Origin of the sequence: Staphylococcus simulans (assembly GCF_047037175.1) — a bacterium.
GTDB lineage: Bacteria > Bacillota > Bacilli > Staphylococcales > Staphylococcaceae > Staphylococcus > Staphylococcus simulans_C.
The window spans coordinates 57,672-173,014 of sequence record NZ_CP178241.1 but is presented as its reverse complement, the minus strand read 5'-3'; the positions used below and the strand labels follow the sequence as shown (position 1 = coordinate 173,014).

The 115,343-nt window shown below is 36.6% G+C and carries 104 protein-coding genes, 2 tRNA genes and 1 riboswitch (2 of these 107 cut by a window edge); of the genes, 34 read left to right on the top strand and 72 right to left on the bottom strand.

Annotation, left to right across the window (positions count from 1 at the left end):
- The 5 genes from ACFCT9_RS00775 to ACFCT9_RS00755 form a co-directional block, all read right to left on the bottom strand.
- Window positions 1-404: the 5' portion of a MarR family winged helix-turn-helix transcriptional regulator gene (locus tag ACFCT9_RS00775; protein WP_412520024.1), read on the bottom strand. It extends 43 nt beyond the left edge of the window; only the first 404 of its 447 coding nucleotides appear in the window; its start codon is at window positions 402-404; the stop codon falls past the left edge of the window.
- Window positions 405-726: 322 nt separating this feature from the next.
- Window positions 727-1,545, bottom strand: coding sequence for a 1,4-dihydroxy-2-naphthoyl-CoA synthase (menB, locus tag ACFCT9_RS00770; protein ID WP_412520022.1), 819 nt, complete (start codon window positions 1,543-1,545; stop codon window positions 727-729).
- The gene (gene menH / locus ACFCT9_RS00765) at window positions 1,538-2,350 is read right to left on the bottom strand and encodes a 2-succinyl-6-hydroxy-2,4-cyclohexadiene-1-carboxylate synthase (RefSeq protein WP_412520021.1); all 813 of its coding nucleotides are present in this window, start codon (window positions 2,348-2,350) and stop codon (window positions 1,538-1,540) included. The genes menB and menH overlap by 8 nt, the downstream gene beginning before the upstream one ends.
- Window positions 2,337-4,016, bottom strand: coding sequence for a 2-succinyl-5-enolpyruvyl-6-hydroxy-3-cyclohexene-1-carboxylic-acid synthase (gene menD / locus ACFCT9_RS00760; RefSeq protein ID WP_412520019.1), 1,680 nt, complete (start codon window positions 4,014-4,016; stop codon window positions 2,337-2,339). Before menD ends, menH begins: the two co-directional genes overlap by 14 nt.
- A complete protein-coding gene (locus tag ACFCT9_RS00755; RefSeq protein WP_412520017.1) occupies window positions 4,009-5,361 on the bottom strand; it encodes an isochorismate synthase in 1,353 nt (450 codons plus the stop codon). The genes menD and ACFCT9_RS00755 overlap by 8 nt, the downstream gene beginning before the upstream one ends.
- Before the next feature lie 240 nt (window positions 5,362-5,601).
- Here ACFCT9_RS00755 and ACFCT9_RS00750 point away from each other — a divergent pair, with 240 nt between their 5' ends.
- A complete protein-coding gene (locus ACFCT9_RS00750; RefSeq protein WP_412520015.1) occupies window positions 5,602-6,540 on the top strand; it encodes a 1,4-dihydroxy-2-naphthoate polyprenyltransferase in 939 nt (312 codons plus the stop codon).
- 38 nt (window positions 6,541-6,578) lie between these two features.
- On the opposite strand, the gene ACFCT9_RS00745 is transcribed toward ACFCT9_RS00750, so the two are convergent.
- Window positions 6,579-7,142 carry a GNAT family N-acetyltransferase gene (locus tag ACFCT9_RS00745; RefSeq protein WP_412520013.1) on the bottom strand — a complete coding sequence of 188 codons (564 nt, stop codon included), beginning with the start codon at window positions 7,140-7,142 and terminating at the stop codon, window positions 6,579-6,581.
- A gap of 162 nt (window positions 7,143-7,304) precedes the next feature.
- On the opposite strand from ACFCT9_RS00745, the gene ACFCT9_RS00740 reads away from it, so the two are divergent.
- Entirely contained in the window at window positions 7,305-7,511 is a 207-nt protein-coding gene (locus tag ACFCT9_RS00740) for a TM2 domain-containing protein (RefSeq protein ID WP_412520012.1), read from the top strand.
- 20 nt (window positions 7,512-7,531) lie between these two features.
- Window positions 7,532-7,738, top strand: a complete 207-nt coding sequence (locus ACFCT9_RS00735) for a hypothetical protein (protein ID WP_412520011.1) — start codon at window positions 7,532-7,534, stop codon at window positions 7,736-7,738.
- Window positions 7,739-7,799: 61 nt separating this feature from the next.
- Here the strand turns inward: ACFCT9_RS00735 and ACFCT9_RS00730 are convergent, their stop codons facing one another.
- Window positions 7,800-8,402 (bottom strand): type II CAAX prenyl endopeptidase Rce1 family protein, encoded by a 603-nt coding sequence (locus ACFCT9_RS00730; RefSeq protein WP_412520009.1) that lies wholly within the window; start codon window positions 8,400-8,402, stop codon window positions 7,800-7,802.
- Window positions 8,403-8,406: 4 nt separating this feature from the next.
- Window positions 8,407-8,592 carry a YkvS family protein gene (locus ACFCT9_RS00725; protein WP_412520008.1) on the bottom strand — a complete coding sequence of 62 codons (186 nt, stop codon included), beginning with the start codon at window positions 8,590-8,592 and terminating at the stop codon, window positions 8,407-8,409.
- Between the two features lie 203 nt (window positions 8,593-8,795).
- Here ACFCT9_RS00725 and ACFCT9_RS00720 point away from each other — a divergent pair, with 203 nt between their 5' ends.
- Window positions 8,796-9,782: a lipoate--protein ligase gene (locus tag ACFCT9_RS00720; protein ID WP_412520007.1), complete on the top strand. Its 987-nt coding sequence runs from the start codon at window positions 8,796-8,798 to the stop codon at window positions 9,780-9,782.
- Window positions 9,783-9,867: 85 nt separating this feature from the next.
- On the opposite strand, the gene ACFCT9_RS00715 is transcribed toward ACFCT9_RS00720, so the two are convergent.
- Window positions 9,868-10,086, bottom strand: a complete 219-nt coding sequence (locus tag ACFCT9_RS00715) for an IDEAL domain-containing protein (protein WP_412520005.1) — start codon at window positions 10,084-10,086, stop codon at window positions 9,868-9,870.
- 210 nt (window positions 10,087-10,296) lie between these two features.
- On the opposite strand from ACFCT9_RS00715, the gene ACFCT9_RS00710 reads away from it, so the two are divergent.
- The 3 genes from ACFCT9_RS00710 (at window position 10,297) to ACFCT9_RS00700 (ending at window position 11,186) form a co-directional block, all read left to right on the top strand.
- Window positions 10,297-10,869 (top strand): competence protein ComK, encoded by a 573-nt coding sequence (locus ACFCT9_RS00710; RefSeq protein WP_412520003.1) that lies wholly within the window; start codon window positions 10,297-10,299, stop codon window positions 10,867-10,869.
- 150 nt (window positions 10,870-11,019) lie between these two features.
- A tRNA-Asn gene (locus ACFCT9_RS00705) sits at window positions 11,020-11,094 on the top strand.
- A gap of 3 nt (window positions 11,095-11,097) precedes the next feature.
- A tRNA-Ser gene (locus ACFCT9_RS00700) sits at window positions 11,098-11,186 on the top strand.
- A 223-nt stretch (window positions 11,187-11,409) separates the two neighbouring features.
- Here the strand turns inward: ACFCT9_RS00700 and ACFCT9_RS00695 are convergent.
- The 14 genes from ACFCT9_RS00695 to ACFCT9_RS00630 form a co-directional block, all read right to left on the bottom strand.
- Complete coding sequence (locus ACFCT9_RS00695) at window positions 11,410-12,549, bottom strand: hypothetical protein (protein WP_412520002.1); 1,140 nt, start codon at window positions 12,547-12,549, stop codon at window positions 11,410-11,412.
- 105 nt (window positions 12,550-12,654) lie between these two features.
- Window positions 12,655-12,918, bottom strand: a complete 264-nt coding sequence (locus ACFCT9_RS00690) for a hypothetical protein (RefSeq protein WP_412520001.1) — start codon at window positions 12,916-12,918, stop codon at window positions 12,655-12,657.
- A gap of 265 nt (window positions 12,919-13,183) precedes the next feature.
- A complete protein-coding gene (locus ACFCT9_RS00685; RefSeq protein ID WP_412519999.1) occupies window positions 13,184-13,519 on the bottom strand; it encodes an antibiotic biosynthesis monooxygenase in 336 nt (111 codons plus the stop codon).
- Between the two features lie 17 nt (window positions 13,520-13,536).
- Entirely contained in the window at window positions 13,537-14,247 is a 711-nt protein-coding gene (gene srtB, locus ACFCT9_RS00680) for a class B sortase (RefSeq protein ID WP_412519997.1), read from the bottom strand.
- Window positions 14,248-14,252: 5 nt separating this feature from the next.
- A complete protein-coding gene (locus tag ACFCT9_RS00675; RefSeq protein WP_412519995.1) occupies window positions 14,253-15,020 on the bottom strand; it encodes an ABC transporter ATP-binding protein in 768 nt (255 codons plus the stop codon).
- The gene (locus tag ACFCT9_RS00670; protein ID WP_412519994.1) at window positions 15,010-15,975 is read right to left on the bottom strand and encodes a FecCD family ABC transporter permease; all 966 of its coding nucleotides are present in this window, start codon (window positions 15,973-15,975) and stop codon (window positions 15,010-15,012) included. The genes ACFCT9_RS00675 and ACFCT9_RS00670 overlap by 11 nt, the downstream gene beginning before the upstream one ends.
- An 8-nt stretch (window positions 15,976-15,983) precedes the next feature.
- Complete coding sequence (gene isdE, locus ACFCT9_RS00665; protein ID WP_412519992.1) at window positions 15,984-16,865, bottom strand: heme ABC transporter substrate-binding protein IsdE; 882 nt, start codon at window positions 16,863-16,865, stop codon at window positions 15,984-15,986.
- Window positions 16,849-18,297, bottom strand: coding sequence for an NEAT domain-containing protein (locus ACFCT9_RS00660; RefSeq protein ID WP_412519990.1), 1,449 nt, complete (start codon window positions 18,295-18,297; stop codon window positions 16,849-16,851). The genes isdE and ACFCT9_RS00660 overlap by 17 nt, the downstream gene beginning before the upstream one ends.
- A gap of 1 nt (window position 18,298) precedes the next feature.
- Window positions 18,299-18,964, bottom strand: coding sequence for a heme uptake protein IsdC (gene isdC / locus ACFCT9_RS00655; RefSeq protein WP_412519989.1), 666 nt, complete (start codon window positions 18,962-18,964; stop codon window positions 18,299-18,301).
- 77 nt (window positions 18,965-19,041) lie between these two features.
- Window positions 19,042-21,066, bottom strand: a complete 2,025-nt coding sequence (locus tag ACFCT9_RS00650; protein WP_412519988.1) for an NEAT domain-containing protein — start codon at window positions 21,064-21,066, stop codon at window positions 19,042-19,044.
- Between the two features lie 54 nt (window positions 21,067-21,120).
- Window positions 21,121-21,516, bottom strand: a complete 396-nt coding sequence (locus tag ACFCT9_RS00645; protein ID WP_412519986.1) for a YSIRK-type signal peptide-containing protein — start codon at window positions 21,514-21,516, stop codon at window positions 21,121-21,123.
- 174 nt (window positions 21,517-21,690) lie between these two features.
- Window positions 21,691-23,151 (bottom strand): ABC transporter ATP-binding protein, encoded by a 1,461-nt coding sequence (locus tag ACFCT9_RS00640; protein ID WP_412519984.1) that lies wholly within the window; start codon window positions 23,149-23,151, stop codon window positions 21,691-21,693.
- A 13-nt stretch (window positions 23,152-23,164) separates the two neighbouring features.
- The gene (locus tag ACFCT9_RS00635) at window positions 23,165-23,818 is read right to left on the bottom strand and encodes an energy-coupling factor transporter transmembrane component T (protein WP_412521600.1); all 654 of its coding nucleotides are present in this window, start codon (window positions 23,816-23,818) and stop codon (window positions 23,165-23,167) included.
- A gap of 38 nt (window positions 23,819-23,856) precedes the next feature.
- Entirely contained in the window at window positions 23,857-24,441 is a 585-nt protein-coding gene (locus ACFCT9_RS00630; protein ID WP_412519982.1) for an MptD family putative ECF transporter S component, read from the bottom strand.
- 374 nt (window positions 24,442-24,815) lie between these two features.
- On the opposite strand from ACFCT9_RS00630, the gene ACFCT9_RS00625 reads away from it, so the two are divergent.
- Genes ACFCT9_RS00625 through hisIE form a run of 9 tightly spaced genes read left to right on the top strand, consistent with a single transcriptional unit; the run spans window position 24,816 to window position 31,740 of the window.
- On the top strand, window positions 24,816-25,646 hold the full coding sequence (locus tag ACFCT9_RS00625) for an ATP phosphoribosyltransferase regulatory subunit (protein ID WP_412519980.1): 831 nt from the start codon (window positions 24,816-24,818) through the stop codon (window positions 25,644-25,646).
- A 13-nt stretch (window positions 25,647-25,659) separates the two neighbouring features.
- Entirely contained in the window at window positions 25,660-26,274 is a 615-nt protein-coding gene (hisG, locus tag ACFCT9_RS00620) for an ATP phosphoribosyltransferase (RefSeq protein WP_412519979.1), read from the top strand.
- Window positions 26,267-27,520 carry a histidinol dehydrogenase gene (gene hisD / locus ACFCT9_RS00615; protein WP_412519977.1) on the top strand — a complete coding sequence of 418 codons (1,254 nt, stop codon included), beginning with the start codon at window positions 26,267-26,269 and terminating at the stop codon, window positions 27,518-27,520. The genes hisG and hisD overlap by 8 nt, the downstream gene beginning before the upstream one ends.
- A complete protein-coding gene (locus tag ACFCT9_RS00610) occupies window positions 27,521-28,516 on the top strand; it encodes a pyridoxal phosphate-dependent aminotransferase (RefSeq protein WP_412519976.1) in 996 nt (331 codons plus the stop codon).
- Window positions 28,503-29,084 (top strand): imidazoleglycerol-phosphate dehydratase HisB, encoded by a 582-nt coding sequence (gene hisB, locus ACFCT9_RS00605; protein ID WP_412519974.1) that lies wholly within the window; start codon window positions 28,503-28,505, stop codon window positions 29,082-29,084. The genes ACFCT9_RS00610 and hisB overlap by 14 nt, the downstream gene beginning before the upstream one ends.
- The gene (gene hisH / locus ACFCT9_RS00600) at window positions 29,081-29,680 is read left to right on the top strand and encodes an imidazole glycerol phosphate synthase subunit HisH (RefSeq protein WP_412519972.1); all 600 of its coding nucleotides are present in this window, start codon (window positions 29,081-29,083) and stop codon (window positions 29,678-29,680) included. Before hisB ends, hisH begins: the two co-directional genes overlap by 4 nt.
- Window positions 29,655-30,359 (top strand): 1-(5-phosphoribosyl)-5-((5-phosphoribosylamino)methylideneamino)imidazole-4-carboxamide isomerase, encoded by a 705-nt coding sequence (hisA, locus tag ACFCT9_RS00595; protein ID WP_412519970.1) that lies wholly within the window; start codon window positions 29,655-29,657, stop codon window positions 30,357-30,359. Before hisH ends, hisA begins: the two co-directional genes overlap by 26 nt.
- A complete protein-coding gene (gene hisF / locus ACFCT9_RS00590; protein ID WP_412519968.1) occupies window positions 30,356-31,120 on the top strand; it encodes an imidazole glycerol phosphate synthase subunit HisF in 765 nt (254 codons plus the stop codon). The genes hisA and hisF overlap by 4 nt, the downstream gene beginning before the upstream one ends.
- On the top strand, window positions 31,111-31,740 hold the full coding sequence (gene hisIE, locus ACFCT9_RS00585) for a bifunctional phosphoribosyl-AMP cyclohydrolase/phosphoribosyl-ATP diphosphatase HisIE (RefSeq protein WP_412519966.1): 630 nt from the start codon (window positions 31,111-31,113) through the stop codon (window positions 31,738-31,740). Before hisF ends, hisIE begins: the two co-directional genes overlap by 10 nt.
- A 127-nt stretch (window positions 31,741-31,867) precedes the next feature.
- Here hisIE and ACFCT9_RS00580 read toward each other — a convergent pair whose 3' ends face one another.
- The 6 genes from ACFCT9_RS00580 to ACFCT9_RS00555 form a co-directional block, all read right to left on the bottom strand.
- A complete protein-coding gene (locus tag ACFCT9_RS00580; RefSeq protein ID WP_412519964.1) occupies window positions 31,868-33,226 on the bottom strand; it encodes a TrkH family potassium uptake protein in 1,359 nt (452 codons plus the stop codon).
- A gap of 17 nt (window positions 33,227-33,243) precedes the next feature.
- Window positions 33,244-34,935, bottom strand: a complete 1,692-nt coding sequence (locus ACFCT9_RS00575; protein ID WP_412519963.1) for a S1C family serine protease — start codon at window positions 34,933-34,935, stop codon at window positions 33,244-33,246.
- A 190-nt stretch (window positions 34,936-35,125) separates the two neighbouring features.
- Window positions 35,126-35,941, bottom strand: coding sequence for a TerC family protein (locus ACFCT9_RS00570; RefSeq protein WP_412519961.1), 816 nt, complete (start codon window positions 35,939-35,941; stop codon window positions 35,126-35,128).
- Window positions 35,942-36,206: 265 nt separating this feature from the next.
- Window positions 36,207-37,769, bottom strand: coding sequence for a peptide chain release factor 3 (locus tag ACFCT9_RS00565; protein ID WP_412519959.1), 1,563 nt, complete (start codon window positions 37,767-37,769; stop codon window positions 36,207-36,209).
- Complete coding sequence (locus ACFCT9_RS00560; protein WP_412519957.1) at window positions 37,766-38,023, bottom strand: YueH family protein; 258 nt, start codon at window positions 38,021-38,023, stop codon at window positions 37,766-37,768. Before ACFCT9_RS00560 ends, ACFCT9_RS00565 begins: the two co-directional genes overlap by 4 nt.
- Window positions 38,004-39,488, bottom strand: a complete 1,485-nt coding sequence (locus ACFCT9_RS00555; RefSeq protein ID WP_412519955.1) for a UDP-N-acetylmuramoyl-L-alanyl-D-glutamate--L-lysine ligase — start codon at window positions 39,486-39,488, stop codon at window positions 38,004-38,006. The genes ACFCT9_RS00560 and ACFCT9_RS00555 overlap by 20 nt, the downstream gene beginning before the upstream one ends.
- Before the next feature lie 385 nt (window positions 39,489-39,873).
- Here ACFCT9_RS00555 and ACFCT9_RS00550 point away from each other — a divergent pair, with 385 nt between their 5' ends.
- Window positions 39,874-41,049, top strand: coding sequence for a diglucosyl diacylglycerol synthase (locus ACFCT9_RS00550; RefSeq protein ID WP_412519953.1), 1,176 nt, complete (start codon window positions 39,874-39,876; stop codon window positions 41,047-41,049).
- The gene (gene ltaA / locus ACFCT9_RS00545; RefSeq protein WP_412519952.1) at window positions 41,027-42,229 is read left to right on the top strand and encodes a lipoteichoic acid biosynthesis MFS flippase LtaA; all 1,203 of its coding nucleotides are present in this window, start codon (window positions 41,027-41,029) and stop codon (window positions 42,227-42,229) included. Before ACFCT9_RS00550 ends, ltaA begins: the two co-directional genes overlap by 23 nt.
- A 206-nt stretch (window positions 42,230-42,435) precedes the next feature.
- Here ltaA and ACFCT9_RS00540 read toward each other — a convergent pair whose 3' ends face one another.
- Both ACFCT9_RS00540 and ACFCT9_RS00535 read right to left on the bottom strand, forming a co-directional pair.
- Complete coding sequence (locus tag ACFCT9_RS00540) at window positions 42,436-42,945, bottom strand: 2'-5' RNA ligase family protein (protein WP_412519951.1); 510 nt, start codon at window positions 42,943-42,945, stop codon at window positions 42,436-42,438.
- 97 nt (window positions 42,946-43,042) lie between these two features.
- A complete protein-coding gene (locus ACFCT9_RS00535) occupies window positions 43,043-43,777 on the bottom strand; it encodes an esterase family protein (RefSeq protein ID WP_412519949.1) in 735 nt (244 codons plus the stop codon).
- 307 nt (window positions 43,778-44,084) lie between these two features.
- Between ACFCT9_RS00535 and ACFCT9_RS00530 the strand changes: the two genes are divergently transcribed.
- Window positions 44,085-45,728, top strand: a complete 1,644-nt coding sequence (locus tag ACFCT9_RS00530; RefSeq protein WP_412519947.1) for an alanine/glycine:cation symporter family protein — start codon at window positions 44,085-44,087, stop codon at window positions 45,726-45,728.
- A 195-nt stretch (window positions 45,729-45,923) separates the two neighbouring features.
- Window positions 45,924-47,009, top strand: a complete 1,086-nt coding sequence (cozEa, locus tag ACFCT9_RS00525) for a lipoteichoic acid biosynthesis protein CozEa (protein ID WP_412519946.1) — start codon at window positions 45,924-45,926, stop codon at window positions 47,007-47,009.
- A gap of 77 nt (window positions 47,010-47,086) precedes the next feature.
- Here the strand turns inward: cozEa and ACFCT9_RS00520 are convergent, their stop codons facing one another.
- From ACFCT9_RS00520 to ACFCT9_RS00485, 8 genes are all read right to left on the bottom strand, one after another.
- Entirely contained in the window at window positions 47,087-48,331 is a 1,245-nt protein-coding gene (locus ACFCT9_RS00520) for an MFS transporter (RefSeq protein ID WP_412519944.1), read from the bottom strand.
- A 127-nt stretch (window positions 48,332-48,458) separates the two neighbouring features.
- A complete protein-coding gene (gene fabI, locus ACFCT9_RS00515) occupies window positions 48,459-49,229 on the bottom strand; it encodes an enoyl-ACP reductase FabI (RefSeq protein WP_412519942.1) in 771 nt (256 codons plus the stop codon).
- Between the two features lie 159 nt (window positions 49,230-49,388).
- Window positions 49,389-51,245, bottom strand: coding sequence for a cation:proton antiporter (locus tag ACFCT9_RS00510; protein WP_412519940.1), 1,857 nt, complete (start codon window positions 51,243-51,245; stop codon window positions 49,389-49,391).
- Window positions 51,246-51,255: 10 nt separating this feature from the next.
- Window positions 51,256-52,638 carry a magnesium transporter gene (gene mgtE, locus ACFCT9_RS00505; protein WP_412519938.1) on the bottom strand — a complete coding sequence of 461 codons (1,383 nt, stop codon included), beginning with the start codon at window positions 52,636-52,638 and terminating at the stop codon, window positions 51,256-51,258.
- Window positions 52,639-52,658: 20 nt separating this feature from the next.
- Window positions 52,659-53,537 (bottom strand): RluA family pseudouridine synthase, encoded by an 879-nt coding sequence (locus tag ACFCT9_RS00500; protein ID WP_412519936.1) that lies wholly within the window; start codon window positions 53,535-53,537, stop codon window positions 52,659-52,661.
- Window positions 53,534-54,343: an NAD kinase gene (locus ACFCT9_RS00495; protein WP_412519934.1), complete on the bottom strand. Its 810-nt coding sequence runs from the start codon at window positions 54,341-54,343 to the stop codon at window positions 53,534-53,536. Before ACFCT9_RS00495 ends, ACFCT9_RS00500 begins: the two co-directional genes overlap by 4 nt.
- Window positions 54,344-54,351: 8 nt before the next feature.
- A complete protein-coding gene (locus tag ACFCT9_RS00490) occupies window positions 54,352-54,987 on the bottom strand; it encodes a GTP pyrophosphokinase family protein (protein ID WP_412519932.1) in 636 nt (211 codons plus the stop codon).
- A 16-nt stretch (window positions 54,988-55,003) separates the two neighbouring features.
- On the bottom strand, window positions 55,004-55,351 hold the full coding sequence (locus tag ACFCT9_RS00485) for a hypothetical protein (protein ID WP_412519930.1): 348 nt from the start codon (window positions 55,349-55,351) through the stop codon (window positions 55,004-55,006).
- A gap of 152 nt (window positions 55,352-55,503) precedes the next feature.
- Here ACFCT9_RS00485 and ACFCT9_RS00480 point away from each other — a divergent pair, with 152 nt between their 5' ends.
- The 5 genes from ACFCT9_RS00480 (at window position 55,504) to ACFCT9_RS00460 (ending at window position 59,102) form a co-directional block, all read left to right on the top strand.
- The gene (locus tag ACFCT9_RS00480) at window positions 55,504-56,076 is read left to right on the top strand and encodes a CYTH domain-containing protein (RefSeq protein ID WP_412519928.1); all 573 of its coding nucleotides are present in this window, start codon (window positions 55,504-55,506) and stop codon (window positions 56,074-56,076) included.
- 102 nt (window positions 56,077-56,178) lie between these two features.
- Window positions 56,179-56,550 (top strand): truncated hemoglobin YjbI, encoded by a 372-nt coding sequence (locus ACFCT9_RS00475; RefSeq protein ID WP_412519926.1) that lies wholly within the window; start codon window positions 56,179-56,181, stop codon window positions 56,548-56,550.
- Between the two features lie 15 nt (window positions 56,551-56,565).
- Window positions 56,566-57,351 carry a protease adaptor protein YjbH gene (gene yjbH / locus ACFCT9_RS00470; RefSeq protein ID WP_412519925.1) on the top strand — a complete coding sequence of 262 codons (786 nt, stop codon included), beginning with the start codon at window positions 56,566-56,568 and terminating at the stop codon, window positions 57,349-57,351.
- Between the two features lie 236 nt (window positions 57,352-57,587).
- A complete protein-coding gene (locus ACFCT9_RS00465; protein ID WP_412519923.1) occupies window positions 57,588-58,754 on the top strand; it encodes a C47 family peptidase in 1,167 nt (388 codons plus the stop codon).
- 18 nt (window positions 58,755-58,772) lie between these two features.
- Window positions 58,773-59,102, top strand: coding sequence for a hypothetical protein (locus ACFCT9_RS00460; RefSeq protein WP_412519921.1), 330 nt, complete (start codon window positions 58,773-58,775; stop codon window positions 59,100-59,102).
- Window positions 59,103-59,443: 341 nt separating this feature from the next.
- Here ACFCT9_RS00460 and pepF read toward each other — a convergent pair whose 3' ends face one another.
- The 3 genes from pepF to spxA all read right to left on the bottom strand — a co-directional run bounded on the left by pepF (window position 59,444) and on the right by spxA (window position 62,894).
- The gene (pepF, locus tag ACFCT9_RS00455) at window positions 59,444-61,252 is read right to left on the bottom strand and encodes an oligoendopeptidase F (protein ID WP_412519919.1); all 1,809 of its coding nucleotides are present in this window, start codon (window positions 61,250-61,252) and stop codon (window positions 59,444-59,446) included.
- 204 nt (window positions 61,253-61,456) lie between these two features.
- Window positions 61,457-62,176 carry an adaptor protein MecA gene (gene mecA / locus ACFCT9_RS00450; protein ID WP_412519918.1) on the bottom strand — a complete coding sequence of 240 codons (720 nt, stop codon included), beginning with the start codon at window positions 62,174-62,176 and terminating at the stop codon, window positions 61,457-61,459.
- 319 nt (window positions 62,177-62,495) lie between these two features.
- Window positions 62,496-62,894, bottom strand: coding sequence for a transcriptional regulator SpxA (gene spxA / locus ACFCT9_RS00445; RefSeq protein WP_002481951.1), 399 nt, complete (start codon window positions 62,892-62,894; stop codon window positions 62,496-62,498).
- Between the two features lie 423 nt (window positions 62,895-63,317).
- On the opposite strand from spxA, the gene trpS reads away from it, so the two are divergent.
- On the top strand, window positions 63,318-64,313 hold the full coding sequence (gene trpS, locus ACFCT9_RS00440; protein ID WP_412519915.1) for a tryptophan--tRNA ligase: 996 nt from the start codon (window positions 63,318-63,320) through the stop codon (window positions 64,311-64,313).
- Between the two features lie 108 nt (window positions 64,314-64,421).
- Here trpS and ACFCT9_RS00435 read toward each other — a convergent pair whose 3' ends face one another.
- From ACFCT9_RS00435 to opp3b (ACFCT9_RS00415), 5 genes are read right to left on the bottom strand one after another with little or no spacing between them, the layout of a single operon-like run.
- Window positions 64,422-66,044 carry a peptide ABC transporter substrate-binding protein gene (locus ACFCT9_RS00435; RefSeq protein ID WP_412519913.1) on the bottom strand — a complete coding sequence of 541 codons (1,623 nt, stop codon included), beginning with the start codon at window positions 66,042-66,044 and terminating at the stop codon, window positions 64,422-64,424.
- 46 nt (window positions 66,045-66,090) lie between these two features.
- The gene (locus tag ACFCT9_RS00430) at window positions 66,091-67,029 is read right to left on the bottom strand and encodes an ABC transporter ATP-binding protein (RefSeq protein WP_412519911.1); all 939 of its coding nucleotides are present in this window, start codon (window positions 67,027-67,029) and stop codon (window positions 66,091-66,093) included.
- Complete coding sequence (locus ACFCT9_RS00425; RefSeq protein WP_412519909.1) at window positions 67,026-68,108, bottom strand: ABC transporter ATP-binding protein; 1,083 nt, start codon at window positions 68,106-68,108, stop codon at window positions 67,026-67,028. The genes ACFCT9_RS00430 and ACFCT9_RS00425 overlap by 4 nt, the downstream gene beginning before the upstream one ends.
- 18 nt (window positions 68,109-68,126) lie before the next feature.
- Window positions 68,127-69,167: an oligopeptide ABC transporter permease gene (opp3C, locus tag ACFCT9_RS00420; protein ID WP_412519908.1), complete on the bottom strand. Its 1,041-nt coding sequence runs from the start codon at window positions 69,165-69,167 to the stop codon at window positions 68,127-68,129.
- Window positions 69,164-70,093 (bottom strand): oligopeptide ABC transporter permease, encoded by a 930-nt coding sequence (gene opp3b, locus ACFCT9_RS00415; protein ID WP_412519906.1) that lies wholly within the window; start codon window positions 70,091-70,093, stop codon window positions 69,164-69,166. Before opp3b (ACFCT9_RS00415) ends, opp3C (ACFCT9_RS00420) begins: the two co-directional genes overlap by 4 nt.
- A 621-nt stretch (window positions 70,094-70,714) precedes the next feature.
- Here opp3b (ACFCT9_RS00415) and ACFCT9_RS00410 point away from each other — a divergent pair.
- Complete coding sequence (locus ACFCT9_RS00410) at window positions 70,715-71,002, top strand: hypothetical protein (RefSeq protein WP_412519904.1); 288 nt, start codon at window positions 70,715-70,717, stop codon at window positions 71,000-71,002.
- A gap of 58 nt (window positions 71,003-71,060) precedes the next feature.
- On the opposite strand, the gene thiC is transcribed toward ACFCT9_RS00410, so the two are convergent.
- From thiC to opp3b (ACFCT9_RS00370), 8 genes are all read right to left on the bottom strand, one after another.
- Window positions 71,061-72,806: a phosphomethylpyrimidine synthase ThiC gene (gene thiC / locus ACFCT9_RS00405; protein ID WP_412519902.1), complete on the bottom strand. Its 1,746-nt coding sequence runs from the start codon at window positions 72,804-72,806 to the stop codon at window positions 71,061-71,063.
- 160 nt (window positions 72,807-72,966) lie between these two features.
- Window positions 72,967-73,065, bottom strand: a riboswitch (TPP riboswitch).
- Window positions 73,066-73,151: 86 nt separating this feature from the next.
- A complete protein-coding gene (locus tag ACFCT9_RS00400) occupies window positions 73,152-73,766 on the bottom strand; it encodes a GNAT family N-acetyltransferase (protein WP_412519901.1) in 615 nt (204 codons plus the stop codon).
- A gap of 21 nt (window positions 73,767-73,787) precedes the next feature.
- Window positions 73,788-74,774, bottom strand: a complete 987-nt coding sequence (locus tag ACFCT9_RS00395; RefSeq protein WP_412519899.1) for an MsnO8 family LLM class oxidoreductase — start codon at window positions 74,772-74,774, stop codon at window positions 73,788-73,790.
- Window positions 74,775-74,934: 160 nt separating this feature from the next.
- Window positions 74,935-76,602 (bottom strand): peptide ABC transporter substrate-binding protein, encoded by a 1,668-nt coding sequence (locus tag ACFCT9_RS00390; protein ID WP_412519897.1) that lies wholly within the window; start codon window positions 76,600-76,602, stop codon window positions 74,935-74,937.
- Window positions 76,603-76,615: 13 nt separating this feature from the next.
- Window positions 76,616-77,659 carry an ABC transporter ATP-binding protein gene (locus tag ACFCT9_RS00385; RefSeq protein WP_412519896.1) on the bottom strand — a complete coding sequence of 348 codons (1,044 nt, stop codon included), beginning with the start codon at window positions 77,657-77,659 and terminating at the stop codon, window positions 76,616-76,618.
- Complete coding sequence (locus ACFCT9_RS00380; protein ID WP_412519895.1) at window positions 77,649-78,731, bottom strand: ABC transporter ATP-binding protein; 1,083 nt, start codon at window positions 78,729-78,731, stop codon at window positions 77,649-77,651. Before ACFCT9_RS00380 ends, ACFCT9_RS00385 begins: the two co-directional genes overlap by 11 nt.
- 14 nt (window positions 78,732-78,745) lie before the next feature.
- A complete protein-coding gene (gene opp3C, locus ACFCT9_RS00375) occupies window positions 78,746-79,813 on the bottom strand; it encodes an oligopeptide ABC transporter permease (protein WP_412519893.1) in 1,068 nt (355 codons plus the stop codon).
- Complete coding sequence (opp3b, locus tag ACFCT9_RS00370; protein ID WP_412519891.1) at window positions 79,813-80,739, bottom strand: oligopeptide ABC transporter permease; 927 nt, start codon at window positions 80,737-80,739, stop codon at window positions 79,813-79,815. Before opp3b (ACFCT9_RS00370) ends, opp3C (ACFCT9_RS00375) begins: the two co-directional genes overlap by 1 nt.
- Before the next feature lie 284 nt (window positions 80,740-81,023).
- Between opp3b (ACFCT9_RS00370) and ACFCT9_RS00365 the strand changes: the two genes are divergently transcribed.
- Entirely contained in the window at window positions 81,024-81,398 is a 375-nt protein-coding gene (locus tag ACFCT9_RS00365) for a DUF3899 domain-containing protein (RefSeq protein WP_412519889.1), read from the top strand.
- Between the two features lie 429 nt (window positions 81,399-81,827).
- Here ACFCT9_RS00365 and fabF read toward each other — a convergent pair whose 3' ends face one another.
- Window positions 81,828-83,072: a beta-ketoacyl-ACP synthase II gene (gene fabF, locus ACFCT9_RS00360; protein WP_412519887.1), complete on the bottom strand. Its 1,245-nt coding sequence runs from the start codon at window positions 83,070-83,072 to the stop codon at window positions 81,828-81,830.
- 11 nt (window positions 83,073-83,083) lie between these two features.
- Entirely contained in the window at window positions 83,084-84,025 is a 942-nt protein-coding gene (locus tag ACFCT9_RS00355; RefSeq protein ID WP_412519885.1) for a beta-ketoacyl-ACP synthase III, read from the bottom strand.
- Window positions 84,026-84,284: 259 nt separating this feature from the next.
- Between ACFCT9_RS00355 and ACFCT9_RS00350 the strand changes: the two genes are divergently transcribed.
- On the top strand, window positions 84,285-84,488 hold the full coding sequence (locus ACFCT9_RS00350) for a YjzD family protein (protein ID WP_412519884.1): 204 nt from the start codon (window positions 84,285-84,287) through the stop codon (window positions 84,486-84,488).
- 127 nt (window positions 84,489-84,615) lie between these two features.
- Here ACFCT9_RS00350 and clpB read toward each other — a convergent pair whose 3' ends face one another.
- The 3 genes from clpB to ACFCT9_RS00335 all read right to left on the bottom strand — a co-directional run bounded on the left by clpB (window position 84,616) and on the right by ACFCT9_RS00335 (window position 89,939).
- The gene (gene clpB / locus ACFCT9_RS00345; RefSeq protein ID WP_412519882.1) at window positions 84,616-87,222 is read right to left on the bottom strand and encodes an ATP-dependent chaperone ClpB; all 2,607 of its coding nucleotides are present in this window, start codon (window positions 87,220-87,222) and stop codon (window positions 84,616-84,618) included.
- Between the two features lie 260 nt (window positions 87,223-87,482).
- Window positions 87,483-89,336, bottom strand: a complete 1,854-nt coding sequence (locus ACFCT9_RS00340) for an acyltransferase family protein (protein WP_412519881.1) — start codon at window positions 89,334-89,336, stop codon at window positions 87,483-87,485.
- Window positions 89,337-89,630: 294 nt separating this feature from the next.
- Entirely contained in the window at window positions 89,631-89,939 is a 309-nt protein-coding gene (locus ACFCT9_RS00335; RefSeq protein WP_002481879.1) for a metal-sulfur cluster assembly factor, read from the bottom strand.
- Window positions 89,940-90,169: 230 nt separating this feature from the next.
- Here ACFCT9_RS00335 and ACFCT9_RS00330 point away from each other — a divergent pair, with 230 nt between their 5' ends.
- The 3 genes from ACFCT9_RS00330 to ACFCT9_RS00320 all read left to right on the top strand — a co-directional run bounded on the left by ACFCT9_RS00330 (window position 90,170) and on the right by ACFCT9_RS00320 (window position 92,971).
- A complete protein-coding gene (locus ACFCT9_RS00330) occupies window positions 90,170-91,015 on the top strand; it encodes a Cof-type HAD-IIB family hydrolase (protein WP_412519878.1) in 846 nt (281 codons plus the stop codon).
- Window positions 91,016-91,120: 105 nt separating this feature from the next.
- On the top strand, window positions 91,121-92,443 hold the full coding sequence (locus tag ACFCT9_RS00325) for a CoA-disulfide reductase (protein ID WP_412519876.1): 1,323 nt from the start codon (window positions 91,121-91,123) through the stop codon (window positions 92,441-92,443).
- Between the two features lie 132 nt (window positions 92,444-92,575).
- Window positions 92,576-92,971 carry a YisL family protein gene (locus tag ACFCT9_RS00320; RefSeq protein WP_412519875.1) on the top strand — a complete coding sequence of 132 codons (396 nt, stop codon included), beginning with the start codon at window positions 92,576-92,578 and terminating at the stop codon, window positions 92,969-92,971.
- Between the two features lie 202 nt (window positions 92,972-93,173).
- Here ACFCT9_RS00320 and ACFCT9_RS00315 read toward each other — a convergent pair whose 3' ends face one another.
- The 6 genes from ACFCT9_RS00315 to ACFCT9_RS00290 form a co-directional block, all read right to left on the bottom strand.
- Entirely contained in the window at window positions 93,174-94,085 is a 912-nt protein-coding gene (locus ACFCT9_RS00315) for a fumarylacetoacetate hydrolase family protein (protein WP_412519874.1), read from the bottom strand.
- A gap of 161 nt (window positions 94,086-94,246) precedes the next feature.
- Entirely contained in the window at window positions 94,247-97,906 is a 3,660-nt protein-coding gene (gene addA, locus ACFCT9_RS00310; protein ID WP_412519873.1) for a helicase-exonuclease AddAB subunit AddA, read from the bottom strand.
- Window positions 97,903-101,319: a helicase-exonuclease AddAB subunit AddB gene (gene addB / locus ACFCT9_RS00305; RefSeq protein ID WP_412521691.1), complete on the bottom strand. Its 3,417-nt coding sequence runs from the start codon at window positions 101,317-101,319 to the stop codon at window positions 97,903-97,905. The genes addA and addB overlap by 4 nt, the downstream gene beginning before the upstream one ends.
- A 179-nt stretch (window positions 101,320-101,498) precedes the next feature.
- A complete protein-coding gene (gene lepB, locus ACFCT9_RS00300; RefSeq protein WP_412519871.1) occupies window positions 101,499-102,065 on the bottom strand; it encodes a signal peptidase I in 567 nt (188 codons plus the stop codon).
- 16 nt (window positions 102,066-102,081) lie between these two features.
- Window positions 102,082-102,606, bottom strand: a complete 525-nt coding sequence (lepB, locus tag ACFCT9_RS00295; RefSeq protein ID WP_412519870.1) for a signal peptidase I — start codon at window positions 102,604-102,606, stop codon at window positions 102,082-102,084.
- A gap of 152 nt (window positions 102,607-102,758) precedes the next feature.
- The gene (locus tag ACFCT9_RS00290; protein WP_412519868.1) at window positions 102,759-104,090 is read right to left on the bottom strand and encodes a glucose-6-phosphate isomerase; all 1,332 of its coding nucleotides are present in this window, start codon (window positions 104,088-104,090) and stop codon (window positions 102,759-102,761) included.
- Between the two features lie 332 nt (window positions 104,091-104,422).
- Between ACFCT9_RS00290 and ACFCT9_RS00285 the strand changes: the two genes are divergently transcribed.
- Together ACFCT9_RS00285 and argH are read left to right on the top strand one after the other, a co-directional pair.
- A complete protein-coding gene (locus ACFCT9_RS00285) occupies window positions 104,423-105,625 on the top strand; it encodes an argininosuccinate synthase (RefSeq protein WP_412519866.1) in 1,203 nt (400 codons plus the stop codon).
- The gene (gene argH, locus ACFCT9_RS00280; RefSeq protein ID WP_412519864.1) at window positions 105,618-106,991 is read left to right on the top strand and encodes an argininosuccinate lyase; all 1,374 of its coding nucleotides are present in this window, start codon (window positions 105,618-105,620) and stop codon (window positions 106,989-106,991) included. The genes ACFCT9_RS00285 and argH overlap by 8 nt, the downstream gene beginning before the upstream one ends.
- 164 nt (window positions 106,992-107,155) lie before the next feature.
- Here the strand turns inward: argH and ACFCT9_RS00275 are convergent, their stop codons facing one another.
- The 6 genes from ACFCT9_RS00275 to ACFCT9_RS00250 all read right to left on the bottom strand — a co-directional run.
- The gene (locus ACFCT9_RS00275; RefSeq protein WP_412519862.1) at window positions 107,156-108,400 is read right to left on the bottom strand and encodes a Glu/Leu/Phe/Val family dehydrogenase; all 1,245 of its coding nucleotides are present in this window, start codon (window positions 108,398-108,400) and stop codon (window positions 107,156-107,158) included.
- Window positions 108,401-108,509: 109 nt separating this feature from the next.
- Window positions 108,510-109,700: an ornithine--oxo-acid transaminase gene (locus ACFCT9_RS00270; protein WP_412519860.1), complete on the bottom strand. Its 1,191-nt coding sequence runs from the start codon at window positions 109,698-109,700 to the stop codon at window positions 108,510-108,512.
- A gap of 191 nt (window positions 109,701-109,891) precedes the next feature.
- The gene (gene pruA, locus ACFCT9_RS00265) at window positions 109,892-111,436 is read right to left on the bottom strand and encodes an L-glutamate gamma-semialdehyde dehydrogenase (RefSeq protein ID WP_412519858.1); all 1,545 of its coding nucleotides are present in this window, start codon (window positions 111,434-111,436) and stop codon (window positions 109,892-109,894) included.
- A gap of 247 nt (window positions 111,437-111,683) precedes the next feature.
- Window positions 111,684-112,811, bottom strand: a complete 1,128-nt coding sequence (locus tag ACFCT9_RS00260; protein ID WP_412519856.1) for an NADH-dependent flavin oxidoreductase — start codon at window positions 112,809-112,811, stop codon at window positions 111,684-111,686.
- A gap of 138 nt (window positions 112,812-112,949) precedes the next feature.
- Entirely contained in the window at window positions 112,950-113,336 is a 387-nt protein-coding gene (gene ygs / locus ACFCT9_RS00255; RefSeq protein ID WP_107584145.1) for a S1 domain-containing post-transcriptional regulator Ygs, read from the bottom strand.
- A gap of 269 nt (window positions 113,337-113,605) precedes the next feature.
- Window positions 113,606-115,343 carry the 3' portion of an LPXTG cell wall anchor domain-containing protein gene (locus ACFCT9_RS00250; protein ID WP_412519854.1) on the bottom strand. 3,152 nt of this gene lie beyond the right edge of the window, so the window shows 1,738 of its 4,890 coding nt (coding positions 3,153-4,890); its start codon lies off the right edge, out of view — the gene reads right to left on this strand; it ends in the stop codon at window positions 113,606-113,608.

Here is a 115,343-nt window from a genome sequence, read left to right as displayed (position 1 = left end):
ATCATGTTATAGTAGATTTCTTTTTCCTTTGAATCTAAATTCAATTGATTAATCACTTGTGTTGAAATGTTCTTAAATTCTGCTTTCAATGCCTTTCCCTCTTCGGTTAAACTTAACATCACTTTTCGTTCATCTTCTGGTAGTCGTTTTCTATTGACCAAGTTCTTCTTTTCTAATCGTTTTACAATTGGGCTAATCGTCCCTGAATCTAAATACAATTTATCACATAGTGTTTTCACAAACACTTCTTCATCATCTTCGATATAAGATAAAACCATATAATTTGGGAAGCTGATATTGTATTGCCTTAGATATTTGTTGAAGCGATTAATCACTTCTTTAGTTGTGATGTAAAACAGAAAACATAAATCATGATCAAGATTCTTCTTTGTGCTCTCACTCATTTATTTCACCTCTACGTTAAAATATATTCAATTTCATAATGATTGTCAATGTAATAGTTTTATTTATTAAGTAAATTTACGGTTACTTTATATAATTTGTTTAACTCACTCGACAAATTAATTTACATAATCATAACGATAAAACAAAGAGTTATGCCGACTTTAAAAACATATTAATTCTAACGTGCACCTTTTAATTTTAATCGCACATGGCTTTATTTTAATTTACCTAATCAGTAAAAAAACGACAAAAAGCCTCTCATCTCACACCAACAGTTGGTATGAAACGAGAGGCTTGAATTTCATCTCATTCATTTATATATTATGGGAATTTAGGGAATTGATCAAAGTCAGGTTGACGTTTTTCTTTAAATGCGTCACGACCTTCTTTAGCTTCATCAGTTGTGTAATAAAGTAAAGTTGCGTCGCCTGCCATTTGTTGTAGACCAGCTAAACCATCTGTATCTGCATTCATAGCTGCTTTTAAGAAACGTAAAGCAGTTGGTGAATGTTGCTTAATTTCTTGGCACCATTGTACTGTTTCGTCTTCAACACGGTCTAACGGTACAACTGTGTTAACTAAGCCCATGTCTAAAGCTTGTTGTGCGTCGTATTGACGGCATAAGTACCAGATTTCACGTGCTTTCTTATGGCCAATGATACGAGCTAAATAACCTGAACCATAACCTGCGTCGAATGAACCCACTTTAGGTCCAGTTTGACCAAATCTTGCGTTATCTGCAGCAATTGTTAAGTCACATACAACATGTAAGACGTGACCGCCACCGATAGCATAGCCACGAACCATCGCGATGACTGGTTTAGGAATTACACGAATTAAGCGTTGTAAATCCAATACGTTTAAACGAGGAATTTGGTCATCACCAACATATCCGCCATGACCGCGAACTTTTTGGTCGCCGCCTGAACAGAATGCCATATCGCCTTCACCTGTTAAGATGATAACAGAAATACGTTGATCATCACGTGCACGTGAGAATGCGTCAATCATCTCTTGAACCGTTTTTGGTGTAAATGCGTTACGCACTTCTGGACGGTTGATTGTAATTTTAGCAATGCCATCGAAAAACTCATATTTTATCTCTTCATATTCTTTAATTGTTTCCCATTGTCTAGTCATTTTGCTCCTCCTTATTTAAAAAACCTAATAATAGTATATCAAATTGTGATGCTTCTTCCACGTGAACCGTATGGCCAGCACCTGTGACCACATAAACTTCACTGTTTGGAATATATTGATCCATTTTTTGCGCCAGTTCTACGAACTTTTCATCATATTCTCCAACAATCATACAAACCGGTACTTGAAGCTTGGTCAATTCTGGCCACAAATTCGGCATATGGCCTGTACCATAATCACGCAATGCTTTCGCTAAGCCGATTGGATCTTGCGCTAAACGCATGGCACGGTGCTGTTGACGTTGTGCTTTCGTCATCATCTCTGCTTGGCTGGCAAACAATGGTAATTTCTCCCAATCATTCACAAACACTTCTATGCCCGCAATTTCCAATACTTTAGCACGTGCTTCATCTACTTGTTGGCGTTCTAGTTTAGCCGCTTCATCACTTATTCCAGGTGATGCACTTTCTAAAATCAGTCCGCTTAAAGCGACTTGACCATTTAAAGCGTAATACAATGCTGCACGACCACCCATAGAGTAACCATGCAAATAGATTTGATTGTCTTTAAATTGCACCAGCACTTCATCTAGCGCATCACAAATAAAATCAAAGTCCCACTGCTTCGTTCTATCACTTTGGTCTTGACCATGCCCCGGCAACTCTATCGTCACAACCGCTGCTGCTTTTGTCAGCTGGTCGATATGCGAACGAAAAGAAGTCGCATCGCTGATAAAACCATGTAATAACACAAGCAGTTTATCAGACGTTTGGTTTTGACTGTCATAAAAATTATAATTCAACATGCGCAATTTCACTCAATTTCTGATATAAGATTTGATGTTGTTGGCGATTATCTTCACGATCTGTACGAATTTCATAGATGTAGGATTCTAATTGGGATAGCGGTGTAAACTTAAAGTCTTCTACCGAATCCATTAATGCATAGTTGAAATCATACAACATCGCCGCATGTTTAAATTCAAGATGTGTCGGTGTCCCAAATAAGCGTTCAAAGTATTGTGCTGCTGAATCTTTTTGAGGGAGATAAGAGAAAATACCGCCGCCGTCATTGTTTAACAACACAATATTTAAATGGATGTCATTCAGTTTCGCCATCAATAAACCATTCATATCATGATAGAAAGCTAAATCTCCAATTAAGAGCGTTACTTTCTTATGCACGGCCATACCGATAGCTGTAGAAACCACACCATCTATTCCGTTGGCACCGCGATTGGCATAAATCTCCGCTTCACAATCCACAAAAAGATTATCCACATCTCTAATCGGCATAGAGTTGCTGACGAATAATGTGTCCTCTTTCGTGAGTTTATCCAATAAAATACCGACATTCGCAGCTTCATCCGTTGCATGATCAATATAACTTTTCACTTCAACCACTGCACGGCGATTCATATCTTGCCATTGTGACAACCAACGTTTACGATACACTGTCGGAAGATCTCCAAGCGTACGGAAGAAATCGTTTGGTGTCATTTCAAATGTAATATCTGCAGGTGTTGGAAAGGCATCAGGTTGTGCACTGTTTTGAACTGCGATTTGATACGCATCCGTCGCTTTCAACCATTGATTTAATTTCTTCGATAAGACCGGTTTGCCGACACGAATCACAAAGTCAATAGACTCTGGGTTTAAGCCTGCACGAAATAGTAAATCATAAGTTGAAATGATATTCGGATGACCCGATTGACGCAGCCCTGATAACGGACCTGCTAAAATCGGCAGGTCATGGACCGTCGCAAACGGCAACAATTCTCTTACATCTTGATGCTGCATATCACCAACAATGACAATTCCGCGTTTCTTTTTCAAGATCGGTTTGATTGCTTCTACCGTCGCAGTTTTCTGATATTTAGGCAGTACTTTGTCTTTAGACGTTAACCATTCAGTCATCTCAAAGTCTGGTGTCAACGGTTCTCTAAATGGCAGATTGAAATGTACAGGACCGCGTTTTGGCCCTTCGAAATATTGACTGGCAATCTGCATTTGGAATCGAATGACATCTTCTGTTGAACCTGCAGTATCATCAGCTAACGGCATATCAAATTGATGGCGTACAAAGTTTTGGAACATGTTCACTTGATTCAATGTTTGCGGTGCGCCAATACCACGTAATTCATGTGGACGGTCACTCGTTAAGACAACTAATGGCAAGTTGCTGATATCACTTTCAGCCACAGCTGATGCATAGTTCGTAGATGCTGTTCCTGACGTACATAAAATGGCAACCGGTCGATTGCTGCCTTTAATTAATCCGAGCGCAAAGAAAGATGCACTACGCTCATCAGGATGAATCCATGTCGTGATACTAGGGTGTGCTTCAAACGCTAACGCAAGCGGTGTTGAGCGAGACCCTGGACTGATAACAACTTCTCTAATGCCATACGCATAAATTTCTGAAGCTAAGGTAAAAACTTGTTTAGTTAATAAAGTTTGATGGTTATCCATGATTTTCGACTCCTAAAGCATTCATCATCGGAGTAAATTTAAGTGTCGTTTCTTCTAATTCACTCTGTGGATCAGACTGCTTAATAATACCGCAACCTGCAAATAAAGTTGCTTGTTTCTTCTTAATCAGCATGGAACGGATTGCGACAATAAATTCGCAATTATCTTCCATATCAATATACCCTACTGGTGCACCATACAGACCTCTTGTCCCAAACTCTTTTTGCTCAATAAAGTCCATTGCTTTTTCTTTAGGATAACCTCCTAAAGCGGGTGTCGGGTGCAGACGGTCCAACAAGCCAATATAGGTATTATCTTCTAATGTTCCTGAAATCTCTGTGAATAAATGATATAAATGGTCATTTTTCAAGATTTTTGGATGGTGATTATAATCTACATCTGTGACATAAGGACCGATATCATCTAGAATACTTTGCACAACAAAATGATGCTCTTGCAAGTTCTTTTCATCTTTCAAGAAAGCATCTACATGTTTTTGGTCTTCTGTTTCATCTGATGTGCGTTTGATTGTGCCCGCAACTGCTTTCGTTGATAACACTTGGTTTTCAACTTCCATCAGTTGTTCTGGTGTTTGTGAAAAGAACATAGACCCTTCTGATTGCATCACAAAAATATAGCTGTTGGATTCATTCTTCATCGCATTTTCTAATACATATGCGATATCAATTGGTTTATCAAAACGAATCATACGTCTGCGTGCTAAGACGATTTTTTCTTCGTCATTCATTGAATCAATAGCTTCTTGTACAAGTTCAAGCCATTCGTCTTTATAGATATCCTCGCTGCGTTTAATCTCACCGTTTGGTTGTGTGGGTTGAACTTTTGTATCTGTTATGCGTTGTACAAGTTCATGCAAGTCTTCTATATTAAATTCTTCTCTTAATACGGTATAAGTGACGAATGTTTCTGATGCATTCAACGTAAGTAATACTTTCGGCAATACAAAATGATTCAAGCCGAATTGACGCCACTCGTCATCTGATTTATGACTTGAGAATTGAAATCCGCCGCACACTTTCAGATGATGTTGATTTGAATCTGGATGGATGAGTGCGATATCATTTTTATAATTTTCCCATTCACGGAAAATGGTTTGTTTATTTTCGTAGTTATTTTTTAGTTTTAAAAGCGCGTTATATCCGAAAAAGGCCGTTTCTCCTGTGTTTTCTTTGAAGTAGAAGCGGTCATCTGCTTTATCTTCTGTTATTTGGAAAAGCATGATTGGGTTGGTTGGCTGGTCGATTTTAACCTCAACTGAAACCCATTTTTCGCGGCTTTCATATATTGCGTCGAGAATTTGATCATCCTTGACACTTACAGTCATCTATCTCACTTCTTTCATCATTCTACTTAATCACATTATCTCATTGTATCATTTTTTAACTTCATCTGTACTTTGATTTGCACATTTATTATTTACTATTTTTACATGATTTGACCTTTCTCTTTCTATTGCTTAAAATAAATTTATTAATCAGAATGCAGATAATTTATAATAGAATTTTTGTGTCTTAAAATCCGCAATCTGAAATTTGGTATTTTTAAGTGTTAAGAAGGAGAAACCATGTCAAAACAATATCAGGAATTTTCAACTGTTCGAAAATATTGGCTCTTGATGCGTCCCCACACTTTAACTGCTGCTGTAGTGCCTGTCTTAGTCGGTACTGCGACAGCTAAGTTATTCTTATTAGGTAGTGAAGACCATCTTAAATTCAGTTTGTTTTTAGCGATGCTGCTGGCTTGTTTGTTAATTCAAGCAGCAACGAATATGTTCAACGAATACTATGATTTCAAGAAAGGTCTTGATGATCATAACTCCGTTGGTATCGGCGGTGCCATTGTACGTAATGGAATGAGTCCAAAACTTGTGATGAACTTAGCAATTGCGTTTTATGTGATTGCGGCACTCATCGGTTTATTTATCGCCTCACAATCTTCTTATTGGTTAATTCCAATCGGAATCTTGTGTATGGCAGTCGGTTATCTTTATACAGGCGGTCCTTTCCCAATTTCTTGGACACCCTTTGGAGAATTATTCTCTGGCGTCTTTATGGGATTGATTATTATTTTAATCGCCTTTTTTATTCAAACAGATAACTTACAAGGTTATGCAGTATGGATCAGTGTACCGATTATTATTACAATCGGTTTAATTAATATGGCAAACAATATCAGAGACCGTGTAAAAGATAAAGAAAGCGGACGTAGAACATTACCGATTTTATTAGGTAAAGCAAATTCTATCCGCTTCATGGCCCTCATGTACATCATTGCTTATGTCTGGGTCATCTATACTGTCTTCTTTGTACCAGGCGGTTCAATCTTTTACTTACTCGTACTGTTATCGTTCCCATTCCCTGTCAAAGCCATTCGTCGTTTCAAAAAGAACGATACGCCTGCTGAAATGATGCCGGCAATGGCCGCAACAGGTAAAACGAATACAGTATTCGGTTTATTATATGCGCTGGGCATTTATATCAGTGCGTTACTTGGCGGTATTTAATATTCAGAGATTGGGACTTTTTGTTCCAGTCTCTTTTTTTATGCTTCTTTTGGTTCAATGACCATGTGATGATAGTCATGACCATATAAATCAATCACACCTTCGCTGTGAAAACCTAATCGTTCATATAAACGAAACGCCCCTGTATTCTCTAGGTCACAGCTCAAACTCAATTTATATGCTTGAGATTGATGAATGACTGACTCCATTAATTGCGTTGCGATGCCTCTGCCTCTGTATTGCGGGAAAACCGCAACCGTTTCAATATAAAGTTCTTCTGATTGTGCTTCACTTAAAGGCAGCGGTGTCCCAATCGATTTTGCTTCTTCAGGCAAATCTAGTTTCAACCAATTTTCCTCTAAATCTAATTCATCTTTGCCGAAATACGTAATAATAATGCCGGCAACTTCCCCTTCAACATCATATACTTGTACATTTTCATAATAACAACGATATGGAACCTCAGTTATACTTTGTTCTAGCCATTCAATTACTTGTGCTTTATCAAAGCGTTTCACAATCGGCAACTCCATATCTTGCCAGATGATGTACGTTAATTCTGCAATCGCATGTTTATCGTTTGGTTTAGCAGGTCTAATCATTGTCTTCTCCTTTATTTGTTTATTCTTTATTATTCACTATATAGTTTAACAATAATTCTTATTGTTTGTTCACTTTTTATTTTAACATTTGTATCGTTGGAAAGTTTGCATTTCATCATTCATAATTAATGTATCACTTAATTGAAGAAAGGAGCAAAACGCATGAAAGTAAATAAAATTGTTTATATTGTACTTGCACTGTTCCTAGGCAGCTTTGGCGTGCATAGATTCTACGCAGGTAAAAATGGATCAGGCTTTTTACACTTAGTGTTCTTCTGGACAGGCATTCCGCATGTCATTGCGATTATCAGCGCAATCTACACTATGTTGTTCAGACCAGCAGATAAAGATGGTAATATCTCATTTTAGTGGAATGGAGATGAAAACCTATGAACAAAGCAACGATTCTAACGTATTTAAATGAGAATCCTGCAAAATATCTCGTCCTTTATATGGACAACGGCAATGAAATTTCGGTCGAAGCGGTTGAAGAGAATTCAAATGCAGGCGCATTGCACGTTACAGAACCCTCAGAATTTGTCGTAGATATTTCCAAAATTTCATATTTCGAACTGTTAGACCGTTCAACGTATTAATAGAAAAAGAACCTGTCACAGCTTAAAAATAAGCTGACAGGTTCTTTTTTGTCCTTTTGAATTAAGGGTGAAAAATCAGTAATAACACCACTGCTACAATTTGGGCAACAGTAGTAGTGATAATTCGACGCGTATAAAAATAGCTGATTGATAGAATCGCTTGTACGATGAAAATAAAAATGCATAACCAGATTTGATCGAAGTAGAAAAAGAGAGAACTAGATGCAAGTGCAGTAATCACAATTGCTGCCCAAACTGGAAGTTTAAGATTCAACAACTGCTTTTGCAATACTGTGCGCATGTACAGTTCATGACAAGGAATCACAAAGAGTAACGTTACTAAAATCTGCCATTTAAAGTAGACACCAGAACGTGATAAATCTTTAATCAATGATGTATAAGTCAAATCATGTGACATCAATGACATAATCAACTGCACAATAATCAATGCGATGGCTGTTAAAATACCGATACCAATCGATGTCAACAACCGCTTCGATTCTAAATCGCGTTGATAAAAGACATAGCTGATACCCGCAAACAACATAATTCCTGTATACAGATACCAATATTCTTGTCGTTCTCCCCACATGATAAATAAGATGATGTGGAATACTACAAAGCTAATCACAAACCAAAGTAATGCTTTTGTATTAGTTTTCATTATTTTAACCTTCTTGATCAACTATCTTATAGCGTTTATGATTAATTACCGTTTTTTCAGGTAAATCTAATGATTCAAAATTATTCATAATAGTTAAGTCAACAATAACAGAGTTATCATTAATTTTTTCGACACGGCCTCTTAAACCGTCATAAAATTCTACAATATCTCCTACTTCTGCAATAGTCATTACAGATCCTCCTTGAATTATACTATTCTATATTGTACTAAAATTTCCTCTTCAAATAAACAAATATCCTGTGAACACGTTATAATTGTAATTGAAGTTAGGCATATGCTCTTATCGGCAAAGTGTATAATTGGCATTTTATCCTAAAATAGGGCATAAATAAAGTATCAGGCAAAGTAAGTACAGAAGGAGAGAGAAATTGTATGAAGTTTGTTAGTAACAAAGGTATCACAGACCCCACATTAAATTTAGCGATGGAAGAATATGTATTAAAGCAGCTTCCTAACGATAGCGATTACTTTTTATTCTATATTAACCGCCCTTCTATCATCATTGGTAAAAACCAAAATACGATTGAAGAAGTCGATCAACGTTATGTAGATGAACACAATATTGATGTTGTTCGTCGTATCTCAGGCGGCGGTGCCGTTTACCATGATTTCGGCAACTTGAATTTCAGCTTTATCACGAATGATGACGGCAATAGTTTCCATAACTTCAAGAAATTCACACAACCGATTGTTCAAGCCTTGAAATCTATGGGCGTTGACGCTGAAATGACTGGCCGTAATGATATTCAAATCGGTGCAGCCAAAATTTCAGGTAATGCGATGGTTAAAGTGAAAGAGCGTATGTTCAGTCATGGTACGTTAATGTTAGACAGTGACTTAAACGAGGTCGCAAATGCTTTACGTGTAAACCCTGCCAAGATTCAATCTAAAGGCATTAAATCAGTACGTAAACGTGTCGCAAATATCTCTGAGTTCCTAGAAGAACCTATAGATATTGAAACGTTCAAAGAAATCATCTTAAAACACATTTTCGGTGAACATGAAGTTGAAGAATATGTATTAACAGATGAAGACTGGAAAAATATTGAAGCGTTAAGCAATGAAAAATACCGTTCATGGGATTGGAACTATGGTAAAAACCCTAAATATAACTTTGAACGTGAAGAGAAATTTGAAAAAGGCTTTGTTCAAGTGAAATTAGATGTGAAACGCGGACGTATTGAACATGCGAAGATTTTCGGAGATTTCTTTGGTGTCGGTGATGTTTCTGACTTAGAACATGCATTAGTCGGCAGCTTGCATAATTTTGAGAGTATTGAAGCGGCTTTATCTGAATTTGATACGTATCATTACTTCGGAGACATTCCTAGAGAAGAATTAATTCGATTAATGTCATAATCAAAACAAGCATATAAAAAAGGTCTATTCATTCGGTTTGTGAAATGAATAGACCTTTTAGTTTAAACAGGAATCCCACGACGAGTTAGCCAATTAAAACATCCTCCAATTGAGTGTATTCTTCAAGATAACGATTGAATGCTGCTTCATCTTTTTCAATTAAAGCTTGGTCAATCAATTTTGTAAGTTCTTCTTTACGTACATTACGTAACGCTTGATCAATTACTAGTTCTACCCCCAGGTCATTTACATTCGCTACAAACGCCTTCAGTGTTCCATTTTTAACATTGATATTGTGATTCATAGTAATCACTGCCTTTCTTTTTTTAAGTTAATAACGAGTATACATTGCATTTATTCTAAAATCAATGAATATTCTGACATTTCAAAAATTAAAAAGTGTAATATTAACTCAAAAGTTTCTATTGACTTTTCTAGGTGCTAGTATACAATAATAGCATAATTAGATTTCATCAAACTCTAATTGTTAATAATTAAATAGGAGGACGTGCTTATGGACGAACATAGCATCTTCAAAAGTGATGATATGGCAATCATTCCAGTCATTGCGCACGCGTATGGCGCACTCCATACAAAACTGCTGACCTACAATAAAGAACCAAGGATTGTAGAAAGCTCCCCGCAAAAAACTTTAGACAACTCTTGTCGCTTTTATGGCTCTACCTTTCAATCACTTCGATCTGATACCGCTCGGATTACAAACATCAACAGCAAGCCACCCATTTTATTATCACCTGTTATTTCAATCTTTTTATTCTCTACCCATTCTGAACGCTCTGAAGACAATATTTGGATTAATATTGAATTTGTACAAGATATCAAAGCGTTAAAGAATAATACCACTAAAATAACCTTCTCTGACGGGCAATCTTTAATCACAACCGCAACCGTCCGAACAATCTGGCACCAATATAAAAATGCAGCCTATTATGAACATATTATCAGAAAGCGTGTTAAGAAAATTAAATGGAATACAGAACGTCCAATTGACTATTCTAAACCAGCCTTAGATGTATATGAGACTCTTTGTACTTATTTAGTGATTAATAACACACCACGTAGTTAGCGTAATTTTAAACATTTTATGTATTTATCTCAAACTGCGGGATGTTTATAGGAAATGAGTGTAAATGTTCCGCAACTTTTTCGTTATTTTCTCTTGAATTATTTTAAGGGATTGTTATAATAGTATTTGTGCTTGAAGAAATTACATTATTCCACAGTAGCTCAGTGGTAGAGCTATCGGCTGTTAACCGATCGGTCGTAGGTTCGAGTCCTACCTGTGGAGCCATATGGAAACGTACTCAAGTTGGCCGAAGAGGCGCCCCTGCTAAGGGTGTAGGTCGCGAAAGCGGCGCGAGGGTTCGAATCCCTCCGTTTCCGTTACTGAAAGAATCCCATTAAATCAATGTTTAAAACGTTGGTTTAATGGGATTTTTATTCAATTTATTAATTGTTTCTTAAATAGCAGAAGTGTAAAATTTAACTATCTTTCCACGTAATGGTTACTATACTTTGTATTCATTTTCTACTCTCAAAAGTGAAATTAATTACTGATTGTTAATTCGCCAATTATTTAAGATAAAAATATTTGGGTAACTAATAGTTAGTTACCCTCTACACCTTCTTGTTTATAATGTAATAATTTGTATTTAGGAATGTATTCATTTTTATCGAAATTATACTCACTTATTTCTGTTAGTGTTGCAGAAATGTCAGCCGGTACAATGAATTGTTTCTCTTTCAAATTAACTTTTAGAGTCTCTGCTAATTGTCCACTATATTTTTTACCGTTTTTTTCTGTAATAGAAAACTTGCTTTGGTTAATATTAATTGAGGTTAAAATCCCTCTAATTTGAAGTTCTTCAGTTTTATCAGGAACTTTCGACTTCAATGCTTTAGTAATTTCTTCAAAGCTCTTTATATCTGATTTCCCTAAAGTAACCGAAGGCATTTGTTTACTATTAACTTTCAATTCCACTGTAACATTATTCTTAGTAATATCTTTCAATAATCCCTCAACTTTTTTTAGTGTTGAAACATTATATATTTCATCTACAAAAATATTTTTTTCTATTTCTTCAATCCTATTTCTCTTGACTTTATCAAACATATACATTATGTTTTTCAAAATATTCTCGGATTTTACAAATAAATCATCGGAACCAACTAGTTTTATGCCGAAGGACGAAGGGTAAATCGCTGCAACTTTTAGACTGGATTCATTTTGTCTTATCGATTTAAATACACCTTGAAACTTACTTAATACTTTTGTAAGCAAATCTACATTGACACAATGCGAATTTTCATGATCTCTCAAAATCAAATCGAAATCGTTACTTATTACATCAATTTCTTTTTCGATTTCAATTTCTCTCTTTGTAAGATAATCATACTCAACAAAATATTCATCTAATGGTAGTTCATCTATACAAACTTCATCTACATTTTCAAAATAAATTTGTTTATTAATGTTGTCAACAAAAAGATACTCCATTCTTCCTTCTTCGATTAATCTAGTTAGTAGACCTTTCACTCCTTCTTCTCTTGTTAAAAGGTTGTTCAATTCTATTTTGGACATTTTAGCAAAAAACCATTTTATTTCTTTATCATCTAATTCCTCAATCATATAATTTAAATACATTTCGTTTCTTTCGTTTTTTAAAATAAAAAACAAGGGGATGTCATAGTATTCGAAAATATAAACATAATCAAATTTTATCAATTCATGATAATTCAAATCCATGAGAATCTCCTCCTTGGAAAGTTGATAACAAATCGATGTTTTTATATACCCATAAATTAATGTGACTTCCTCCTAAATAATCATCTGTAACGCCACAATTTTTAGTTAATCTTCCTCTATATATTTTCTTATTTCTAAATTTTTTTGCCTTCTTTTTAAATTTTCGCAATCTTTCAAATCCTTAAAAAAAGAGATCGCATGTGCCTCACACAATATACTTTTCGGAAAACTCAATCCTAATTCAACATGACTTTTCAAATCATTTTCATCAAGTGAATCTCCACTTATAAGTCTATATACTGGATCAAGGTCAACAGAATTAGCCTTGCTAGGGGGACAAGATTTAGGTAAATTTAGTTTATACTCCATTTATATCTCTCCAAAACTTTTTATGATTATTATATCCTAACATGCAGAATATTGGAACATACTTTTCATACCTAAACCTCAATATTTTATACAAAACATCTTCAGTTTCGATAATTTTTGAACTTCAATGTTTGTATTGCTTTTTAATTGGCTAACTCGTCGTGGGATTCCTGTTTAAACTAAAAGGTCTATTCATTTCACAAACCGAATGAATAGACCTTTTTTGTTTGCTTATTTTTAAGCGTTGTTAAACCTTTACTTCCTTCTATTTCGCCTCTTTGTCATTTAAATAGTAATAGCCGATTGTATAAGTCAGTACTTCGTTTTCTTGAATAGGACTTGTTTGATCTTGTGATTGATGACGTACATTTTTATGTGCCTCTTTAAATACATCTGAACTCAACCATTTTTTGAAACACACTTCCTCATCCCAAATCGTTAGGATTTTCACTTCATCATATGCTTTCAAATTATTTGTCGTTGTGACAAACATTTCTTTAAAACCTTCAATTGTTTCAATACCTTGTCGCTTATAAAAGCGTTCTACAATCCCTTCTGCTGAACCTTTATCTAATTTTAATTTGTTTTCTGCCATAAACATAGCACATACACTCTCCTTTATCTGTTTTCAATCAATTTGCCAACCACAACAATGCGTTTATCAGAACGTGAAAAAGCATCTTCACATGTAGACAAAGTTATGATTTTATCTTGTGGTTTGACTGATATATCTGTTTTGATTTTTGATTTATTCTTTGTTTCTTTTATAAACTGTTTGTATTCATGTTCATTTCTAAAATCTGTCTGTATATAGTTATCATGTGTATCAGTTGAAAAGGCACTTAACACTTTAATCTCGTACTGATGATATTTCGTATCAAACGCTATAGTTTGATGATTATCATAAAATGTTTGGTTTAAATATTGATGTAAGTCATCAAACATGGTTTGATCACCGACACTGTGGCCATAAAGGACTGTATTTTGAGATAAATCTTGTAAGTTATTGCGATAATCTACAAAGATGCTGCCCTTTTTGGTTTTTTGTTTCTTAAAATTGTAATCCAAATAATCTTGATTATCCTTAGATTGCAAAACTGGATAATTCAAGTTCGTACCCTCTAAGTGAATCCATCCTTGGATGTCAGGATTAATTTTAGCTAATGCTTCAAATTGAGGACGGACACCATTCTTTTTATAATCCGTTTGCAGCACTTCGTATTGTTCTTCTTCCGCTTCATTATCTAGCCGATGTTGGAAGATAAGATAAACTGCACCAATAATCACTAACACTAAACCGATTTGAATCATCCGCAAAACTTTGTTCATGAGCTTCACCTGCCGTGACGTTTACCAATCACTATTCCGCAATCTTTATCGTGAATAATCTTTGCGTCAATTTGGTAAATAGATTTTAATAATTCTGGTGTCACGACAGTACTTGGGTCGCCTTGTGCTGCAATCTGGCCATTTGCGACACATATCACTTCATCACTATAAGACAAGGCCTGATTAATATCATGGAGTACCATGATAATAGTTAATTGATGCATTTCATTTAATGTTTTAATCATTTCAAGCACTTGATATTGATAATGTAAATCTAAAAATGTGGTAGGTTCATCTAGCAATAAATATTTAGGTTCTTGTACTAAAGCCATGGCGATAAAGACCCGTTGTTTTTCGCCGCCTGATAAAGTGCCGATTGGCGTATCGGCATATTTAACTAAATTGAACTGCTCAAGGACACGTTCAATGACCGCCTCTCCTCTGACATCTTTCTTCAACCAGCGTTGATGACTATAACGCCCGTAGCGCAATAATGTTTTAACACTAAAATCTTCAGGTGCTGTACTATTTTGATGCACTGCCGATAACATTTGCGCAAGTTGTTTTTGACCTAATGTATTCAAATCATTGCCTTCTATGTACACACAACCAGCCTGAGGTTGAAGATAACCTGCGAGCATTTGAAGCAAGGTACTCTTACCTGATCCATTCGGTCCGATAATTGAAGTCACCGCATGTGGTTTAAGTGTTAAATTCAAACCTTTGAAAAGTGGACTTTGACCATATTTAAAATCAATGTTATCAATATTCACTTCGGTATGCTCCTTTACAAATTAAATAGATGAGGTAAGGTCCGCCGATAATGACCGTAATAATATGAGCTGGTATTTCAAACTGTCGTGACATCAATCTGCCGAGTGTATCTGCTAATAATACTGCAATTGCACCGAACATAACACAACACAGCACAACTTTCTTATAATCGCTGCCGACTATACGTCGTGCGATATGCGGCACAATCAAACCGACAAAGGCCATCGCACCCGCAACTGCTACTGCACTGCTCGCTAAAAATACTGCGATTAGTCCTATCAACATGCGAAAGCGTTGAATTGGAAAACCTAAGTTATGAGCTTGTCGCTCATTAAAGCCCAGCAAATTCGCTTGAAAGATAACAGTCATAGCTAAGACAATCCCTATACATGTCGTCACAGATATTTGCGCAGCATCTTTCCATACTTTTAAAGATAAACCCACAGATAATCTCACAGCTGGGTTCGCCGTTAAATATTCCAACATACCATTCAACATCGCATACATCGACACACCCACCAAAAGCATACGCATCGAATTGAGTTGATAACGATGTTGTAAATAAAACAATAAAACAAAAGGCAATAAACCACCTATAAAGCTAATGATCGGCATATATAAGAAGAACGTCGGAATCAATGTCATCACAAGCGCTTTAGCCACTAATGCCCCTGAACTCACACCAATAATACTGGCATCAGCAAGAGGATTCTTAAGCACTGCTTGTAAATAAGCCCCTGCTACTGACAAGGAAGCCCCCGCACAAATTGCGACAATGATACGGGGTAATCGCAGGTCAATAATCGCATCAACTTGATTGTCATGACCTGTAGTAACTTTATGCCATAACTGATTTAAACTGATATCCAACTTTCCGTTGAACATCGCAAACAAAACCACCAGAACAAATACAATTAAGGTACATAAAAAGATAGATCTGAATTTATATTTCATACTGCACCTCAATTCTTGTTGTAAAAGATGTTGTAAAGTTCTTTCATTGCTTGGTCTGCATCGATATTAGCTGTAATGCCGAATGGTTGTTCTTCTAAATCATAGACACGACCCGTTTTGACTGCTTTAAAATGTTTCCAAATATCGTTTTCTTTGAATTCTTTATCAAACATCTTTTTCACTTCTTCTGGCATACCATGAGGCAAGCGCAAAATAATATCTGGATCGACGTCATACAAATATTCTGTATTAGACGCTAAATATTGTTTAGACTCTTCTTTAATCACATTTTCACCGCCTGCAATTTCAACTAAATTGCCGATATAAGAGCGGTTCGTCGCAACTAAATAACTGCCTGGCACACCCATTAAAATGAGTACTTTGGGATGTTTCTGTTTTGCTGCTTTTTGTCTGATTTGTTCTTCAGCAGTTGTTAATTTTTGATTTAACTTTGATGCTTCTGCTTCACGATTAAATTCCTTTCCCATTTGCGAAATAGATGTTTTCATGCCTTTTAGACTGTCATAGTCATAAAAGATAGATTTGGCTTTAATCATTTTGAACTTAGGTTCTGTTTCATCTTTAATGGTAGAAACACCTAAAATGTGTGTTGGATGTACGGCTTGTACTTTTTCCATATCTGGTGTCATCGGTTGTCCGACCTTTGGAACTTTGTCATAACGTTTCGGCAATGTCTTATAAGAATCTGGTTTACCTGCAATGTCTAAATTCAAAGCATCCAGTGTTTGCGTTAAAGCTACAGTTGTCGGTACAATACGATATTCTTGAGAAGATGTTTGTACATTTTTATCGTCTTGTGCTTGGCAACCCGTCAACAAAACCATTAAACCTAAAAGTACAACACACCATCGTTTAATGTTTTTTCTCATGACTGTGACCTTCACCCTTTCTAACATAAAGTGTAGAGACCACTAACAAAGCACTGGCCAATACAATAACCGCGCCTAAATAGATCTGATTCATTTTCTTTAAATATTTCCCAACATCGGACTGAGTCTTCGTGAATTTTATCGGCTCACTATTATCTGCATTCCGATTAAATTTAGGGAATATCTCAGGCAATGGCGGTTCTTCAGTAGGCTTTGCGGTTTGAACTGCTTTTACAGCACTTGAATGTACAGATCCTGTTGGCAGTGATGACGTAATAAAAGGTGTTTCTTTTGTAGCTTGTGCATGATTAAAAGGCTGATTCGTTAGTGCTTGTTCATTATTATCTGATGGCGCAGCCACAATTGTGCTTGCTTTAGTTTCATTTATTTCTGTTGAATCATTTGTTGATGCTGTAGTGTCATCATTTTGTTTGATAGATGTGCCGCTTTTTTCTTCTTGTTGACTTGATGTATTTGTCTCTATAGCGGATTCATTAAACATTATTTCAGTTGTATAGTGATGATCATAGTTTAAATGCGGAACAATAATATGTACTTTTGAAGTTAACATTTTCTGATCTTTCGGCATGTTAAATTCAATGATACGCTGATCTTGTTGTGTGTCTTCACTTATCACTTTGACTGGAACACGTGTCTCACCATTAAAGATTTCGAAAGACTTCCACCACGCAGCATTGTTTAATGTCATTTGAACAGTAGCTTGTTGATTGTAATAAGTCACTTTAGCAGGATGCACCATATATTGATTCATCACTGAACGTTCATTTGTTTGATGTTTTAATACTTTGAAATTCAAATTCTGCATTTCTGATACATGGCTATGGGATTCCTTAGGAATTACTTTTTTGGGTGTGTGTTTTTCTGTAGGTTGTGTACCTGGTTGTGGTTGAACATCATGTTTCGGCTTTGATTCAGGGCTTGGCTTTGGTGTCGGTTGTACGTTAGGTGTTACATCTTTTGGCAACTGTGCTTCTAAATCAATTTTGGTTGTATAGTGATGGTCATAATGAATATCAGGAACGATAATGTGTACTTTTGAAGTGAGTGTTTGTGTCTCTGGTGTGACTTCAACTTCTACAATACGTGCCTCTTTTGTTTCACTGACTGTACGTACATCACATTGTTTATCACCTTCATATAATTCAAAAGCTTTCCACCACTCTGGATGCAGCAATTTAAACTGTAAATAAACTTTGTTGTTTTTAGTTTTGACAGTTGCTGGATGTGCCATATAATCATTCATGACTGACACATCCTGACTGTTTTCTTTATAGACTTTAAAAGGTATCTCTTTAATTGTTTGTTGTGATAACGTTTGTTGATTGACTTCAGCTTTTGATTCATCAATAGTAAATGAACAAAGTAAGCTGCTACATAATACAGCAACTAAACATTTTTGAGGTACATTCATTTTAATGTTGTCCTTTTTTACGTTTATAGACGACAAAAGATAGAAGTAATATAGCTGAAGCACCCATTAAAGTGATATAAAGCCATTTAGATTCGCCAGCACCTGTTTGCGGATTTGTAGGTGTCGCATCTGATGATTCAGCTTTTCCTGTTGCTCCGGCAGATTCACCTTTTGTAACATCGCCTTTTGAGCCATCCGCATTTGATTTTGCTGCAGCACTTTCGCCTTGTGCATCACCTTTTAATAAATATGTGATGTTATAGTTATGATCATATTTAAAAGGTTTACCGTTTACTTCTTCATCAATATAAACTTTGATTGTACCTGGAATTTCACCTGATGTTTTATCAATTGAAAATTCTGAAGTACGCTCATCTTTCGCCTTGTCTTCATGTACAACCGTTTCTTTTTGACCGTTAAACGTAAAGTTAACAATCCAGTGGCTATGGTTTACTGTGAATTGAACATATTGTTTACCATTCTTATCAATTAATTTAGCGGGCTTATTGAAGTAATCATTTGCCATCGATACATCTTGTGTCTTATGTTTTAAAATATCGTAATTCAATTCTTTTTCAGCAGCCGAAGCTACAATTGAAAAAATGGCCCAAGTTAATACAATTAAAGCCGCACTCATGACGATAACTTTCTTGAATGTTGTTGTCATAAGAGTCATCCTTCTTTCTATATGATGAGAGGTTGTGAGAGACCCACAACCTCGTTTTCTTGATTCTCTGGGATACATTACAGACTATTTTTCTTTGATTTCACATGTCTATTCCAAAACAGTGCGATACCGCCTAAAAATACAGATAAAATACCGAACGTTGTCGCTGATTCTTCTGTACCAGTTTTCGGCAATGCTTTTGCCTTAGATTGTGTTTGGTCACTTGCTTTGCCTGCTTTTACAGTTTCAGATTTCATTGTTTTATCTTTAACTGAACCGAGTGGTTTTACAGACATCATTGATACTGCTTTCACTTGAGGTTGCGTTGCTGTTGTATCTTTTACTTCTTTCACTGATTCTGTTGTTTTTTGTTCTGCTTTTAAATCTGATTTTTGAACTGACATTGGCTCGACTGTTATTTCTGGTTTAGTTTCAGTTTCAACAGATGGTTCTACTTTAGGTTCAACAGATGATTTTTCAGTCGGTGTTTTTGTTGATTCTTCTGCCTGTTTAACATCTTTTTCTGGTGTGATAACTTTTGGTTGAACTTTTTCTTTTTCAGCTGTTTGATCTGCAACTTTATCTGTTGATTGGTTTTCAGCTTTTTCTTGTGGTTTAGGCATAGGTTTAACTTGAGGTTTTGATTCAGGTGCTTTCAAATCAACAACCGCTTCATCGAACGCAATTTGTGTTGTATATTTATTGTTGTATTTGATACCTGGTACCACAATATGCACTTTACTTGTTAACATCTTCGTGCCTGGTTCCACTTCAAAGTTAATGACTTTTTGGTCTGCTGATTTTGAAACTTCATGTTGTTTTAATTGATTTTCACCGTCATAAAGCTCAAATGATTGCCACCAATCTGGGTTTTTAATTGTAAACTGAACAAAAGTTTTACCATTTTCTTTAACCACTTTAGCTGGATGTTCCATATAATCATCCATGACTGATTTCGTGTCTTCGCCCTCTTTATTAACTATAAAGCCAATTTCTTTTGTAACAGGCGCAGCATTTAAAGTTTCTACTTTGGCTGTTGATTCTTTTGTTTGTGGTTTTGCACCTTGTTTTTCCACTTCTACTTTTGGTTTTGAATCTTGTTGCGCTACTTTTGATTCTGTTTCAGGCTTTTCTTTAGGTGCAACTTTGTCTGATTGTTGTTGGCTTACAGATTCAGTTGATGGTTTATTTTGGTCAAGGTCTTTAATTCTGACATGGTAAGCACCATCGTAATTAATCTTTGGTAAGCTGACTTTTACAATCGCATCATAATGATCAATACCGACTTGATATGGGAAGACAACTGTTCTTTCATTCTTTTTCGTATCACGTGCGATGGTTTTCACTCGCTCGTAACCCTCTTTAGTATCCACCATGAAGTCATCCCACATACTGTCTGACTTAATTGTCATCGCCACATAATGTTTACCATTTTGTTGGAACACTTGCATCGGTTTGACTACTTCAAAGTCCATGTGTGAAGGTTCATTTTTCTTACTATGCAGAACTTTAAAATTATGATTTTCTGGATTTGTAATTTTGAAATCTGACATTGGCGCATTTTTAAATTCTTTTTTCGCAGCTTCTAACTGTTCTTGTAATTGTTCTTCATAGTCAGCAAGCATTTCTTTATCTTCTCTTGTTGGCTCTTTATCTTTCGCCATCAATTTTTTAAGTTGATAAATTTTATCTTCTAACGTAATCGCATTATCAAATGCTTCTGTTTCTTTCTTTTTCTTATACTCATCTTGTGTTAATGGTTTAGAACCACTTGCGTTAATAGGCTCGTTAAATCTAAGTTCAACATCATCATAAGTTTTATCACCAAGTAATCTTGATTTAGTTGATGATTTCACGATGACACTTTGTGTATTGTTTGGAACTGAGAATTGTAACTTAGCTGTTTCTTTGGATTTATCGTAAGCAGTAACTTGTGTATTTAATTTATGATTCTCTTGATAAACATCAAATTTATCCCAGATTGTCGGAATGTCTAATGTTAATTCGACAGTTGATGATTTATCACCTTTCATGAAATAAGCTGGTTGTTTAATATTTGATGCGTGGAAGAATGCTTCTTCATCAGTATTTGGTTTTACCACTGAAAACTCTATTGGGTAACGCTCTTCGTTTGCGTGAGGATCTTGTAATTGTGTCTATTTTATCGCTTCTCTTACTGAGGTTTGATTCGTTTGTGTTGATGTCTCTGGTGCTGATGTTGCAGCTGGTTTCTCAATAGTTGAACTAGGCTCTGCTTGTGGTTGTGCAGCTGGTGTTGCTGATTGAGGCTTAACTGAATCTTTCTCTTGTGACTCAACTTTTGACTGTGGTGCAGTTTTTGGTGCCGTCGAAGTACCGCTATCAGTTGCAGTTATTGGTGATGCTTCGTTTGATGCAGGTGCTTCTTGTTCAGCTGCTTGTGCTTGCCCTCCTAAAAAGATGGCTGCACCCACAGCAATAGAAGCTGCTCCGACAGTAAATTTACGAATTGAATATTGGTACGCTTTCTGGTTGGCTTGGTTTATAACTGTTCTCTCTTTGTTGTTTCTCACGTTGATAACGCTCCTAATCATTTGTATTTTACACCAATAACGATAATGATAATCATTCTCATTAATAATGTATAAAGGGAGTATAGCACACTCTTAAATCAATGTCATTAACATATTTTGCATATTTTAAAGTAATTAAATTGACACTATTAATTATCATTTCTTATTTAATATTTATAGTTCAAAGAATTTTTTAAGTAATCCAACATTGCTTAAATCAAGTGGATAGTGGCGTTTGACCGTACCTTGATGAAATTCTACAATGTAATCTGCGCTGTTCAAAATCAATTCATAGTCGTGTGTAATCACAAGAATAGTAAAGCCTTGTGCTTTTAATTGTCGTAATTCTGTCGCAAATTGATACATACGTTTACCATCTAAACCACTCGTTGGTTCATCAAATACTAAAATAGGTCTGCCACTTTCTTTTGCGCTCGCGATTGCCAGTCGCTGCATTTCTCCATTAGAAAGTGATAAGGGATGTTTATCACGATGTTGTTTTAAATCAATCGTATCTATCATATACAGTAAGTCAGCATCTGACATATTACGATGACTGAATCTGATTTCTTCTTCTACTGTCTCGCCAAAAAGCTGCGTCTCTACATTTTGAAAAACGTGATATACGTCGTGTTTCCATTGCTTTTGACGTATTTTATGCATGTCTTTCATAATAAACGCGTCTTTATTTAATTTGACTGCACCCATTAACGCTTTCGCAAACGTTGATTTCCCTGCCCCATTGTGGCCGATAATCGCTGTGATTGCGCCTTTATGTAAATCAAATCGATCAATATTTAAGTCTAATGTTTCTTTTTTCTGATAGCGATATTGCCAGTTTTGTATAGGCATCACATTGCGTGATAAAGATTCTGATTGTTTTGGTCGCAGTTGTGTTAAATCTGTCGCTCGCAAACCATGTGCCTTTAATTGTTTTAGGCTTAATAGACGGAAATCATCTTGATTCCACGCTTTAGAAATCTGACCTGATTCAATTAAGATAAAGCAATCTGCCAAATCTAATAAATAATGTAAACGGTGTTCTGCGATGACAATCGTCTTTCCTTGTTGTTTCCATGATTGAATCAAATGCGCTAATTTTTGAATGGCTTTGAAATCTAAATTTGAAGAAGGTTCATCCATAACAATGAGTGATTGTCCTGCGATCTCAACACTAATACAAGCAATCATTTGTTGCTGGCCACCTGACAATTCAAAGACATTACTTTCTAGTAAATCATTAATTTGATATTGATCTACTGCTGTATCAATACGTGACTGAATCTCATTGGGATCTGTATAGTCATTTTCTAATTCAAAGGCAAGTTCATTTAATACACGCGTACAGAAGAACTGTGAGCTTGGATTTTGAAAGATACTGCCGATTTGGCGACTTAAATCTTTGAAAGAATAATCCTTCGTGCTTTGTCCTGCGATGACAATATCTCCATTGATTTCACCTGAATAAAATTGAGGAATTAGCCCGTTGATTAATCTTAATACTGTTGATTTTCCACAACCTGATAAACCTGTTAAACAGATCACTTCGCCAGGACGAATAGTTAAATTAAAATCTTCTAATGCATTTTTATCTGAAGCACTGTAGCTGAAAGTTACATTGTTAAATTGAATCATTTGAGCCTCCCTCTTATATAACGTAATAAAGTAAAACGAGTAAAATTAAAAATCCTGCGATAGTTTTGTCGAGTGTGGTCATTTTAAATACAATAAGTGACGTACGAGCTGTTTCTACAGAAAGTCCTTTGGTTAAAGAAGCGGCCGTCAACTCATTGGAGATTTTGACTACGCGATTGATTAACGGTACCACACGCATTTCGGTATAACGTATTGGATGCAGAAATGCTTGAAGTGTCGTCATACCCCGCATACGCATCGCATGTTTAATGTTTTGTGATTCTTGATAGACCACGGGAAGAAACCGAAACATGACAGCTAAAGGCATCGTCAACACATTGGGAAACTTAATTTTCTCTAATGCACGAATGAACATTTCAACTGACGTTGTTTTAAATAATACAAATCCCATTAAAGCAGCAGGTAAAAAACGTGTAAGCAAATTAGCAGTAATGAAAATCAAACTATACGTCATAGCCTGATGATCTCTTAATTGAAAGGTTTCGATATACCAACCCACAAACAGTATGAAAAAACATAAGAAGCCAGTTTTATAATAATGAAGATAGATCAAACAAAATGTAGGTATCAGGATTATCATAAGTCGTGGAAAAACTGCATAACCTGTAGTAGTCCCTGTTAAAGCAATAAAAGAGATCAATACCATGCTTAACAATTTTATTCTTGGATCAATTTGAGTATGGATCATGACACCATACCTGCACGTACAAAATGTTTCTTAAATAGAATTCTTGCGATAACAATTCCGATAACAGCACCGACAATGCAAGTCATTAAAATGATAGGCAATGTTTGTAGTGTGAATAATTTATCAAGTAGTGCTGTATATTCCTGTCCTCTTTTTTGTTCTAGATAATCGAAAAAGGATTGTCTTGCGAAGTAAAACGGAAGCAAACTGCCGAGTGACCAAAATGAAAAAACAATATAACCGATACTTAATGACAACCAATGACGATAGTTGCCTATCTTCATAATTAAATCAGCAAGTATGGGTAATGGGATGCCAGTAACTAATGCGAGTCCTGGGTGACCCATAATAAACAATACTAAGCTCACTATAATCCCACTAATACTTAATGCACCAAATTTCTGTGTTTTAGCTACCAACAACATAATCGGTACACTGCCGATAACCGCAAATAGCGCAGGTAAGAAAAACATAATCACTGGCACAATCCCAGCAATACCAACAGGCGTAATCAGCACAAAAAATATTGCGGTAAAGATTCCAATATTAATTAAATCTTTTATTTCTAATTTCTCATGCATACATATAACTCCTCCTTAAAATACGACGTTAAATTTATCATATTAAAATAACTTGTTAACAGTTTACCACCATTGATAATGATTCTCAATTACGTATTTCGATTAAAATTTACTTTTAATTTGTAATAATTAATTATTACAATAAAATGGTTCTACCCTCTTGCTGATGCTGAAATCCGCTTTATCTACTTAGAAACACTCATCTAATTGCTTCTTATCCCCTCTTAATTTAATGCTTTCTTTCCAGTTAATCCTTTAACAATTCTGAATATTCTATTGATTTAACAGTGATTTCGTGCTATGATTACGTCATTAAATCAATACGCTTTAGTTCGGTAGAGAGTGAAAGCGTTGGTGGAAGTGAGGAACTACATATGGAATACATCGAATACCAAGATAAAGTGCTAAAACGTAAAGAATTGGAACTCCGCTTTTTAAAATATTTCCAGGCTCATCAATACGAAGTGATTGACCTGCATTTCATTGAACGCTTGAATTGGCAACAGTTAACGCAAGATGATTTAGAAAGTATGGGCACACGCAGTATTTGGAAAAATGGTCGAAATTTCTTTGCGCTGCGTAATGACTGGACAGATCAACTTCAACATTATGTCAGAACGTATGCCTTGAATTTAAAACAAGCTGTGTATGCTGGCCCTATCGCAAATAATGAACATATCAGCACTAACTTAGGTATTGAAGTATTTCATCCGACTTATGAGGAAATGCTGACGAGCTTTCAGTTAATGTTGAAATTTGTGCAAGAGGAAATGAAACGCCCTGTTGATTTTGCGGTCATTGGTCACTATCAATTGTTGGCGTTATTGCTGAGCGAAACAGAACGCACACCCAAAATCTTACAGTTGATTAATGAACGTAACCTTTCTGAACTCAATCAACAACTGCCAAAAGATCATAAACTCTTAGGTTTGTTGAAACAACCGACGCATTTACAGTTGGAATATATTAAGGATATTATTCCGAATGATCATCCAACCTATTTATCCTTATTAAGATGGTCAGAAGAACTAAAACGTGCAGGTATCCAAACGATTCACTTAGATGTGACAACGATGCCTCCAAAAACTTACTATATCGGCAGCTTTATGCAGTTATTTGAAAATAGCCAGTCTGAACCGATTATGTCAGGCGGTCATTATAGCGGAACTATTGATGGTTTCGGATTCGGGATTAAATTAGACTAGGAGGAATACAACTATGTTAACGATTGCCCTCAGTAAAGGGAGATTACTTAAAGACTTCATCGCATTTTTAGAACAACACAACAATCCTATCTGGGCGGAAGCTTTACATCAACGTGAACGTAAGCTGCAGATTACAGTAAAAGACATTAAATTTATTTTAGTTAAAGGAACCGATGTCCCTACTTATGTTGAAGAAGGTATCGCAGATTTAGGGATTACCGGCAGTGATATTTTAAGTGAAAAGCCAAATCATAACGTCAATAACTATATCGACTTGCCTTTTGGGCAATGTCATTTCTCTGTTGCGGCGAAACCTGGTGTTACTGATATCAATCGTGTCGCAACAACTTATGTTAATACGACACGTCAATATTTTAACCAGTTGGGTCAAGATGTCAGTATTATTTCGTTATCTGGATCAGTTGAACTTGCTGCTGTAGTCAACATGGTTGATGCGATTGTAGATATTGTGCAGACTGGCACAACACTTAAATCCAACGGTTTAGAAGAACGCGAACAAATCGGTAATGTGAATGCTAAATTGATTACGAATAAACACGCATTCTTCAGTAAATCAGACGCTATTAATGAATTCATTACACAACTGGGGGTTTCTATCCATGCTTAATAAAACTGAATTTTATGCGCGTTTTCAAAACGTTTCTGATATTGAACAAACTTTAATTGACCAAGTCAACACAATTATTCAAAACGTCAAAAAGCATCAAGACCAAGCTTTATTTGATTATAATAAACAGTTTGATGGTGTTGAACTTTCACAACTAGAAGTACCGCAAGCTGATGTTGAAGCTAGCTTGACTCAAATTTCACCAGAGTTGCGTGAAGCATTAACACAAAGCTTTGAAAACATCAAAGCGTTCCAAGAACGTATCAAACATGAAGATGTCATTGGTGAATATACAAGTGAAATTTATAATCCGCTTGAAAGTGTTGGTATTTATGTACCAGGCGGTAAAGCCGCTTACCCTTCGACTGTTTTAATGACTGCGACACTCGCTAAAGTCGCAGGTGTCAAAGAAATTATCGTTGTTACACCCCCTCAAGCAGAAGGCATCAAACCTAGTATTCTAGCCGCTTGTAAAATTGCAGGTGTTGACCGTATTTTCCAAGTCGGCGGTGCACAAAGTATTGCGGCGTTAGCCTTTGGCACTGAATCAGTCCCTAAAGTCGATAAAATCGTCGGACCTGGTAATCAGTTTGTCGCTTTAGCTAAACAATTACTTTATGGTTATGTCGGTATTGATCAAATTGCGGGACCGAGCGAAATCATGATTATCGCAGATGAAACTGCTCGTGCCGAATTTATTGTGCAAGATATCCTAGCACAAGCTGAACATGATGAACGTGCACGTACGTTCTTATTATCTACAAGCCAAACCTTATTAGAAGAAGTAGAAGCGTTATTACCAGAAGCCATTCTCAAAGCGCCTAGAAAAGCGATTATAGAACCAAGCGTACGCGATTTCCACTACCCTATCTTGACAGAAAGCATTGAAGAAAATATTGAAATCGCAAACTATGTCGCACCTGAACATCTTTCCATTCAAACGAAAGAACCGGACTATTATATCAATAAAATTAAATATGCTGGTGCCATGTTCTTAGGTTCCTATGCGCCAGAAGCTTTAGGAGATTATAATGCAGGACCAAGTCACGTCTTGCCTACCAACCAAACATCCCGCTTCACCAACGGTTTAACTGTGAACGACTTCCTCACAAGTCATTCCGTTATCCGCTTCGACCAGCAATCCTTCAATCATTTAGCTGAAGGTGCCATGGCAATTGCTCATGAAGAAGGCTTATACCAACACGAAGCGTCTGTCAAAGTCCGAGTAGAACAGGAGGAATCCTAATTGATTTACATTGATAAAAATGAAAGTCCTATTCCCGCACTTTCAAAAGAGGAAATTGCGGAAACCATCAATCGTGCAGATTTTCGAGTATATCCAGAAACACAATATGATGATTTTCTAAAGGCATACGCAAACTTTTATAACCTGCACACCAATCAAGTCTTAGCGGCGAATGGTTCTGACGAATGGATTCAAAAATGTATGTTCGCTTTACCAGAAGGTCCTGTCTTAACGTTAAGTCCAGATTTTGTAATGTATACAGAATTTGCGCATCAAACAGAACGCAACATTGAGTATGTATCCTGCGATCAGGATTTCCGTTTCTCGCTTGAATCCATTTTAAAACGAATTGATGAAGTTAAACCGGCATTCTTTATCATGAGCGTGCCGCATAACCCGACTGGTGAACAATATCCATATCAATTCCTAAAAGCTATCAGCGAAAAAATGAAAGCCATCGGCGGTTACTTTGTGATTGATGAAGCTTATATAGAATTCGGTGAACCGATTGAAGTAGCACTCGAAGATCATATCATCGTCATGAAAACATTGAGTAAAGCATTTGCTTTGGCAGGTTTACGTATTGGTGTTGTCATTTCCACACCGAAAACAATCCAATTATTAAACCGCTTCGCACACCCTTATCCGATGAGTACTTTATCTTTAACTTTAGCTGAAGCCTTATTCAAAGATACAAAACGCGTGATGCATTTAATCGCAGAACAACGCTATCTATGTCATAAACTTAATGACATTTTCAAACCGTTTCATAGTGACGCTTTAAAGGTAATCCCTTCTAAAGCTAATTTCGTCTTTACGTACGGTCCAAAGGCACGCAGCCTAGGCGAATATGTCATCGCACATGGTTTTAAGCCGCGTATTTATGACGAACCTGAATTAAATGAAGCCGTTCGTTATTCTATCGCGACAGATCAAGAACTCGATCAACTCGCACAAATCATCAAGGAATGGAGTGAACAAAATGACTTATCATAAATCACGTACAACGAAAGAAACTGCTATTGAAGCTAAACTCGATTTCAACAATCAATCTGAGACTTCGATAGAAACAGGTGTCGGATTCTTAGACCACATGTTGACTTTATTTAGTTTCCATAGCGGTATTGCGCTCCAACTTAAAGTTGAAGGTGATACGTATGTAGATGATCACCATACAACTGAAGATATCGGTATTGTCTTAGGCCAATTGTTATTAGAGGCTGTCCGTGATAAAACATCCTTCACACGTTATGGCACCTTTTATATTCCGATGGATGAAACATTAGCACGTGTGGTCACTGATATCAGCGGACGTCCATTCTTATCATTTAACGCTGCATTCTCAAAAGAGAAAGTCGGCACATTTGATACGGAACTGGTTGAAGAGTTCTTTAGAGCGCTCGTCATTAATGCACGTTTAACCACACATATTGATTTAATTCGCGGCGGCAACACTCACCATGAAATTGAAGCGATATTTAAAGCTTTTGCGCGCAGTTTAAAAATCGCCCTTTCAGAAAGTGATACACAAGGGGTACCTTCTTCTAAAGGAGTGATTGAATGATCGCGATTGTAGACTATGGTGTCGGTAATATCAAAAATGTAGAACGTGCGGTGAATCACTTAGGCTACGATGCACAATTGACAAGTGATTTTGACACAATCAGAGAGAGTACACATATCATCTTACCGGGTGTCGGTCATTTTAAAGATGCGATGCATGCGCTTAAAGCCTCTGGACTTGATCAATTATTGATTGAACTTCAAGACCAAAAACCGTTTATCGGTATTTGTTTAGGCATGCAGTTGATGTTTGACCATAGTGACGAAGGTGACGTAGATGGACTTGGTATGATACCAGGTCGTGTTGTTCCGATTGAAACACCTTACCCTGTCCCGCACTTAGGGTGGAATAATTTAGAAAGTGAACATCCTCTACTCAATAAAGATGTCTACTTTATTCATTCCTATTACGTCCAAACCCCTGCCCCTATTATTGCAACAGCGGACTATGGTTTGCCGATTACCGCAATCGTCCAACAAGATAACAAAATCGGTATCCAATTCCATCCTGAAAAAAGCGGTGATTTTGGATTAGCTATTTTAGACCAAGCATTGAAAGGCGGTTTTATTCATGATTCAAGTATGGCCAGCCATTGATTTAATCGATTCACAAAGTGTGCGTTTAACTGAAGGCGACTATGAAACTAAAGAAGCGATGGCGAGAACGGCTGAAGAAGCGGTTCAATTCTATAGTCGTTATGATTGTGTGAAACGCATTCATGTCATTGATTTAATTGCCGCTAAAACGAAAAAACCAGTAGAAGCGGATTATATTGAACAGTTAGTCGGATTGACTGATTTACCGATTGAAGTCGGCGGCGGTATACGTTCGACAGAAACCATTGAAGATTACTTCAATAAAGGCGTTGCGTATGTCATTGTCGGTACGAAAGGCATTCAAGATACACAATGGCTTCAAAGTGCTGCCGAGCAATATCCAGGACGTATTTATCTCTCTGTTGATGCTTATGTCGATGAAATCAAAGTCAACGGCTGGTTAGAAGAAACGGGTTTAAATTTATTTAAGTTCGTGAAGACGATTGAACACTTACCGTTAGGCGGTTTGATTTATACAGATATTTCAAAAGACGGTAAATTAGAAGGACCGAATTTTGAATTAACTCAGCAACTTGCAAAAGCAACAACGTTGCCGGTCGTAGCTTCAGGCGGTATTCGCAATGCTGAAGATTTAAAACGTTTAGAAGCTGATGGTGTTTATGCGGCTATCGTCGGAAAAGCTGCGAATACTGAAGCCTTTTGGGAGGGATTAGTTTGATTAAAAAGCGTATTATCCCTTGTCTAGATGTAAAAGATGGACGTGTAGTTAAAGGCGTTCAATTTAAAGGTTTGCGTGATATCGGAGATCCTGTTGAAATGGCCGCATATTATAATCAAGAACTCGCTGATGAATTAGTGTTCTTAGATATTTCACGTACCGAAAGCGGTCACCAAATGATGTTAGATATCATTGAAGCCACTGCTTCTCAACTCTTTATCCCGCTAACCATTGGCGGCGGGATAAATTCTGTCGAAGATATTTCTGTTTTACTTAAGCACGGTGCTGATAAAGTATCATTAAACTCAAGCGCATTGAGAAATCCAGAGTTAATCCGAGAAGCAAGTCAAAAATTCGGCACCCAGTGTATCTGTGTCGCTATTGATGCGAAATGGGAAGAAGATAAACAAGATTGGTTCTGTTACACACATGGCGGTAAACAACGCACTGACAAACGCACTTTAGATTGGGTTCAAGAAGTTGAAAGCTTAGGTGCAGGCGAATTGCTCGTAACGAGTATGGATTATGACGGTGTCAAACAAGGCTTTGATCATCGTTTATTAACTTTAATCAACGAACGTGTCTCTATTCCGATTATCGCTTCAGGCGGCGGCGGTAACGCACAACATTTTGTGGATTTATTTAAAGCAACCGACGTCTCTGCAGGACTGGCTGCCAGTATTTTCCATGATAAAGAAACAACCGTCGGCGCTGTCAAAGCATTTCTAAAAGAAGAAGGAGTTGAAGTCAGATGGCAATAACACCAGACTTTTCAAAAGGATTAGTTCCCGCAATCTTACAACATTATCAAACCAAACAAGTCCTTATGCTTGGTTATATGAATGAAGCGGCCTATCAAAAGACTTTAGAAGACAAAGTCTGCTGGTTTTATTCACGCAGCAAAGAACGTTTATGGAAAAAAGGTGAGTCCTCTCACAACTATCAACACGTTGTAGATATTAAACTAGATTGCGATCAAGATACTGTACTCGTCTTCGTCGACCCAGATGGCCCAACATGCCATACAGGCGCAACGAGCTGTTTTAATACAGAAACACCATTCTTTATCGACTGTTTAGAAGACATCGTCCAATCTCGAGCCAATAGTGATGATGAACAGTCCTATACCCATTACTTGCTTAAAGAAGGTATCGAAAAAATCACGAAGAAATTCGGTGAAGAAGCCTTCGAAGTTGTCATTGCGGCGATGAAAGATGATCAAGAAGAATTGGCTAATGAAACCGCCGATGTATTGTATCACCTTTTTGTCTTGCTTCATGCATGCGGTGTCACAGTAGAAGATGTCAAACAAGTCCTACAAAGCAGACATCAAAAAAGTGGTAATTTCAAAGGTGAACGTAAAAGCGTTCAAGATTGGTAATTCAAAACAGCAACATAAAAAAATAAGCATGTGTTTAAGTCTCATTTAAGAGTTTTAAACACATGCTGTATTTTGTATAAGTTATTTTAGCTGACGCTATTCGTATTTGATGTTGATAGGTGATCCATTAACCAATTTGTACTTTTTCTTTTGGATAGTGATATAAGACAGGTTCTTTTCTGCCGCCCACCATTAAGATGAAGGAGATTAAACCGACCCGTCCGATAAACATCAAGATCATTAAGACAATCTTGGATAAATCTGTACCATCACTCGATAACCCTAATGATAAACCACACGTTCCGAACGCTGACATGATTTCAAAGAATACTTGAAGAATTGACATTTTACTGCCTTCTACAGCTTGAACAATCACAATCGATGTCAAAGTCAAAATTGTTGCGACACTAAAGACCATAAAGGTCTTTTGAATATCTGACGGCAAGATTTCTCTATTAAAGACTTTAATCGTAATGCGTTCTGAATCCGTACGGAAGTTTAAAATAAAGAGAATCAGAATCGCAAACGTCGTTGTTCGAATACCCCCACCAACTGAGCTTGGTGAAGAACCGATAAACATTAATGTACCCATCAATGAATTGGTCGCATCAGTAAATTGCGAGATGTCTATAGTCTGTAATCCAGCACTTCTTGTAGTCGTCGATTGGAACATGGCATAAAAGAGTGCTTTATGCCAACTGACATCCTTTAACGTGTTGCCCATCTCTAAAATTAAAATCATGATTGTTCCGAATACAAATAATGCGAAATACGTAATCGTTGTGATTTTCGCAAATAATGAGAAGCGGAAGTTTGGATTTCTATTACTGATATAGGCTTTGATTTCTAATAAGACTGGGAAACCGATTGAACCGAGTGTAATTAAAAACATGACAATCGTCTGTACAAAATAATCATTCGCATAAGGAATCAAAGAATTTCCGGTAATATCCAGTCCTGCGTTGGTTGTTGAGGCGACTGAAACAAAGAAGCCTTGCATTAACGCATATTGGATGTCTGCAGTATCTCTATAGAAATAAAAGGCCAATAACAATGCACCGACAAATTCAATGATTAAGACCGCTCTGACAATTTCAATAATCAATTGTACCGCACCGCTCATCGTATGGCGGTTATTATCTAACATAATCATCTGACGTTCGCGTAAGCCGATATGTTTACCTAAAATGAGCCATAACACTGTACCTAATGCCATGACACCGACACCGCCGATATTTAAAATAATCATGATGACAATTTGACCGAACGTTGAATACGTATCGGCAATCGTCACAGGTGTCAATCCAGTCACACTGATTCCTGATACAGCTACAAACAATGTATCAATCGGATCAACGTGCACACCAGGTTTATGCACGCCAGGTAAATTTAACATTAAAAATGCTGCGATAATCGCAATCAGATAGAATAAAACAATACCTTGTTGAGGACTGGATCTCTTGAATAACTGGTTAAAAATGGACAACTGTTTTCACCTCAACACTACTTCAATTTAATCGTAATACTTTTTAGTTTACCATTTCTATATATTTTTGCAGATAATGACTTCAAATCTGCTTGATGTTCAAAGACAATCTGTCTATATCTTAAATTATCTTCAATTTTTTTACCATCTAATTCTACAATAATATCGCCAGTTTTTAAACCTGCTTTGTCGCCTGGTGAGTTGTGATTCACTTCTCTGACTAGCGCACCTTGTTGTATATCTTTAGGAACTTGATATTGATTGCGTTCTGCATCTGATAATTCAGCTACATTCGATAACGCAACACCTGTATTTGGATATTCAATTTTCCCTTTATCTTCTAACTGTTTCGCAAGTGTCACAGCTTTATTGACCGGAATCGCAAATGCCATCCCCTCTACTGCAGGCATATCAATTTTCAATGAAACAATACCGACTAACTTGCCATTTTGATCGACCACTGCCCCGCCTGAGTTCCCCGGATTGACAGGTGCATCAATTTGAAAGGCTTTTGTCAGTACATCATAGTGGTTATCTTTATCAATATCGACCGGAACATTTCGGTTCAAACCAGAAACAACGCCATTTGAAATACTGCCTTTAAAGTCTGCGCCTAATGGATTACCGACTGTAATGACAGGTTCAGCAAGTTGAAGTTGTTTCGAGTCTCCGATACGAATTGCTTGAACATCACTATCTTTTTCTACGTTAGCTTTAACCACTGCGATATCAGAATATTTATCTTTCCCGATTACTTTACCAGTAGTTTCTTTATTATCATCGTATAAAATACGTTGTGTCTTTTTATCGCCCACCACGTGACTATTCGTCAATATAAAAATAGAGTCGTCCACTTTTTTGTAGACGACACCTGAACCAATTTCGTTATCAGAATTTGCGGTTTCTTTATCAATTGAGCTTTTATTCTTAGTTTTGTTCTCAACTGTTACAACTGAATGAATCGAGCTTTTAGCTGCCTTCATCATCGCTGTTTCTTTTTTGTCGCTGCTTCCATCAAATGTAGCGACATCACCAGCGCCATTATCACTTCTTAGATTATGGAAGATCGCAAAGAGCAATAATAATAAAATAATTACGCCGACCGCAATTGCGATTTTAGCCCAATGTTTTTCAAAGAAAGCTTTAGCCTGACTGCCTGTTGAACTGTGTTGTGCAGGCTTGTCGTCATGATGTGCATCTTTCGTTTCTGTTTCAACTGATTCTTCCTCAGATGCTGATGTAGGTTCATCATGAATTTTAGTACTATCATCTACCGTGACTGAAGAGACATTCGAAACAGCCTTTTCATTTTTAACTGTTTCTTGTTTGGCACCTTTAGTGGAAGTTGATGGCTGTTCTTTATGTAAAGATTCATCTTTTGATGATGTTTCTGCCTTCGGTGTCTCAGTCGTTTCACTTTCTGCTTCAGGCTCACGTTTACCCTGCGCAATTTCTTGTTGATGCTGGATTTCTTCTTGCGTTAATTTTTCAATGCGTGCCTTTCTTAAGTTGTCTTTCACACGTTCTTCATTGTTTTTTGCTTGCATCGCTGCTTTTTCTTTTTCTTGTGCTTGTTGTTCTTTTTCTTGTTCAACACGTTGCTCTCGTTCTTCATTATGGAAAAACTCTCGACGTTTTCGTTTATAATGACTTTTCGGAATCACTTGTTTTTCATCTGGTTGACGCTTTCCATTTTCTTCTGCCATCATAACGCCCTCCTCTACTACAATCTTTCTTATCTATTATGACACAATCTATTGTAAATTTCTTGTAAACTTAGTGCTTTCACTAAAAATTTTAGAGTATTTTCTCTTCTACTTCAATTCGTAAGTCAAACATAGAAAAAGCCGTTTATCTTTCTTCTAAATAAAGATAAACGGCTTGATATTTCATATGGTATTAAGAATTTGATTGTTCTTTTGCTTTCTTTTTGTTGTGGCGTAAAGATGATAACCAACCAAAGATAACAAGTCCAATCATGACACCCCAGAAAATGATTTGCCATAATGTTGAATGTGGAAAATCTTCTGGAATTAAATGAACTTGTGGATGTGCAAGCACAAGTACCACTAATTTGATACCGACCCATCCAACAATCGCAAAGGCTGCACCTTCAAGACCAGGGTATTTATTTAACAATTCTACGAACCATGTTGCGGCGAAACGCATTAAGATGACACCAATCATACCACCCATAAACATAACAGCGAATTGACCTAAGTCCATACCGCCGAAATGAATGCCGACTGGTTTCAACGTAAAGGCAATGGCCATTGCGGCAAGCATTGAGTCAATCGCAAAGGCGATATCTGCAAATTCAACTTTCGCAACTGTAGCCCAGAATGCTTTCGGGCTGACTTTCTTTTCAGTCCCATGCTCATCATAGTGATGGTCATCTCCTTCTGGTTGTTCAGGCCCATGACCTTTGGATTTGTAAAATTGATATAGATTGCGTCCTGACATATAAAGTAAGTAAACCGCACCGGCAGCTTGGATAAACCAGAAGTTTACAAGGTAACTGATTAAGAATAAAGACAAGAATCTAAAAACAAACGCACCTAATAAACCATAGAATAATGCTTTCTTTCTTTGCTCAGGCGGTAAATGTCTTACCATTACTGCCATAACTACTGCGTTATCCGCAGCAAGTAATCCTTCTAAAAACACGAGTACGAGCAATACCCATCCGTAGGATAAAATTAAACTCGGATCCATTCAATGACCACTCCTTAAAAAAATTCAATCGTCTGGCTTAAAGACTTAAACAAAATAAAAGAGACCCATGCTAAATAAATAGCAAAGGTCTCACTTGAATCCATACACTTTTATATGCATTCCATTTTACCGGAAATGTCTGCGCATTTCGTAATGACGATAAGAATGTTGAAGTAGTTTAAAAACTAGCTTCGTAAGTTACTCCCCTCTGACATAACTGTCATAGGTATTCATTTATTTAAAATAATTATACCCTAATGAATACCTATAATAAACTATAAAGTTTAATTTCAGGGAATTTTTCTTCAAACCAACGTGTCGCAAATTCATTTTCAAATAAGAACACTTTTTGTTCGTAACGGTCTTGAACTAAGATTGAACGTGCTGTACTCATCTTATCTTGGATATCGTCTTCATTTTCAACCCAACGTGCAATTTTACGGCCGACCGGTTCCATAATGACATCAACATTGTATTCATTTTTCATACGATGTTCGAAAACTTCGAATTGAAGTTGACCTACTGCACCTAAAATAATTTGGTTCGTATGCAATGTTTTATAGTACTGGATTGCACCTTCTTGTACTAGCTGTTCAATCCCTTTATGGAAGTGTTTTTGTTTCATTACGTTTTTCGGTGATACTTTCATAAATAATTCAGGTGTGAACTGTGGCAGATCTTCAAAACTGAATTTTTGATTACCGCCAACTAAAGTATCTCCGATTTGATAATTACCTGTATCATATAAACCGATAATATCTCCAGCAACCGCATGATTGATTGTTTCTTTATCATCAGCCATAAATGACGTTGAACGTGTTATCTTTTGTTTCTTGTTGGTACGTTGTAATTTAACATCCATACCACGTTCAAATGCGCCGCTGACAATACGCATAAATGCGATTCTGTCACGGTGTTTAGGGTCCATGTTGGCTTGAATTTTAAAGATAAATCCTGAGAAGTCAGGCGCAAACGGACTCACTTCTTCTTCATCTTTAGTAACACGGCCGTTCGGCATCGGCGCATGGTCTACATACGCGTTTAAGAAGCTTTGAACACCAAAGTTTGCTAAAGCTGAGCCGAAGAATACTGGTGTTAATTCACCTGCTAACATCATTTCATTATCGAAATCTTCACCCGCTTCTTCCACCAGCATAAACTCTTCAATTGCTTGTGCGAATGTACTATCATTCGTAATCGGATGTTCCTCTTCTAATTCGTAATCTTCATTAATATGCAATAGGTGTTCTTCATCTCTGAATGGTTCAATCGTGCGTTCTTCACGATCGATAATTCCGAAGAAGTTTTGACCCATGCCGACAGGCCAGTTCATCGGATACGTTTTAATATTCAAAGTTTCTTCAATTTCATCTAACAACTCGAAAGGTTCTTTACCAACACGGTCCAGTTTGTTGATGAAAGTGAAGATTGGAATGCCACGCATTTTACATACTTTAAAGAGTTTTAAAGTTTGGGGCTCAATCCCTTTAGCACAGTCAATCACCATCACGGCACTATCGACTGCCATTAGTGTACGATACGTATCTTCTGAGAAGTCTTCATGCCCTGGTGTATCTAAAATATTAATATTAAAATCATCATAATTGAACTGCATCACAGAACTTGTTACTGAGATACCACGTTCTTGTTCGACTTTCATCCAGTCACTTGTTGCGAATTTTCCTGATTTCTTACCTTTAACTGTCCCTGCTTCACGAATGGCACCGCCAAATAACAGTAATTTTTCAGTTAAAGTTGTTTTCCCGGCATCCGGGTGAGAAATAATCGCAAAGGTTTTTCTGGATTCAATTTCATCCTTTATACTCATCTTTCGTCTCCTTTTTCAAATAGAATTAAAGTCAGTTCATGCGCCAAGCTTTCCGCTTCGGCTTCGTCCATTAAATTAAATAGGTCCATTACTAAGTCTTCTTCTACATCTTCTGCTGACTCCTTCTTATCTACCATCACAGACCAGCTCATATCTGGAACAGCAATCAGCTGGTTCTGCATTGTATCGTCTGTATAATAATAGGCTGTTGCACCTTCTATTGTTTGAAGTGTCCTAATCTTCAGAAGGGCCACCTCCAAATTTTTTGTATGCAGCTTCTAGACCAATCAAATCATCACGATGTGGTACTTTAACATGACCCGGCATGATTTGATAAGGTTCACGTCCTTTTGAAGCTAATACGACTGTATCACCTGGTTCTGCCACTTCAATCGCATGGCGAATGCCTTCAGCGCGATCAGTAAATTCTACATAATTATCATGTGTTGCACCTTTAGCTAATTCATGCGTCAACATTTTTGGATCATCGTTTGCGGGATTATCCGGTGTGAAAATCACATAATCTGCACGACATGCTTGTTTGCCCATTTCTGGTGTTTTTGTTAAATCACGTTCGCCAGCCATGCCAACCAGTAAAATGAATTTTTGTTTCACAAATGGTTTAACCGCATCGATGAGCTTTTCAATGCCATCTGTTGTATGCGCATAATCAATGATTAAATCAATCGGTAAAGAACGGTCTAATACTTCTAAACGCCCTTCAACTGGTTCTAATTGGCTGACTACATCCACAATCGCTTGCATTGGTGTACCTTTACTCCAAACTGCTGTCATTGCTGCCATAATATTAGAAATGTTGAATTGACCGACATAAGGTGAATCCACATGGAAAGTACCGTCTGGTGTCACAAAATCAAATGAAGCACCTGTTAAAGACTCTTTTATATTGATGGCTTGGAATTGGGCTTCATTGTGAATCCCATACGTAAAGACTTCATAAGGTGTTACTGTTTTCAAGTATTCAGAGAATTTATCATCTTGATTGACGATTGCACATTTTTCTTTACTTAAATCTTCACCTAATTGGCTAAATAACAATGACTTCGCATGACCATAAGCTTCCATTGTGCCATGAAAATCTAAATGGTCTTGAGTTAAGTTTGAAAAAATCGCAACATCAAATTCTACACCGCTTAAACGACCTAAAGCTAAACCATGACTTGAAACTTCTAATGTCATTGACTCAGCACCCGCTTCAACTGCTTCATGAACTTTTTTCGTCAATGTCACAGTTTCAGGTGTCGTATTCTCACCTTTAGTAATGGTTTCATTGATTTGGAAACCATTTGTGCCTAAGTAAGCACTGCCTTTTCCTAATTTACGGTGTATTAAATGAATCATTGTCGCAATAGATGTTTTACCGTTGGTCCCTGTCACACCATAAGTAACTAACTTTTCGCTCGGGTATTGATATAATTTATGTACAATCAAACTTGCGACACGTCTTGTATTAGGTACAATCACTTGTGTCACATCGCCTGTTAATTGTTGTTCGCGTTCTACTACGATCACTTTACAACCTTGATCGACTACATTTTGGCAAAATTTATGGCTGTCTACTGTATAGCCTTTTGAAGCTACAAAGATACTGCCTGCTTTTGCAGTACGGGAATCCGTTGTCACATCATCCACTTCTCTATCTAAACTGCCAAGTACTTGTTTCGACTTTATTTTCTCGAACAATTCGTTCGCTTTCACATCGATCGCCCCTTCTTTTCCAATACTACTATATTATACATTTTTTCTTTAGAAATCTAGATGCGTGCGTTCATTTTCTATTGTACATTTTTCTACGCGATTAAGATATCGATGACGTTGTTATAGATACATTTGATTCAAAACTTTCCTATTATATAAACATCACTATTTACAAATAGCAAACCTGTTTTATTTCACGCAAATGTTAAGAAAGTATGAAAATATTTTTATACTCTGTTAATAAGTGTTATAATTCAGTGATGTTAGCGTCAATACTATTTAATCTGGCTGCAACATACGTTACACTGTAGACAAAGCAATATATTCTATATATTTGCTTAATATAGACAACATTAAATCTACTAACTGGAGGGTGGCTGCTTTCATGGTTACTCAAAACAAGAAGATATTGATTATTACAGGTTCTTTCGGGAACGGCCATTTGCAAGTGACGAATAGCGTTGTGAATCAATTAAAAGAAATGAATCTCCAACACTTATCTGTGATTGAACATGATTTGTTTTTAGAAGCACATCCCATTTTAACATCCATTTGCAAAAAGTATTATATCAATAGTTTTAAATATTTCAGAAATTCATACAAGCATTTTTACTATAGCCGCCCAAAAGACATTGATAAATGTTTTTACAAATATTACGGTTTAAACAAATTGATTAATTTGTTAATAAAAGAAAAACCTGACTTGATTTTACTGACATTCCCTACGCCGGTCATGTCTGTTTTAACAGAACAATTTAATATGAACATTCCGATTGCGACGGTAATGACAGATTATCGCTTACATAAAAACTGGGTAACCCCACACTCTTCACGTTATTATGTCGCTACAGAAGACTTAAAACAAGAATTTAAAGATATCGGCGTACCACAAGATATTATAAAAGTTACAGGCATTCCAATTTCATCACAATTCGAAGAAGACATTGATACAGCAGCTTGGATGCGTCAAAATCGTCTCGATCCAAAACGTCCAACAATTTTAATGTCTGCAGGTGCATTTGGTGTATCTAAAGGCTTCGAATCGATGATTGCTGATATTTTAGAACGCACGCCAGAAACACAAGTGGTCATGGTATGTGGCCGTAATAAAGAATTAAAACGTAATTTAAAACATCAATTTAAATCGAACAAAAACGTATTGATTTTAGGCTATACCCATCATATGAACGAATGGATGGCTGCTTCTAACTTGATGATTACGAAACCTGGCGGCATTACGATTTCTGAAGCACTTGCGCGTAAAGTGCCGATGATTTTCTTAGACCCGGCACCAGGTCAAGAGCTAGAAAATGCGCTTTACTTCGAAGCTAAAGGTATGGGTAAAGTTGCGGCGACAACAGAAGAAGCTATTGCTTTAATTACAGATTTAACACAGGATGAACAAGATTTAAACGCAATGGTTACACGCATGCAAGACCTAAAAGTGAAATACCCTACCTATAAATTATGCCGAGACCTACTACATCTATTAGATGAATCTTCACAAGCAGAAGAAATTTATGGAAAGGTTCCATTATATGCAAAGCTCTTCCTCAAGTAAATACAACACAAACTATAAACGTAATTTCATAATTATGTTGTTTATATTGTTCTTTATGGAATTCGCACGCGGCATGTTTGTTTTAGGTTACCTTCCCTTCTTGCCTACTGTTTCTTCAGTAGCTGTGGGTGTAACTTCTGCCGCGGTGTCTATCCATTATATTTCTGATGCCGCAACAAACTTTGTTGTCGGCTTCTTATTAAAACGTTTTGGTGCAAAACCCGTTTTAACACTCGGCTTTTTATTAGCATTCGGCAGTTTATTTCTAGTTATTTGGTTCCCATATAATGCTTTCATTTTAATTATGAGTTCCATTTTACTCGGGGTCGCTTCAAGCCCGATATGGGTAATTATGTTATCTAGTGTACGTGATGAGTCTCGCGGTAAACAAATGGGGCATGTCTACTTCTCATGGCTGTTTGGTTTATTAGCAGGTATGATTGGCATGTTATTGATTGTTAAAGTACATCCAACCCACTTTACATTCTTAATGGCGCTTGTCGTATTAATTGCTTGGATACTTTATTACTTTGTGAAAATACGTCTCACAAACTATAGAACACGCCGTTTCAAAGAACAACTCGGACAAATTAAACGCGTTGCACATTCAAATGGCGTATTATTCCCAGGTATTATCTTACAAGGCGCTTCTATCAGTGCGCTTGTTCCGATTTTACCGACCTATGCGACAAAAGTTGTAAAAGTAAGTATGGTTGAATACACTGCTGCTTTAATCATTGGCGGTGTCGGCTGTGCCATTTCCATGTTGTTCTTATCTAAAATCATCGATCGCCATGGCAACAAATTTATGTTCAGTGCGATTTTTACTGGTTTTGTATTATATACATTAGCGATTTTCAGTCTGTCAATCATCACACAAATTTATATTGTGTGGGGTGTCGCACTATTTATCGGCTTAATGTATGGCTTTTTATTACCTGCATGGAATACCTTCATGGCTAAATTCATTAAACAAGATGAACAAGAAGAAACTTGGGGTGTCTTTAATAGTATCCAAGGTGTGGGTGCGATGATTGGCCCGCTTATCGGTGGTATGTTATATCAATTTACAAATAACTTGAATATGACCTTTTACTTCTCAGGCGGTGTTTTCGTCTTCTTAGCCATTTTCTATGGCATATACTTCTTACGTATTCAAAAACAACAAGCATTTAAATAGGATTGTCAAAAGGCAGCTGATTCCACAAGAGAATCAGCTGCCTTTTTTCAAATTCATGTATTTATAATATGTATTTAAAAGCAAGAGGTTAAGACATTGAAGATAGATAGTAACCTCTATTCACTATCGAGCCCTTATAATCACAATGTCTCAGCCCCGTACTTTTGATTGATGCTGTGTCATTTGGTTTAAACGGTCTTCACATCTTATTTGAAACTGTATGTGTCGATTGTTTCCCATTTGTCAGCTTCATCATTATATTTCAATAATGTTAACTCACTAATTGTTTCTTCGTAATCAATACCAGCCAGTTTAACTTGACCGAAGATATCTTCAAATTCTTGGCTTGTTAAACCTTGAGCAATTGTAAAATGCGGAACAAATGAATGTTCTGGTTGGCCGTAGAAATCACCATTGTTGAAACGTTCATCTAACGTTTCTAATTCAGGTGTCTTTTCAACTTTAAAATAAATCACATTATTTACAGGTGCGAAGTTTGATGCTTTCGTCGCATGAATGTGAAGTGGCGCAATGCCTTCAATACGTGATTGAATCTCTTTTTTCACGTTGTCAAAATCATTTTCTTCAACCTCAAATGAATCTTTGATTGTAATATGAGGTGGAATTTGAGCATAACGTACATCATAACGTTTACGATATGCATCAATTTTTTCACGGAATGTTTTTGATGGAATTAATGCTAACCCTAAAATCATTTGAATTCCTCCTTAGATTGAACTATATGGTCATTATAGCAAATATTCCATGAAATCGTTACCAAAAACTGTAACTTTACAGAATTTACTGAATCGTTTATGCCTCTAAAAAGTGTAAAAGTAAAGATTCCATTAACTTTCTCCAGTACTTCCAACGATGTCCGCCATCAAACTCTTCATAGTAATGCGTGACATTCAGCTTTTCTAATAAAGCTTTTAATTCACGGTTTGGCGTTAGGAAATCTGCACGTTCCCCCGTTGTCGGCAACGCAAAATCTATCTCTTCTTTCCCCACTGCTTGCCAAATATCTAATTGATCAATAAACTGGCAACGATTTGCGAGTAAATCAACTACATCATTAAACATGGGACTGAACATCCCTACTTGATTAAATAAGCGTGGATAAGATAAGGCTGTCATTAACGCAATAGAGCCAGCTAAACTGTCACCTAATAACACACGTCCGCTCGCAACTTTAAATGTTGGGAAAGTTTTATCAATATACGGCAACAATTCTTGTCCCATCGCTTTTACAGTTAAAGGTGAACGACTGCCATTCGGTGAAAATTCTTCTCTGCGTTTATCTACCGTTTCATAATGGAAGCCTATGAAAATCGCACGTTCAACTTGTTCATTTTCTCTTAATCGTTCATATACACGATGAATTTGTCCAAAACGAAAGAAGTCTAAACCGTCAAAACAAAATACAACTTTATATTTAAATAATGATGAATAATTTTTTGGTAAGTAGATCGATAATGTGATATCACGTTCTAAAATATCACTATGAAATTGTGTCTGTGTTACGACACCTGGTTCTAATTCACTCACAGTACCCCTCCTGATTTTTAAAACTTAATTCTAGTTTAACAATTTTCTTGCTACTTGGGTATTAACCTAGATATATTCTAGGTTTAAGACATCATTCCGATTAAGTCAATAAGGTTTTATTTGTAAATTTTGTTATTTAATTCCACTAAAAGTGTTGCACGGAATTTTTATTCAAAGTATAATTGAAAAAAATCAATGTTACTTATGCATGTCGAAACACATACAATAGCGGAAATTTATACGCTTATTTTTTTAGGGGTAAAATGTAAGCGTTTTCTTTTTCCGTTTTTATAAGGGGGAAATCATTATGCTAGAAAGTTTTGTAGCTTGGTTTAATGAAATTGTGTGGAGTAAACCGCTTGTTTATGGTCTATTGATTACAGGGATTTTATTTTCTTTGATGATGAAATTCTTTCAAGTCAGGCATTTTAAAGAGATGATTCGTTTAATGTTCCACGGTGAAAAATCACCGACTGGGATATCAAGTTTCCAAGCTATAGCACTCTCTTTAGCAGGACGTGTCGGTACTGGGAATATCGTCGGCGTCTCTACAGCTATTTTTATTGGGGGTCCTGGTGCAGTCTTTTGGATGTGGGTCACTGCATTCTTAGGTGCCAGCAGTGCATTTATCGAATCAACATTAGGTCAAATCTTCAAACGTGAAGAAAAAGGGGAATATCGAGGGGGTCCCGCCTACTACATTGAATATGGAATTAAAGGGCGCATAGGTAAAATTTATGGTTTAGTCTTTGCGGTTGTGACGGTAATTTCAGTTGGCTTATTACTGCCAGGGGTACAATCTAACGCGATCGCAAGTTCAATGAACAACGCTTTCCAAATTCCAAACTGGATTGTAGCCATCACAATTGCGGTCATTTTAGGTCTGATTATTTTCGGCGGTATCAAATGGATCGCAAATGTTGCGACTGCAGTCGTGCCTTTCATGGCCATTCTATATATTTTAATGGCAGTCTTTATTATTATTATCAACATTCAAGCTGTTCCAGCTTTAATCGCATTAATCTTTAAATCCGCATTCGGTATGCAAGCCGCATTTGGTGGTATCTTCGGTGCCATGATTGAAATCGGTGTAAAACGTGGCTTGTATTCAAACGAAGCTGGACAAGGGACTGGCCCGCACGCAGCATCTGCAGCAGAGGTCTCTCACCCTGCCAAACAAGGTTTAGTTCAATCATTCTCAGTATATGTCGATACATTATTTGTATGTACTGCCACAGCATTAATTATCTTAATTTCAGGCACATATAATACGACAAATGGTGAGTTGAAACCAGGCGGCATTCCTGAATTAATTAAAGACAACGGTATTTACGTTCAAAATGCCGATGGTACGAAAGATTATTCAGGTACAGCTATGTACGCACAAGCCGGTATTGATAAAGCCTTACAAGGCGGCAGTTATCACTTTGACCCTGCCTTCTCAGGTATCGGTTCATACTTTATTGCGATTGCCTTATTCTTCTTTGCCTTTACGACAATCCTTGCTTACTACTACATCGCAGAAACAAACATTGCCTATATGACAAGAAACAGTTCTGTCTTGACGACTAAAATCTGGTTCACAGTCGCACGACTGGCATTAATCTTTGCGGCATTCTATGGTTCAATCAAAACAGCTGATGTCGCTTGGAGTATGGGTGATTTAGGGGTAGGTATGATGGCATGGCTCAATATTATCGCAATTTGGATACTCCATCGCCCTGCCGTTGACGCTTTGAAGGATTACGAGTACCAAATGAAAACAAAAGGCTCTGGCAACTACGCAATTTACAAACCAGATCCACAGAAATTGCCAAATGCGACGTTCTGGCTTGAAGACTATCCGAAGCGTTTAAAAGATGCGCATTTCAATGAAGATGAAGCAATTGAAAAAGATAGAAGTGCTAAAAATAAAAAGAAGCCACCACAAAGTAACTTAGAAGAAGTTTAATACGCTATAGGCTAAAAACAAATTAAAATAGCTTAAAAAGGAGAAAACGATATCCGTTTTCTCCTTTGTCTTTCATAATAAATCTACAAATATTCTTAACTGTTAATCAATATACCTTTCAAAATATGACTTTTTCCATAACTTGATTTAGTCTATAATGATGTATAAGTCTATTTCTTTAGGAGGACAACATCAATGTTAAATAAAGTATGGTTCCGAACGGGGATCATGTTATTGATATTATTTCTATTAATCAAATTGATTATGGAAGTACATGTGATCTTTAAACCGCTGATTATTATTATTCAATCAGTTATCTTACCATTCATTTTAAGCGGGTTTTTATTTTATGTCTTTTTACCGCTTCAAAAATTCTTAGAAAAACATAAAGTGCCGCGTTGGGGCAGCATTTCAATTATCTTTGTGATATTAATCGGCTTGACCGCAACTGCGATTACAGTGGTTGCGCCATTAATCGCCAACCAAATCAATGGTTTGATTAAACAAGCCCCTCAACTTCAAAAAGAAGTTCAAGGAATCATACAATATACACTAGACCAAATGGACAAACTGCCAAGTGATGTGACAGATCGCATCAATAAAGTAGTAAAATCCTTCGGAGATAATGTGACAAGTATCCTATCCAACTCGATTTCAATTGTTTCTCAAATTATCTCTACATTGTTCTTATTAATTATGGTGCCATTCTTCTTAATTTACATGTTGAAAGACCATGAGAAGTTTATTCCTTCTGTGGCTAAGTTATTCAATGGCGACCGTAAAATCTTTGTGACTAACTTACTAAAAGATGTCAACTATACATTACAATCATACATCCAAGGACAAGTGACAGTCAGTGTTATTTTAGGTATTATTCTATACATCGGTTACACAATCATCGGTTTGGAATATACTTTATTACTTGTGTTATTCGCAGGTGTCGCAAACATGATTCCATTCTTAGGACCATGGATGTCCTTCTTACCTGCCGCAATTATCGGAATCATTCAAAGCCCAACCGCATTTATTTGGGTCTGTGTGGTAACTTTAGTTGCGCAACAATTAGAAGGAAATGTCATTACACCGAATGTCATGGGTAAATCACTTAACATTCACCCATTAACGATTATTATCGTAATCTTAGCTGCCGGTAATTTAGGTGGATTTGTCTTAATTTTAGTTGCAGTGCCATTATACGCTGTGATTAAAACCATCGTTCGTAATATCTTTATTTACCGTCAAGCCATTATGCGAAAAGCACAAAGTGAAGTTAAAGATTAATTCGTATTATAAAAGCGTTCAGCTTCCATTCTATAGGAAGTTGAACGCTTTTTGTATACATGAATTGTTCTATTAACTTATGCGTGATCTGCACGTATTGCTTTTCTGCCGCGCAATGGCATGTTTTTAAGTGATAACATCATCACAAGCGAAATCATATAAAGACAAGCAAGGAAAATCATCGTTGTACTCATACCATAATGATCCATTAAATAACCAATCGCAATCGGCGATAAACCGCCTAATGCACGGCCAATGTTAAAGACCACATTGTTAGCTGTACTGCGGATATGAGTTGGATAATAACTGCTGATGACTGCCCCATAACCCGCAAACATGCCGTTAACGAAGAAACCGACAAACGCACCGCCTATCAGTAATGCGACAGCACTTTGCGCAAAAACATATATAAAGACTGATGCGGCTGAAGCGATAAGGAAAATCGTATAAGAAAGTTTAGCCCCAAAACGATCTAAAATTTGTCCGAATGCAAACATACCTAGACTCATACCGACAATCGTGCTAATCGTCCATAGTGATGAGTTAGATACACTCAACCCATGCTGCTTTTGAAGGATTGATGGTAACCAGTTCATTAATCCAAAGTAACCAGCGACTTGCACACTCGACATAATCGTTAATGCGATGGTTGTGTGTGCCATATGTTTGGTATTAAACAGTAAACCGATAGGTGAATGCTCTTTCTTTTCTAACGTACGATTAGCTTTCGTCTGTTTCCATGATTCTGTTTCATCTAAATTACGACGGATGTAGAATGCTAAAATAACAGGTATTACACCAATGATAAAGAGTGCGCGCCAACCGAGATGCGGTAAAATTGCTGCTGCTAATAATGCCGCAATCAATGCACCGATTTGACCTCCTATCGCAACCACTGAAGAAACACGTCCTAAGTGCTGTTTCTTGAAGACTTCTGCCACTAACGCCATTCCGATACCGAATTCTCCACCGCCGCCCATGCCGGCGATAAAGCGTAAAATATAAACCATATAAATATTAGAAGAAACGGACAATAATGCCGTTGCTATCGCAAAGATAAAAATGGTGTATGTAAAAATACGAATACGGCCATATTTATCGGCAAGTACTCCGAAGATAATACCTCCAAATAACATGCCGAAATTGGTAATTGAAGCGATTAATCCTGCTTCTGCAGAACTAATATGGAATTCATTAATGATACTAGATAGCGCAAAAGCTAAAAACATAATATCCATATTCTCTAAGCCGAACCCAAGCATAGAAGAAGCCAAAATCTTATTTGAATAAGATTTATCTTGTTGATGAATTTTTTCTGTCACTCTGTCCACCCACTTTTGTATTTTTTATTCCCGTAACTATCATACACTTCATTGAGAGAATTGAATAGACACAAAAAAGCGTACTATTTTAATATCAAATTAAAATAGTACGCGCTACTGAATATGATTATTTAATTACGTGGAAACCAGCGTCAACATGAATGTTTTCGCCTGTTACACCACTTGCTAAATCACTTAATAAGAAAGCGGCTGTTTTACCGACTTCTTCTTTATCTACATTACGTTTTAATGGTGCACGTTCTTCAACTTCTTTTAAGATTGTGTTGAAGCCGCCGACACCTTTTGCACTTAATGTACGGATAGGACCTGCTGAAACAGCGTTAACTCGGATGTTGTCTTGACCTAAGTCTAATGCTAAGTAACGCACGTTCGCTTCTAAGCTGGCTTTCGCAACACCCATCACGTTGTAGTTAGGAACTGCGTATTCTCCGCCTAAATATGTTGTTGTAACGATGCTGCCGCCTTCAGGCATTAATTTTTTCGCTTCTCTTGAAACGATTGTTAATGAATAAGAACTGATGTCTTGTGCAAGTAAGAAACCTTCTCTTGAAGTATCAGAGAAGCGTCCGCGTAAGTCTTCAACATTCGCAAATGCGATAGAATGGAAGACACCATCAATATGGCCGACATCTTCACCGATTTTTTTGAAACCTTCAATCACTTCTTCATCACTTTGAACATCAATTTGGTAAGTAAGATGCTCTTTTTGATTTAATTGATCTACGAGTTTATCTAATTCTTTCTTACTGCGTTCTTTACGGTATGTAAAGACAAGTTTTGCTCCTAATTCATCTAATACTTGGGCTACCCCGAAAGCAATACTGCGTTTATTCGCAATTCCCATAATAACGTATGTTTTTCCTTCTAAACTAAACATGAAAACGCTCCTTTTACTCAATTAATGATTCAAATTTTGATTATTAGTATTATAACATTTTTTATTCTATTAGACTTGTTTCAGCCATTAAAGCACAAGAGGGTGCTATAGAAATGGAAAAAACGAAAGCCTAACAATACATTAGACTTTCGCTTTCCCTTAAATTGAACCCAGTGAATAATATTCTAACTCACGTTTTAATTCGTCTACATATTCTTTCGAACCTGTCACAATCAAACGGTCACCGTAACGTAACATCGTATCACCATGCGGTACAATCGATTCATTATCACGCACAATACGTACGAAGATAATGTCGCCATCGAATGGGAAGTTACGTAATTGAATATTGTCGAATTTATAGTTAAGCATTTGAATTTCATATAATGAAGTTTCAACATTACTTAACAAGTTCAACATGTTCGGTGTTTCAATTAAACCTGTCAGTAAAATCTTATTACTTAAGAAACTACTGAAGATTTCAACGCCAGATTGACGTAATTCTGCTTCAGTTTCTCCGCCCTCTTCAAAGCGGCAGATAACACGGCCGACCCCATGGTCTTTGGCCATTTGTGCAACTTTATAGTTTAATTCGTCTTCATTGGTTGAACACACTACAATATCACTATCAAAGAGTCCAAGTTTTTCAAGTACTGCTTCATCATAGTCTGCAATTTCAACTGTCGTAATATCATTAGAGAGATTACGTTTATCACTTAAATCTTTACGATAATACAACGTAATCGCGTATAAATCAGACATTAAGTTCTGCGCAATTGGAATCGTTAATTGGTTTTTACCAATCAGACTGACATTAATACGACGTGTCGCTTCAGTCGGCATTGGGAAAGTCTTCTTAAAGACAATCGGTACGAATACACACGTGATGACCGCACTTAAAATTAAGATTCCAGAGATTTCTGGTGAAATCGTATTCAACTGTTCTGCGATTTTAGCTGCTGCGATTACTAACGATAAGGTAGACGTCAGTAAAAAGGCAGAAGACAATGTGGTTTTCTGATCAAACCATGGTCTAATCGCATAAACTGGAATAATCTTAGAAATTAAGAATGCGATAATCAATACTGGAATAATAACTAAAATAGATGGTTCTTTAATCAGTGACGGGATATTTAAATCCACACCTACCATGATAAAGAAGATAGGAATAAAGAAACCATAACCAAATGAGTCCAGTTTTTCTACCATATCTTCATCAGGACCTAACAGTGATACAATCACACCAGCTAAGAAGGCCCCTAAGATATTTTCAGCACCTACCCCTTCTGCCAATGCGACTAATAAGATAATTAACGCAAAGACCGCACGAATACCGATTTGCGTTGTACCGTCCATTAACTTTTGAAGGAATTGTGCTTTTTTGAAGATACCGCCAAGGAAATAGAAAATAATGGTAAAGACGATTAAAATCGAAATCAACCATAATGTTCCGCCGCCTTTAGCGTTAATTGCCCCATAAACCGTTAATAAAATCATTGTGACCAAGTCAGCTAAAACGGCTGTTAACAAGATAAACTGTCCAATCGTTGTACGCATGATATTCATTTCTTTTAATGTTGGTACAACCACACCTAATGAGATAGTTGAAATAATGATGACCATTAATAACACGTCATCAATCAAACCAAACCATTTAAATGCATACGCTAAAATGATTGAAACAATCATGATCAGTGAAAAAACGTATAAAGAAAGCTGTAAGTGACTTGGTGCTTTCTTTTTGTTTTTGGATTTCTCAGGTGCATTTTTATCGCCTTTAAACGCATTGAAATCAATTTCTAAACCACTTAAAAACATTAAGAAAATAAAACCTAGTGTAGATAAAATATTCAAGATGTTGTCTCGTTCTACTAAATGGAAACCGGATTGTCCAATAATCAATCCCATTAAAATTTCCGCAACAACAACAGGTAGAAAATTGATATTAAGTCTGTTGACAATAATCGGCGTTAAAAACGCTGCCATGACAACAATGACGAGTGATACAAATTCCATGTGTCCCTCCTTAAGTGAGATATGACATAAATGATGTAGCTAATCCAAAGTAAATTAACATACTAATAATATCATTAATTGTAGTAATAAATGGTCCGCTAGCTACAGCAGGGTCGATATTTAGTTTCGTCATTATCAATGGAATGATTGAACCCATCATTGTACCGACTGTCATCGCAATTGTTAAACTGCCGCCGACAATCAGTGCTAATAACGGTGTACCATATAAAATCACAATAATGGTAAAGAGTACCGTAGCACAAACTAAACCAGATACAAAGCCAGAGCCCGCTTCTTTAAGCGTGATTTTAAACTTGCTTTGATTTTCAATCTCGCCAGTCGTAATATTACGTACAGACACCGCTAGGGATTGTGTCCCTGAGTTACCAGACATCCCGCTGATAATTGGAATAAAGGCCGCAAGTAAAGCGACTTTTTCTAAAGTTTCTTCGAATGACCCTAATATAGTTGCAGTTATCATACCTAAAAACGTCAAAATGAGCAACCAAGGCAGACGTTTTTTAGCTGTTTTGAAAATAGAATCGTCTGTTGCGTCAATATCAGAGACACCAGCTAAACCAGAGTAGTCTTCTAATGCCTCTTCATCGATAACATCAACGATATCATCGATTGTAATGATACCCAATAAATGGTCTTGATAATCAACAACCGGCATAGCGATAAAGTCATAGTCACGCATTCTTTGCGCAACATCTTCTTGGTCATCTGCAACATTGACACTGACCACACGATTACTCATAATTTCTTCAATATAAGCATCGTTTTCTGCGACGATTAAATCACGCAGCGATAAGACACCTACGAGATGTTTGTCGTCATCCACAGCAAAGATCACGTAAATCGTCTCCGCATCAGGTGCTTGTTCTTTAACTAACATCAACGCTTCTTTAACAGGTGTGGTTGTCTTTAAAGAAATATACTCGGTCGTCATGATACCGCCGGCAGTATCTTCTTCATAGTGCAGCAAGGCTTTAATTTCTTTTGCGTCTTGCTTATCCATTAACGCTAATAAAGTCGCAATTTTACTTTTAGTCAAATGACTCATGATATCAACGGCATTGTCATAAGACATATCTTCTAAAATATGCGCCGCATAACTTGCTTTCATTTGTTCAAAGAGTTCATCATATTCGTCATCATCTAATTCCAGTTGATCGAAAAAACTCGCAACTTCTTTAGGAGATAACAGATGATACATTTTTTGTCTGATATCATCATCGCTGTCTTCGAAGTATTCACTTTGTTCATACGTATGCATCGATAAGAATTCGTCTCTAAATGCATCGATATCATTATTTATTAATAGCTGATCTAACAAGTCTTTATTATAGACTTCATGATCGTCTACAAATTTATCGTCTTCTTTTGCCATGTTGGCCTCCTCCTTACTTCTTATCTCTCTCTACAAAGCTGTTGAAAAAGGTCCTCAAGTGCTGTTTGCCTTACTTTATCTTTTAATATAACCAGTTGTTCTGTCACAGGGTGCTTAAACTTTAAATCTGTGCACACGAGCGCTTGTCCCTGTATGGCTGGATGCGCACCACCATATAAACTGTCGCCGACAAGCGGATGGCCAATATGTTGAAAATGCACTCGAATCTGATGGGTTCGTCCTGTGTGCAGCTGTACGCGGCTCAGCGTATACTGTCTACACGTTGAAATCGTTTCATAACTTGTTTTCGCATATTTACCAGTCTCACTGACTTGGCGTTCAATAATACTGTCAGAGGTACGTGCAATTGGCGCAATGATATCGCCTGATGCTTGTAACTCACCAAAACAAATGCATTGGTATATTTTCTCCATTTTTACATCAGACATTCTATGATGAAAATGTCCGTGTTTAGAGAACAAAACAATACCGCTCGTATTGCGATCGAGTCGCGTCACAATATGCGGTACAATCACCGTTTGATTTTCACTTGGATTCAAATAAGCTAATGCTTGTTCAATTAAACTTTCATGCGGATGTTCTCTAGATGGCGCACAATTTTGGTGCGGCGGTTTAGACACGGCCAAATAATACGCATCTTCATATAAGATATCTAACGGTCTCGTATCATAGATTAAATTTTGACTTGGTATTTCATCAGGCAGTACCACTTCCAATGTATCGCCCTTTGTCATGTGCTTACGTACGGTTACAGGCTCCTTATTAACAAGTAAAGCGCCATTTTGTTTAATGGCACTTATCATTTTCTTTGAATAAAATTGTTTTTGTAAAAACGTTCTTAATAAGACTGGTGCTTCAATTAAGTATTGAAATTTCATTTGTCTCTGCCGTCAGAAATAAATGAATCATGCACGCGTTTCCAGAATGGGAAGGGTCTAAAGCGTGCAAAACGCACACGTTGTTTAGCCACGCGATATTCAATACTTTCGACATTGTAATGTTTCGTAGTCACGTGGTCGATAGATGTCATAATCACACGTTGATCTACCGGTGTTATCAGACAATAATGGTGTTCAGGCAATACAATCGGTGAGCCTACTGTACGGAACACACGATTATTAATCGAAGCAATTTCAGTCAATTGAATTGCGCGCAATGAAGGATGGATCAAAGCGCCGCCAAGCGCTTTGTTGTAGGCTGTGGAGCCTGATGGTGTGGAAATACATAAACCATCCCCTCTAAATCTTTCAAAATGTTGTCCGCGCAAGTTAACATCTGCCACAAGTGTGGTATTATCTTCTGTCTTCATCGTCGCTTCATTCAAAGCAATATGATGTGAAGGTTCTTTCTCATCATTATAACGTACGATAATATCAATAAGAGGATATTGAATGACTTCATAATCTCCATCCGCAATTTCTTCTATTAACTTATCTACTTCATGCGGCAGCCAGTCTGCATAAAATCCTAAATGTCCTGTATGTACACCGACAAATGCAGTTTCACTCACGCGATGACAATATTGATGGAATGCCTCTAATAACGTTCCATCGCCGCCGACAGAAATAACGATTTCAGGTTCTTCGACATCTTTAATCATATTCGTCGCATTCATTTGTGCTTCCATAGTTTCTTTGATGCTGTTTGATTTGTGGTCTCCTTTAGACACGATATTATAACGCATAAAGCACCTCACTCTTGATTATGTTTTTTCGCACGCTTTTTAGAATAATAACGTTGTGCTTCTTGTATTTCATCTTTAATTTCAGACATCTCTTCATCTAGTGAAAAGGCAGCTTCTGCCGCATTTTCTAAACGTTTTTGAATTTCAGGAGGATAGTCTCCGTCGTATTTATAACGTAACGTATGTTCAATCGTCGCCCAAAAATTCATTGCTAATGTTCTGATTTGAATTTCAGCTAAGATTGCACGCTGCCCATCCAACGTTTCAATCGGATACTGAATAATGACATGATATGAACGATAGCCGCTTTCCTTCGTATTGTTGATATAATCTCTTTCTTCAATAACTTTGAAGTCTTTACGTTGTCTCAGCAGATTGACAACCACAGGGATGTCATCTACAAATTGGCACATAATACGTAATCCCGCAACATCATACATTTCTTCATGGAGACGATCGAACGAGATATTACGTTCTGTCGCTTTTTCAATAATACTTGTCAACGGTTTCACACGGCCCGTCACAAATTCGATTGGCGACGCATCTGCTTCTAAATCATAACTTTTACGCAAACCTCTTAGTTTTACTTTAAGTTCTTCAACCGCTTGTCTATAAGGTGCTAAAAATCGATCCCATTGATTCATTGCGTTTCACTCCGCTTCACTCTAACTCAAACGTTTTTTCGACTTCTGCCACAAAACCCTTACCGTAGTTTGAGTTCCCTTTGATATTGCTTAAAATATAGTCTAATTCTTGGTCAAACTGTTCTAGTTTTAAATCGTCATTAACATAAATTGCTTTCCCCTTATTTTCATGAAGCATCGACCAAGTCTCTTGCACAAAGATAAGATAGGAATAGGATTGTCCATCATCAAGGATATGAGCAAATCCGTAATTATCGCTATCTACCAGCATTTGCCCTGCTTCAGTCAACCCTTCTGTCGATTTATCTGTATAGCAATAAATGCCATCATCTTTTACTTTTATTTCGTTCACATAAATACGCATAACCTAAATCCTCCTTGTGTTATTCCTACTTATTTTAACATATGTACATCACTCATTACACAACCTAAATGCTTTGTCTTAATGCGCATAATTTGAAATACTTTCAAATACATTTCAAATCGTCCATAATATATAGTCACAGAGGTGAACCCATGACTATTAATCAAGAAATCGAATATAAACAACTATTGACACACGCGCAATACGAAGCATTAAGAAATAGATATTTTAATACATTGAAACCTTTTACGCAAAAAAACCATTATATTGATACACCAGACTTTGCTTTGGCGGAACATTTAATAGCGCTGAGAATTCGAGAAATCGATGATACGTATGAAATGACATTAAAAGTACCTGCAAAAGTAGGTTTAACTGAATATAATCACGAGACACACGTTGTGCCGAAACAAGACATGCATCTTAAACCTGAACAACTGCCAGATCCGATTCATGCAGTATTGCAAGAAACAGGCATAGATGACTCACAACTCTATGTATTAGGTGCATTAACGACACATCGTATGGAGACAGAAATTTCAGAAGGTCTATTGGTATTAGATCATAGTGAATATCTTGGAACAGAAGATTTCGAACTTGAGTTTGAAGTGGAACAACCAGAAGCAGGTTTGCAGAAATTTCAAGAAATCTTACAAGATTTCAATATTCAATCGTATATTCCGAAAAATAAAGTTGCTCGCTTTTTTGAAGCAAAAAACAAATAATCATTAAGCTCAATTCGGTAGCACTCAGTCAAAAGTCTTATTACTTTTAATTGTAAAAATTCATGTTATATTAGATATATATTAAAGAAACAGGGTGAGAAAATGGCTGCGACACCTTATGAAGTAATTGGCCAAGAACGTTTATATCGTATGATAGATTACTTTTATTCTCTTGTTGAACAAGATGATAGAATCAACCACCTCTTCCCTGGTGACTTTGCGGAAACCAGTCGAAAACAAAAACAATTTTTAACGCAGTTTCTTGGAGGTCCTGCACTATACACTGAAGAACATGGACATCCGATGTTAAGAATGAGACACATGGATTTTCGCATAACAACCTTTGAACGAGATGCCTGGTTAGAAAATATGAACAAAGCGATTCAACATGCAGAACTGCCTGCGGGTGTTGATGAATACCTATATGAAAGATTGCGATTGACCGCAAATCATATGGTTAATTCTGAAAATTAATTGTAGGTGAATGAGATGTCTGAAGAGTTAAAGTTAATATGTAATCATAGACAAGATGAAATGAACCTTTCACCTGTGAGCAAGATAGAAATTTATTCTTTCTTCGATCCATTTGATGAAGATTGTTTTAAACTATCTGCTATACTATCTAAATTAAGAGTTGAATATAAACAATATATCCGTATTCGTCATATATTAAACCCATCTTTACGAATACTGACAAAGTGCCAAGCGCAAAGTAGTTCTGAAAGCGATAATATCGCACTCGCATATAAAGCTGCTGAACTTCAAGGGCGCGCACGTGCAGAACGCTTTATACATTTAATGCAGAATGAAATTATACCGAAGCGTGATATTATCACTGAAAATATGATTGAAGCGTCTGCGAAGAATGCTGGTTTGGATTATGACGTATTCAAAGAAGATTTAAAGAGTGGCAAGCTCACTGAAAGTCTGAAAGTCGACTTGCATATTGCGAGAGAAATGGAAGTCGATCAAGCTCCTTCACTTGTCTTTTTCAATGAAGATGTAACTGAGGAAGGATTGAAAGTTGAAGGCCTCTATCCTTACCATATTTATACTTATATTATTAATGAATTAATGGGAACACCCATTGAAAAGGAATTGCCGCCTAAACTTGAAACATATATTCAAGAGCAGCAATTCGTTACACTAGAAGAGTTATTAACCATCTATGAATGGCCGAAAAAGCTACTACAAAAAGAATTAAAGAAACTCGCATTACAACAAAAAATCGAAAAATTAAGCAGTCCAGAAGGCGAATTCTGGAAAGCCAAATAAAGTATTAAATGAAACACTTGTCGCGATGACAAGTGTTTTTTATTTTATTTAAACTCGCGCAACTCCATCATATTCAATTGTTTTTATTTAATAAAATTATCAATTATCCTTATCGCGAATCAGATGTTGATAGTAATATCAAATACTTAAACATTATCCTATTTTTTTAATTATTTTGTGTTATATTAAAAACGAGATATTTCACAAATCAATTTTATTGAATGGAGGAATAGCTATTGAATACAGCAAAAACATTTTTCAAGTCTGTTACCATGTTGCTGCTCGCAGCAATTTTGGTCATCAGCGGTGCATTGTCATACGTTTTACATCAAGAGACAACTGCAAATGCTTCATCCGATTCACTTAAAATTAAAGTAGCTAATAACGATATACCCGGTCAAGCCAAACAAGAAGCAAAGCAACACTTCTCAAGTTATGCACAAACGCTTTCTCAAATTGATCGTTCCGGTAATAACGGTACATTTAAACTTGGCCACCCCTTTAAAATCTACAAATTTAACGGCCAAGAAGATGGCAACTACTACTACCCTGTAATGCAAGGTGAATCCATTAAGTATATCCTCACTGTAACGCCTAAACATGAAAATGACGTACACGCCAATAAACACAATGCCAACTATAGTGTACGTATTTCAAAATTCATTTCTGACGACTTAAATCAATATCGTCGAAACAATACCCCAATCACAATTTTCACCAATAAAGACGGTTACTACATCGAGCATGACAAACAATTAGATTTAGTTATGCAAACAAAATTACCAGATGATCAGTCAAAACCGTCAACACCAGCAGTTCCGAATTTAGAATTAAAACAAACGGTTAATGCGACACAAGCAGAAGCAACGCATGGCAGTGTTGCGACAAGATATGTCAACTTGCTGCCTCATTTCCAAATTCGCGAACAACAAGGCAACACTGGTTGGTGTGCAGGCTATACAATGGCCGCATTATTAAACGCGACAAAAAATACAAGCCATTATCGTGCACAAGATATTATGCATCAAATACATCCCGGCCTATCAGGCCAAGCATTCCAATTCACTGGTTTGACTGCGCAAGAAATGATTCAATTTGGTCGTACTCAAGATAAAAATCCTTTTTATTACAATGGTATGCCTAGTTTTAATGAGGTAGACCAATATACTAGTGATAATAAGGGTATAGCAATACTAGGAAAACAAATTGAATCGACTCAAGGTATGCATGCCGGACACGCAATGGCAGTTGTAGGCAACGCAATTACAGCTGATAACCAACAAGTCATTGTATTCTGGAATCCTTGGGATCGTGATTATTCACTACAACCAGCAGACAGTAACGTGATTCCTGTGTCTAATGGTGACCATTACCACTGGTACGGTTCTGTTGTTGGTTTCTAAAAAGGACGGATAGCTAATATGGAAACAACTAGTATTAATGTGAAATATCTCGACGTGTTATCTGATTCAGAAGAAACGCTGTTACAACATTTTCAAGGAGAGTGGCTTAGTCAAGACGATACGCTCTCTTTAGATATACGTATACTTTATTCAATCCCGAGCACATTAGAAGATGTCTATGAAATCAAATCAATGAGTACAACAGATGACGAAATTGCCCTAACGCCGACATCTGACGCTAATTTCGTTATTTGTTTAAAGAAAAAAGATTTACAACACATCAGCTACCAAGTGATCAATGCTGATCGTATGGGCAGTTCTCAGCCTTACATTTTAGAAAAAGGTTAATCCTTATCTAAAAACATCTCTCTACACCTATCACGCAATACAAAAGCGCCGGCAGTTTCATGGTGACCCCCACCATGACTGTCGGCGCTTCTTTATATAAATTTATAAAAACTTTAACATTCACTTCATTAAATTTAGGTATAAAAAAACGCCGTGTCTGAATACACGGCGCTAAACAAAGGGGATGGGAGAAATTTTTCACTTCAAACAAAGGGGTATGTTTGTTATGTGATTAATTTCATGGTCATAATATACCATGTGCCAAACCCTATTTCAAGACACTTAACCCATGAAAACGTTTTTGTCACAAACTTGTCATATTGTAAACGATTTCACATACTTTACGCTTTGATAAGTTTCTCGAATTCATCTAATTTTTGTTCAAACATTTTACATGCTTGTTCGATTGGCTCTGGTGTTGTCATATCTACACCTGCATTTTTTAAGATTTCAATCGGATAATTAGAGCTGCCTTTTTTCAAGAATTCATTAATATAACGTTCTACTGCTGGTTTACCTTCGTTCAAGATTTGGTAACTTAAACTTTGTGCTGCACTATAACCTGTCGCATATTGGTAAACATAGTAATTCATATAGAAGTGCGGAATACGTGACCATTCTTTACTGATATCATCATCTGTTTCAACAATGTCACCGAAGTATTCACGATTTAATTTCGCATATTCTTCATTCATACGATTTGCAGTTAATGGTTCCCCTGCTTCTTCAATTTGGTGAATTTTGTGTTCAAATTCCGCAAACATTGTTTGACGGAATAATGTAGCACGGAAACGTTCTAATTCTTGGTTCAACAATAATAAGCGACGTTCGTCATCTAAATGTTTTTCCATATAATCACTTAACAATGCTTCGTTTGTAGTAGACGCTACTTCTGCCACAAAGATTGAATAATCACTATGATTAGATGGTTGGAATTTTCTGCTGAAGTAACTGTGTGATGAATGACCGAATTCATGAATTAATGTGAATAAGTCTGAGATTGTATCTGACCAGTTCAATAAGATGAATGGATTCGTTAAATGTGCACCTGAAGAGTAACCGCCTGAACGTTTACCTTTGTTTTCATAAACGTCTACCCAACGGTTATTTAAACCTTCTTTGACTACATCTAAATACTCATCGCCCATTGGTTCTAATGCTTTTAACATCCATTCCACTGCTTCGTCATAAGGCATTTCAAATTTAATGTCTTTGACTAATGGCGTATATAAGTCATACATTTTCATATCATCTAAACCTAAGACATCTTTACGCAATTGTGTGTAACGATGTAATAATGGCAGATATTGATGTACTGTTTTTACTAAGTTATCATAAACTGCTTCAGGAATATGGTTGTTGCTTAATGCTTTTTCACGTGCAGTTTTATAGTTATGAGTACGTGCATTGAATACATGTTTTTTCACTTCACCTGTTAATGTCGCAGCTAATGTGTTGTTGTAAGCACCATATGCTTTATATAAGTTTCTGAATGCTGAACGGCGTAATTCACGATCATCTGATTCTAAATATTTAATGAATGTACCTTGTGTTAATGGATGTTTGTTTCCATCTTTATCGACCGCATCTTCAAATTCTAAATCAGCATTGCTGAACATACCATATACATTAGATGGTGTTGATAAAGCATCTTGTGCTTCTGTTAATAATTTTTCTTTATCTGCACTCAAGACATGCGGACGTTCTTCATTGATTAATTTTAAATCAAAGGCATAACGTTCTAAGTCTTTATTTTCATCAATGAACTTTTGAATTGTTTCTTCATCGATTTGTAAGATTTCAGGTACTAAGAAGCTCCAGCTAGAGCTTAATTTGATTGCTAATTGATGCGCGCGCGCTTCATAGCCTGTATATTTATCATTACCTGTATCTTGGTCTTGTTTTAAATGTGCATAGACATAGACCTTTTCAAGTTCAGTTTCAATTTTATCTTCCAAAGCTAACGCTTCATAAAGTGTTTCAGCATTGTCAGCTAAATGCCCCTTAAACTTTTCTTCAGCACCTAAATAACTTTCTACTTCTTTAAATGCTGCTTCGAATGCTTCGTCGCTTTCAAAGATTGTTGTCAGATCCCAAGTATACTCAGGATATTTTTGTTCTTGTTGTTCTCTTGTTAATTGTTGACTCATAAAAAAAGCCTCCTCTAATGCTAGTGTCAATACTTTGATTTTCTCATTATTTCGTTTATTTTGCACGTCATTACATCTACAACTTGTATTTAAGAAAGTAGACAAATTTAAAAATAAATCGTTTCTTAAAATGCTTTGCAATTATTTCCGGGGAAATAGAAAAAACCTGCCCTTATCGGACAGGTTTCATCAAATCAATTTATCTTATGCTTCAGTCGTATCATTAAAGAAACGACGAACTTGTGCAGTTACATTATGACTCATAATGATTTTACCGTAGTCATTTAAATATACTTCAGAATGATCACTAGGCATTGCGAATTCTAACAATTGACTGTAGAAATCATTGATAGTTTCTTCTACTACGCTGTCATCAAAATGAATCGCATAATAATATTCATTATTCAACATATATAATAAATCTTCAAAGTCTTCAGTTGGTTGATTATGATGATGTGCATAATCAATGACAGATTCTAAATCTTCAAATTTAACAATAACTAAACGTCCATGTGTGCGACGTGGTTGTTGGAAACGATCTCTTGCTTGAGAGCGATTTGAACGTGATTGTTGTTTTTGTTCAGCTTCTTCATGTTCTTCTTCGAAAGTCTGTTCAAGCAATTCATTTAATTGACGATCGAATTCACTGTTCATACTATCATCATTTAAATTCATCATTTCTTCGTTTTTAGATTTAGAAATAGTGACTTCCACACCTTTTTCAAAAGCATGTACTTGAATCCATAATGGACCTTCAACTACAAAGTCTTCTTCTTCATTAATTTCTTCCATCATTGACCAGAAGAATTCTTCTCCTCGTTGACGGTTTGTCCATAAGTCTTCTCTTTTGAAACCTCTTGCTTCAATGTCACCATACGTTATGAAAAGTTTAACAGTTGTATCATCTACGCGCTCTATTCTCATATCATCTCACTCCTTACAGTCGATGAATAGCAATAACTAGACTTTAGACAAACTTTTCTAGAGTCTAGGCAGCGTCTACTTTGTCGACAACCTAGAATAGTACCCATATTGTATAAAAACGGTGTGCAAATTACAATTTATTTGTTTATAAAAGCATAATTGCTCAACCATTGGCCTATTATAATAACATATTCCCTCAATACTCTCTATAAAAACTACTTATAGTCGCAGTTTTTCGATGAAATACATTTTTACATGCAAAAAGCCACAGTACTTTTGCACTGCAGCCTCTCACATTTATTTTGTTGAATCAAAAATCTTATAAGTCTACCATGCGTTGCGCTTCTTGTAATTGGAACGTACGCACTTTTCTTGGTAAGAAACGACGAATTTCATCTTCGTTATAACCAACTTGTAAACGTTTTTCATCTAAGATAATCGGACGGCGTAATAAGCCTGGGTTATCTTGAATAATTGTATATAATTCTTGTAGTGGTAATGAATCAATGTCCACGTTTAGTTTTTGATATGTTTTAGAACGAGTTGAAATAATTTCGTCTGTTCCGTCTTCTGTCATTTTTAAGATTTGTTTAATTTCATCAATTGTTAAATGTTCTGAAAAAATGTTACGCTCCGTATACGGAATGTCATGTTCTTGTAACCATGCTTTCGCTTTACGGCAAGATGTGCAGCTTGGTGATGTGAATAGTGTTACCATACATCTCACTCTCCTATTTATCATGAATTAAAATTCATTGATTTTATTGATTTCAGTTAAGGAATTTAGCTGAAAATAAAACGTAGTACTCATCTATGTCCAAATAACTTTTGTTACCTTCAACTTAAACTTTGTCTACACGTTAAAATTTCCTTCTCTTAACTCTATGATTAAAGTATACCCTTTCAACATTAAAATTAAATGAGAAAACAGGGATTATTTATAGAAAATTTAAAACATACCGAAATTTTGAGATTGAGGGGCTAAAATGACGATAACTTCTCAATCTTCAACATATAAAATGCCACACGGGTATTAGGTTAAAAATTTAACTACACCTATATTTTAACACACATTACAAATATTTAAAATACTGCTATAATGAAACCATTACTATATTACGTAAGAAAGTGGGCATCTTAAATGGAAACTCTATTTTCAGGAATTCAACCAAGTGGAATTCCAACATTAGGCAACTACATCGGTGCACTTAAACAATTCAGTGAAGTCCAAGATGATTATAATTGTTTCTTCTGCATCGTAGATCAACATGCGATTACAGTACCACAGGACAGACTGAAATTGCGTGAGCGCATTCGTCAATTAGCCGCAATTTACTTAGCATCAGGAATCGATCCAGAAAAATCAACATTATTTATTCAATCAGAGGTTCCTGCACATGTTCAAGCAGGATGGATGCTGACAACTATTTCTTCTGTAGGCGAATTAGAACGTATGACGCAATTTAAAGATAAATCATCTAAACAATCAGAAGGCATTCCTGCTGGTCTTTTAACTTATCCGCCACTTATGGCAGCAGACATCGTACTTTATAATACGAATATCGTACCTGTCGGCGAAGACCAAAAACAACATCTTGAGTTAACTAGAAACCTTGTAGACCGCTTCAACAGCCGCTACAATGATATCTTAGTTAAACCAGAAGTACGTATGCCGAAAATCGGCGGTCGTGTGATGAGCCTTCAAGACCCTACTAAAAAAATGAGTAAAAGTGACGATAACACAAAAAACTACATTTCTTTATTAGATGATCCAAATGCAGCAGCTAAAAAAATTAAAAGTGCTGTCACTGACTCAGATGGCATCATTAAATATGACAAAGACAAAAAACCAGGTATCAGCAACCTCTTATCAATTTATTCAAGTCTAACTGACGAATCATTCTCAGACCTTGAAAAACGATATGAAGGTAAAGGTTATGGCGACTTTAAAGGTGATTTAGCAGAAGTTGTTAAAAACTTCTTAATCGAATTCCAAGAACGCTATAACGACTACTACCATTCAGATAAATTAGATGAAGTCTTAGACCTTGGTCGAGACAAAGCGATTAAAGCATCATCACGCACATTACAAAAAATGGAAAATGCGATGGGCTTAGGTCGTAAACGCAAAAGATAATTACAACCTATTCAACAAGTACTCTTTATTGAGTGCTTGTTTTTTATTGCATCAGAAAAGCACCATTACTTATAGTAACAGTGCTTCACTTGAACTTTATTCAATTCATTATTTCAATTCAACTTTATCTAAACTATAGTCAGGACCAACTTGGTGATTTTCTAATCCTTTAACATTTGTTCTTAAAAGTTGCGCTAAACCACGTTGATACAATGGTACTACGTTGCCGCTTTCTAACACTTTATCCTCTGCTTGTTGTAACGTTTTTAAACGTTCTGCAGGGTTTTTAAGTGCTGCATCAGAGTTAGCTTGTTCTAATAAGCTATCGTACTCATCATTGCTGTAACCAGTTTGGTTATGAGGGCTGTCTTTTTTGAATAAATCTAAGAATGTTGTTGGATCTGGATAGTCAGGTGCCCAACCAGCATATGAAATGTCATAGTTTTTCTCAGATTCTACTTTTAATTTTTGTTTGAATGGTAATTGTTTGATTTTTAAAGTCACACCAGGTAAATTTTTCTCGATTTGTGCTTTCATGAATTCTGTTTCAGTAATCGCATTATCTTTGTCGTATGTTAAGAATTCGATTTCGAATTTATCTTTACCTAATTCTTTTTTAGCTTTTTCATAATAAGCTTTTGCTTCTTTAGCATCATAGCTTAATGATGATTTAACACCATCAGTATAATCACGGCCATCTTCTTTAACAATACCTTTGGCTGTTAATTTATCAGTTGCTGCAGAACCGTTATTTAATAATTTTTTAACAAATGTTTCTCTATCAATTGATTTCGCAATGGCTTTTCTTAAGTTTTCATTTGCTAAATCTTTGTTTTTAGTTTCATTTACTCTTAAGAAGAAGACTGCTGACTCAGGTGTTGTTTTATAGTTTTTGTTGCCATTATATTTTTTGATGTTTTCTGGTGTTAAACTTCTTACATAATCTAAGTCTTTAGACTCAAACATATTCACTGCTGTTTGTGCTTCTTTAACAACTTTGTAGTGAACTTTTTCTAACTTGATTTTGTCTTTATTGTAGTACTTATCATTTTTAACTAAGTCCCAAGAATCTTCATTTTTCCAGTTTTCTAATTTGAATGGACCGTTGAAGATTACATCTTTGTCAGTTGTACCATATTTTTTCTCATGGTCTTTGACGAATTTTTCATTTTGAGGTAAATAGCTGCCGAATGCTAATAAAGCTTTCATATATGGTAAGTCTTTCACCAATTCAATTTTCAATGTGTGTTTATCTACAGCTTGAACACCAAGTTCTTCAACTTTTTTCTTACCTTCTGTAATTTCTTTAGCATTTTTAATGTTTTCAAACATGTATGCATATTCAGCTGCTGTATCTTTATTTACAGTTCTGCGCCATGAGTACACGAAGTCATCTGCTGTAACAGGATCTCCATTTGACCATTTCGCATCATCACGAAGTTTAATTGTCCAAGTTTTACCGTCATCTGATTTTTGTGGTTCACCTTTCGCAAGTGCAGGAACGATTTCATCCCCTTTACCTACTTTATAAAGACCTTCGTAAATTTGTTCGAATTGCGTAAATGCTACGGCGTCAGTTGCTTTTGAAGGGTCTAAAGTCGGGATATCTGCAGATTCCGCGATCTTTAATGTCTTATCGTCCTTCCCTGCGTTACCTCCGCCACTAGAACAAGCTGTCAATACTAGAAGTGATGACAGGATACCAGTAGCTAACTTAGCTTTCTTATTCATGTTGTTTCCTTCTTTCTGATGTAATTTATATTAATGAATTAATATACTAGAGTTGTTGAGCTAATGCTTTAGCTTTTTCTTCTGTACAATAAACAAAATGTTTCTCAGTAATTTCATATAGCTTCAAATCTTCAGAACGTTTAAAACCAATATTGCTGTCATCTTCAGGATGATATTCAATAATTTGTCTTTGACGCTCAATATTCGGATTCGAAATTGGAATTGCTGACAATAAAGATTTAGTGTAAGGGTGCAGTGGGTTTTGGTAGATTTCCTCTACATCTCCAAGTTCAACAATTTTACCTTTATACATAACACCAATACGATCTGAAATGTATTTCACCATCGATAAATCATGTGCAATAAATAAAATTGTCAAACCCATGCTTTCTTGAAGTTCTTGAAGCAAGTTGACTACTTGCGCTTGAATAGAAACGTCTAAAGCTGAAATCGGTTCATCCGCAATGATCACTTTAGGATTTACCGCAAGTGCACGTGCTATACCTATACGTTGACGTTGACCGCCCGAAAATTCATGCGGATAGCGATACGCACTCTCTTTGTTCAATCCTACTAATTCAAGTAGTTCAAAGACACGTTGTTTTCTTTCTTCTTTGGATTGATGCAACTTTTGAACATCTAAGCCCTCTGAAATAATATCGATAATTTTAAATCTCGGATTCAAAGAAGCATAAGGATCTTGGAAAATCATTTGCACGTTCTGCGTAAATGCTAATTTCTCTTTTCGGGATTTGATTTTTTGCGAATCTTTGCCTTCAAAGATAATTTCACCATCTGTTGCTTGATAAAGATGCATGATGGTTCTGCCCAACGTTGATTTACCACAACCGGATTCTCCAACAAGCCCGAATGTCTCACCTTTAAATACGGTTAAACTGACATCATCTACTGCTCTGACTTCATTTGGCTTTCCGATGTTGAAATATTTTTTGACATGTTTCACTTCTAAAATAGGTTCTGTCATGCTTTGCTTTCCTCCTCTACTTGAAGAAGTAAAGGTTGTTCAAAAGTTTCTTCTTCAAACTCTTCATTCAATGCTTTAACCGCTTCAGGAACTTCAAATGCTGGGGTTGCTTCATGATACAACCATGATTTAGCATAGTGCGTCTTACTAAATTGATATGTCGGCGGTGCTTGTTCAAAGTCAATATCCATCGCATAATCACTTCGTCTCGCAAATGCATCTCCTACTGGCGGGAACATTAAATCTGGCGGTGAACCTGGTATCGATGCCAATTTAACAGATTTATCTGTTTCTAAATGCGGCATTGAACCTAATAATCCCCATGTATATGGATGTTTAGGATCATAGAAAATTTCATTTACTGTACCGTATTCTACAATTTCACCTGCATACATTACGGCTACTTTATCCGCCACATTCGCTACAACACCTAAATCATGCGTAATAAAAATGATAGATGTTTTATATGCTTTTTGTAACCCTTTAAACAGTTCCAATATTTTTGCTTGAACCGATACATCTAGCGCCGTTGTCGGTTCATCCGCAATAATAATTTTAGGGTCTAAAATCAATGCCATCGCAATGACGATACGTTGACGTTGTCCACCTGAAAATTGATGCGGATAATAATTGAATCGTTTCTCTGCATTTGGGACTCCCACGCTCTCAAGTACTTTAATGGCCTCTTGTTTCGCTTCACTGTGCCCTATCCCTTTATGCACTTTTAATAATTCGGTAATTTGTTTTCCGATTTTCATTGTTGGATTCAATGCAGTCATTGGATCTTGGAAGATCATGGAAATTTCTTTCCCTCTAATGGATTGCAGTTCTTTATTTGATAAATCAACTAAATTTTTATTTTCGAAAAGTACACTGCCTGCTTTGATTTTAGCGATTCTAGGCGGCAACAATTTAGTAATAGCTTTCGTTAATACTGATTTACCAGAACCTGATTCACCTACGATTGCTAAAGTTTCCCCTTCTTCTAAATCTAAACTCACATTACGAACAGCTTGAACGACACCATTGTCTAAATGAAAATCTATATATAAATTCTTAATTTCTAATATCTTACTCATATGTTACACTCCTGATGTTTATTCTGATTTAGGATCAAATGCATCTCTAATGCCGTCGCTAAACAAATAGAAACAAAGTATTAGTAAACTTAAAACAATCGCCGGAATAAACAATTGATACGGGAACGTTAATAAGAACTTTCTGCCGGTGTTTACAAGAGAACCTAAAGAAGCTTGTGGTGCCGGAATACCGAGACCAATAAAGCTTAAAAAGGCTTCAAAGAAAATTGCACTCGGTACTGTGAACATAGATGTTACAATAATTGCACCCGTAGCATTCGGTAAAATATGTTTGAAAATGATTTTTAAATTAGAAACACCTAAAGAACGTGCTGCTAATACAAATTCTTCATTTTTCAATTTCATAAATTGACCACGGGTAATACGGCTCATCCCAATCCAACCTGTGACACTCATCGCTAAAATGATTGTCCAAATCGAAGGTTCAAATATCAATACAAATAAAATCAAGACAATCAAGTTAGGAATAGAACTTAAGATTTCAATCAAACGCTGTAAGAACAAGTCTGTTTTACCACCGATATAACCCGATATTGCACCATAAGTTACACCGATAGTGACATCCATAAAGGCAGCGACTAAACCGATAAAGATTGAAATTTGTGTTCCTTTCCATGTTCTCGTCCAAATATCACGGCCTAAATTATCTGTACCGAACCAGTGATACTTTTCAACATGCTGCTCAGCATATAAATCTCTGCCGCTGGCATCCTTGCCATCAAATGGCAGAAACGACACTTTATCTAACCCTTGAATTTTAGGTGGTAAATTGGCACTATTCGTATCTTGTTCGTAATACGTATAAGAACTTACTAATGGCCCTATTAAAGCAAATAATACAATGATAACTAAACCAATCATGCCATAAAACGCAGCTTTGTTTTTACGGATTTGCAGCCAAATATGTTTGGCTGTTGAATGATATTCTCTTTCATTCTTCTCTATATCGTTCACATCAATAGATCTGAATCTGAACTTTGATAAATCAACACGCTTTTGTTCATTTGATGACTGAGTCTCTGATGATAATTGCGTCATGATTCTTTGCCTCCTTGTGTTCTGATTCGTGGATCGATAATGCCGTAAAGAATATCTACAACAAAAATGGACACAACAAATAAGAAACTAAATAATAAGGTTAATGCCATAATCACTGGATAATCATTTGTTTGAATAGATCTTACAAACTGATCACCAATTCCTGGAATCGCAAAAATGGTTTCAATAGTAAGTGTTCCTGTTAAAACACTCGCTAACATTGGAATAGCAACTGTTACAAGCGGTATTAAAGTGTTGCGTAATGCATGTACAAATAAAATTCTCGACTCTGACAACCCTTTTGCTCTTGCTAATAAAATATAATCAGAACTCAAAACTTCAATCATTTCCGATCTGATATACCGTGCAATAACTGCTATCAATCCTAGTCCTAATGATGCAGTAGGTAATACAGCAGATTCTAATGATGTCCATCCACTTACTGGGAAGATGGCTAATTTTACTGCTAAGAAATATTGAAGTAAAACGGCAAGTACAAAGGCAGGAACTGAAATCGCAAATACTGTAATCACAGTAGATGTATAATCAATCCATGTATTTTTCTTGAATGCCGAAATTAATCCGAATAAGATACCGAAGATCACAGCAACAATCATCGCGTATAAGCCAATTTCCATTGAAGGACCTAAACGCGGTTGGATAAGTGTCCAAACCTCTTTATTGTCATATTGGAACGACACCCCGAAATCTCCTCTGATTACTTTTCCTAAGTAATGTACATATTGAACAGGTAAACTATCGTTCAAACCATATTTTTCATTAATGATGGCCTTCTGCGCAGCACTCAACTTCTCATCGTTAAATGGAGAACCCGGCATCAGTTTCATCAAGAAAAATGTGATAGACATAATTAAAAAAAGCGTGATGGCCATAAAGCCGATTCTTTGTAGTATATACTTAATCATGTTGTTCACTCTTTCGCTTTTATTTTCTGAATCTTTTGATATGCGTATTATACCCACTTTCTTGGTTTAGCGCAATAAAGATTTTTATTTCATTGGTAATAAAAATACACTATAATATTTTTATATCATATTTGAGAGGTGTCTTGGTTTTGCATCTAAATATCTATAAAATTTCAATTTCCGTTATTTTTATCGGATATATTTTGATTAGCTTGTTTGTGTACTTTAATGAATCTCTGAATTCTTTTTTATTCTTAGCTTCGTTTTTATTATTCGCTTTGCTTATTATAAAACCCTTGGTTTTCAACGGTTCACTTCATCTGTTTAAATACGTTTTTAGTCGCTTTAATTCAAAACTTAATAAAAAGAAACAATCAGAAACTACCGATTCATTGTTTCATCACTACAAAAAAGCTGCTCAAGTTAAACAGGTGAGTTATTTTTGGATTTTCCTCTCACTGAGTTGGTTTGTGGCTACAATTTTAATCGCTCTTTATCATTCACATTGATATTAGACTCATTAGAACAACTGATATAACATATTGGGCAATCTAAATTTACATACCTCTATTAACTTAAATGTTATATAATAACGATATAAAATGAATAGAGGTGTAGCACATGCTTTCTACAATCATAAGAACAGTCGCTTGTATCGCAGCAACAATTTATGTGGGATTTAGTCTTTTTGTGCATTATGATATGGTCATTAATACCATTTTATTTATCGGCTCTTTTGTAGTCTTCGCTTTCTTTGTAGGCATTTCACTTATTAAGAATGGCAACCTTCCTTTCTTTCATACTGCACAAAAACGTGCCGAAGCTATCGGTACGAACTATTTTTGGATTTATGCGAGTTTAACGTTTTATATCGGTACAATTTTCATTGCGGTTTTCCATGCGCTCTAATTAAAATAGCACCCGTACAATTTTGTACAGGTGCCATTTTTATCACTTTTGTTTTCAATTATTGATAGATTTTACTACCTTGTTCTACGAAATCTTTGGCTTTTTCTTTCATCGCATCTTGTCTTTCTTGCTCATCAAAATGATGTTGACGTAAATCATGAGAAATACGCATTGAACAGAATTTAGGTCCGCACATACTACAGAAGTGTGCAACTTTTGCTGACTCTTTCGGTAATGTTTCATCATGATATTCACGTGCACGTTCTGGGTCTAATGATAAGTTGAATTGATCAATCCAACGGAATTCAAAGCGTGCTTTACTAATCGCATCATCACGTTCAGAAGCCCCTTTCAAACCTTTAGCTAAATCTGCCGCATGTGCCGCAATTTTATAAGTGATAACCCCTTCGCGCACATCATCTTTATTCGGTAAACCAAGATGTTCTTTTGGTGTTACATAACAAAGCATTGCAGTACCATAACTCGCGATTTGTGCTGCACCAATCGCAGAAGTAATGTGATCATAAGCAGGTGCGATATCTGTTGTTAATGGTCCTAATGTATAGAATGGTGCTTCTTTACAATAGAAATCTGCTAAATCTTGGTTTTCTTTAATTTTATGCATTGGAATGTGTCCAGGACCTTCAATCATTACTTGAACATCATGTTTCCAAGCAATATCTGTTAATTCACCTAATGTTTTTAATTCTGAAATTTGGCTTTCATCATTCGCATCATAAATAGAGCCTGGTCTTAAGCCATCTCCTAAAGAGACTGCGATATCATAACGATTTAAGATGTCACAAATATCATCGAAGTGTTCATATAAGAAGCTTTCTTCATGATGGGCTAAACACCATTGTGCCATGATAGAACCGCCACGAGAAACAATACCTGTTAAACGATCGACTGTTAACGGTACATAGCGAAGTAAGACACCCGCATGAATCGTAAAGTAGTCAACACCTTGTTCTGCTTGTTCAATTAAAGTGTCGCGATAAATTTCCCAAGTTAAGTCTTCCGCAATACCATTCACTTTTTCTAGCGCTTGATAAATAGGTACTGTTCCTACAGGCACTGGTGAGTTTCTTAATAAATATTCACGTGTGGCATGAATGTTTTTACCTGTAGATAAATCCATAATCGTATCTGCACCCCAGTGTGTCGCCCATACTAATTTTTCAATTTCAGCTTCAATCGACGATGACACTGCAGAGTTACCGATATTGGCATTAATTTTAACTTGGAAATTTTTACCAATAATCATCGGTTCAGATTCAGGATGGTTTACGTTATTTGGGATAATTGCACGCCCTCTCGCAATTTCATCTCTGACAAATTCTGGTTCTACCCCTTCACGTGCTGCCACAAATTTCATTTCTTTAGTGACAATACCTTGTTTTGCATAATACATTTGTGTCACACGTTTACCTGCTTGTGCACGTTTTGGTTGATATTTAAATGGTGTTTCCACAAATTTATGATGTCCTTCTTTTTTAAAGCCATTATCAATCGATTGTACTTTTCGACCTTCATACGCTTCAACATCTTCACGTGCATCAATCCAGTTAGAACGTAATTTCGGAATACCTTTTTGGACATCCACTTCATAACCTTCTTCATGATAGACACCTGCTGTATCATACACTGTGATAGGTTCGTTCTTTTGTGTATTATAATCTGTTACTGTATCGCTGAGTTCAATTTCACGAAACGGCACACGAATATCTTCATCTGCCCCTTGTTTAAAGACACGTCTGCTTGCTGGAAAACCTTTTTTCAATTCAATTTCTTCTTGTTTCATAAAATATATCCTCCCTGCTTCAATGCTAGGAGTCCAAAAAAGTCCAAGACAAATAAGAAAAACGCATTCATAATTTTATGAATGCGTAAGGATTTATACATCTATGAACAAGGATAAACATAAACTATTTATCCAACGTCATATTGAATTTCTATTTCTTCATCATCTATGTACGCTTCCCTACGCTAGTACTAACTAGATCAGGTTCAAAGGGTTGATGGTATATCTTTCAGCCATTTCGGCACCCCTAGCAATGAGTTATTTAATTTACAGTTTTATACTAACATTCAACTATCTATTATACAAGTCAATATGCGGTATCATATCATTAAAGCCATCGTTAAATTATGAAGACAAGTGCTTTCTCATTCGATTTAATGTCACTGTTGAAGCTTTTGTCTCTCCTACTTTTTCATATCCTAATTTTTGATATAAAGCATTCGCTTTATAATTAACTTGATTGACAGTAAGTGAGATTTTATCATAACCTGCTGCTTTCGCTTCATTCTCCGCTTCTTCCAACAATGCCTGTCCAACACCTCTTCGCTGAAACTCTGGTGACACTGATAACATACTGATATGATATTCATCTTGTTCACCTTCCTGCATGCGAATCAATGACAAGATAGAAGGAGAATAATTTAATAGATGCGGGAATACAAAAATATGTTTGATTGCGGCAATTTGAATGACTGTCGGAATCAAACTACGTTCTAATTCACGATAAGGCATGCATGTGATAAGTCCTGCCACTTCTCCATCAATGGTTGCCTGAAGTGTATGTTCATAACTAAATCGATTTTTCTTCTTACGATACATTTTCTGCATATAATGGACAATCAGCCTTTCATTTTCACTGCCAAGCATCGCATGGCACATCTCACCAATCGCAACATAGCTCAAATGTCCTGCATTTTGAAAGTCTCTTGAAGCCTTACTGATTTGAATAGTTTGATCCACGTTTAAGTCTCCTTTATCTTTCTATTGTTTTGGTGCAAGTTGTCTTACTGTATTCATTCTCAATTTATGATTGGGAATTGGCATATGCAACATCCATTCATCAATCATCTTTAATCTATTAATCGCATCTAGCTTACTTAAGACTTCTTCCTTATTTCCACTAATAATATGCATACGCTTTTCTGTCACTTCAAACGTTTCATCACTTTGTGCTAAAAAGTCTTCTACTTGTGCTTTCGTATTTAAAACCGTTCGTCTGCCATCTTTTGAAATTAATTCATAATGACGTTGCGAAAATCTAAATGGCAGTTTATTATGACCTTCTGTTGTCACCATGGCAGGGATACTCACGATAAAACGGCCTTCTGGGAAACGAGACTTATACGCTTCTAAAGCTTCTTCCAGTGCTTCTTGTTTTGCGTTAATAAAGAATGCATAAATCACGCCAACTTTTGCTTCTGCGGCTTGAATCACTGAGTTTAAACTTGTCCCAAGCAAATAAATCGGCACACGAGGTTGCGTGCTTTGACGTTTTGCGGTTTTTAACCCTGCATACGGAGAGGAAGCATCAAAGTTTTGTTCATTTAAGCGATTTAAAATGTTGAATTTGTCATCAAATGAAAAATAATTTTCCTTTAACTCTTCTTTTAGAATTCCAGTCACTTTAGGAAAACCGCCAGGTGCTTTACCTACTGCTAAATCCACCCGATGCTCAGATAATTCATCTATCAAGTGAAATTGTTCAATCACTTTTAATGGATGATAATGCTGCAACATGACACCGCCAGAACCAATCCGCAAATTTTTCGTTTGATTTAATAGATGCATCGTTAAAATTTCTGGTGAGGTCCCAATGACATCTTTTAAATTATGATGTTCTGCGACTAAGTAGCGAGTGTAACCTAATTGATCTGCAAGTTGTGCAAGTTCTATCGTTTGTTTTAAAGCTTCTTGTGACGTTTGATTTTTAGTTATGGGCGTTTGGTCTAGTATACTGACCGGCAACATATAACCCTCTCCTATTCTCATCTCTCTCACTTGTCATGCTAGGGTTTCGCACGCACAAAGTCAAAGACTACGATTGAAGCATAAAGAAAAACACGGCCAAAACTGACCGTGTTTCAATATTTAAATCCCCTTATTTTGTGAAAAACTATCCCTTTGTTTATTACTCTTTATCTTTCTTTTTCTTACCTGTTTCTCTGTCGATACTCTTATCGATATAAGCGTGTTTTAAGGTCGTTTCACCACCGATTTGATGATAAACAATCCCTTTAAGTTGTGGGTTACGTAAGCTGGCAGCACCTTGTTGATAAATCGGTGCAACAGGCGCATCACCTAACATCAACTCTTCTGCTTCTCTTAATTTATCAATACGTTTGTCTGGTTGTTTCAGTAATGGGCCATTCGCCTCTTTCAACATATTGTCGAATTCTTTACTACTCCAGTCTGTATTGTTTTGCGCATTATCAGTTGTCATCGTATCTAAGAATGTCATTGGGTCTGGATAGTCAGGACCCCAACCTGATAATGACATAGAGTAGTTCATCGTTAACTCAGCTGTAACACGCTGTTTGAATGGTAATTGTTTAATATTAACTGTCACACCTGGCAAGTTCTTTTCAATTTGCGATTTAATAAATTGCGCTGAAATTTTAGAACTTGGTGTATCTTCAGTATTTAATGTAAATGTGAATTCTTGTTTGCCTAACGCTTTTTTCGCTTTTTCAAGATGTGCTTTTGCTTCTTTAGGATTATATTCAAGCGGTGATTTTACTGTTGTCGCATAATCTTTCCCATCTTCAAGACGTGCTGTCTTTTTGGCAGTAAAGCCATCAAACGGCTTAGAACCGTCTCCTAAGACATTATCCACATAAGCTTTTTTATTCACAGATTGTGCAATCGCATAACGCATATCTTTATTTTTAAATTCTTTTTGTTCTTTTTCATTCATTTTCAGGAAGAACGTAGATGCTTTTAAGCGTTTAAAGAGTGCTGGGCTGTCTTTATATTTCTCAACTTGTTCTGAAGTAATACCTGTATTATCTACAGAACCTGTGTCATATAACGATGCACCTGCTTGTTGGTCTTTTAAAATCTTATAGCTGATTTTATCAAGCTTAACTGCTTTTTTATCCCAATATTTTGGGTTCTTTTTCATTAAGATTTTGTCTTCGACTTTCCAGTCTGTTAATTCAAACGGCCCATTATAAACCGCTTTATCAGCTGTTGTACCATATTGTTTGCCATACTTTTTCGCAACTTTTTCATTTTGCGGCATGTATGTACCGAATGCGAGCATTTGGTCGAAATATGGTAATGGTTTTGTTAGTTCGATTTGAATTTTATGGTCACCTAAAGCTTTTACGCCCAATTTATCTGGAGACATCTTGCCTTCATTAATCTTTTGCGCGTTCTTTAAGTCATACATAATATAAGCATATTCAGATGCTGTTTCAGGTTTTAGTGCTTTTTTCCAAGCGAAGACAAAGTCATGTGCAGTGACTGGGTCTCCATTAGACCATTTCGCATCTTTTCTCATTTCAATTGTCAAAGTTTTACCGCCGTTACTTTTCTTCGGCATTTTTTTAGCAATTGCTGGAACGGCTTGGTCTTTTTCATCTAATGAATATAGGCCTTCATAGACTTGGTTATACACATTAAATGAAACTGTATCTGTCGCAAGCACTGAATCTAACGTACTCATATCTTGTGCTAATACTGAACGATAAACTTGCCCTTTATCATCATAAATACCGCCGCCTTGACTGCACCCACTGAGTATGAGGGCTGCTGCAGCAAGCATCATGGCTAATGAAATTAATTTTTTCTTCATCGCTTTATCCCCCTTACACTGTTTGTTGTAATCTTTGTTTTAATTCTTGTGCTTCCTCATCTGTCACGAAGACATAATGTCCTGGCTTAATTTCTTGTAATGAACGTTCAGGATTCTTTTCTGCATCCTCTTTATAGACAATACGCGTTCTTGTACGTTCACTTTCAGGATCTGGTTGAGGTACTGCCGATAGCAAAGATTGTGTGTAAGGATGTAATGGATGATTATAAATTTCATCTGATGTCCCTAATTCTACAATTTTACCGAAATGCATCACTGCGATTCTATCTGAAATATATTTCACCATAGATAAATCATGGGCGATGAATAAGAACGTGATGCCTTTTTCTCGCTGAAGTTTCAACAATAAGTTGACCACTTGCGCTTGAATTGAAACGTCTAGTGCTGAAATCGGTTCATCTGCGATGATGAATTCTGGTTCTACCGCCAATGCACGCGCAATACCGATACGTTGCCTTTGACCGCCAGAGAACTCATGCGGATAACGATTCGCATGTTCTTTATTCAAACCAACTGTTTCTAATAAATCATAGACACGCTTTTTACGATCTTTGGTATTTTTAGCCAACTTATGAATATCGATTCCCTCTGCGATGATATCCATGACTTTTAACCTTGGATTCAATGAAGCGTATGGATCTTGGAAAATCATTTGGATTTTCTTATTGAACTTCAACATATCTTTACGCTTTGTAATATCTTGGATATTAACCCCTTCGTAGTAAACTTCTCCATCCGTCGCATCATTCAACTTAATTAACGCTTTCCCAGTTGTTGACTTACCGCAACCAGATTCTCCAACTAAGCCAAACGTTTCCCCTTTGAAGATTTTAAATGAGATGCCTTCAACGGCACGTACTTCATTACGTTTGCCTACATTGAAATATTGTTTTAAGTTGTTGACCTCAAGCAGCACCTCTTGTGAGGGTGCTTGATGACGTTGTTCTGCTGTTTCCCTTTGTTCTTGTTCAATCTGTTTTTGTTGTGCTAGAGCTTCATTAGATTCAGTAAATTTTTGTTCGTGATTATCCTTCATTGAACGCCACCCCCTCTTGTCGTTGTGGTTTATCAAACTTATTCGCCATCTTTCTTTGACGCTGTTTCACAAGCTCTGGCGGTTCCACTTTTGGTGCACGTTCATCTAACAACCATGACTTCACAAAGTGTGTCGGTGAAACTTTAAACCATGGCGGTTCTTCTTCAAAGTCGATATCTAACGCGTATTGGCTACGCGGCGCAAATGCATCGCCTTTTGGCGGATGCAACAAGTCAGGCGGTGTACCTGGAATGGCAGTCAACTCAATATCGTTGCCTGTTTCTAAGTCTGGCATTGATGATAATAAGCCCCAAGTATAAGGATGTTGAGGATCATAGAATATTTCGTCAATTTCTCCTCTTTCAATCATTTGTCCGCCATACATAACCGCAACACGGTCAGCAATATTTGCGACAACGCCTAAGTCATGGGTAATGAAAATAATCGATGTATCAATTTTTTGTTGCAGACTTTTCATCAAGTCTAAAATTTGTGCTTGCATCGTTACATCAAGTGCCGTTGTCGGCTCATCTGCGATTAAAACTTTCGGTTCACATGCAAGTGCTGTCGCAATGACAATACGTTGTCTTTGCCCGCCTGAGAATTGGTGAGGATAAGCTTTGAAGCGTTGTTTCGCATTCGGTAAGCCCACCATCTCTAAAATCTCTAATGCACGTTTTTTTGCTTGTGATTTGCTATAGTTGCGGTGCTTAATTAACGGTTCCATGACCTGTTTGCCGATTTGCATCGTTGGATTTAATGATGTCATCGGATCTTGGAAAATCATCGAGATATCTTTACCTCTTAATTTAATCAAGTCTTTTTCAGGCTTTTGCGCTAAATCTTCACCAAGGAATAAGATTTCCCCTTTTTTAATGCGGCCTGCATCACCTTGGAAGAGTTTTGTCAGTGCTTTCGTTGTCACTGATTTACCAGAACCTGATTCACCAACAATCGCAAGGGTTTCTCCCTTTCTCAAATAAAAGTCTACACCACGTACTGCTTGCACTTCTCCAGCATCAATATCAAAGGAGACATGCAAGTTGTTTACTTCTAATATTTTATCTGACATCCTGTTTGCCTCCCTTATTTACGCATTTTCGGATCGAATGCATCACGTAATCCATCACTGAATAAGTAGAAGAATAAAATCAATAAACTTAAAATCAATGCTGGAATAAATAATTCATGCGGATGAATCAATAACATCGCGCGTCCGTCGTTTACTAATGAACCAAGTGACGTTTTTGGTGCCGGTACACCGATACCGATGAAGCTTAAGAAGGCTTCGAAGAAGATTGCACTTGGTACTGTGAACATTGAAGTTACAACGATAGCACCTAATGTATTCGGTAAAATATGACGGAAAATCAATTTCCCTTTAGAAGCCCCTAATGTACGTGAAGCTAATACGAATTCTTGTCCTTTTAATTTCAAGAATTCCCCACGTACCACACGGCTCATCCCAATCCATCCTGTGATTGCCATTGCTAAAATGATTGTCCAGATTGACGGTTCAAAAATCAGAACGAATAAAATCACGACAATCAAGTTTGGAATAGAAGCGATGATTTCTATAATCCGCTGCATGACGTCATCAGTACGTCCGCCGAAGAATCCGGATATCGCACCATAAACCACACCGATAAAGATATCTAATGCGGCTGCGACAACCCCGATGAATAATGATACTTGTGCACCTTGCCAAGTACGTGACCATAAATCACGGCCTAATTGGTCTGTCCCAAACCAGAAGTTCTCTTTCACACCTGCTTCTTTATAAGCATCTTTGCCGTCTGCACCTACACCGTCAAACGGTAAGAAAGGCACTTTGTCTAGCACAGGTATTTTCGCTGGCAAGTTTCTGCGGTCTACATCTTGTTCAGCATAGTCATGACTGCTGATTAATGGCCCGACCAATGCCATGATGATAATTAAAATAAGTCCAATCATCCCGATAACAGCCAATTTGTTACGTCTTAATTGGCTCCATGCATCTTGCCAGAAGTTCTTACTTTCACGTTGAATTTCTGGTTCTTTATGAATATCTTGTTCAACCAAGATAAAGTCTGGCGCATTCTCGCCATCCGTTGTATGTGTGAGTGTTGCATTGGAAGGATCTCCATGCATTGGATGTTTTTTGTCTTCTGCCATTATTTCTTACCTCCTTGTATCCTAATACGCGGATCGATAATGCCGTATAAAATATCTACGATGAAAATCGATACGATAAATAACGTACTGAATAAAAGTGTGGTTGCCATAATGACAGAGAAGTCATTCGTTTGAATCGATCTTACGAACTGATCCCCTAGTCCTGGAACCCCGAAGATATTCTCGATTGTAAGTGTCCCTGTTAAAATACCAGCTAACATCGGTACGATGATTGTGATAACTGGAATTAACGCATTTCGTAATGCGTGGCCGAATAACACACGCATCATTGAATTCCCTTTGGCTCTCGCAAGTAAAATGTAATCAGAACTCAGCACTTCGATCATTTCCGCTCGTATGTATCGTGCGACTGTCGCAAGTACGCCTGCTGAAAGTGCGAGTGATGGCAGTATAGCTGTTGAAATACCTTCCCAACCTGCTACTGGGAACCATCTTAATCTTACTGAGAACACATATTGTAATAATACTGCTAATACGAATGATGGTACGGATACAGCGATAACTGAAATAACTGTCGCTGAGTAATCCACCCACGTATTTTGTTTTGTTGCTGCTGCAACCCCCAAAATCAATCCTAAAACAATCCCGATGACCATCGCCGCAAGTCCCATTTCAATCGACGGAATCAAACGAGGTTGAATTAAATCCCATACAGGTTGGTTATGATATTGGAATGAAACCCCAAAATCCCCAGTGACTACGTTCTTTAAGTAATGCACATATTGTACAATGACTGGATCATTCAAACCGTAGGTCTCGTTCAAAATCTCCTTTTGATCTGCGCTTAACTTTGCATCATTAAATGGTGAACCTGGCATCAATTTCATTAAGAAGAAAGTGATAGTCATAATGATGAACAAAGATATAAGCATGTACCCAAAACGCTTGAGTATATATCTAAGCATTGACAATCCCCCTTATAGATTCAAATTAAACATTCCCTTCTAATTATCAGAAATATTTTAATATTAGTATATCGGTACTTTACATTTAAAATCAACACAATTTTTTGAATAATTTAAATGTTATAACAAAATGTTCCGTCACACATGTGTAACAAATATAGCAATATCAATAGGTTTCATACTTTTTCTATCTTGTATTTCTATGAAAAAATCTTTATAGTTATTACTAAATAAATAACATGAAATTTCTTTATAAATTTAATGAATCGAGGGATTATTGAGATATGGGCAGACATTTTCAATGGATTTTTTGGGCAATCTTTTCACCTGTTTTAAGTTTGATTATTTGGTTATTTCGCGCACATACGTGGCCCGAATTCATCGACATCTTATTCATTGTTAGTATGATATTATTTATCGTCGGCTTCGTTTTCGTCTTAGTTCAAGACGGTATCTTTGATGCGACAAGTTACGGTTTCAGACGCTTACGCTACCAAATGTCTAGCGCCAAACATCGTAAAGCACACGTAGATGATGAATTTATCAACCCAAAACAAGCAAAAAGAGAGTTCTACATTGTGGAACGTTGGACGATCTATTTGACTGTTGTCAATGTGATTTATGTCATTTTATGTTTGCTGGCAATCTTTACCTTTTAACTGAAAAAAAGCGGCTAAGTGAAATCACTTTTCCGCTTTTTTATGATGGATTGTATGCATTACTTCCTATTTAATTGTCTACTCGAGAAACACAAATGAAATTTACCACATCATATATAGGATAGATAAGATTCAAAAGTTCATCCGCAATCAATCAGTTTAAACATCACTTTTTCTCCTCTTTTTTAATATTTTTACTAAATCAAATACTTGCTTATTAGTATTTACAGCGAAATATAGAAAAGATTCGCGTTTGTTTCATACAAAATATCTCAATAAATTAAATTTAATCACAAATCTATTTTGGTATTTTTATAATGAATAGCCCTATCAAAAATACAATTGTCTTTTTCAGACGAACAAAAAACCAGATGTCTGAACTCTGAATTCAGGGTTCAAACATCTGGTTTATTTTATAAATTTTAAAAATTAGTCTTCAAATTTTTTCAATACTAATACTGCGTTATGACCACCGAAACCTAAACTGTTACTCATCGCATATGTGATTTCTAGATCTTGCGCTTCATTTGGCACAAAGTCTAAATCACATTCAGGATCTGGTGTCACAGCATGGATAGTTGGCGCAACTTTACTATCACGGATAGAAAGTGCTGAGAAGATAGCTTCTAAACCACCTGTTGCACCTAACAAGTGACCTGTCATTGATTTCGTTGAGCTGACTTTCAAGTTTTTAGCCGCTTCACCGAATGTATTTTTAATCGCAAGGACTTCGTTTAAATCACCTACTGGCGTACTTGTACCATGTGCGTTTAAGTATTGAACATCTTTCGGTTCGATACCTGCATCATCCATCGCAGCTTTCATTGCGCGAGAACCGCCTTCACCTTCAGGTGCTGGCGCAGTAATATGATACGCATCACCTGTTGAACCATAACCAACGATTTCCGCATAAATGTTTGCACCACGTGCTTGTGCTGCTTCTAATGATTCAAGTACTAAGATACCTGCACCTTCACCCATTACGAAGCCATCACGGCCTTCTTGGAATGGACGACATGCTGTTTCTTTGTCATTGTTTGTAGATAATGCACGGCTTGCGCTGAATCCAGCAATTGCCATATGCGTAATCGGTGCTTCACTACCACCTGTAACCATCGCATCTGCATCACCGCGTTGGATAATTTTGAATGCTTCACCAATTGAGTTTGTACCTGTTGCACAAGCTGTGACTGTTGAACCGTTTGGTCCTTTAGCACCTAAATCAATTGATACTTGGCCTGTTGCCATATCAGGAATCAACATTGGTACGAAGAACGGGCTGACACGGCGTGGTCCGCGGTTTAATAATTGGCTGTGTGCCACTTCGAAAGTTTCCATGCCGCCGATACCTGAACCAATCCATACACCGATTCTGTCAGCTGTTTTATCATTAATATCCAATTTCGCATCTTGTACCGCTTCACGTGCCGCTACTACCGCATATTGCGTGAAACGATCCATGCGACGTGCTTCTTTTTTATCGATATAATCTTCAATATTAAAGTCTTTTAATTCTCCGCCTAAATGAACATTGTAATCAGATGTGTCAATACGAGTAATCTCATCAATTCCGTTAACACCTTTTAAGGCGTTTTCCCATGACGTATTTGCATCATTTCCCAATGGAGATAATGCGCCAATTCCTGTAATTACAACGCGTTGATCTTTGCTCATACCTTATCCTCCTATTTTCCCCATCTTAATGTAATTGCGCCCCAAGTCAGGCCGCCGCCGAAACCGACTAGCACTAAGACATCACCGTCTTTAATTCTGCCGTTTTCGAGTTCTTGACCAATACTTAACGGAATAGAAGCCGCTGAAGTATTGCCGAATCTATCTACTGATACACTCATTTTTTCTTTCGGAATGCCTAAGCGTTCACGCGCTGATTCCATGATTCTGATATTTGCTTGATGTGGCACGAACATGTCTACATCATCTGCAGTTAAACCGGCTTTATCTACAACATTACGAGAAGCTTCTCCCATAATACGTACCGCAAATTTAAATACTTCACGGCCATTCATAAAGATTTTGCCGTTATCATGATTCAAGTATAAATACTTGCCGCCGCTGCCATCAGAACCCATTTCATAGCTTAAAATACCATGACCTTCAGATACTTCGCCAATTACAGCAGCACCTGCACCATCACCAAATAAAATAGCAGTCGAACGATCTGTTAAATCAGTGATTTTAGAAAGTTTATCTACACCGACTACTAAAATATTTTGATAGTCACCTGACTGTATGTACTGTTTGGCAGTAATCAAGGAATACATAAATCCTGAACATGCTGCTAATTGATCCATTGTCGCTACTTTCCCTAAACCTAAACGGTCTTGCAGCATATTGGCTACAGTTGGGAAAGGAAAATCTCCTGTTGATGTTGCAACGATTACCATATCTATTTCTTCAGGTTTAATGCCTGCATCTTCAATTGCTTTGATACTTGCTTCATATGCAAGATCAGATGTTTCTTCATCTTCGCCTGCCCATCTACGTTCTTTGATTCCTGTCATTTTTGAAATCCATTCATCAGACGTTTCTAAAAAAGATTCAAAATAGGCATTGTCTACTACTTTTTCTGGAACGTAAGTTCCAAAACCTTTAATACCCACATTCATGGTTTTACACCTTCTTAAAAATAATTTTAATACCAGGTATTAATTTATCATATTCTACTTTTTGAATACAAGTGCTTTATTCGTATCTATCATGGCATTGCTTACACTATTATAATATTTGAGAGCGCTTATCACAATCAATCCGATGTCTTTCAACTGTCTACATATACGCGTTTATGTCGAATTTCTTGATTTCACTATACAAAGCAAACACTCTATTTTATAATTGAATTAAAGTTGAAATATGGAGGCACAACAGATGAAATACATTATGGTACTATTCTGGTCTGTTTTGCTGCTTCAAATGGTTAACTTTGTATTAAACAGTTTAGCCGGCGGCGGAACATTAGATATGGTTCTTCCATTAGTGATGGCAGTACTTTTCACACTTGCTATCGTTGCTTTAGACGCACTAATGAAACCTATTAAGCCATCTGCTGCAGAAGAAGACAGCAAACAATAACAGCCCGCATTTCGCATCCAGCACCCTTGCTGGATTTTCTTATGTATCAAAACAGCCGTATCGCAATGATACGGCTGTTTCTTTATATCTATTTCCTTTTTATCTATGAATCTATTTAGGCTTAAAATTATATTTGTGCTTTTTCTACATCAAATTGTAAGCCATCTTCACCTAAGTCAACTTTAATCGTTGTACCTTCAGGTAATGATTCTTTAATCATCATACGCGCTAATGGTGTTTCAATTTGTCGTTGTACAAAACGTTTTAATGGGCGCGCACCAAATTGTGGTTCATACGCTTCTTCACCCAACCATTTTTTCGCTGCTTCTGATACTTCAATTGAAATACGTTGATCTAATAAACGGATATTCAATTCTGCAAGGATTTTTTCTACAATCATGCTCATATCATTTACAGATAATGGACGGAACAATACAATGTCATCCATACGGTTCAAGATTTCAGGTTTGAAGAATTGATTTAAATTATTCATAACTGCTTTTTCAGTTTCTTCACTGATAACACCTGTTTCTTTTACTTGTTCAAGTAAAATTTGTGAACCGATGTTGCTTGTCATAATGATAATAGTATTTTTGAAGTCGACATTACGTCCTTTAGAGTCTGTTAAGTGACCTTCATCTAACAATTGAAGTAAGACGTTGAAAACATCAGAATGTGCTTTCTCTACTTCATCTAATAAGATAACTGAATAAGGATTGCGACGTACTGCTTCTGTTAATTGGCCGCCTTCGTCATGACCAACATAACCTGGAGGTGCTCCGATTAAACGAGAGACAGAGTGTTTTTCCATATACTCACTCATGTCGATACGAATCATATGTTTTTCTGAATCAAATAAGCTGGAAGCTAAAGCTTTCGCAAGTTCTGTTTTACCGACACCAGTAGGTCCTAAGAATAAGAAGCTTCCGATTGGGCGATTAGGGTCTTTAATTCCTGCACGTGCTCTGATGACCGCATCTGCTACTAAATCTACAGCTTTATCTTGTCCGACAACACGTTCATGCAAGATGTCGTTGAGATGCAATAATTTGTCACGTTCACTTTCAACTAGTTTGGTAACTGGGATACCTGTCCATTGACTCACAATATCTCCAATTTCTTCATCTGTGACAATTTCACGGATAATACGTTCTTCATCGCCTGTTTGATCATCTTGGAATGCATCTTCTAATTCACGTAATTCTTTTTCTAATTGAGGAATTTTACCGTGTTGTAATTCTGCTGCTCTTTCTAAGTTATAGTTATTTTCAGCATCTTCTAAGGCTTTACGGCTTTCATCTAATTCCGCACGTTTTTCTTGTAGTTTCGCAATTTTTTCTTTTTCTTGTTCTACACGAGATTGAAGTGCCGCTTGTTTTTCTTTTTCATTTGAAAGTTCTTCTTGAAGTTCTTTCAAACGTTGTTGGCTGACACTGTCTGATTCATGTTGTAACGCATTCTCTTCAATTTCTAACTGCATCACACGACGATTGACTTGGTCTAATTCAGTTGGATTAGAACCCATTTCTGTACGAATAGTCGCACATGCTTGGTCGACTAAGTCAATGGCTTTATCTGGTAAGAAACGGTCTGTGATATAGCGGTCAGATAATTCAGCTGCAGCCACTAAGGCACGATCTTGGATACGTACACCATGATAAACTTCATAACGTTCTTTCAAGCCACGTAAAATTGAAATCGTATCTTCAACATCTGGTTCTGAGACATTTACTTTTTGGAAACGACGTTCTAAGGCAGAATCTTTCTCAATATATTCACGATATTCATTTAATGTTGTAGCACCGATACAATGTAGTTCACCACGTGCTAACATAGGTTTCAACATGTTGCCTGCGTCCATCGCACCATCTGTTTTACCGGCACCGACTAACATATGCAATTCGTCGATAAAGAGAATAATACGACCGTCTGCATCTTTTACTTCTTTTAACACTGCTTTCAAGCGTTCTTCGAATTCACCGCGATATTTCGCGCCGGCTACTAAGGCACTTAAGTCTAATTCGAAAATTGTTTTATCTAATAAGGATTCCGGCACGTCTTTTTTCACAATACGTTGTGCTAATCCTTCAACAATGGCTGTTTTACCTACACCGGGTTCCCCGATTAAGACTGGGTTGTTTTTCGTTTTACGACTTAAAATACGAATCGTATTACGAATTTCTTCATCTCGTCCAATAACTGGATCCATATTACCTTGTCGGACTTCTTCTACTAAATCACGACCATATTTTTCAAGTGCTTCATAGTTTGCTTCTGGATTTTGTGATGTCACGTGATTTCCTCCTCTGATCTTCTTGATAATTTCTTTAACCACTTCTGATTTATTGCCGACATATGATTGGGTTGTATCGTCAACTTCCATGGCAGCTAATAAGACATGCTCCATTGAGACAAATTCGTCATCATAGTCTTTCATAATTGTTTCTGCTTTATTAAAGAGTGTGTTTGTTTCATTACCGATATATTGACCATATTGAATGTTGTCGCCTTTTACTGTCGCATGGCGTGTTAATTTAGATTCATATGCTTCAGCTAAAGCTGCTGTATCAATATTGGCACGTTCTAAAACACTTTTGAATAAACTTTCATTTCCTTTTAAGGCAGCTAATAACACTGCTTCTATTTCCACATTTTGTTGTTCGTATTCTTGTGCAAGTTGAATCGCTTGTTGCAGCGCTTCTTGCACGGCATAGGTCATCTTATTTGCATCCATTCTCTTCACCTCTGTTACTCAGTATGCTTACAAGTCCTCTTGACTTTGACTTTCTTTGACCTTATACATAGTATAGAACATCAACCCTTGATAGTTCAACTTATAACGCTTGGTTTCCGCGATTTTTTCTTTTACTTTTTAGCACTTGCTTTATATGCTTTACCACAATTTTTTGACCTATAACAAACCCGCTCAAAATAAAACAAAAGAACTGGAATCAGAGTGTATACTCCAATGCCAGTTCTTATATTAGCTTCTCATTATTTATCTTTCTTACTAAGTCCCATTGTTTTGATGATTTCATCAGATAAGGCTTTGACACCAGAATACTCTAAATGAATACCATCATATGCGAAGTATTCAGGATGTCCTGCTGAACGTTTATACCAATCTACTAATTTAACGTTCTTATGTTCTTTTGCCGCTTCTTTCATCAATTGGTTAACGTGTCCTTCATAAGAACGCGGTACACGTGTATTAACTAAATAAATGTCTGCTTTACCAAATGATGCGATAACATCATCTAATTGTTCTTTATTGAAATCGCCATTCGTACCTAATTCAATAATGACTTGATCACCTTTTTTATTGTAGTGACTGTAATTTTGTTGAATTAATGGTTTCGCTTGATACATATTACGTCCAACCTTACCATCAATCACTGAATGCGGCACTTGTTCTTTAAAGCGTTCGCCGATATCAACCATGACTGAGTCACCGATTAATAACGGTTTCACCTTATTATAAACGTCGACTTGTTCTTCTTGTTCCTTACCGCCGCCATTGCCTAAGAAATCAATTTTGCCATACGGTACTGGTCGTACCACATACTTATCAATCGCATTTGTATTGAATTGTGTTGCTTTATCCGCTGTTTTATCTTTACCGTAATGATCAAATACACCCGCTAAGATCACTGCAAACGGAATCGCAATGACAAGTAATGCAAGCCAATGTACAAACGTGCGTTTCGCTTTCGTTTTAAATGACAACATTTTAAAGCCTTGTTTTCTAAACGGAGTTTCAACAAAACGATAAGAAACTTCAGCCATAATAAATGTTAAAACAACATCTACAACATAAACCCATACTGGAATTTGCCCTTCTACAAAATGGCGATGCAATAACACGATAATTGGGAAATGCCATAAATATAAACTATATGAACGTTGCCCGATATAGACAAATAACGGGTTGCCCATAAATCGTGCGATTAAACCAGTTGGATGTACAACACTCGCAATTAAGAAGAGTGTAATACCTGAAATTAAGTAGAAACCGCCATTATAGATCCAATAGCTTTGGTCTTCTACCACTACAAATAATGTCAATAAAATGGCTAATGAGATAAGCCCCATGAAATCCACTGACATGCGTACCGCTATTGGCGGATCTTTTCTCAAACGGTTCGGCGGCCATAAGAATGCTAAAATGACACCGAGTAATAAGGTTTGTAAACGTGTGTCTGTACCGAAGTACACACGAGAAAAGTTCATGCCAGGATGTGTAATGAGTACCATTGCTAATAATGAAGCTAAAGAGATAATCCAAAATATCAATACAATTTGTTTGTGTTTCTTCACTTTAGACAGTAGTAAAATCAGCACTAAAGGAAAGAATACATAGAATTGTTCTTCAATCGCAAGTGACCATAAATGTTTTAATGGTTCAAATGAAAATTGGTCGAAGTAATTGACATCTTTAGCGATATACCACCAGTTAGAGACGTAAAAGATCGCCGCAATCGCATCTTGCTTAACGCGAAGAATCTCATCTCGCTGGAATAACAATGTGAATATCGTCGTTACACTGACCACAAACAACATTGCTGGAATTAAACGTTTAATACGTCTATACCAAAATCGCTTTAAACTAATTGTTCCTGTTTGGTGATGTTCTATTAATAAGAGACTTGTGATTAAATATCCTGAAATAACAAAGAACGTATCTACACCAAGAAATCCGCCTGATAACCATTGTTTATTTAAGTGATAGATAAGGATACCGAGCACTGCGATTGCTCTCAATCCATCTAAACCAGGCATGTAATTCATTTTTTTAGGTTTTGCAGGTGATGCATTGTTCTGTGTTGAACTGCGTTTCAAATTAGTCATGCATATACCTTTCTTTCTGATTTAAGATTTTGCGTAGTTCCTTTGTGCTCTATATGTATGTGACAGAACACGTGAGTGTCATAATTACCAATTGTAATATTAATGTAATAATCTTGCAATATCAAGATATTTTATAGTTCTTTGAATTATTCGTTTATTTAGCATAAGTCGTACAACCAATTTGTAACAATTTTGTGAACATACACAATCAAAACAAAAAACGACTTATTGTCTTCAGCTATGTTCAACACGCTTTAAACAAATAAGTCGTTCTTATCATTAAAATGATGTAGCTTAGCTCACGCCTAAAGCGATTTTCGCATAACGTGACATCATGTCTTTATTCCATGGCGGATTCCAAACAACATTCACTTCAGTATCTTGAATTTCTGGAATTTCTGCAAGCGCCATTTTGATTTGTTCAATAATTTGCGGTCCTAAAGGACAACCCATTGATGTTAATGTCATCTCTACTTTACATAAACCATCGTCTTCAAGATTGACTTTATATACTAAACCTAAGTTGACAATATCAATGCCGAGCTCAGGGTCGATTACGTTCTCTAATGCACCTAAGATATTATCTTTTAATGCTTCATCCATTTTATTCACCTCTTTTATGCAATTATGGTTATTATCAATATATCAAATATCCGACAAAACTCCAATAAAATGCTATTATAGGAATACATTCACAAAAAATTGAATGAGCCTATTTATAGACAATGTTTCATATAAGGATATTGTGTAGTCTTTTCTACTCAATTCATCCATTTCATGCGTTCAAACGCATTATGTTTTAACTATCAACTTAAGCACAAGGAGATTATACTATGGAACCTTATTTAATTTGTTTAGATTTAGACGGAACATTATTAAATGACGAAAAAGAGATTTCACCTTATACATTTAAAGTTTTACAAACATTAAAAGAACAGGGTCACCATATCATGATTGCGACAGGCAGACCTTTCAGAGCCAGCCGTCCTTATTATGAGCAATTAGGCTTAGACACACCGATTGTCAATTTTAATGGTGCCTATGTGCATAATCCGACAGATGCAAATTTCCCTGTCACACACGAAACATTAGAGCCGGATTTAGCTTCCAGCATCATTGAAGCATTGCGTCATATGCAAGTTAAAAATATTATCGCTGAAGTGAAAGACCATGTCTTTATCGATACGTATGATGAACATTTGTTTGAAGGGTTCTCTATGGGTAATCCTAAAATAGAAACTGGAGATATCGTCAACCAACTCAAAGAATCACCGACCTCTATTTTAATCGAAGCGGAAGAACATATGATTCCAAGAGTGAAACAAATGTTGTCACGTTTCTTCGCAGAAAGTATCGAACATCGCCGCTGGGGCGCACCGTTTCCAGTTATAGAGATTGTTAAACGGGGTATAAGCAAAGCAAGAGGCATTGACAGCGTCAAAGACACACTGAATGTAGACCGTAATCATATTATCGCCTTTGGTGACGAAGATAACGATACAGAAATGATTAAGTACGCCAAACACGGTGTTGCGATGGACAATGGCCTAGAAGAACTTAAACACATTGCAAAAGAAACAACGTACTCTAACAACCAAGACGGTATCGGTCGTTATTTAAATGACTTTTTCAGTTTAAATATTCCTTATCAAGAAAATGCCAACGTGCATTCTTGTTAAATATAATGCTAATCAACTCAAGGTTTGCAAGTGTTTTAAAGCCCATTCATTATGACACTTTGTATCAACCTTGTTTTTTTATATCACAAACATGGAGGTTTTAACATGACACATATTATCATCGTCGGCGGTGTCGCTGGCGGCGCAACTGTCGCAAGTCAATTACGTCGTTTAAATTCAGAATATAAAATCACAGTCTATGAGAAAGACCGCGATGTCACATTTGCGAACTGTGGTTTGCCTTACTATTTAGGCGGTATTATTCCTGAACGTGATCAATTACTTAATTACACACCTGAAGGCTTAAAGAATAAAAAAGATATTGATGCACATGTCTATCACGAGGTTACACACGTTGACCCAGCAAATAATACAGTAACCGTTAAAAATAGAGAGACTGGCGAAACCTTCACAGACAGCTATGATAAATTAATTTTAAGCCCTGGCTGTCGTGCGAATACCCTCTCGCTTGATACCGATATGGCCTTTACATTACGCAACCTAGAAGATACGGATGCGATTGAAAACTATATTAAACAAAACAGTGTTAAAAAAGTGTTGATTGTCGGTGCAGGTTATATTTCATTAGAAGTCCTAGAAAACTTACATCAACATGGTTTAGAAACGGTATTGATTCATCGCTCAGATAAAGTCAACAAATTAATGGATCAAGATATGAACCAAGTTATCTTTGATGAAATGGATGCACGTCATATTGAGTATCGTCTTAATGAAGAGATTGAAGCGGTCAAAGGCAAAACTATCCACTTCAAATCAGGTAAACAAGAAGATTTCGATATGATCATTGAAGGACTTGGTATTGTCCCTAACAACGAAGCCTTTAAAGATACAGATATTAAATTAGATGATGACGGCTATGTTCCTGTAAACCCATACTTCCAAACGAACTTTGAAGACATCTATGCGATTGGCGACATTGCCTCATACTATTATCGTCACGTTGATTTACCGACACGTGTACCGTTAGCTTGGGGCGCACATCGTGCCGCTAGCATCGTGTCACAACATATCGCTTTAAACAGTGCACCGCCGTTTAAAGGCTTCCTAGGCGCTAATGCGGTGAAATTCTTTGACTATACACTCACAAGCGTCGGCATCTCACCAGATGAGCTGAAACACTTTAATTATGGCATGTCAGAAAATGAACAATACAACCATGCCGGCTACTTCCCTGGTGCTGAACGCGTTCATTTACGCGTCTACTTTGATAAAGACACACGTCGCATCTTAAGAGCCGCTGCGGTCGGTAAAGCAGGTGCTGATAAACGAATTGATGTGCTTTCAATGGCCATGCAAAACAATATGACGATTGATGACTTAACAGAATTTGAACCTGCTTATGCACCACCTTACAGTTCACCAAAAGACATTATCAATATGGTAGGCTATAAAGCACAATCAAAATAAGACGAATATATGTCTGCATTCATAAAACTGTCATGAATACACAAATAAAATCACAATAATTATAATCATTATAATTTAGCAGTAGAGATATGTTATCATTAATATGGAATACTGAAGAAATGGGGAAATTACATGTTACATTTACACATTTTCAGCTGGGTCATCGGGATTATTTTATTTATCGCAGCTTATTTCAGTTTTAAATCACCCGGTGCACCTAAGAAAGCTTACAAACCGTTGCATATGGCATTACGTTTGTTCTTAGTATTGATCTTATTCAGCGGTATTTGGCAAATCGTTGTAGAATTTGCGACTGCGACAGGCAGTGCACACATGTTACTCACATTAAAAATGATTTGTGGTATCGCAGTAGTCGCATTAATGGAAACAACATTAATCCGCAAAGAACGTTCAGTTTCACACACAGGTTTATTCTGGGGTACAATCGTCCTAATCATCGTCACAATGGCATTAGGTATCATCTTACCAGAAGGACCAATCTCCAGCCTATTCGGCATTGGTAACTAATTGTTAGTTAAGCTCGTCACAATGTGTGATGAGCTTTTTTTACTGCTTAAATTAAACTTTCAGCTGCATTCTATTGATGCACATTAGTACTTCACTGATTGAAATCAAAAAGCCCGCGTTGAAACTAAAAAGTTTCGACCCGGGCTTTCCCTTATTCTTTTACCTTTTCATACCATTAATACATGTTTATGTTAATCAGTGATTATTCGTCTTCTTTAGCGATAAAGTTAGTTAACGTACCGATGTTATCGATTGTAACTTTCACTTCATCTCCAGGTTGTAAATATTGAGGTGGATTCATACCTGCCCCAACACCTGATGGTGTACCTGTCGCAATAATATCACCAGGATGTAATGCGACAAACTTAGAAATTTCTGCGATAAGCTCATCAATTTTAAGAATCATTTGGCTTGTATTGCCGTCTTGACGAATTTCATTGTTAACTTTCGTTACGATGTTCACGTCTTCTGGTGTTGGTAACTCATCTTTCGTTACGATATATGGACCCATTGGGCAGCCGCCTGTTAAGCTTTTAGATAAAAAGGCTTGGTCTTGTTGGCGTTGTGCTGTACGGTCAGTGATATCATTGATGATTGTATAACCATAGACATAGTCTAAAGCTAAACCTTTAGGAATTTTTTCTCCTGCTTTACCAATTACAACACCTAATTCACCTTCATAATCCAGTGTATCTGTAATATCTTTATGGTTAGGAATTGTCGCTTCATCACCAGTTAAAGATGATGCTGCTTTAGTGAATACATAAAGGCGTTCTACACTATGATTTAATTCATCCGCATGTTCTTTATAGTTGCGTCCGAATGCGATCACATTGTTTGGCGGAGTCACAGGCGGTAAAAATTCAAGGTCCGAAAATTGTACTTTATAATCGTCTGAATTTGGACTATCTGTTGCTGCGACAACTGCTTTACGCACTTGCTCTTGGAAATCTAATGTATGGTTTTGTTCTAAACCTTCTAATAAAGTCTTAGGATGGAAATCGCCTTCACCGAAATCAGCAAAAACTTTTCTTAAATCCCAAGCTGCTTCTTCACGTTTTACTTTAACACCATACGATGTTTCATCATTATATTTGAATGATAAAAATTTCATTCAATATCAGCTCCTCATCTCAATCTTAACTTACATTATAACTGTATTTTCAGAAAAATAACAAATATTTAATAAACACATCCAAATATAGGGAGTGATAATATGAAAATATAAACTAAATGCTTATTTCTCTTAATTATCTCTACCCTGTCTATTTGGAATTAATGATTTGGATCATCTAATTTCAATTCGCCATATTGGAAGAAATACAGAGAGCCTTTGACTTTCGTATTTAAAATCGTTTCAAGCGCCGCTTGATAATAGTACATCTGCACCTTATAACGTGCTTTTAATTGCTCACCAATTTCCTCTTCTGTTACACCTTTTCTTTGGTTAAAGGCATCTGTTTTATAATCGACAAAATAATATTGCCCATCTTTTGAATAAATTAAGTCAATCATCCCTTGGATAATAGATACTTCCTCATTTTGATTCATTTCATGATCCACTTTACCTTGGTTAACCACAAATGGGACTTCACGCATGATTTGATCACTCTGCGCAATCGTCATATAAAGCTCACTATTGATAAAGTCCATTACTTCTTTCATACGAATATCTGGTTTGGCATCATCTTCAATAATGTTTTTGTCTATCAAATCATCAAGATAATGATCTAACTCATTTTCAGTCAGACGTTCTGTTTTAAACGGCAAATGCTGTATGACCGTATGCATCAAAGTTCCGACTTCATTGGCTTTACGCTTTTGGTGCTGACGTAAAAATTTCGGACGTTCATAAGTCGCCGCCCCTAAACGGTATTGACGGACACGTTCATAACTTGTCCCACTTTCTTCTGTTTCTAATTGACGTTTCAATTCAGATACAGATTGCTTCGTGGGTTTCACCATATCCTTTTGGTATGGATATTCAAATGCGAGTTGTTGTTCAATTTGATGTGTGACTTCTGGTTGATGTGATTGGTAATGAACAATATCTGAAACAGTACGATACGCTTCTTTAGCTTCTTCTGTCTCTTCAGGTCTAATGTCACCATAATTTTCGATGTGTATTTCTACTTTAGGTTGAAGCGGTAAAGCTAAATCTGAGACATCTAGTTCAAACTTCAAATCATTGGTAATCCCATTCGATTGATATTTCGCATAGATAGGATAAATCAATTCAAAAGGCGTTTTAGCACTCAAACGATAGCTGACAGGCAACTTATCTCCAGCTATCGCTGTGTTGACCATTTTATCTAGTGCGTCTTCACTCTTCACACGTCCAATTAAGAATAATTGTTCTTTTGCTCTGGTTAATGCTACATACATTAAACGCATTTCTTCTGAAATAATCTCATTTTCATTGATGGCTTTAAGCGTCAATGAAGCTAGAGATGGGAATGTGACATCTAAATCGGTGTCGAAATACGTCAAGCCTAAGCCATATTTTTGGTTTAAAATGACAGGCTGACTCAAATCTTGCTTGTTGAACTGTTTGCTTAGTCCAGAATAAATCACAAATGGGAATTCTAACCCCTTACTTGAGTGGATGGTCATCATACGTACTACATCATCATTCGGTCCAACGACATTCTCTTCACCAAAGTCTTGACCTCTATCCATTAATTCATCGATAAAGCGAATGAATTGGAAAAGTCCTCTAAAGCTGGACTTCTCAAACTCTACAGCTTTATTGAATAAACCATAAAGATTGGCACGTCTGCCTTTACCGCCAATTAAACCGCTGAAATATTGAATCACAAAGCGGTCATTATAGAAACGGTCAATCAATTGATAAACAGGATGCTTTAAACTGAAGTCTTGATAAAAGGCTAAATCATTCAAGAAGTCTTGTAGTTTTTGAACTAAACTTTCATCCGCTTCTTCACTATTCATATAATGTTGAATCGATTGATAGAAGTAATCATCATTCGGACTTACAATACGAATACTTGCCAACTCATCTTCCGTAAATTGATAGATTACTGAACGCATGAGGCCGACTAAGTAGATGTCTTGAAGCGGATTATCTACCGTTCTTAAGAAAGAAAGCACCAGCCGAACTTCAGTTTGTTCAAAGTATCCTTCTTTACTATTCACGTGAAATGGGAGATCTCGGTCTTTAAACACTTGCTGTAACGCACGAGAACGACTATAACCACGTTCTAAAATGACAATATCTTTATATGTTGGTTTACGATAAGTCTTCGTCTTAATATCGTAAACTTCATGATGATTTAATATCGTTTCCACTTGATCTGCGATATATTCCGCTTCTTGTTCGTCACCTGTTAGTTCAGACTCCGCTTCTTCCACTAACACATTCAAATGCAGCGGATGTGGTTTTTCATCAAACGGTGCACCAAAATAAAGTTGCGCTGCTTCATCATAAACAATCTCACCTACTGCTTCATCCATCATATGCTTAAATAAATAGTTAGTCGTTGAAAGCACTTCAGGTCTAGAACGGAAGTTTTGTGATAAATCGATGCGCATGCCAGTACTGCCGTCACTGTTAAATCGATTGTATTTCTCAATAAACAAACTTGGATCTGCTTGTCTGAATTTATAAATAGACTGCTTCACGTCGCCCACCATAAAGAGATTACCATTCGTTTCGTCGCCACGTTTTAAACAACTTAAAATCTGTTCTTGCACACGGTTTGTATCTTGATATTCATCGACTAAAATTTCATCGAAGCGATCACGGTAATGGTGTGCTATTTCAGTTGGATTGCCTGATTCATCCATTAAAATTTGCAACGCAAAATGTTCATAGTCAGAGAAGTCTAAGATATTACGACTGCGTTTTTTTACACTGAATTGTTCAATCACATCTTGTGTAACATGCGCTAACACTGAAACCCTAGGTGCCAATGTCTGCATATCTGCTTTTAAATCATCAGCTGAACGTGAGAAATAATCTTGTTTGACTTTCTCAACTGCTTTTTTATAATCATCATAATACGATTTAGCTAACTTCAGACCTGCTTCAAAACCTTCATTGGCTGCTTTAATAGCTTTTGTAATCGATGGAAATCTTTTCGGTAATTGATGTTCACTGATTAATTCAGTATTCAACATATCGCCTTCCATCGCTCGTGCTAAGAAAGCACGTTCACCTTCAATAACTTCTAAATGTTTTTCAACACCTGCGAATTCATGATATAAGTCATAACTCTTATTTAAGTTTTCAAATGCGGTCTGCATATAGACTTTCGCAATATTGGTTAATAAAGCTAGATAATCTTCTTGAATCTCAGTATTTTCATAGGGTTCTACTAAGGAAGATAACCATGCCATAGGTTGTGGATTCGCAACTGAGAAATAATACAGGTTCTTAATGATTTTTCGGAACTTATCATCACTTCTATCTGAAGATAAATGTTCAGTTAAATCAATAAAGGCTGGATCTAGCGCATCATAATAGTGTTCCAATACTTCATCAATGGTTTGTTCTAAAAGTAAGATATTTTCAGCTTCACTGCTCGTTCTGAAATTAGGGTCAATTTCTAAGACATCATAATGTTGTTGAATAAGTTTCAAACAAAAACTATGCAACGTGGAAATTTGAGCTTGGTGAATCTTCACACGTTGATTTTTCAAGTGAGTATTACTTGGGTCTTCAAGTGAAGCTTGTTGAATACGTTGTTCTACTCTGTGCTTCATCTCACGTGCACTTAAATTCGTAAACGTCACAACTAATAAACGATCGACATCGATTTCATCACGTAAGATACGTTGAATGATTCGTTCAACCAGTACAGCCGTTTTACCAGAACCCGCTGCAGCAGCTACTAAAGTATCTTGACCTTTAGCATAAATACTTTTCCATTGTCCATCTGTCCATATCACATCATTCGGCTTTTCTGGTATCATGCGTCATCCTCCTCTTCTTCTGATGTTTGCTTTAATAATTCAATCGGGTTAATCGTTTCATCAACTGTACGATAGCGTTTACTATCAATCATACCGTCTACATGGCAAACTGAGCGATAATTACAAAATTGACATGGCAATTTCTGGTCAAATTTCATCGGTGCCACTTCAGTATGGCCATCCATAATATCCGACGCAATTTGTATGAAGTTCTGTTTATTATGTGCTATAAATTGATAAATCGTATCTGTATCTGCGACCGGGTTGCTTTTACCTAATGCCCCGCTCTTCAACATATTTAACGGCACAATATCAGAAGTGAATTGCGGTTCTATACGCAAGTCTTCTGCCTCAATCACATCTGGATCATTATTAACTAATCCGCTTAATTTAAAGGATTTCAACAATTCTTTTTGACGTTTATCCTCATCAATATCAGCCCAATTTGAGAACTTAACACGTGGCTCATGCACATGGAAATAAAGTAACCCGCCTGGTTCTGTTTGTGCTGCTAAATTTAATCTTTCTTTATTTTGAAGCACAACATCCATGTACGTCATCATCTGCATCTGCAAGCCATAATATACTTTAGTTAAATCTAATTCTGAGCTGCCTTTAGAAGATTTATAGTCAATAATGTTCACAAAGCTGCGATCTTGATGCGTATACGTATCAATACGGTCTATTTGACCCCGAATATTAATTGGTATTCCTTGTGTAGTATATAATGCTTCTGCTTCAAGTTGATCTGCATTTTTAGGCTTTCTTCTAAATGACTTCTCAAAGGCTTGCGGTCTGAATTTAGAGAAACTGCCTTGATATTTCAACGCTGTCAGCGTTGATTGAACAATGGCACCAATACGTTGTGACATATAACGATAGTGCGCTGTAGAATTCAATAAGTTATATTGTACCGTCGGCAAGATTTGTTCTAGGGCTTCTGTAGTTAATTTGTGTATTTGTGCGTTAGTTAAATTTCTAAAGTCACCTTGAATTTTATCCGCTATATATTTTAATACCGCGTGGAAAATATCCCCTAAATCAAAGTTTTCCAGTTTATATTTAGTACGCTCATTTAAACGCAGCCCATGTGATGTATAGTGTTTGAATGGACAATTTTGATACCCTTCAAAACGTGACACACTGGCATTGATCGTTGAACCATATAATGCTTTGGTTTGTGTTTCACTTAACTGAACGGTTTTATTATCATAAGTTAATGCAGATGTCAGGTAATTTAAGCCTCGTTTAAGTTTGTCGTGATGCATCATTGCTTGATAAGCATCTAACCAAGAATCTGCAGTTAATTCATGATGCAGCCAACTTTGCAGTGCTTCAAACAAGTTGATTTTGGTTTGATGCGGATGTTCCATTAAGGTCAATGGATTTTGTTGCGCAGTAAAGGCAATATTTTGCACTTCTGAATTTGTGTATAAATCCTTGATCGTTTGAATAAATGGACTCGCTTCTTTTTCATCATTATTTAAGCCCATTAAGCTATATGAGAACGTCACATAAGTCGTTGCACGTGTCATCGCAATATAACACACAAAGGCTTCATCCATTTGTAAGACATCTGCCGTAGGACTTAATTCCAGTTGTGTTTCTTCTTGGAAATACTTCTTCTCTTCATCGCTGATTAAGCTGGAATTAGAAATCGCTTGTGGCATAATTCCGTCATTCATTCCAACGATATAAACATGTTTTTTATTATCTACTTTCGCTAAATCCATTGTACCGATAGACACTTGGTCTAAGGTTTGTGGTATCATCACAAATTCTAATTGTTCTAAACCAACATCAAACAATTCTAAGAAGCGTTTTTGTGTCATCTCAGTTTCACCAAAGACTGTCGCAAGATCATCCAATGTTTGGATTAAACCATTCCAGACTTGATCTAGCTCTTCAGCTTCTTGATGCTTCCCTGCTAAATCTAATTCATCACGCTCAGTCATTAATTGACTCGGTAAATTGAAAGTTTCACATACTTTATAGAAGGCAGCCGCATATTCCACCGCAGTATTCGCTTCACTTAGGGCTTGTTCAAACTTTAGAATATGACGCATCACAAAATCTTTTAACTCAATAACACGGCGATACGTCTCTTCTGTTTCTTCTGTCATCGGTTGACGCTTTAAGCCCATTTGATTAAATTGTTCGATTTTAAAATAACTGTCGTCTATCCAGCGTTTACCGTAAATCCCTCTTTCTAAGACAAAGTTTTCTAGAATATCTGTCAAATAACGACTGTCTTCATATTTACGTGTCAGTACTTGGGTTTTGAATAAACGCATCAAAGGTTCGAAATTCCAATTTGTTTCAATGACTTCAATCAATGAACGCAGCATCTCCATCACTGGATGATGTGTCATAGATTGTTTCGTATCAATGTTGAATGGAATATCATATTCAGGCATAACACTTTCCATCAGATGTGCGTATGCTTCATCACGGTAGAGAATGGCGACGTCTTGGAAGCGGATATTTTCTTCACGTGCTTTACGAATAATATCTCGCGCGATTGCGTTCACTTCTTCACGCACATTGGACGCTTCTAAAATATTGACATAGCCTTGGTTCGGTTGGTTGTTGACTTGAAGCGCATCAAATTGTGTTTCAAGTTGGTTTAAGTCTGAATTGTCGAAGCGGTATTGTGTCGTAAATAAACGTTGGTTTAAGTTCATGTTTAATTGATCAGCAATATCTTCTAAATGCGTTAATACTGACGATGTCTTTCTGAATAAACTGAATGGGTCTCTATTACCGTCAGTCGTTAACAAGACATTGACTGATTTGGCATGTTTCACTAAAGTTTCTATCATTAAATATTCAAGTGTTGAGAAGTTATGGAAACCGTCTATGTAAATTTCAGCACGTTTGAGCCACTCAGAGTTTTCCATACATTCTACAAACTTATAAAGCATGTCTTCTGAAGAAACAAAGTTGCCTTTTAAGCGTTCTTCTAATTGGTGATAAACTAACGCAATATCATGCAGCTTATCTTGTGTTCTTGGTTGCAGTTGATTTTCAGCGATAAATCGATCTAATTGATCAGCTGTGACCGCATATTTTTTAAAGTCTTGGATTTGTTCAGTCAATTTAGAACTGAAGCCATAGTACTTCACTTGTGATTGATATAAATTTAATGCTTTACGCTGGTCTTGTAAAATATCAAAGACCATCATTTCCATAGCACCTTTTGATACATAATCTTCTGTCAGACCGCCGATTTCTTGAAAGATTCTATGACTGAGTCGTTCAAAGTGAAGCACTTCAGCACGTAAACTCCCATTTAATTCAGTGTCTTTCACAAAATCTTGTTCGATTTGGAAAGTACTTTGTGTCGGCGCAATAATAATAATCGGGTCACCTAAAGGGTCTTGTTTCATTTTTTGTTTAATTTCGTTTAACATCGCATAGGATTTTCCAGTCCCAGCGCGACCAATATATGCGTTAAATTCAGTCACTTTTCTCACCTCTTTGTCACTTATTTTAGCACATATGTTCTCATAGTTTCGTGCTTCTTCCCTTATAAATACAAAAAGAGTTGATACCTTTAAATGAAAGGATCAACTCTTTTTATATTGCTATATTAATTTTGAGCTGGATTGAAGTTTACTTTAAATGCGGTAAACGGCCAGTAACGCAAGCTGACTTTACCAACAACTTGTTCTTCTTTAATTAAACCGAATGAACGGCTGTCTTTACTTACTTCACGATTATCCCCAAGTACGAGTAATTTGCCTTTAGGGATTTTATTTGTGCCATCTGAATTCGGTAAGTTTTTAACTTGAAGCGTACCTGTGATTTCATCATACGTTTTATGTTTCTCATTGTAATCTAAGTACGGTTCTTTTACTTTCTTACCATTCACATATAATACATCATGTTTGTATTCTACACTGTCCCCAGGTGTTCCGATGACACGTTTTACATAGTCACTGTTTTTATCGGCATGGAACACAATCACATTGCCTTTATCCAGTCCGCCCATTTTAAAGCCGATGACATTGACGATTACTTTTTCACCGTCTTTCAATGTTGGAAACATTGAGTCCCCACGTACGGTATATGATTTTGCGACAAAGTTATAAATAAGTGCGATTAACACTAACGCTATGGCTATCGCGATAATCCACTCTTTCAGTTCTTTTTTCACTGTATAAACACCTCAATTATTCATTAAATGAAATTTTGAAATCTCGCCATGGATAATATCTTAAGACCACTGTACCGATAATGTCTTTTTGATGTATCATTCCAAATTTCCTTGAATCATTTAAATCTGAACGATCATCATTCAATACCAGAAAGTGTTTAGGCGCTAAGATATCTCCTTCTGAATGTTTAATATTGCGTAATGCTAAAGATTGAATAGGATGTTGTATCGGATAACTTTCATGAACAAGTTGGTCATCTCGATACAATTGACCTGCTTTTATTTCGACAGATTCACCGGGAGTCCCAATGACTCGTCCAAAATAGAAACGTCCTTGATGACGATACATGATGATATCACGATTATGTATTTGGTTGAAAGTCGTTTGTACTTTACTGACCAAAATACGATCATTTTGATGCAATGCTGGTGCCATCTGATTAGAATGTACCACTGCACCGATTAAGATAAAAGCTTGAATCAACATTACAATAATAATCGCAATTATCAAGGAAAGCAAATATTTTACAATTTTCCTCACGATTTTACTCCTTCATTTCGATGCAACTCTTCTTCATAAGTTATCATCTACAATTACTCCTATTATATAAGGAATCGGTGTACTTTGAAACTAAAAAAGAGCTCTCATATTACTTATCAGCAATATGAGAGCTCTATATATCTACTTTAGAATTATAAACGTTCTTCTAATTCTTGTTTTTTATCTTCATAACCTGGTTTACCAAGTAATGCGAACATATTTTGTTTATATGCTTCTACACCTGGTTGGTTGAATGGGTTTACGCCTAATTGGTAACCGCTCATCGCACAAGCTAATTCGAAGAAGTATACTAAATAACCGAAAGTTTCTGGGTCAATGCTTGGTACTTTAACGACTAAGTTTGGTACTTCGCCATCAGTATGTGCAAGTAATGTACCTTCAAAGGCTTTCGTATTTACTTCATCAATTGTTTTACCAGCAAGGTAGTTCAAGCCATCTAAATCATCCGCATCTTCTTCGATTGTAATATCGAATTTAGGATTTTCAACTTTAACCACTGTTTCAAATAAGAAACGACGACCTTCTTGTACGTATTGGCCTAATGAATGTAAATCAGTTGTGTAGTTGGCACTTGAAGGATAGATACCTTTGAAGTCTTTACCTTCAGATTCACCATATAATTGTTTCCACCATTCATTGAAGTATTGTAATGATGGTTCATAGTTGATCAACATTTCAGTTGTATAGCCTTTAGCGTATAAGATATTACGTAATGTCGCATATTGGTAAGCAATGTTTTCAGATAAGTCATCTGATTTCAATTCTTCACGTGCTTTTGCTGCACCGTCCATCATTGCTTGAATATCAATACCTGCAGCAGCGATTGGTAATAAACCTACTGCTGTTAATACTGAATAACGACCGCCGACATCATCAGGTACAACGAATGTTTCGTAACCTTCATTTGTCGCTAATTGTTTTAATGCACCTTTAGCTTTATCTGTTGTCGCAAAGATACGTGATTTTGCTTCTTCTTTGCCATATTTATCTTCTAATAACTGTTTAAAGAGTCTGAAAGCAACAGCCGGTTCAGTTGTAGTACCTGATTTAGAAATGACGTTGACTGAATAATCTTTACCGTCAAGATATTCAATTAAATCATGTAAGTACGATGATGATAAGTGATTGCCTGCAAATACGATTTCAGGGTATTCATCACTTGTTCTGAATGCTGAACTTAACATTTCAATTGCAGCACGCGCACCTAAATAAGAACCGCCGATACCAACGACAACTAATACATCAGAATGTTCTTTGATGCGTTTAGCTGCTTCTAAGATACGAGAAAATTCTTCTTTATCGTAATCTACTGGTAAGTCTAACCATCCTAAAAAGTCGTTGCCTGCGCCTGTGCCTTCATGAATAACGCGGTGAATTGTTTTTACGATTTCTTGTTGTTGTGATAATTCGTGTTCGCCAACGAATTTTAAAGCTTTACTATAGTCTAGCTCAATATGTGTCATTTGAACTGCCTCCTGCTTATTAATTTCACTCATATTTTACTAAATTTCTGATAATACAATCAATAAAACTGTCTATGAAATTGAAAGACTCACCTTAATTGTGAAAAAATCGCCATTTTTTATGATTTCCTGGGAAATAAAGCGTTGAACAGCCTATCGTTTCTATGAATTTTGCATATATTTGGAACAAGCCTTGCTGTGACGGGGTATAAATGAGTGAGATTTCATATTTTTGTATATTTATGTAAAATAATGGTTTATTTCTCATCTTCAATCTGCTATGATAATAACATGTTAAAAAATTCAAACTATTCTAACGAGGTGTAAAGATTATGAAGGATAAAATCGTATTAGCCTATTCAGGCGGATTAGATACAAGTGTGGCAGTTAAGTGGCTGATCGATAAAGGCTACGATGTAGTTGCTTGTTGTTTAGATGTCGGCGAAGGAAAAGATTTAGATCAAGTTTATCAAAAAGCATTAGATATGGGCGCAGTTGAATGCTATATCATTGATGCGACTAAAGAGTTCAGTGAAGACTATGTTGCTTATGCAATTAAAGGTAATTTAATGTATGAAAATACTTACCCAGTTGTTTCCGCATTATCTCGTCCTTTAATTTCTAAAAAACTAGTTGAAATTGCTGAAAAAACAGAGGCTGTAGGAATTGCACATGGCTGTACTGGTAAAGGTAACGACCAAGTACGTTTTGAAGTAGCCATCAAAGCGTTGAACCCTAAATTGAAAGTATTTGCACCGGTACGTTCATGGGGTTGGAGTCGTGAGGAAGAAATTGATTATGCTATCAAAAATAATATTCCAGTACCTATCAACCATGACTCTCCTTACTCTATTGACCAAAACTTATGGGGCCGTGCCAATGAATGCGGTATTTTAGAAGATCCTTATGCAGCACCACCTGCTGATGCATTTGATTTAACTCGAGAAATCGAAGATACACCAGATACACCTGATGAAATCGTTTTGAAGTTTGAAAAAGGAATTCCAGTAGAAATCGATGGAAAAGCATATCCATTAGATGATTTAATTCTTTACTTAAACGACTTAGCAGGCAAACATGGTATCGGACGAATTGACCATGTTGAAAACAGATTAGTCGGTATTAAATCACGTGAAGTCTACGAAACACCAGGCGCTGAAGTAATCCTTAAAGCACATAAAGCTTTAGAAACGATTACACTTACGAAAGATGTTGCACACTTCAAACCTGTTATCGAAAAACAATTTGCAGAACAAACTTACAATGGTTTATGGTTCTCACCTTTAACTGATTCATTAAAAGCATTCATTGATTCAACACAATCACTAGTCACAGGTGAAGTACGTGTGAAATTATTTAAAGGCAATGCTGTTGTTAATGGTAGAAAATCACCATATTCTCTATACAATAAAGAACTTGCAACTTATACAAAAGAAGATGCCTTCAACCAAGAAGCAGCTGTAGGATTCATTGAAATTTACGGTTTACCGACAGAAGTTAATTCTATGTTGCATGGAGGTTATTCACATGAGTAAAAAAGCCTGGGGCGGTCGCTTCCAAGCTGAACCTGAAGCATGGGTAGATGCATTTAATGCTTCTATCCATTTCGACCACCTATTAATAGATGAAGATATTCAAGGAAGTATTGCACATGCGACGATGCTTGCACAACAAGGCATCCTTACTTCTGAAGAAAGCGACACCATTATTAAGGGACTCCAGGATATCCAACAAGACTACCATGAAGGTAACGTTGAATTCACAGAAGCATTAGAAGATATTCATTTAAATATTGAACATGAATTGATTGAACGTATCGGCCCAGTCGGCGGTAAACTCCATACAGGCCGCAGCCGTAATGACCAAGTCGCAACAGACATGCATCTCTATACAAAGAAAGCAGTCAAAGAAATTATTGCTTTAATTCATTCCTTACAAGAGACTATTGTCTCACTTGCTGATAAACATGTAGATACTATTATGCCAGGTTATACACATCTGCAACGCGCACAACCTATATCATTTGCGCATCACGTCATGACTTATTTCTGGATGCTTGAACGTGATAAAGCACGTTTCAATGATGCATTAAAACGTATCGATATCAATCCATTAGGTGCTGCTGCACTCAGTGGTACAACCCACCCGATTGATCGTAAGAAAACACAAGAATTACTTGATTTTGCATCGCTCTATGAAAACAGTTTAGATGCTGTGAGTGATCGTGATTATATCGTTGAAACATTAAATGCCATTTCGCTAGTAATGATTCATTTATCACGATTCTCTGAAGAGATTATTTTCTGGTCTACAGATGAGGCAAAATTCATCACTTTATCAGATGCCTTTTCAACTGGTTCATCGATTATGCCACAGAAAAAGAACCCAGATATGGCAGAATTGATTCGTGGTAAAACAGGCCGTACAACAGGCCACTTAGTCAGCATGTTGATGACTTTAAAAGGCTTGCCATTAGCCTACAATAAAGACATGCAAGAAGATAAAGAAGGTTTATTTGATGCCGTGCATACCGTCACAGGTTCGTTACGTATCTTTGAAGGCATGCTGGCTACATTGACTGTCAATACAGACCGTCTCAATGAAACCGTGCACAAAGACTTCTCAAACGCTACAGAGCTTGCAGATTATTTAGTGGAAAAAGATATTCCATTCAGAGAAGCACATGCCATCGTTGGTCAAATCGTTTACTGGTGTATCCAGCACGATTGTTATTTACTTGATGTACCGCTTGAAAAATATCAAGAATTCTCATCAACGATCGATAAAACCATTTACAGTTATCTTAAACCTGAAAATTGCCTGAAACGCAGAAAAAGTTATGGCTCAACAGGACAAGATTCTGTACGTCATCAAATAGAAGTCGCAAAAGCGTTATTATAATCAGTAAGCCATAATCTGAATTGCTCAGATTATGGCTTTTCTCTATTTTGTAAAAAACCCCTTTTTACTTATACGTATTACCGTACTCACTCATTCTTTCCACATACAAAAAGACCCTACCAGTTTTGACTGATAAGGTCTTCTTTACAATATGAATGATAAGCTTAAGCCCATCCACGGTAACGCGCTGCTTCTGCAGTACGTTTAATACCGATAATGTAAGCTGCTAAACGCATATCGATTTTACGATTTTGCGCTAATTCATAAATATCATTGAATGCTGTGATTAATTTGTCACGCATTTTTTCGTTAACTTCATCTTCTGTCCAATAGTAACCTTGGTTATTTTGAACCCATTCGAAGTAAGATACCGTTACACCGCCGGCACTAGCAAGTACGTCTGGTACTAATAAGACACCGCGTTCGTGTAAGATACGTGTTGCTTCTAATGTCGTTGGTCCATTGGCTGCTTCTACTAAGATATCCGCTTTGATGTTTGGTGCGTTATCTTTTGTAATTTGGTTTTCAATTGCAGCTGGAATTAAGATGTCGCAATCTAATTCAAATAATTCTTTGTTAGAAATTGTTTCTTCAAATAAGTTTGTTACAGTACCGAAACTGTCTCTACGGTCTAATAGATAATCGATATCTAAACCTTCTGGATCAGATAATGCACCGTATGCATCTGAGATACCGACAATCTTAGCACCTTTATCAAATAAGAATTTAGCTAAGAAACTACCTGCGTTACCAAAACCTTGAATTACAATTTTTGCCCCGTTTAAATCAAGGTTTTTAAGTTTAGCCGCTTGTTCAATCGCAATAACTACCCCTAATGCTGTTGAACGGTCGCGTCCTTCAGAACCGCCAAGTACAATCGGTTTACCAGTGATAAATCCAGGTGAGTTGAATTTATCTAATGCACTGTACTCATCCATCATCCAAGCCATGATTTGTGAGTTTGTCATTACGTCTGGTGCTGGAATATCTTTAGAAGGTCCAACAATTTGTGAAATTGCACGTACATAACCACGAGATAAACGTTCTACTTCATGAATACTCATTTCACGTGGGTCACAGATGATACCGCCTTTACCACCGCCGTATGGCAAGTCAACAATACCGCACTTCATAGTCATCCACATTGATAATGCTTTTACTTCATCTACGTTAACGTTCGGATGGAAACGAACGCCACCTTTAGTAGGTCCAACTGCATCATTATGTTGTGCACGGTAACCAGTGAAAGTTTTAACAGTGCCGTCATCCATTCTTACTGGAATACGTACTTCTAAAAATCTTAAAGGTTCTTTCACTAAATCATACATACCGTCATCAAAACCTAGTTTATGCAAAGCTTCTTTGATAATTTGTTGTGTCGATGCCACTAAATTATTGTTCTCAGTCATAATCCTTCTCGCCTCTTTTTCCTAACAATGATTTCGCTTTCATTTGTATTGTAACATAAGCGCTACCTTTTTAAAGGGTTTTCATTCCTTTTGTTACAACTTTTTGAACTTAGCTGAAAACCTTCTTAATTCTGCCTAATGCGTCATCAATTTCTTCTTTAGTAATGACTAATGGCGGCGCAAAACGGATCACTGTATCATGTGTTTCTTTACATAATAATCCTTCTTCTTTTAACGCTTCTGCGTACGGTCTTGCATTTTCATTTAATTCTAAACCGATGAATAAACCGCGTCCACGTACTTCTTTAATTGATGGATGATCAATCTTTCTTAATTCTTCTTGGAAATAATCACCGAGTTCTCTTGAGCGTTCCGCCAATTTTTCATCGACTAAGACATCTAATGCTGCAATAGATACTGCTGCTGCTAATGGATTACCACCGAATGTAGAACCGTGTGAACCTGGTGTAAAGACGTCTAAGACTTCATGGTCAGCTGCAACTGCTGAAATTGGCAATACGCCGCCACCAAGTGCTTTACCTAAAATATACACATCTGGTTTCACATCATCCCAGTCCGTTGCGAACATTTTACCTGAACGACCTAAACCAGATTGAATCTCATCTGCGATAAATAACACATTATGTTCGTCAGCAAGTTCACGAATCGCTTTCATATAGCCTTCAGGCGGCACGTTAATCCCCGCTTCACCTTGAATCGGTTCTACTAAAATCGCAGCTGTATTTTCATTAATCGCTGCTTTTAATGCATCAACATCACCGAAGTCTACTTTTTTGAACCCTTCTAATAAAGGACCATAGCCTCGTTGATATTCCGCTTCTGAAGATAATGATACAGGTGCCATTGTACGTCCATGGAAGTTGCCGTTAAACGCAATGATTTCCGCTTTGTCTGGGTCAATACCTTTTACTTCATAAGACCAGCGACGTGCAGCTTTCACTGCTGTTTCAACTGCCTCAGCCCCTGTGTTCATAGGTAAGATTTTTTCTTTTCCTGTTAACGCACTGACTTTTTCATACCAGTCCCCTAAATTATCACTATTGAATGCACGAGAAACGAGTGTCACTTTATCTGCTTGATCTTTTAGAGCTTGAATAATTTTAGGATGACGGTGACCTTGGTTGACTGCTGAATACGCAGCTAACATATCCATATATTTATTTCCTTCAGGGTCTGTTACCCAAATACCGTCTGCTTCAGAAATGACAATTGGAAGTGGTGTATAGTTGCGCGCCCCATAGTGTTCTGTTTTTTTGATAATATCTTCTGTTCTTGTCATAAATGATTCCTCCTCTAAATTGTTTTTTTCTTTTATTTTCTTATAGCATGTCACTCCATCGTATTATTTCAATACATTAAAATAATCTTGAAAAAAATCACATTATAGATATCGCACCCTGCGAATAGAGCTATAATGTGATTTGTGCTATTAACTTCAATCTAGTTTCGATTTGGTTATGCGTTTATAAATTATAGGTGCTCAGATACTGTACGACCTTGTAAGTGAAGGACTAAGTAGTCTGGGCCGCCTGCTTTAGAGTCTGTACCTGACATTTTGAAACCGCCGAATGGTTGATAACCTACGACTGCACCTGTACAACCACGGTTGAAGTAAAGGTTGCCGACCATGAAGTCGCGGCGTGCTTGTTCGAGTTTGAAGCGGTTATTAGAGATAACAGCACCTGTTAAGCCGTATTCAGTCGCATTCGCATATTCGATCGCTTGATCGAAATCTTTTGCTTTACTGAAACCAACGACAGGTCCGAAAATCTCTTCTTGCATAACACGGCTGTCATAAGCTAAGTCCGCAAATACTGTTGGATAGACAAAGTTTCCGACTTCATCGTCTACTTTGCCGCCAGTCACTAAACGACCTTCATCTTCGCCGACTTTCAAGTAGTTTTTGATTTTCTTCAATGCTTTTTCATCAATAACAGGTCCCATAAAGTTGTTGTAATCTGAAGCATCTCCGACTGTTAAAGCTTCAGTTGCTTTTTGAACACGTTCTAATAAGTCATCGTAAATATCTTCGACTGCGATAACACGTGAACATGCTGAACATTTTTGTCCAGAGAAACCGAATGCTGAGTAAACAATCGCATCTGTCGCAACATCTAAATCCGCTTCGCTATCTACCACAATCGTATCTTTACCGCCCATTTCTGCAATGACACGTTTCAAGTGATTTTGACCTTCTTGGATTTTAGACGCTTTTTGCATAATGCTTGTACCCACATTTTTAGAGCCTGTGAATGAAATTAAACCGACATCTTTGTTTTCTACTAAGAAGTCACCGATATCGCTAGAATCACCAGGAATCCAGTTAACAACCCCTTTAGGAAGTCCTGCTTCTTCTAACACTTCCATAAATTTATATGAAATAACCGGTGTGTTTGATGATGGTTTTAATAACACCGTATTACCTGTTACAACAGGTGCCACCGTTGTACCTGCCATAATCGCATATGCGAAGTTCCATGGAGAGATAACGACAGAAACCCCAATTGGTAAATAATCGAATTGGTTATATTCTCCAGGACGAGAATTCACAGGTTTGCCGTCTTTGAGTTCTAACATTTGACGTCCATAATATTCCATGAAGTCAATCGCTTCTGCAGTATCAGCATCTGCTTCTTTCCATGGTTTACCGCCTTCTTTAGTAAGCAATGCTGAGAATTCATGCTTACGACGACGAGTAATTGCTGCAGCTCTGAATAAAATATCTGCCCTTACTTCAGGTGCAACTGTGCGCCAAGTTTTAAATGCTTCTTTGGCAGCTTCTAATGCTTTTTCCGCTAATTCTTTATTCGCCTTAGAGACATAACCAATTGTCTCTTCTCTATTAGACGGGTTGAATGATCTTACTTTATCGTCTGTATAGATGCGTTCACCATTAATAATGAGCGGATACTCTTTACCTAAGTCTTGTTCGACTTGTTTGAGTGCTTTTTCATAAGCCTCTCTGTTCTCTGCTTTTTGGAAATCTGTAAATGGTTCATGTTTGTACGGAATCATTTTTAATCCCCCTTTGTTTAATATTAAAAATGGTATAAGAAAGCCCTTACATTTCTTATGATTACATAAATCCACAATGATGTAAAAGGAAAAATGCTTAAAATTACGAAAATTTAAAATAGTGTGATTGTGTCGCACTGTCATAGCACGATGCGTAAAGCATCATAAAAAAGACCACACGTCTATGACGTGCAGTCTGAATAAAGCATTATCTTAACATTTAATTTTATTTCATAGCATTTACAAATTAATGTTCACCTTTTTTAGGCAGTGGATAGAATCCTTTATCAAATTGCTTCCACAAGTTGGGTGGTAAATGATGTTGATCTTCACGAGTGTTGTCAAAGTAAGAAATAATGTCTTTTGTACGACCTTCTCTAATCTTTTCAACAAAGTTGGCATCTAATAAGATTTCACGACCTAACGCGATGAATTCCACACCAGTGTTTAATGCATCTAGTGCTTCATCTGCATTAAAGATAGAACCGATACCTACTAATGGAATTTTGTCGTCAATCCATTCGCGTATGAGTTGAATACGTGTTTGACCTTCATATGTCCCTTCTCTTGTCTTAGAATGAATATCCATCAACGAAGCATGCAGATAATCAAGCGGCTTTTCTGATAAATAACCCAGCAAGGTTTTCGTTTGTTCCATTTTGATACCGTCTGCTTCTGGATCTTCTGGAGAGAAACGATAACCGATAATAAAGTCTTTATCTCCATATTGACGGACAGTCTTCACGACTTCATCGACCACCGCAAGCGGATATTTATAAGGGTCCCCCCACGCGTCTTCTCTGCGATTATAGTGACGTGAAACGAATTGATGGATTAAATAATGATTGGCACCATGAATTTCTACACCATCGAAACCTGCTTCAATCACACGACGTGTCGCTTCACCGTATGCTTTAATTGTGTATTCTATTTCTTCAGGTGTGATTTCACGCGCATCATGTTCTTCTTGTTGACCGAAACTCTTCAAGGAAATAGGACTTGGCGCAACTACATCTCCATTAGGAGTTAAGTTCGGTAAAGATTGTGCGCCGGCATGGTGAATTTGTACGAGTGCTTTGGCGCCATTTTTCTTCATCACATCCGCAAGTTGTTTTAATCCTTCTATATCTGAGTCATGTGCCACTGAAGGCTGACCTGGGAACCCTTTACCAATATCAGTCACATTACTTGCTGCACTGATACTTATTCCAACATCTTTAGAGCGTATTTCCATATGTTTCAATTCATCCTCTGAGATCGTACCATCTTCGTTTGAAGAAATATGTGTCAGAGGTGCGAGCACAAAACGATTTCTGATTTCTACACCATTTGGCAAGGTATATGGTTCAAACAATGGTTCATATTTCTTGTCCATCTGAACGTGCCTCCTCATTTATCTTTGTGCATTCATTTTAAAGCACCATCGATTGATTTAAAAAAGAATCCGCTCATACAAAATTAAAAGCCAACCTGCCACATGCTTTCCATGTCGTAGGTTGACCTTTATATCAGATTAAAGTTTATTCTCTCTAATCATTTTCTTAGACTGCGCAATCCAAACCGGTAAACGTTCTTCTAATGTTTGAAACCCGTATTTTTCATTTTCTTTGATCTCATCCAAAACAGATTTTTTCTCTTTTTTACGTTCATAATTTTTAAAGTAGTCATTATCTTTCAATGACAAATTGAGTTTACCTTCTTCATCTATAGACAATATCTTGGCTTTGACAATTTGCCCTTCAGATAAGAACCGATTTAAATTATGGACATAATCATTCATGATTTCTGAGATATGAATGAGCCCTTCAGTGTTGTCAGGGGTTTCTACAAATGCGCCATAAGGTTGAATACCAGTCACTTTAACTTTTACGTGTTGTCCTGATTTATAGTGATTATTCAACTTAATAACCCCTTAATTTCGTATTATTTCTAACAATAACATCATAGCATAAATTAAAGAGGCTCACTAACCGTAACGACATGATATTTTCGAATTTTTTGATTTGTATCACATGTTTCACCTCTTAAAATAGCGATAAATCACACTTTTTAAGCTAGCCAATTGTTTCCAAAAATTACGCGTTCACGCACAAAACACCCCTACCATTGACATTACTCAATAGTAGAGGTGCAATAATCATCTCAACAATCTAACGAGCGTATAGATTATTATTTTTCAGTATGATCTTTCTCTTCATTTTTACGTTTTCTGAAGAACATCATTAAACCGCCAATCGCAAACATCAATGATGCATATTGCGGATCAATTGATGATACATCTTGACCTGTATTTGGTAATACTTTCGCATTAGTTTTGCCTGCTTTAGTTGCTTTAGATGTTTGTTTACCTTGTGTTTTAGCACCAGATTTCGCATTAGTTTGAACTATTTGTGATTTAGATTCAGTTATTTTTCCTGTTACTGATACTTTAACTTTTTCTAATCCGTTCACCGCAGATTCAACAGCTTTAGTTGTAGCTTTAATATCTTGAGTAGAAACATTATCTGCTTTTTCAACAGTGCCTCTTCCATCTACAACAGCTTTGTCTAATTTTTCAACAGATGCTTTAGTGTATTTAGATTTATCAATTGCTTTGGCTTTGTCTAATGCTTTTTCAAGTTTAGCTAAAGCGTCTGATTTTGCAATTTTATCTGCTTTATCTTGAGTTGTTTTAGTTTGAAGTGCTTTAGTTTTATCAGAAGTTGCTTTATTCACTTCTTCTTGCGTTACGTTTTGATTTTCATGAACATTCACAGCTTTAGCTAAAACATCTTTCACCGCTTTATCTTCTTTATCAGTCACATTCAATTTTAATCCTTCAGCAGTTTTGATTACTTTTTCAAGTTCTGATTTATCTGCTTTTGTGACTAACTTAGATTGTGTTGATTTTAAGATTTCTGTTGCGTTTTCAACTTGTGCTTTTGTTGCTGATTCAGGGTTGTTCACGATACCTTGTGCTACCGCTTGTGCTTCTTCAAATGGAGTAACACTATTTGGTGTGAAGTGATTTTTAACCACTGTTCTTGAATTTGCAAGTTGTGTTTTCAATGCTTCAAGTGCTTTATTGAAGGCTTGTACTTTTTCTTGATCCGCTTTATCTTGAGTTGATTTAGTTTGAAGTGCTTTAGCTAAATCAGAAGTTGCTTTATTTACTTCTTGTTGCGTTGCATTGTAATTTTCTTGCACTGTGATAGCTTTGTCTAAAGCTTCTTTCACTGCTTTATCTTCTTTATCAGTCACGTTCAATTCAGTGTTTTCTGCTGTATCAATGACTTTGTCCAGTTCAACTTTATCAGCTTTTTCTACTAAGTGTTTTTGAGCTTCTCTCAAGATTTGTGTTGCTTTATTGATTTCTTCAACTGTTTTACCAGTAGCATTATTTACAATAGTTTGACCCGCTGATTCAGCTTTAGTTAATGGTTCTACACTATTTGGAGTATATGCATATTTATCAATTGAACTTACTTTTTTAAGTTCTTGTTTCAATACCTCAAATTCAGCATTCACTTGATCAATTTTATCTTGAGTTAATTTAGCTTGTACTGCATTTTCAAGATCTGTTTTTGCTTTGTTTACTGCTTCTTGTGATGCATTTTGATCTGCTTGAACATTTTTAGCTGCATTCAATGCATTTTGAACTGATTTATCTTCTTTATCCGCTGGGTTAAGCACTAAAGTGTCTGTAGTTTTAACAACTTTATTCAACGTTTCTTTGTTAGCTTTCACTTCAAGTTTATTTTGAGCATCTGTAATTGTTTTTGCAGCTGCTTTCAATTCTTCAACAGTCTTAGTAGCATCTGCGCGAACTGTTTCACCAGATTTAACAGCGTCTTCTAACGGTGTCACTGTTTTAGGTTTATAGTCTTCTTTAACTATTGAGTTTGCCTCTTTAATAGCTTTTGTTAAT

Bases quoted from the DNA above. Each gene is read 5' to 3' on its own strand.
- menB (WP_412520022.1), bottom strand. From the start codon at position 1,545: ATGACTAGACAATGGGAAACAATTAAAGAATATGAAGAGATAAAATAT.
- menH (WP_412520021.1), bottom strand. From the start codon at position 2,350: ATGTTGAATTATAATTTTTATGACAGTCAAAACCAAACGTCTGATAAA.
- menD (WP_412520019.1), bottom strand. From the start codon at position 4,016: ATGGATAACCATCAAACTTTATTAACTAAACAAGTTTTTACCTTAGCT.
- ACFCT9_RS00755 (WP_412520017.1), bottom strand. From the start codon at position 5,361: ATGACTGTAAGTGTCAAGGATGATCAAATTCTCGACGCAATATATGAA.
- ACFCT9_RS00750 (WP_412520015.1), top strand. From the start codon at position 5,602: ATGTCAAAACAATATCAGGAATTTTCAACTGTTCGAAAATATTGGCTC.
- ACFCT9_RS00745 (WP_412520013.1), bottom strand. From the start codon at position 7,142: ATGATTAGACCTGCTAAACCAAACGATAAACATGCGATTGCAGAATTA.
- ACFCT9_RS00740 (WP_412520012.1), top strand. From the start codon at position 7,305: ATGAAAGTAAATAAAATTGTTTATATTGTACTTGCACTGTTCCTAGGC.
- ACFCT9_RS00735 (WP_412520011.1), top strand. From the start codon at position 7,532: ATGAACAAAGCAACGATTCTAACGTATTTAAATGAGAATCCTGCAAAA.
- ACFCT9_RS00730 (WP_412520009.1), bottom strand. From the start codon at position 8,402: ATGAAAACTAATACAAAAGCATTACTTTGGTTTGTGATTAGCTTTGTA.
- ACFCT9_RS00725 (WP_412520008.1), bottom strand. From the start codon at position 8,592: ATGACTATTGCAGAAGTAGGAGATATTGTAGAATTTTATGACGGTTTA.
- ACFCT9_RS00720 (WP_412520007.1), top strand. From the start codon at position 8,796: ATGAAGTTTGTTAGTAACAAAGGTATCACAGACCCCACATTAAATTTA.
- ACFCT9_RS00715 (WP_412520005.1), bottom strand. From the start codon at position 10,086: ATGAATCACAATATCAATGTTAAAAATGGAACACTGAAGGCGTTTGTA.
- ACFCT9_RS00710 (WP_412520003.1), top strand. From the start codon at position 10,297: ATGGACGAACATAGCATCTTCAAAAGTGATGATATGGCAATCATTCCA.
- ACFCT9_RS00695 (WP_412520002.1), bottom strand. From the start codon at position 12,549: ATGGATTTGAATTATCATGAATTGATAAAATTTGATTATGTTTATATT.
- ACFCT9_RS00690 (WP_412520001.1), bottom strand. From the start codon at position 12,918: ATGGAGTATAAACTAAATTTACCTAAATCTTGTCCCCCTAGCAAGGCT.
- ACFCT9_RS00685 (WP_412519999.1), bottom strand. From the start codon at position 13,519: ATGTTTATGGCAGAAAACAAATTAAAATTAGATAAAGGTTCAGCAGAA.
- srtB (WP_412519997.1), bottom strand. From the start codon at position 14,247: ATGAACAAAGTTTTGCGGATGATTCAAATCGGTTTAGTGTTAGTGATT.
- ACFCT9_RS00670 (WP_412519994.1), bottom strand. From the start codon at position 15,975: ATGAAATATAAATTCAGATCTATCTTTTTATGTACCTTAATTGTATTT.
- isdE (WP_412519992.1), bottom strand. From the start codon at position 16,865: ATGAGAAAAAACATTAAACGATGGTGTGTTGTACTTTTAGGTTTAATG.
- ACFCT9_RS00660 (WP_412519990.1), bottom strand. From the start codon at position 18,297: ATGAATGTACCTCAAAAATGTTTAGTTGCTGTATTATGTAGCAGCTTA.
- isdC (WP_412519989.1), bottom strand. From the start codon at position 18,964: ATGACAACAACATTCAAGAAAGTTATCGTCATGAGTGCGGCTTTAATT.
- ACFCT9_RS00640 (WP_412519984.1), bottom strand. From the start codon at position 23,151: ATGATTCAATTTAACAATGTAACTTTCAGCTACAGTGCTTCAGATAAA.
- ACFCT9_RS00635 (WP_412521600.1), bottom strand. From the start codon at position 23,818: ATGGTATTGATCTCTTTTATTGCTTTAACAGGGACTACTACAGGTTAT.
- ACFCT9_RS00630 (WP_412519982.1), bottom strand. From the start codon at position 24,441: ATGCATGAGAAATTAGAAATAAAAGATTTAATTAATATTGGAATCTTT.
- ACFCT9_RS00625 (WP_412519980.1), top strand. From the start codon at position 24,816: ATGGAATACATCGAATACCAAGATAAAGTGCTAAAACGTAAAGAATTG.
- hisG (WP_412519979.1), top strand. From the start codon at position 25,660: ATGTTAACGATTGCCCTCAGTAAAGGGAGATTACTTAAAGACTTCATC.
- hisD (WP_412519977.1), top strand. From the start codon at position 26,267: ATGCTTAATAAAACTGAATTTTATGCGCGTTTTCAAAACGTTTCTGAT.
- hisB (WP_412519974.1), top strand. From the start codon at position 28,503: ATGACTTATCATAAATCACGTACAACGAAAGAAACTGCTATTGAAGCT.
- hisH (WP_412519972.1), top strand. From the start codon at position 29,081: ATGATCGCGATTGTAGACTATGGTGTCGGTAATATCAAAAATGTAGAA.
- hisA (WP_412519970.1), top strand. From the start codon at position 29,655: ATGATTCAAGTATGGCCAGCCATTGATTTAATCGATTCACAAAGTGTG.
- hisIE (WP_412519966.1), top strand. From the start codon at position 31,111: ATGGCAATAACACCAGACTTTTCAAAAGGATTAGTTCCCGCAATCTTA.
- ACFCT9_RS00575 (WP_412519963.1), bottom strand. From the start codon at position 34,935: ATGATGGCAGAAGAAAATGGAAAGCGTCAACCAGATGAAAAACAAGTG.
- ACFCT9_RS00570 (WP_412519961.1), bottom strand. From the start codon at position 35,941: ATGGATCCGAGTTTAATTTTATCCTACGGATGGGTATTGCTCGTACTC.
- ACFCT9_RS00565 (WP_412519959.1), bottom strand. From the start codon at position 37,769: ATGAGTATAAAGGATGAAATTGAATCCAGAAAAACCTTTGCGATTATT.
- ACFCT9_RS00550 (WP_412519953.1), top strand. From the start codon at position 39,874: ATGGTTACTCAAAACAAGAAGATATTGATTATTACAGGTTCTTTCGGG.
- ltaA (WP_412519952.1), top strand. From the start codon at position 41,027: ATGCAAAGCTCTTCCTCAAGTAAATACAACACAAACTATAAACGTAAT.
- ACFCT9_RS00540 (WP_412519951.1), bottom strand. From the start codon at position 42,945: ATGATTTTAGGGTTAGCATTAATTCCATCAAAAACATTCCGTGAAAAA.
- ACFCT9_RS00530 (WP_412519947.1), top strand. From the start codon at position 44,085: ATGCTAGAAAGTTTTGTAGCTTGGTTTAATGAAATTGTGTGGAGTAAA.
- cozEa (WP_412519946.1), top strand. From the start codon at position 45,924: ATGTTAAATAAAGTATGGTTCCGAACGGGGATCATGTTATTGATATTA.
- fabI (WP_412519942.1), bottom strand. From the start codon at position 49,229: ATGTTTAGTTTAGAAGGAAAAACATACGTTATTATGGGAATTGCGAAT.
- ACFCT9_RS00510 (WP_412519940.1), bottom strand. From the start codon at position 51,245: ATGGAATTTGTATCACTCGTCATTGTTGTCATGGCAGCGTTTTTAACG.
- mgtE (WP_412519938.1), bottom strand. From the start codon at position 52,638: ATGGCAAAAGAAGACGATAAATTTGTAGACGATCATGAAGTCTATAAT.
- ACFCT9_RS00500 (WP_412519936.1), bottom strand. From the start codon at position 53,537: ATGAAATTTCAATACTTAATTGAAGCACCAGTCTTATTAAGAACGTTT.
- ACFCT9_RS00495 (WP_412519934.1), bottom strand. From the start codon at position 54,343: ATGCGTTATAATATCGTGTCTAAAGGAGACCACAAATCAAACAGCATC.
- ACFCT9_RS00490 (WP_412519932.1), bottom strand. From the start codon at position 54,987: ATGAATCAATGGGATCGATTTTTAGCACCTTATAGACAAGCGGTTGAA.
- ACFCT9_RS00485 (WP_412519930.1), bottom strand. From the start codon at position 55,351: ATGCGTATTTATGTGAACGAAATAAAAGTAAAAGATGATGGCATTTAT.
- ACFCT9_RS00480 (WP_412519928.1), top strand. From the start codon at position 55,504: ATGACTATTAATCAAGAAATCGAATATAAACAACTATTGACACACGCG.
- ACFCT9_RS00475 (WP_412519926.1), top strand. From the start codon at position 56,179: ATGGCTGCGACACCTTATGAAGTAATTGGCCAAGAACGTTTATATCGT.
- yjbH (WP_412519925.1), top strand. From the start codon at position 56,566: ATGTCTGAAGAGTTAAAGTTAATATGTAATCATAGACAAGATGAAATG.
- ACFCT9_RS00460 (WP_412519921.1), top strand. From the start codon at position 58,773: ATGGAAACAACTAGTATTAATGTGAAATATCTCGACGTGTTATCTGAT.
- pepF (WP_412519919.1), bottom strand. From the start codon at position 61,252: ATGAGTCAACAATTAACAAGAGAACAACAAGAACAAAAATATCCTGAG.
- mecA (WP_412519918.1), bottom strand. From the start codon at position 62,176: ATGAGAATAGAGCGCGTAGATGATACAACTGTTAAACTTTTCATAACG.
- spxA (WP_002481951.1), bottom strand. From the start codon at position 62,894: ATGGTAACACTATTCACATCACCAAGCTGCACATCTTGCCGTAAAGCG.
- trpS (WP_412519915.1), top strand. From the start codon at position 63,318: ATGGAAACTCTATTTTCAGGAATTCAACCAAGTGGAATTCCAACATTA.
- ACFCT9_RS00435 (WP_412519913.1), bottom strand. From the start codon at position 66,044: ATGAATAAGAAAGCTAAGTTAGCTACTGGTATCCTGTCATCACTTCTA.
- ACFCT9_RS00430 (WP_412519911.1), bottom strand. From the start codon at position 67,029: ATGACAGAACCTATTTTAGAAGTGAAACATGTCAAAAAATATTTCAAC.
- ACFCT9_RS00425 (WP_412519909.1), bottom strand. From the start codon at position 68,108: ATGAGTAAGATATTAGAAATTAAGAATTTATATATAGATTTTCATTTA.
- opp3C (WP_412519908.1), bottom strand. From the start codon at position 69,167: ATGACGCAATTATCATCAGAGACTCAGTCATCAAATGAACAAAAGCGT.
- opp3b (WP_412519906.1), bottom strand. From the start codon at position 70,093: ATGATTAAGTATATACTACAAAGAATCGGCTTTATGGCCATCACGCTT.
- ACFCT9_RS00410 (WP_412519904.1), top strand. From the start codon at position 70,715: ATGCTTTCTACAATCATAAGAACAGTCGCTTGTATCGCAGCAACAATT.
- thiC (WP_412519902.1), bottom strand. From the start codon at position 72,806: ATGAAACAAGAAGAAATTGAATTGAAAAAAGGTTTTCCAGCAAGCAGA.
- ACFCT9_RS00395 (WP_412519899.1), bottom strand. From the start codon at position 74,774: ATGTTGCCGGTCAGTATACTAGACCAAACGCCCATAACTAAAAATCAA.
- ACFCT9_RS00390 (WP_412519897.1), bottom strand. From the start codon at position 76,602: ATGAAGAAAAAATTAATTTCATTAGCCATGATGCTTGCTGCAGCAGCC.
- ACFCT9_RS00385 (WP_412519896.1), bottom strand. From the start codon at position 77,659: ATGAAGGATAATCACGAACAAAAATTTACTGAATCTAATGAAGCTCTA.
- ACFCT9_RS00380 (WP_412519895.1), bottom strand. From the start codon at position 78,731: ATGTCAGATAAAATATTAGAAGTAAACAACTTGCATGTCTCCTTTGAT.
- opp3C (WP_412519893.1), bottom strand. From the start codon at position 79,813: ATGGCAGAAGACAAAAAACATCCAATGCATGGAGATCCTTCCAATGCA.
- opp3b (WP_412519891.1), bottom strand. From the start codon at position 80,739: ATGCTTAGATATATACTCAAGCGTTTTGGGTACATGCTTATATCTTTG.
- ACFCT9_RS00365 (WP_412519889.1), top strand. From the start codon at position 81,024: ATGGGCAGACATTTTCAATGGATTTTTTGGGCAATCTTTTCACCTGTT.
- fabF (WP_412519887.1), bottom strand. From the start codon at position 83,072: ATGAGCAAAGATCAACGCGTTGTAATTACAGGAATTGGCGCATTATCT.
- ACFCT9_RS00355 (WP_412519885.1), bottom strand. From the start codon at position 84,025: ATGAATGTGGGTATTAAAGGTTTTGGAACTTACGTTCCAGAAAAAGTA.
- ACFCT9_RS00350 (WP_412519884.1), top strand. From the start codon at position 84,285: ATGAAATACATTATGGTACTATTCTGGTCTGTTTTGCTGCTTCAAATG.
- clpB (WP_412519882.1), bottom strand. From the start codon at position 87,222: ATGGATGCAAATAAGATGACCTATGCCGTGCAAGAAGCGCTGCAACAA.
- ACFCT9_RS00340 (WP_412519881.1), bottom strand. From the start codon at position 89,336: ATGACTAATTTGAAACGCAGTTCAACACAGAACAATGCATCACCTGCA.
- ACFCT9_RS00335 (WP_002481879.1), bottom strand. From the start codon at position 89,939: ATGGATGAAGCATTAAAAGATAATATCTTAGGTGCATTAGAGAACGTA.
- ACFCT9_RS00330 (WP_412519878.1), top strand. From the start codon at position 90,170: ATGGAACCTTATTTAATTTGTTTAGATTTAGACGGAACATTATTAAAT.
- ACFCT9_RS00325 (WP_412519876.1), top strand. From the start codon at position 91,121: ATGACACATATTATCATCGTCGGCGGTGTCGCTGGCGGCGCAACTGTC.
- ACFCT9_RS00320 (WP_412519875.1), top strand. From the start codon at position 92,576: ATGTTACATTTACACATTTTCAGCTGGGTCATCGGGATTATTTTATTT.
- ACFCT9_RS00315 (WP_412519874.1), bottom strand. From the start codon at position 94,085: ATGAAATTTTTATCATTCAAATATAATGATGAAACATCGTATGGTGTT.
- addA (WP_412519873.1), bottom strand. From the start codon at position 97,906: ATGATACCAGAAAAGCCGAATGATGTGATATGGACAGATGGACAATGG.
- addB (WP_412521691.1), bottom strand. From the start codon at position 101,319: ATGTTAAACGAAATTAAACAAAAAATGAAACAAGACCCTTTAGGTGAC.
- ACFCT9_RS00290 (WP_412519868.1), bottom strand. From the start codon at position 104,090: ATGACACATATTGAGCTAGACTATAGTAAAGCTTTAAAATTCGTTGGC.
- ACFCT9_RS00285 (WP_412519866.1), top strand. From the start codon at position 104,423: ATGAAGGATAAAATCGTATTAGCCTATTCAGGCGGATTAGATACAAGT.
- argH (WP_412519864.1), top strand. From the start codon at position 105,618: ATGAGTAAAAAAGCCTGGGGCGGTCGCTTCCAAGCTGAACCTGAAGCA.
- ACFCT9_RS00275 (WP_412519862.1), bottom strand. From the start codon at position 108,400: ATGACTGAGAACAATAATTTAGTGGCATCGACACAACAAATTATCAAA.
- ACFCT9_RS00270 (WP_412519860.1), bottom strand. From the start codon at position 109,700: ATGACAAGAACAGAAGATATTATCAAAAAAACAGAACACTATGGGGCG.
- pruA (WP_412519858.1), bottom strand. From the start codon at position 111,436: ATGATTCCGTACAAACATGAACCATTTACAGATTTCCAAAAAGCAGAG.
- ACFCT9_RS00260 (WP_412519856.1), bottom strand. From the start codon at position 112,811: ATGGACAAGAAATATGAACCATTGTTTGAACCATATACCTTGCCAAAT.